A 113,228-nucleotide genomic window follows, 5' to 3' on the forward strand; every position below is an offset into this window, starting at 1 on the left:
GGCGGCCTGGCAAGCGCCGCTGCAACCCTGGGCCGCGCGCGCCCTGCAGGCCGGCCACAAGAAGCTCGTTCGCAGTGCGCGCGATTTTGCCCGGCAGAGCCCGCAGCAGCGCCATGCGCTGCGCCTGCGGGTCAAACGCCAGCGCTACGCCACCGAGTTTTTCGAGACGTTGCCGGGCGCTGCGCCGCACGCCAAATACCGGGGCCATCTGCACGAACTGCAAAGCAGCCTGGGCCGCGCCAATGACGCCCACATCGCGCGTGCCCTGCTGGGCGGCGCGCTGGCGGGCAGCCCAGGCGCGGGCGGCGCCGGCCAGGCGCGCGGTGCAGGCTGCTTTGTGCTGGGCTGGCTGGCCCGGCAGGCCGTTGAGCCCGCCGACCCGGGCGTCTTGAAGGCGCTGAAATTCATCAGGAAGTCCCGTCCAGCCTGGTAGGGCAGATGGCGTGCCACAGAGCGCCGACTGCCGCGGGTTTCAGGGCATAGTCGGGCCTTGCGTGAAACTGCGGCAACTGCCGTCCCCAGGAAAAAGGCCACCTCATGATTACCGTTCGCCATCTCAACAACTCGCGCTCGCAGCGCATCCTGTGGCTGCTCGAAGAGCTGGGCCTGCCGTATGAGATCAAGCGCTACCAGCGCGACCCGAAAACCATGCTGGCGCCGGCCTCGCTGCGCGCGGTGCACCCGCTGGGCAAGTCGCCGGTCATCACCGACGGCGCGCTGACCCTGGCCGAATCGGGCGCCATCGTCGAGTACCTGATCGACCAGTACGGCGGCGGCCGGCTGGCGCCTGCACCCGGCACGCCCGAGCGGCTGCGCTACACCTACTGGCTGCACTACGCGGAAGGCTCGGCCATGCCGCCGCTGCTGCTCAAGCTGGTGTTCGACACGATCGAGAAGTCGCCCATGCCGTTCTTCGTCAAGCCGATTGCCAGGGCCATCTCAGGCAAGGCCAAGAGCGCGTTCATCGTCCCGCAGATCAAACAGCACCTCGACTATCTGGAGGGCGAACTCGGCAAGAGCCCGTGGTTTGCCGGCAGCGAATTCAGCGGCGCCGATATCCAGATGAGTTTCCCGCTGGAGGCGGCGGCCGCGCGCGCCGGCCTGGACCAGGGCCGTCCCCACCTGATGGATTTTCTGGCGCGCATTCACGCGCGCCCCGCCTACCAGCGCGCGCTGGAAAAGGGCGGCGAGTACGCGCTGCTGGGCTGAGGGATGCGGAGCGCGGGACGCCGCAGGCGCACGCCGTTGATGTTATGGCAGCGGCTCACGAATCGCTGGCTTGCTATTACATTGATAGCAATATGCCAATGCAGTGCCTGGGCGGGAGGCGGCTTCAATCATGAAAGTGTGATCGCCGCGCAGGTCACCTACATCACCGATGGCGACACGCTGTGGGTGCGACCTTTGGGCGGTGGTGCGCCTTTCAAGGTCCGGCTCGAAGGGCTGGACGCCCCCGAAATCTGCCAGGCCTGGGGGGCGCAGTCGCGCGACGCTTTAGCGGCGCGGCTGGGCCAGCGCAGCGTCGATGTGGCCATCCACCGCTACGACGACTACGGTCGCGCTGTCGCCAGGATTGAGTTCGGCGGTGAGGATGTCGCGGCCTGGATGGTGCGCCAGGGTCACGCCTGGTCCTACCGCTATCGCCGCAGCAGGGGGCCTTATGCCGCCGAGGAAGCGCAAGCCCGGCGTGCGCGGCGCGGGCTGTTCGCCGACACGGCGCTCGAATATCCAAGGGATTTCCGCCGGCGCCATGGCTCATGCAAGTTTTGAAGAAGCAGATTCAAGGGCGCGTGCGCGGCGCCGGTTGCTATTGATTGAATAGCTGCTTGCGCAGAACCCATCAGGGCCAGAGCCCTGAAACACTTAAATTTCTGCGGCCTCGATCAGGAAGCGCACGCGCCGCACACCCTGCCATTCATCGGCATCGAGCCGGAACGCGAGCTTGACCCTGGCCGGCAGCATCGCGGTGTGGCCGAACCAGATGCCGTCCACCGGCTGGCCCTGGTGTTTCAGCTTGAGCGCCAGGTGTTTCTCGCCCACCAGCCGCTGTGAAATCACTTCCACTTCCTCGCTGAAGGTCGGCGCCGCGAAGCCCTGGCCCCACACCTCTTTGTGCAGGGTATCGACCAGCTCGGCGCGGCGGTACTCGGGCTGCAGCGGGCCATCGGTGTCGAGGCGGCGCGTGAGCGTGGCGGCATCCAGCCACTCGCGCGCCACCTCGGCGAGGGCCTGCTCGAACACGCCGAACTGTTCCTCGGCCATGGTGCAGCCGGCCGCCATCGCGTGCCCGCCAAAACGCAGCAGCACGCCGGGGTGGCGCTTGGCGACCAGGTCGAGTGCGTCGCGCAGGTGAAAGCCGGGAATGGAGCGGCCCGAGCCCTTGAGCTCATGCGCCTTGCCCGGCGCACGGCTTTGCGCAAACACGAACGCGGGGCGGTGCAGCTTGTCCTTGATGCGCGAGGCCACGATGCCGACCACGCCCTCGTGAAAGTCGGGGTCGAACACGCAGATGGCGGGTGGCGGCTCGGTGCCTTCCTCGAACAGCGACTCGGCGACCAGCATCGCCTGCTCGCGCATGTCGCCCTCGATCTCGCGCCGTTCGCGGTTGATGGCGTCAAGCACGCGCGCCAGTTCGTCGGCACGCGCCGCGTCGTCGGTGAGCAGGCACTCGATGCCCAGCGTCATGTCGGCCAGGCGCCCCGCGGCGTTGATGCGCGGGCCCAGTGCAAAGCCGAAGTCGAAGGTGGTGGCGGCGCGGGCCACGCGGCCCGAGGCGACGAACAGGCTGGCCAGTCCGGGCGGCAGCGCGCCGGCGCGCACCCGTTTGAGGCCCTGCGCCACGAGGCGGCGGTTGTTGGGGTCGAGCCGGACCACGTCGGCCACGGTGCCGAGTGCGACCAGCGGCAGCAGGGTGTCGAGCCGCGGCTCTGGAGCGGATGCGAAGGCGCCGCGTCGGCGCAGCTCGGCACGCAGCGCCAGCAGCACATAAAACATCACGCCGACGCCGGCGATAGCCTTGCTCTCGAAGGCGCAGCCGGGCTGGTTCGGATTCACGATGACGTCAGCCGCGGGCATTTCCAAGCCGGGCAGATGGTGGTCCGTCACGAGCACCTGCAGGCCCAGCGCTTTTGCGGTGGCCACGCCGTCCACGCTGGCGATGCCGTTGTCCACGGTGATCAGCACGTCGGCGCCGCTGTCCTTCACGCGCCGCGCAATCGGCGGCGTGAGGCCGTAGCCGTCGACCACGCGGTCCGGCACGATATAGCGCACATGGCGCGCGCCCAGCAGGCGCAGGCCGCGCACGCCCACGGCGCAGGCGGTGGCGCCATCGCAGTCGTAGTCGGCCACGATGCAGAGCTTTTTGTCGGCCGCAATGGCATCGGCCAGCAGCGCGGCGGCCTCGCGCGTGCCCTTCAATCCGTCGGGCGGCAGCAGGCGCGCGAGGCCGTCGTCGAGTTCGTCGGGGTTTTGCACGCCGCGCGCCGCGTACAGGCGCGCCAGCAAGGGATGCACGCCGGCCTGCTCGAGCGCCCAGACGGCGCGGGGCGGAATGTCGCGCGCTACTATTTTCATAGCTTATCGCGCAGGGAGGACAAGGGCTGACGGCCAAATTGACTCATCATCCTCTTGAGCAGCCCGGTGCGGGCGGCGTCGAACGTGAGCGCGCTGCGCTCGCCGCACAGCGTGAGTTGCACGCTGTGCCCGGCATCCAGCGCACGCAGCAGGGCGGCGCATTCGGTGGCATCGAGCTGCTGCCAGGCGGTGACCCATGCAGCCCAGTCGCCCGCCAGCGCGGCCTCGCGCAGGGCCTCGGGCATCACCAATTCACTCTGCGTGGGGGCGCTCCAGCCAGCAGGCAGCGTGCCGGTGCCACTGACCCAGAACGAGTTCACCGGCGCCAGGCCACGCTCGGCCCGTTCGTCGTTGAGCGGGTGCGTGTACAAGAGCATCTGCATCTCGTTTTGCAGGCGGCGCAGCGCGGCGGCCTGCGCCGTCTTCGGCCGCCAGGCGTCGATGTCGCGGCCCGCCACGCGGTCCAGCGAGGCCGTTGCCAGATCGCGGAACACCTCGCCGCGCGCCAGCCATTGCGTGGGCGCGGCGTAGTGCAGCGTGATGCCGTCTTCCTCGAAAAAAGGGCGCATCGCGTCCAGCAGGGTTTGCGATTGCGGCGCCTCCAGGCCCTGCGTCTGCGGGTTGCCCATGACGATGTAGTCGGCGTGCACATGCCAGTGGCAGGGCGTGATCCAGGCCCAGTCGGCGCCACTGGGGGTCTGTTGAATCAGGCCCGCCTGCGCGGCTTGCCGGGCCGCCCAGGGCACGCAGCCGTCCGGCGCCACCCAGCCCAGGGCGCGCGCGTGGGCGCGCTCATGCGGCGGCGTGAGGCTAGCTTCGTCGGCGGTGTCGGTGTGGGTGAGCGCCAGGCGGCCCAGCAGTTTTTCCAGGTGGGGCAGTTTCAAACTCTCGAGCGCTTGCTGGCACGCGGGGGAACTGGAGGCAGCGAACGGAATCAACAGGTGCATGGCCTCTATTGTCCGGGATGCCACAATCAGCCCCAAAACCAAATCCCCTTCGGTAGATTCCAATCCCCCACGGTCGATGCAAATCCCCTACGAACTCATTCTCGGCTGGCGCTACACGCGGGCCGGCCGCGCCACCCGGCGCAACGGCTTCATCTCTTTCATCTCGGGCGTCTCCATGCTGGGCATTGCGCTGGGCGTGGCGGCGCTCATCATCGTCCTGAGCGTGATGAACGGCTTCCAGAAAGAGGTGACGGACCGCATGCTCAGCGTGGTCTCGCACATCGAGATCTTCGCGCCCGACGGTGCCGCGCTGCCGGATGTGGCCCGCACGATGGCCGAGGCCAAAGCCAATCCACAGGTCATCGGTGCCGCGCCTTTCATCGCCACCCAGGCGCTGCTGGCGCGCGGTGACGACATGAAGGGCGTGGTGATTCGCGGCATCGACCCGGCGCTCGAGTCGCAGGTGATCGACCTGGACGGGATCCTCAAGAGCGGCGCGCTCGCCAAACTGGTGCCCGGCAGCTTCGGCATCGTGCTCGGCGCGGACCTGGCGCACAGCCTGGGCGTGCTGGTGGGTGATCCGGTCACGTTGCTGGCGCCCAGCGGGGAGATCACGCCGGCCGGTGTGGTGCCGCGCTTCAAGCAGATGACGGTGGTCGGCACCTTCGACTCGGGCCACTACGAATACGACTCGACGCTGGCCATGGTGCACATCGCCGACGCCGCGCGCATCTTCCGCCTGGAAGGCCCGACCGGCGTGCAGCTCAAGCTGAAGGATTTGCACCAGGCCCCCGAAGTGGCGCATCAACTGGCCGGCACGCTGAGCGGCGACCTGTTGATCCGCGACTGGACGCAGCAGAACAAGACCTGGTTCTCCGCCGTGCAGGTCGAAAAACGCATGATGTTCATCATCCTCACGCTGATCGTGGCGGTGGCGGCGTTCAATCTGGTCAGCACGCTGGTGATGACGGTCACCGACAAACGCGCCGACATCGCGATCCTGCGCACGCTCGGCGCGAGCCCGTCCAGCATCATGGGCGTGTTCGTGGTGCAGGGCGCGATGGTCGGCGTGATCGGCACACTGGGCGGCCTGCTGCTGGGCCTGCTGGTGGCCTACAACATCGACGTGATCGTGCCTTTCATCGAGCACCTGCTGCACACCAGCTTCCTGCCGCGCGACATCTACCTGATCAGCCGCATGCCCAGCGACCCGCAGCGCGGCGACATCATGCCGATCGGCATCATCTCGCTGGTGCTGTCCTTTCTGGCGACGCTGTACCCGAGCTGGCGCGCCAGCCGTGTGAACCCCGCGGAGGCGCTGCGCTATGAATGACATGACGATCGTAAAACCCGTCGCTGCGGGCTTGAAACAAGCTGTCATTCCGGGCTTGACCCGGAATCCATCCCCCGCCGTGCTGCAAGCCAGCGGCCTGACCAAACGCTTCACCGAGGGCCGGCTGGACGTCACCGTGCTGCAGGGCGTGGACCTCACGGTGCACGCGGGCGACACGCTGGCCATCGTCGGCGCTTCCGGTTCAGGCAAGAGCACGCTGCTGCACCTGATGGGTGGGCTCGATGCGCCGACCAGCGGCACCGTTGAGCTCCAGGGCCAGCGGCTGTCGCAGCTCAGCGCCGCGGAGCAGGGCGTCTTGCGCAATCGCAGCCTGGGTTTTGTCTACCAGTTCCACCACCTGCTGCCCGAATTCAGCGCGCTCGACAACGTCGCCATGCCGCTATGGATTCGGCGTATGGCCCGCACCGAGTCTGCGCAGGTAGCTACGAAAATGCTAGCGCAGGTGGGCTTGCAGGAGCGCCTGCAGCATCGTCCGGCCGAACTCTCGGGCGGCGAGCGCCAGCGCGTCGCCATCGCCCGCGCGCTGGTGACGCAACCCGCCTGCGTGCTGGCCGACGAGCCCACTGGCAACCTGGACCGCAATACCGCCAACGGCGTGTTCGAGCTGATGCTGCAACTGGCGCGCGACCAGGGCACGGCCTTTGTGGTGGTCACGCACGACGCCGCGCTGGCCGCGCGCTGCAGCCGGCAATTGCGGCTGGTGCAGGGCCGGCTGTCGGAATCGGCGTGACGCAGCACCCGCTCCCCTCAAATTGAAGTCTCCTGGTAAGCGGGCGGCAAGATGTGGGCCCCGCGCGTCATGCATATGCCAGCGTAGGCCTTGATCGCCGCGATCAATAGGGGTATGGCGCCGAAGATGATGAATACCAGGTCGCCCGGCAGACGCAGCCACTCGATCAGGCGCGCCGTGTCGGTGCCGGTGTAGGCGAGGCTGCGCGCATGCCAGTAGCCGTGCTGCACGACATCCCACACCTGCAGCACGCCTCCCGGGAACAGGCTGAGTGCCACCATCATCAACAGGCCGATGTTGGTGCCCCAGAATCCGACCTTGATGTATTTTTCGATGCCCGGCCAGCGCGCGTCGTCGCTGGTCTGGCGCAGCACGAACACCATCAGTGCGATGGCCAGCATGCCGAACACGCCCATCATCGCGGCGTGGCCGTGGTTGGGTGTGAGGATGGTGCCGACTTCGTAGTAGCTGATGATCGGCAGGTTGACGAGGAAGCCGAAGACACCCGCGCCGAGGAAATTCCAGAAGCCCACCGCGATCAGGAAATAGAAAGTCCATTTGTGCGGTACGCCGACCCGTTTGCCGCAGACATCGCAGTCGCCGCGGGTGGTGCGCACGAAATCCCAGGCATCCAGCGTCAGCAGCGTCAAGGGCACGACTTCCAGTACCGAGATCATGGCCGACATGGCCATGTTGAACTGGCTTTGCCCGGTGAAGTACCAGTGATGCCCGGTGCCGATCAGGCCGCCGCCGAAGTACAGGATGGCATCGAGGTAAATCACCCGCAGCGCCGTGTTGCGCCGGGTCAGGCCGAGCTGGAAGAACGTCAGTGCGACCACCGTGGTGGCGAAGAACTCGAAGAAGCCTTCCACCCACAAATGGATGATCCAGAAGCGCCAGGTGTCGACCACCGTGAAGTTGGTCCTGGCACCGAAGAACAGCGCCGGAACATAGAACACCGGTATTGCGAGTGCCGCGAACAGGAACATCCGCGCCAGGGGCCGCGCGTTCGGGTTGACCACCGTGCGCGGGCGCGCCAGCCACCACAGCATCGCAAACCAGCCGAGCAGGCCGGCTACCAGCAGGTATTGCCAGAAGCGGCCGATTTCCAGGTACTCCCAGCCCTGGTTGCCGAACCAGAACCACCAGTCGCCCAGCAGGCCCGACAGGCCCGCCCACTCACCGAGCAGGCTGGCCCCGATCACCAGTGCAAACGCCGCAAAGAGCAGGTTGATGGCCGGTACCAGCCAGCGCGGTTCATCGGCGCGCAGCGAGCGCCCCAGGAACAAGGCGGCAGCGACGTAGGCCGTGGCGATCCAGAAAATGGCCGTCTGCAGATGCCAGATGCGCAGCAGGTTGCTGGGGAAAATCTTCTCCAGCTGGAAGCCGTAGAAGCTGCTCGGGTCCGCGCGGAAATGAGCCACGCCGCCGCCCACCAGCGTTTGCATCAGGAACAGCAGCATCACGACCACGAAGAACTTCACCAGCGCGCGCTGGCCGCGGCTGGCCTGCCCCGGGATCACTTGCGGGTGCACATGGTGGCCGCGCGTGATCCAGCCCAGGTAGTCGAATTTGCCGAACGCCAGCAGCGCCGCACCGATGCCCCCCAACAGCACTACCAGGCTCAGCGCACTCCACAGCAAGGCACCGGCCGGCGGCAGATTGCCGACCTCGGGGTCAAACGGAAAGTTGTTCGTGTACGAGTAGTTGCTGCCCGGCCGGTCGGCCACCGAAGCCCATGCCGCCCACGTGATGAACGCCGTCAGTTGATGCAGTTCGACCGGGTCGGTGATCAGGTCGGGTTTGAGGCCGCCATTTTTTACCGGGTCGTGGAAATAGCGGGTCCAGTGCACGATCTGCTGGCGATACGCCGCTGCTTCGGGCGCGGTCAACTGCAGCGTGTCGCTGGCGGCATCAAAGCGGTTGGTTTTCAGCGTCACCGCGACTTGCGCGCGAATTGCCGCCGCCTGTACCGGCGTCAGTTCGGCCACCGGCTTGCCGTATTGCTGCTGTGCCAGCGCGGCGGCGGTGCCATCGCCGATATGGTGCAGTGCCTCGGCGGAATAGTCGGGCCCGAGGTAGGCGCCATGGCCCCAGATGGTGCCGTTGTCCATCAAGCCATAACGCAGGAACAGCGCCTGGCCGTTGCCGATGTCATCGGCGGTGAACAGCGTCGTGCCGTCGGCGTCCTTGACCTGGCCCGGTATCGGTGGCGCGTTGCGATAGGCCAGCAGGGTGATTGCCAGCAGGCCGGCAAAGCCGAGCACCAGCACGATCAGTATCGAACGCACCCACCACGGCGACAGTGGCGATTCTTCGGGCTCGTTCTTCGGTTGCGCGGCTTCGGCCATGGTTATTCCTCCGGTTCCAATTGAAAGTATCGCAGCGTATCGGCGCACCTGCGTGCGGTTTCCAGGCTGCCGGCTGCGTCCTCTTTGGTGGCCCTAGCGGTCTTCTGCTCGGCCAATAGCGTCGCCTTCAGGTCCAGATGGGCCCGCTGCTCTGTTGCCATCGGGAGCTATTTTGCTCCTCACGCGTAGAACGCCGGCACGGCCTCGATATTGCGGCTGAGTTGGTCGCGGTCGGATTCGCCTGGCTTGTTCCCGGGGGGGGCCGGCGGCGGCGCAACGCCAGGTTTGGACAGGTCCACGCGATTGGCGGGTCGGCCACCCCACACTACATTTTGTGATCGACCGGGCGAGGGCGGCGATGATCCACATCATGCTTCACGTGGTGCGCATGTATGGCAACGACACGGTGATGCGCCTCGCGTTCATGTGATTGCATCTGGCGATCGTTGCGGGCGTCCGGGTGGCCGCGCAGGTCGGGATTGTCTTGTGCTTGTGCGTAGGCGAGTGGCGCAGATGCCAGCACGAAGGCCACCAGGCCCAGTAATTTCTTCATATTGGATCCTTCAGGCAGTCGGGGCAAAAGGATGGAGAAAGTCGCCCTGCACGGCAACTTTCTCCAGCTTCGGACAAGCGGAATTTTTCATATTTTCCTGGCAGGCAGGTTCTCACCGTTTGCCGACGGCGTCCTTGACGACTTCCTTGGCGTCTCCAAGCATCTTCTCGGCCTTGCCCGCAACCTGCTTTTGCAGACCCTTCGCCTGCTGCTCCTTGCTGCCTGTCAACTTCCCGGTTTCCTCTTGAACCTTGCCGGCGATGTCTTTGATGGCGCCGTGGGTCTGGTTTTTGTTCATGGTGGTTTTCCTTGCAAAAATTGAATGAACTGCTACGCAAATGAGTCAATGGATGACTGCGAATTCATGCTAGCGAATCGCCAACGGCTCATCTGTGCGTTTGCATACATAGGCAAGGCTTTACCGGCGGTACAACTGCACAGGTCTGCGCACCGTGTCCGACCGTTTGTCCGGTAGCGAACGCTCAACACAATACAGGTGCAGCGACGCTGCCTTTCATGGCTGAGCACAAGAACCGTTCGTATGTACGGTATCGAACATAGAATGTGTTTTTGAAACCGTACACTCGCTTCCTACACTTGGAAAAACGCTTTGCAAAGGCACTCCCATGGCAGCCCCCCCCCCCGCACCACGGACTTCCGCAATGACCGTTTCCCGCGATCCCAAAAAGAATCACCTGCTCGCCGCGTTGCCCGATGCCGAATGGCAGCGTTGGCTGCCACAGCTTGAATGGGTCGAGATGCCGCTGGGCGAGGTGCTCTACGAGTCGGGCAAGACACTGGAACATGTGTACTTTCCGGCGACATCCATCGTCTCGCTGCTGTACGTGATGGAAAACGGCGCCTCGGCCGAGATTGCCGTCGTCGGCAACGAGGGACTGGTCGGTATCTCGCTGTTCATGGGCGGCGAGTCCACCCCCAGCCGTGCGGTGGTACAAAGCGCCGGCCAGGGCTTCCGGCTGAACGCGCAGGCGATGAAAGACGAATTCAGCCGCGCCGGCCCGGTAATGCACCTGCTGCTGCGCTACACGCAGGCCCTGATCACGCAAATGGCGCAGACGGCCGTGTGCAACCGGCACCATTCGCTGGACCAGCAACTGTGCCGCTGGCTGCTGCTGAGCCTGGATCGTCTGCAGGGCACTGAACTGGTGATGACGCAGGAACTCATCGCCAACATGCTCGGCGTGCGCCGCGAAGGCGTGACCGAGGGCGCGCTCAAGCTCCAGGAGGCCGGGCTGATCCGCTACGCGCGCGGGCGCATCTCGGTGCTGGACCGCCCGGGACTGGAAAAGCGCACCTGCGAGTGCTATGCCGTGGTCAAGAAGGAGTACGACCGGCTGCTTCCCGTGAAATTGGCGATATAGCCCTATAACGCGCAGGGCAGGCATCGCTGTAGGAGCGAGCCCACGCCCTAAACCGGTCATCGCCGATAGCGCGGGCGCACGCCTGCCTGGATGATGGGACTCGAAGAATACAACGAGAGCCCCATGATTGCACCACCCCGCCAACCCTGCGCGCCGCAACAAAATCAGTTGCTCGCCGCGCTGCCCGATGCCGAATGGAATCGCTGGCAGGCGGATCTGCAACTGGTGGACCTGCGGCAGGGCCAGATGTTGAGCGAGTCGGGCGCGACGCCCGTCTATGCCTACTTTCCGACCACGGCCATCGTGTCGCTGCTGTACCTGACACAGGAGGGCGCATCGACCGAGATCGCAGTGGTCGGCAACGACGGCGTGGTGGGTATCTCGCTGTTCATGGGCGGCAACGCCACGCCGAGCCAGGCCGTGGTGCAAAATGCGGGACAGGCCTACCGGCTGCCCGCGCAGGCGGTAAGGAATGAGGTCAACCGCGCCGGCCCGATGCTCGCCATCCTGCTGCGCTACACCCAGCTCATGATGGCGCAAATGGCGCAGACCGCCATCTGCAGTCGCTACCACTCCATCAATCAGCAATTGTGCCGGCGCCTGCTGCTGGGCCTGGACCGATTGCCGGCCGGGGAGCTGGTGATGACGCAGGAACTGCTGGCCAGCCTGCTGGGCGTGCGCCGCGAAAGCGTGACCGCCGCGGCGCTCAAGCTGCAACAGGCCGGCGTAATCCGCTACCGGCGCGGGCACATCCATGTGCTCGACCGCCAGCGGCTTGAGCAATTCACTTGCGAGTGCTATACGCCGGCGCGCAAGGAACACAACAGGCTAGCGTCCCTGCGGCCGGCGCCGCTCGCCGCCTGAGCGGGATATTTATTTAGGGTTGTGTGCGCTGGCAGACGGTGATGTGGCGGCGCTGCGCGCACAATCGGAACACCGATTGAGACGGTATGCAATTGATGCGGTATTCGCTAGCAGGGTGATCTTCAGCGCACCCATCCCCCTTGAGGGGCCAGCAACCTGCCGGAGCGTCAATTTGGCCACCACCGAAAACCACCTGATCGAACTGCTCCCGCGCAAAGACCGCCTGCGCCTTCTGGGCCTGTGCGAGCCTGTCCACCTGGTACTGGGGGCGGTGCTGTGCGAGCCCGCCAAGCCGACGCGCCATGCCTACTTTCCCCTCGACGGCTTTATCTCACTGGTGGCGCCGGTTGACGGCAAACCGGGTCTGGAAGTCGGTATGGTGGGGCGTGAAGGCATGCTCGGGGCGCAACTGGCCCTGGGTGTAGCGGCCGTGCCATTGCATGCACTGGTGCAAGGCCCCGGGACGGCGTGGCGCATCGGGGCCGGTGCCTTCCGGCGCGAATTGGCCCACAGTGCGTCCTTGCGACGCGTCATGGACCGTTACCTTTACGTGTTGATGGCGCAGTTGGCCACCGCCGCCGTGTGCGTGCGTTTTCATCTGATAGGCCCCCGCCTGGCGCGCTGGCTGCTGATGAGCCAGGACCGGGCACACAGCGACAGCTTTCCCGTGACCCAGGAATTCCTCGCCTACATGCTCGGTGTACGCCGCGTCGGCATCACGGCCGCCGCGGGCGCCTTGCAGCGCGACGGGCTCATCAAATACCACCGCGGGGATCTCACGGTGCTCGACCGCAGCGGCCTGGAAGCCGCCGCGTGCGGCTGCTATGCCGAGGATCGGCAGTCTTACGCCGGCGTGCTGGCCTGAGTCTGTGTTCGCACCTCGTCGTTGCTGCCTTTTCTCGACCCCAGGGTGTTCGCATACACCCAGGTGAATTCGGCGCCGATCAGGAATATCTGGGCCGAGTAATAGACCCACAGCAGGATCACCACGAGCGAGCCGGCCGCGCCGAAGCCCGAGACGATGCCGCTGCCCCCGACATACCAGCCGATCAGTGACTTGCCCAGGGTAAACAGCAGGGCCGTGAACCCGGCGCCGATCCAGACATCCTTCCATTGCACGTGCGCACGCGGCATGACCTTGTAGATCAACGCAAACAGGGCGCCCACCAGCAGGAAACCGCCCACCGCATTGGTTGTTGCCGCCACCGCGTACCACGACCCAAAAATGGGTTCCAGCCAGCGGCCCGCCGTGGCCAGTGCGGCACTTGCGACGAGCGATACGATGAGAAGGAAACCGATGGCAAGAACCATCCCGAAAGAAAGCAGGCGTGCCCGCACGAGCGCGAGCCAGCCATTCGTGCGCTGCTGCGCGGGAACGCGCCAGATGCGATCCAGTGAATTCTGCAGCTCACCGAACACCGACGTGGCACCCACGAACAGCAGCACCACGCCGGCCGCGGTGGCCGCCACGCCTTGGGCCGGCTTATGGACGCTGGCCAGCAATCCCTGCACGGCGTTCGCGCCCTGGTCGCCCATCAGTGAACGCAATTGCCCGGCGATCTCGCCGCGGGCGGCGTCCTGGCCAAATACGAGCCCCGCCACGGCAATGACGATCAGCAACAGCGGCGCCAGCGAGAACATGGTGTAGTACGCCAGCGCCGCGCCCATGCTCGGCGCGTAATCGTCAACCCATGAATTTGCGACTTGCCTGGCCAGAGTCCAGCAGGAACGGGTGTCGATATGCATGGGATGGCGCGGCAAGTGGGCGAAAAGCCCATCATCGGCGTCTTGGACACGCCCGTCCGTCAGCGAGAAGTGGCATCGGGCGTCGGAATTGGCCTACGAGGAGGACTTTGTTGGATACCGCACAGACCGGCACTCTCCTCGTCTCGTATGGTAGGGCTCCCGTACGTAGTGCCCTGCCGTACTTGAGACCCCATGCAAGCTGTTCCGATGCCTCGCTCCATTTCATTGCCAGAGACGCTCCTGGCCAGGCATGCGCCCGACGCAGCCAGCGGCCCGCACCGATGCACTCCGCAGGGCCATGCCGACCATCAGTTTGTCGCCATGCTCAACGCCTATCGAGCCAGCGGCGGACTTGGCCGGACCGGGGAGGTTTTGAAGATGCTCAAATACCATGACGAAAGCCCGGTCACAAAGCTCGCGAACTGGATCCTCAAGAGAAAAGTGATCTGCTTCGAGTGGCGTTCGCAAACGTGGCTGCCCTGGTTTCAGTTCCACCACGCCGACATGCGCCCGCAACCGGAGCTGGCGCCGGTGTTCGCGGAGTTGACCCCCGTCTTCGATCCCTGGGAACTGGCGAACTGGTTTGCGCAGCCCAATCCATGGCTTGGGAATTGCACGCCTGCCGATACGCTACACGTCAATCCACCGGGGGTCCTGCATGCCGCGCGTGCCGACCGGTTCGTTGCCGCCGGATAGGCCGGCGCGGGAGACTTTCCTACAGCCGCTTCCATGAATGTCCGACACCGCACGCGGGTGCGGCGCGTCATGATTCTCCCATTCAACTCGCGGTGTCGCGGCATCCCTTCACCCATTTCAACCCATCGCAAAGGAACACTCATGAATACCGATAACCCCCTGGAACAATCCAGCGTGTTTGCAGACCGCACCGCCCAGTCGGCCGACAAGGCCATCAAGGCGACCCAGCGTGTGGCCAATGATGCTCTGAACACTCTGGCCGGCAGCGTTGAGGATATGCGTCAGCAAGCCGCACCGCTGCTCAACCGTGCTACCCAGCAGGTCAATACATTGGCTCAGCAGGGGATGGACAGCGTTCGCGACACGTCACAACAGCTTCGTGAGCAGGCGATACGCGCGGCGGACAGTACGGTGAGCTACGTCAAGGAGGAGCCCGTCAAGGCGATGTTGATTGCGGCTGCCACCGGGGCGGCGCTGATGGCGCTGCTCAGCCTGATGATTCGTTCACGGGATCGCGGCTAGAGGCACTGCTGTCGCCAATAAACCCATGTTTTGACTCTGCCATCGACCGATCAATGTCTCGATTTTCCACTTCGAAAGGATTCCCCATGAACCGTATGCTTCTAATTTCGGCGGTACTCGTCACCCTGAGCCTGGGTGCCTGCGATAAACAACCCACGGTCGTCAATGTCCCTGCGGCCCCGGCCGCAGTGCCCGGTCCCGCGGGCCCACCAGGTGCGACCGGCGCAACCGGCGATCAGGGGAATCAAGGCAGCAAGGGCGACCCCGGCAAGACGGGTAACAGCACGGCGGTGATCGTCGTGCCGCCGGCCTCCGCGCCAGCGAACTGAGTCCAGCCTTTATCACGTCAAAGGAGAATTCCATGTTAGGCACCATACTGTTGATCGTTCTGATCGTGCTGCTGATCGGTGCCATTCCAAGCTGGCCGCACAGCAGAAGCTGGGGTTACGCGCCCAGCGGCGGGCTGGGGCTGGTAGTGATCATCGTCATCGTGCTGCTGTTGATGGGACGGCTTTGACCGGTCTTTCGCGCCTGACGGCGGCATTGGCAGACACCGCCGTGCTGGCGGCTCGGCGCCAGCACGCGCAAGCAAAGTAGCGGCGGTGCATGGCTCTGCACCTTGTCCATGCCAGCGCATTCTTCTGCGTTGGATAGTTTGGCCCCGGGAAACATAGGCACGCAGAATCAAGCTTTGGAAAATCCGGCGCAAATATCCTTGCTGGGCGGTCTCGGCGCGGGACTGATCACCGGCGCGGCCGACGATGATCCGAGTGGAATTGCCACCTATTCCCAGGTAGGCGCCGCTTACGGGTACGGTACGCTGTGGACAGTCCTCCTGGCCCTGCCATTGATGATCGGTATCCAGACGATATGCGCGCGCATCGGGCGTGTCACCGGGCAGGGTCTGGCTGCGAATATTCGTTCGCAGTGCCCGTTCGCGTTGGCGATCGGCTTCGTTTTCCTGCTATTTGTGGCCAATATCATCAACCTGTCGGCAGACATTGGCGCGATGGGGGCGGCCATGAAATTGCTGATAGGTGGCCCGGCGTTTGCCTATGCCGCCGGCTTCGCAGTGGTGTCGGTGCTGCTGCAGGTATTCATCCCGTTCGATTCGTATTCCCCGCTGCTCAAGGTCATGACGTTCAGTTTGTTTGCCTATGTCGGCACGGTCCTGGTCATCCATGTACCCTGGCTCGACGTGGCCAAGGGCACGTTCATGCCGGCTGTCGAATTCAATGCCAAATATGCAGTGGCCGTCGTTGCCGTATTCGGAACGACGATCAGCCCGTACCTGTTTTTCTGGCAGGCCTCGCAGGAGGCGAACGAAGTGCGCATCACCCCCCGGCGCAAGCCACTCAGACGGGCATCGGACCAGGGCCCGGATGCGTTGCGGCGAATCAACGTGGACACCATCACCGGGATGCTGTTTTCCGAAGTTGTCGCGTTCTTCATCATTCTGACCGCTGCGGTCGTGTTGCACGCCAATGGCAAGACCGATATCCAGACCTCATCCGATGCGGCCGCCGCATTGCTTCCTATCGCAGGCAAGTTTGCGTTCTGGCTCTTTGCCGCCGGCATCATCGGCACCGGGCTGCTCGCGCTGCCGGTGTTGGCCGGTTCGTGTGCCTACGCACTGGGCGAGACCTTCCGCTGGAAAACCGGCCTCGAGGCCAAGCCGCGCAAGGCCAAGCTGTTCTACGCCACCATCGCGCTGGCCACGCTGATTGGCATGGGGCTGAGTTTCTCGCCGATGGACCCGATCAAGATGCTGTTCTGGAGCGCGGTTATCAATGGCGTGATTGCCGTGCCGCTCATGCTGGTGATCATGTTTCTGGCGAGCCGGCGCAAGGTGATGGGCAAGTTTTCCATCCCGCTGCGACTGAAGCTCGTCGGCTGGATGGCCACCCTGGTGATGGCTGCTGCAGCGATCGTGATGTTTGTCACCTGGGGCAACTGACGCCGGGTGCTCCCGGCGGCCCTGCACCGTAATCAGCAAGCCCCAAAGAAACTGGAGCCGGCTTTGATGGAGGCCTCTCAGAATCAGTCCCGAACCTGGCAGCATCCGTAGCACCAGCGAGGTTTTGCCATGGTTTTGGTTGTCATTTCGTGAGTACCCCAATGCGCCAGGGGCCATTGAAATCTGTGCCGAATTGCGTGTTGTGTCTGTGCGTTACCGCACGGATGGGAGGCGGGGAGGCCTCGCGGGCTCGTTTTGGGTGGCTTTTGTTGGATACCGCACAGACCGATAGCCTCCTCGTCTCGTATGGTGGACTCCAGTCGGGCCCCAACCGCCCTGGAAACCCCCATGCAAACTGCTCTGATGTCCCGATCCCTTTCATCGCCGGAGATGGCCGTGGCCGGACGTGCGCCTGACGCAGCGTATGGGCCACATCGATGCTCCCGGGAGAGTTACGCCGACCAGCAGTTTGTCGCCATGCTTAACGGCTATCGAGGTTTGAACGTTCGTTACCGTACAGACGAAGGGTTATTCGTTGTGCTATACAGAAAATGCGAGGCGACATGGCGAACCGCGTGCACGGGTCGCGGCGTCCGGGAGCCGGTGCGGCGTTTGCATTACTTATTTCAGCGACAGGTGCGGCATGATTGAATCGGCACCCACACAGGGTGACAACCTGGCGCATACGGCTTCAGGAATGCCGGGTTCCGCCTCGTCTGTGTGCGCACCGTTGAATATCTCAATCGAGGATTGGGACATTTTGTTTCGTGCAGTCGAGGAACGACTCAGGCGGATGGTCTATGAGCGCCATACCGCCGCAAGTCCTGCGAGGACGCACGACCTGAGGGGGTCAGCCCAGGAAATCGTGCTGGAGTGTGTCGCGGCGCTGGACCAACTGCACGCGGCACTGACGCTTGAACGTCAGAGGCGCCGTCAACTGGAGCCGGACGTGCGGGATGTACAAGCTGCCTGGAGCCTGGCCCGTGTCGAGTTGGATGATGCACACTCCAGGAGGTAGTTTTGCTCGCGGGCTGATTTGTGTCGGCACTTCCCGCAACCACCGGGTTTTAACAATGTGAAAGGTAAAAAGAATGTTTCGAGCGATTTTGACGGCCGCCCTTGCCTTGACATTGTTTTGCGCATGTCTGCTCGGCTTGTCGCAACTCGCTTTGGCCGCGCTGGGGCGGCCACTTTCAGCGGCTGAGCTGGTTGCAGCAGCGCTCGTGCTGGTCGCCATAGCCATCGTCGTCTTGCTTCGCCGAAAAAGGCATATTCAAAGAAAATACCTGAACATGCAGGACTCGGCCCTTTGGTAGGATGGCTCCCTGGCGGTACTGCACATGGGGCAGCCGTCAGCTCCACTCCTTTTTGATCACGGCGTAGCACTCACACGCCCGGCGCTCCAGGCCGATCCGGTCCAGCACGGCAATGTGGCCCCGACGGTAGCGAATCAAACCGGCGCGCTGCAGCTTCCCGGCGGCCTCCGTAATGCCTTCCCGGCGCACCCCGAGCATATTGGCGATCAATTCCTGCGTAACCACCAGTTCGTGCGAGGGGACTCGATCAAGGACCGCCAGCAGCCAGCGGCACAGTTGCTGCTCCACCGAATGGTGCCGGTTGCATGCCGCGGTTTGGCACATCTGTGCGATCAGCGCCTGGGTGTAGCGCAGCAGCAAGCGCTGCAGCGAACCCCCGCGATTGAATTCCTGCAACAGCTTGCGGCGCTCCAGCCGATAGGCGTGGCCCGCGATGCACACCACGGCCGAGCTGGGCGTGGTGTCCCCTCCCATGAAGAGCGAAATACCCACCATGCCTTCATTGCCCACCCCCGCCGTTTCGGCCGATGCGCCGGAGGCCAGGACATAGTGCAGCGACACAATGGAGGTGGTCGGGAAATACGCATACTGCAACTGCCTGCCGGGCTCATACAGCATGGCGCCCAGCGGCAACGGCACCAGTTCCAGATGCGCTGCCAGACTGTCGAATTCCTCCGTCGGCAGGGCGGCCAGAAGGTGGTTTTGATTTGGACTATGGGGCGATGACATGGTGCCGGCTTTGCTGACCGTTCTATTTCCTGGGGGTGGTTTCCACGCCGATTCCGCGGTAGCCGGTGAAGCGGCAGGACTGGTTGAAGATCGGCTCCCCGCTGACCCGAAACTGCTGCTCCGAGCCATCGGCGTTGACGCGGCTGAAGGCGAAATCCAGAAACGGCTCGCGCGCGGCAATCTTGGCCTGAAGTATTTTTCGTTCCGTCTCGTTCCAGCCGCCAGCGTTGTCGTCGGTTGCCTTGCCCATGAGGGCCGTGGCCTCGATTCCCAGCGTCTCAAAAACCGGGCCACATACCGTGGTGAAATCCCCTGTCGCGTTCTGCTCCCAGTACCAGTCCGAGGCGAGCTCGGTCAGGCTGCGAAAGCGGGCCTCACTTTCGCGCAATTCGGCCGTGCGTTCCCGCACCGTTTGTTCCAGCAGCTGGTTGTAATTCTCAAGCGCTTTGTATAACAGCCGCACTTCCAGCATGTTGTGGATGCGCGTCTTGACTTCGAGCAGATCAAACGGCTTGCTGATGAAGTCCTTGGCGCCGGCCTGCAACGCACGCAGCTTGTACCCAGGTTCGGCAGTCAGCACGATGACGGGAAGGTACCGGTTCGCCGCATTTTTTTTGAGCCCCTCCATCACCTGGAATCCATCCATGCCGGGCATCTTCAGGTCGAGCAAAATCAGGTCGTACGCGTTTTTCTCATGCAGGGCGCAAACCTCCTCGGGATTGATCGTGGAGGCAATGCAGGCGTAGCCGGCATCACCGAGTAATTGCTCAAGCAACTGCACGTTGGACACCTGGTCGTCAACGATCAGAATGCGGGCGTTGAGAATATCGGTTGTGTTGACCATTTCAATCTCCTTGTTATTGGCGTGGACCGACTTCACCACGCGCAATGTGCGCAATTTCCCGGGCGATGTCTTCTGGCGACAGGACAAAATCGATGCAGCCGCTGGCAATGGCACTCTGCGGCATGTCGGGCTGATTCGCCGTGCTGAGTTTTTGGGCGATGGTGATGCCGCCCACCTCCTTGATGCCGCACAGGGCGGCGGCCCCATCGCCGTCATAGCCGGAGACGATCACGGCAATCAGCTTGCCGTCCCAGCAATTGGTCAGGGAGCGCAAGAAAACGGTGATGACATCGGGCCAGCCCCGAGGCTTTGATATGGGCTTTAGCAGAAACGCGCCGTCGCTGACATGCAAATCCCGATTGGCAGGGATGATGAATACATGGTCCGGCTTGACCCGCAGTCTTTCCGTGATGAGCTCAACCGGCATGGCTGTGAAGCGGGGGAGAACTTCATGCAGTTGGGTTGGCATGATGGTGATGTGGTTCACGATCACGATAGCCACCCCCATGTTTGATGGAAGATTTTGCAATAGCCGGATGTAGGCGTCCAGGCCACCGGCCGAGCCGCCCACGCAAACAATGGGGAAGTTTTTCATTGCGGCTGCCCTTCTTTGGCGGCGCGAGAAGATTGCGCTTTCGCGAACTCCAGCGCATCGTCTATCGTGGCCATAAACGCGTTGATCCTGATGGGTTTGGTGAGGTACCTGAAGAACCCCGCATCCAGACCTTTGTCTATATCGTGGGGGACGGCATCGGCACTCAGGGCAAGTACCGGAATGTGGGCCGTTGCCAGGTCCTTGCGCAAGATTTTCAGCACATCGATGCCGCTGATGTCTGGCAGATTGATGTCCATCAAAATGGCATCCGGCCGCGCGGCACGGGCCATCTCGACCCCGCTGTTGCCATCCTTTGCAGACAGCAGGCGTATATCAGGGCGACGCTCCACCAGACTCTCGACCAGCATCAGGTTGGCCGGGTTGTCCTCGACATAGAGCAGTGTGCGCACCGGCGCATTCACTTGAGGCTGCACCGGCGCCTGGGGCACATCAGTGGCCTGGGAAGCCTGCCGTCTTGTCGTCAGGTCCATTTCGATCCAGAACGTACTGCCCTTGCCGATGGTACTTTCCATGCCGATGCTGCCTCCCATCATTTCGACCAGCCGCTTGGCCATCACCAGGCCGATGCCGGTTCCCTCTTCAGCGAGTGCATCGCGCCCGAGGCGGTTGAACGGCTCAAAAAGGTGCCGGATTTTCTCCTGGCTCAAACCTTCGCCGGCGTCTTCGACACAAATCCGGATGCGCCCGCAAGAGACCTGGGTGCATTTCACCGTCACCGATCCTCCCACCCTGTTGTATTTAATCGCGTTGGATAGAAGATTCACAAGTATCTGCTTCATCCGCGTGCGGTCAGCGTTGACAAAATAGGACAGCTCCGGCGCGGGAAATGTCAGGCGGATACCGCGTTGATTCGCTTGCGTCTCGATCATGGCCGCGCATTCCCGCATGACCCCCGCCAGCGACATGGTTTCTCTCGACAGCGACAACTTGCCGGACTCGACCAGCGCCAGGTCAAGGATCCCGTTGACGAGTTCCAGCAAGTACCAGCCGGCGTGAAGAATCTGGTCGACGCTGCGCTTTTGCGAGGGGGTGGGCGCCGGGGTGCCCGATTCAATCAATTGGGCAAACCCGAGGATGGCGTTGAGCGGCGTGCGCAGCTCGTGACTCATGCTGGAGAGGAAATCCGATTTCGCGCGGTTGGCCTTGTCCGCAACGATCATCGCGCGTTCCAGGTCGGCGTTCTTGTCCTGCAACGCTTGATCCAGGAGTTTGCGCTCGGCTTCGGCCTGTATGCGCTTGGTGATGTTCTTGAAGATGACGGCAACTTTCGGGCGTTCAGGTCTACCGATCCGAAACGCGTAAAGTTCCAGTACGCGCCCGTTGGTAAGGAGTCTGCGCTCAAACCTGATCGGCGCGCCGGTCGTGCAAACATCGTTGTAGGTGACGAACCACTCCTCAGGCTCATCCGGAAACACCTCGCGGATGGTTTTCCCGATGACGTCGTTCATGCCCGATTGCATCGTGAATGCCGGGTTGACTTCCAGGTAGCGAAAATCAAACGGCTGATCCGCGTTGCCGTCGACCTTCTCGATGACACAAAAGCCTTCATCCATCAAGGTGAACAAATTGCGATAGCGCTCATCGGACTCCCGCAGGGCCTCGCCGGCCCGCGTGCGCTCGGTGACGTCACTCATGACGACGCGCAGCACGCATACGCCGTCGGCGTCGTTCTCCGCCGTCGCCTGCAGAGCGACCCAAATGGGCGCGCCATCGCTCTTGACCATCTGCAACTCGCAGCGTTGCAGTTCATCCGACGCCAGGATCTGCTTGCGGTACAGGTAGAAGCTGTCCTGGTGCGATTTGCCGATAAACCGGCTGAACCGCTGCCCGACAAGCTTGCCTCGGCCCACGCCCAGTAGCGCGGCGGCGGCGAAATTGGCTTCCAGAATCAGCCCTGCCTCGCTGACGGTGCAGTAGCCCACCGGGGCGAGGTCATAGAGGTCGAAGTAGCGCGCCCTGGCGGTGTCCAGCTGCATTTGCGTCTGCCGGAGTTCTTCGTTTTGCATCTCCAGTTCGATTTGATGCACTTGCAGTTCATGAAGCGTTTGCCGCATATCGCCAGGTGACAGGTTTTCCGGGTCTTTTGACGGCAGCGGCGCTTTTTCGCGGGCGATCTCTTCAGCCCGCTGGCGCAGCGCCTGCACCGAACCGGCCGCGGACTGGTCGCTGCCACTCGTTTTATTCGGGGCTTGCATGGCGCGCCTTCGTCGGCGGGGTGATTTTTGCTGCCAGCGTGCGCTCCGTGGTGGCAATGGCATACATCTGGCCTGACTCGTTGACCAATGCGGTGGATGTCAGCGAGACCTCCTTGATGCTCCCGTCCTTGGCGATCCGTTGGGTTTGGTAGGGCTCGAGCGTTCCAGAGTGGCTGAGCCGGTGCACGCTGGTCAGGGATTCTTGCTGCAGCGCCGCGGGAATCCGGCTGCGCACGTTCATTTTCAGGGCCTCAAGCTCGGTCCAGCCGTACATGCGCACCGCGCCGGGGTTCCAGGCGATGATGCGGCCGTCCAGATCCTGCACGGTAATGGCGTCAAACGCATCGCGCACCACCACCGCCAGGCGCGCCAGCTCATTGGCCGCGCGCAGCGCTTCGCGGGTACGAACCATCTCCGTGATGTCGACAAAGGTGATGACGGCGCCTTCAATGACATTGTCAAGCGTGCGGTAGGGCAGGATGCCCAAGGTATAGGACTTGCCTTCCGCCGTCAAAACATCGACTTCCTTGGGGAGCAGCGTTTTCAGCACGCTTTGCGTATCTGCCACCAGGTGGTCGTAGCCGACCAGGTTGGACGCAATGTGCGCGATGGGCCTGCCCACGTCGCTCAGGATCAGGTTGAGGATCGGCGTCGCCGCGGGGGTAAAGCGCAGGATGCGCAGATCGTGGTCGACAAAGACGGTGCCAATGCCGGTGCCCGCCAGCAGGTTGTTCATGTCGTTGTTGGCGCGCGACAGGTCCGTCACCTTGGTGTGCAGCTCGGTGTTCACCGTGGCCAGTTCTTCGTTGATCGACTGCAATTCTTCTTTGGAGGTCTCCAGCTCCTCGTTGGTGGACTGCAACTCTTCGTTGATCGACTGCATTTCTTCGTTGGACGACTTGAGCTCTTCGTTGGATGTCTCCAGCTCCTCATTCGCGGCATGAAGGTGTTCTTCCTGGGTCCGGATCTCTTCATGGAGCTCCGCAATCTGCGCGCCGGCATCCTTGCCGGCGATGAGGGGCAGTACGGCCTGCGGCCCCTCGTGAGCATCCGGTGCAGGCGCTTCTTCCAGAATGACCAGGAACAGGGGCGACTCCAGTGCAGCGGCAACACCCTGCGTCAGCGGGCAGACGGTGAGATTGACCCGCGTGAAGTGGCCGTTGGTTTTAACGCGCAGGCCCGGCGCGCGCACGCGCTCGTTGGTGATGGCCGCCTTGTGCAGGGCCGTGGTCAAATCTCGCCGCAACCCTTCGCGCGACATTTTCAGGATGTTGTTGATGCCCGCGTCGCCCGCGGCCGGCTCCAGGAACATACCGGTTCGGCCGTGCAGGTACAGGATGTCACCCTGGTCATTGACCAGCGCGCCGGCCGGGCTGACCTGTTGCAGCAGGGCTTGCTCGGTCAGTTCGCGCAGGGACGGCTTCCTCGTGGGGAGTGTCGTTGGCCCGGCCATCAGCGCCCGCACGCCATTCCTGGCCGTCGCGGGCGGCAGGTGCGACAGAACGCGACCCATTGCGGTGCGCTTCGAGCCCTGGAAATCCTCTTTGCTCTGATACACCTTGGCCTTGCGATCCAGCACGGCAAACAGGCCACTCAATTCACCCACGGTTTCCGATGTTCCCAAAAAAAGCATGCCGCCAGGCACCAGCGCGTAGTGAAACAGGGCAATCAGTTTCTTTTGCAAGTCGGTGCCCATATAGATCAGGACGTTGCGGCAACTGATCAGGTCCAGTTTTGAAAACGGCGGGTCCTTGATCAGGTCATGCTCGGAAAAAACCAGCATGTCGCGAAGACCTTTACGCACGCGGTAGGCGCTGCCATCGGACTCGGGGGTGAAAAAGCGCGCCAAGCGCGCTGGCGAAATATCCCCAACAATGTTGGCGGGATAAATGCCGGCGCGGGCTGTGGCAATGGCACGGCTGTCAATGTCGGTGGCGAAGAGTTGCACCTGGTAGTTTTGCGAAAGCTGATCCAGGCGCTCTTGCAGCAGGATGGCGATGGAATAGGCCTCTTCGCCGGTGGAACACCCGGCTGACCACACCCGAATCACCGCGCCGGCGGGTTTGGCGTCGAAAAGCTTGGGAATGACCTGCTTTTCAAGCACCTCGAAGGCTTCGGGGTCACGGAAAAAATTGGTCACCCCGATCAGCAGGTCGCGAAACAGCGCGTGTGCTTCGAGCGGCGTCTGCTGCAGGTACTTGACGTAACTGTCGATCGAATCGACCTGGTGGACCGCCATGCGCCGCTCGATGCGGCGGTAGATGGTGCTGGTCTTGTGCTGGGAAAAATCGTGTCCGGTCTGGGTATGCAGCAGGATGAAGATCTTTTTAAGCGCATTCTCGTTTTGAGGCGCCGCGACAGTGGCGACCCGGGGCGGCTTGCCAAATGCATGGCCAACGTAAGCCAGCAGCTGCACCGCCATCTCGGCCGGGGGGAGCTCGTAGTCCACCAGGCCGGTGGCCACGGCGCTGCGCGGCATGCCATCAAACTCGCAGGATTCGGGGTTTTGCACCATGACCATGCCACCTTCGCCCTTGATGGCCCGCACGCCCAGGGTGCCGTCGCTGCCGGTGCCCGACAGCACAATGCCGATAGCGCGCTCGCGCTGGTCCTGCGCCAGCGAGCGAAACAGGAAATCAATCGGCAGGCGGTGGCCGCGCGGCGCCGAGGGCTCGAGCAACTGCAGCGTGCCGTTCAAAAACGCCATGTCGCGATTGGGCGGAATGATGTAGGCACAGTTCACATGCACGACCATGCCGTCCTGCACCTCGAAGACCTTCATGCGCGTGGTGCGCTGCACGAGTTCAGTGAGGATGCTGGTGTGGTCGGGCGCCAGATGCTGCACCAGGACAAAGGCCATGCCGGGATCGGAGTCGGCGGGCATGCCGGAAAAGAAAGCCTCGATGGCCGCCAGCCCACCGGCCGAGGCGCCGATACCGACAATGGGAAAATCCGCAGCGGCAAGTTTGGCCGGCTCTAGCGCCTCGATGGTCTTGTCATTGCCTGGCGCCGGATGCCCCGTCGCGTTGCCCTTTTGCGTTGTCGTCATGCTCGCCCTCAATGCAACAAAAAATCTATTGGGCAATCCCAAAGGTTCAGTGTAGTCCTTATGGGTGCATCTGCTGGGGCCCGCTACGAAAAATATAGCTGACAGTGAAGTACCCATAAGGGCCATGACGTGTTTCAACTTGAAATTTTGGCCCTCACACTCAATGCGCAAGCGAAGGCATCGTGCTACTTGCGATTGATGTCGGTCTCCGTCTTCACGCCGTCCGACCAGTACCCGGCTTGCCCGTAATGTTCGTGCAGACCCTGTTCCTGCGTGCGATTGAGATCCATCGCCGCGTCGTAGGCCGGAGCGTCTTTCACGGCCTGGCGGGTCAGATCGACCGAGACCGTGCCGTCGACCCAGTTCAAGTTCATGATCCATGGCGGCGCGATGAGCACCTTGTGCCCCAGCCACCAGTTGCTGGTGTCCACAACCAGGTAACGGATGGCCCAGGTTTCCTCGTCCATGAGCAGCCCCCAGACGTGGCCGATGTCGCCGTCGCTTGCATGGATGTGATAGCCGACCACGGCATTGCAGCTGCGCAGATGAGGGTCGTCATCGCGCTGGCGCGATTCCTGCGTGCGTGCATACGCGTTGTCTTCTTCGGCGCGTTCGGCAGCGGGTGAGCCGTAGCCCTCGTAGCCGGGAAGTATCTCGTTCGGGTACATGCCGGCACCCCACAAGCCGGCGCCGCCCCAGTAGTACGGGAAGCCGTAGTAGGCGAGGTGGTCCCTTTCGTGCTGCCGCGAAACCGGCTTTTGGGTATCGATGGCCGGACTGTCCTTGACCTGTGCTTTCGTGATCGAGACGGGAAAATTCTTTTTGATCCAGTCTGGCTGCTTGATGACGATCGGTGAAATCAGCACGCTGCGATGGGCGAGCCAGCTACCCGTGTCGACCACGAGGTAGCGCACGACCCACGCCTGGTCGTCGAAATAGAAGTCCTTCACCTGGCCGACCGTGCCGTCGGTCGCGCCGATAGAGTAGTCCTCCAGGGATTTCATGCTGCGCAACATACTGGGTTCTCCTTCAAAAGTATGGAACGTCTTCGCGAGCGCCGTACAAAAATAAAAAGGCCGCGACGAAGCACTGGTAAAGCGTAAACGTGATGTACCTCTCGCGTCTGTTCGCTTGCGCACACGGCACAAACTATGCCGCCAGCTCCATCGGAAGCAAGCGGTCGTACTCCTGTTTGACCACTTCGTAACATTCACAACTGCGCTCTTCCAGACCTTTGCGGTCCAGCACCGTGATGCGGCCGCGCGCGTAGCTGATCAGCCCGGCCTTCTGCACCTTGAGTGCGGCCGCCGTCACGCCTTCGCGGCGCACGCCGAGCATGTTGGCAATCAGCTCCTGCGTCATCACCAGGTGGTTGCCCGGCAAGCGGTCCAGGCTCAGCAATAGCCAGCGGCACAGTTGCTCATCCAGGGAGTGGTGCCGGTTACAAACCGCTGTTTGTGACATTTGCGTGATCAGCGCCTGGGTATAGCGCAGCAACAAATGCGTCACCGGCCCGGATCGATCGAACTCCTCCTTAATAAACGGCGCTTTCAGCCGAAAGCCCTTGCCCGCGCTTTGCACGACGGCACGACTGGGAGTGGAATTACCTCCCATGAACAGCGAAATACCGACGATGCCCTCGTTGCCGACCACCGCGATCTCGGCCGAATCACCATTTTTCATCACGTACAGCAGCGAAACGATGGCCGAGGTTGGAAAGTACACATAGTGCTCAGTTTTGCCTGACTCATACAGCACATGGCCCAGCGGTAGATTGATCGCTTCAAGTTGCGGCAACCAGCGCTTCAACTCGGTGTCTGGCAACGCGCTGAGCAGATGATTCAGTTTTATTTCGTGCGAATGGGCAGTCGCGGATCCCCGGTGAGGGGCTGCCGGCGTGGTGCCGGCCCGAATCTTCGTTTTTGGGGGAGAAATAGGCATCGCGAACCTTCGAGGTGAGCCTAGCTCCAGTGATTGTCGCAACGACACTCTTGAATAGACTTCGTCCTGAATATAGAAGCCTAAGTCCGCTTTGTATGTGCGATAGCGAACATGGTGTCATTGCGCCGCTGGGTGGTGTTCACCTGGGTCTGGCCCGCAGTGTCTCCTCGAACGCACAAATCGTTCCCCGTGTGTGGGCTACCGCACAGACTCTCCTGTAGGAACACTGAACACTGCAGGCCGCGACGCACCATGCGAAAGCGACAACGCAGACCGTCCAATTGCGCATCGACGAGGAGTCGGTCGGTGACATGGATGGTTTTCAGGATCGGAAGAAGAGGGTCAACAAATGAATAAATACGAGCGCCACTCTAGCGTCCTGCCGTGGCTGATGGCATTGCTGCTGAGTGTTTTGGTGGTGGGCTGCGGCGGCGGCGGGCGGGATCCGATTCTGGGCACGGGCGGTGGCGGAGTCGCTTTTGCTCCACCCTCTGGCGCGATCATCCCGGGCGCTGCATGCGCTGCTGCGACCGGACCGACCATCCCCACGGTGACCCTGTCGGATCCCACCAGTGGCAACCAGTTTGCCACCACCAGCACGAATGGCGTTGCGGGCGGCGGGAAATTGGTCACGGCCACCTTCAGTCTGGCAATGAGTGCGGCAACGATCAATGCAACCACCTTCGCACTTGCGCCAGCGGGCGGGGCGGCACTTGTCCCTGCATCGGTGAGCTACAACGCCGCCACCCGGGTGGCCACTTTGACGACATCGTCAGCGCTCCTGGCCGGCACGTCCTATACGGCGGTGATCCAGGGTGCCACAAGTGCCAATGGCGTCCCGATCGGCTGCAACTATGCATGGAGCTTCAAGACAGTCACACTCGCCGCGGCTGGCCTGGCGCCAGTCAACCTAGGCTCGGCCGCCCCGTTCGGGATTGCGGCTACCGCCGGAGTCACCAATACGCCCACCGCCCCGACCAGTCACATCAATGGGAATGCGGTGCTGAATCCAAATGCGACATGTAATGCGGTGACAGTTGACAACGTGGGCGGTTTTGGCCTTTGTGGAGGCTCAACTCCGACCATCAGCGGGATCGTCGTTACGCCCACGTACCCGGATACAAGCACCGCAAATGCTGTCACCAGCGATTTGCGGTCGGCGTTTCTCAGCATCACGCCTGTGGCCGGGCCGCCAGCTGCCGGTTCATTGGCGGGAGGCACCCCGATAGCAGCCCCCACTGGTTTGGGCGCCACCACCGGAAGCGCACTCGTGGCCGGACAGAACCTGTTCTATCCTGGCGTGTATACATCCAACACGTCGATTCTGATCGGGAACGATCTCACGCTTGACGCCCAAGGCAACCCCGATGCCGTCTTTGTCTTCCAGTCGGCGAGCACCGTCGGCTCGGCAGCCGGTGCCGCTTCCCCTGGAACTCACACCCGCATCCTCCTGGTCAACGGCGCCAAGGCATCCAATGTCTGGTGGCAGGCGGGCACTTCGGCAACGCTTGGAACCAACTCTGAATGGCAAGGCAACATCCTGGCCTCGGCCAGTGTCACGATGAACACCGGCGCGTCCTCGTGTGGCAGGCTGTTTGCCGGGGCGTTTACGGCCGGCGCATTTGTCTTCGACTCCAACGTCGTATCCGTGCCGGGTAATGCAAGCGCACCTCCCACGTGCAAGTGAAAAGGGCTGACGCAGTCGGGCCAACGCAGAAGCAGTGATATCAGAAAGCGCCCGAGGCACGGGTGAAATCTGATGAATTTGATCAGGCCATTTTGGAGAAAAACATGAAATTAACAAGAATCTCAGGAAGACTGGGTTTGGCGGCCATCGCTGTCGTCACCAGCCAATTCGCGGTGGCGGACGATCTGGGCTGGTATGGCGGGGCCAACGTGGGCCGGTCCGCTGCGACCATCGACGACGCGAGAATCACCAGTGGGCTGCTGACCCGAGGTCTTGCGACGACCTCAATCACCGATCAGGATCGCTCTACCGGCGGCAAGTTTTTTGGCGGTTACCAGTTCAACAGGAATTTCGCCCTTGAGGGTGGCTATTTCGATCTGGGCAAGTTCGGCTTTGCGGCGACCACGGTACCGGCGGGAACGCTGACAGGCAATATCCGCCTGCAGGGATGGAATCTCGACGCGGTCGGGATTTTGCCGGTCACCGAAAAGCTGTCGGTGCTTGGCCGGGTCGGCGTGACAAATGCTCGAGCCAGGGACTCCTTTTCCGGAACGGGGGCCGTCAATGTGCCGTACTCCAGCGCGAACCCGAGCCAGCGTGACACGAACTACAAGTTTGGCGTGGGAGTTCAATACGCATTCAATGATGCACTGGCCATGCGCGTCGAGGCCGAACGCTACCGCGTCAACGATGCCGTTGGCAATAAAGGGGACGTTGATCTGGTCTCGGTCGGCCTGGTCTACCGATTCGGTGCGAAAGTGCAGGCCCCGGCCCCGCGCGAGGCTACGCCCGAACCGGTGGCCGCCGTGCCGGCGCCTGAACCCGTGGCCGTGATGCCGCCGCCTGCGCTACCCACCAGGGTCACTTTCTCCGCGGATTCCCTTTTCGATTTTGACAAGGCGGCTATCAAGCCCGAGGGCAGGCAGGCCCTGGACAAATTTGCGGCAGACCTGAAGGGCGCCAGCTTTGACGCGATTACCGTCACGGGACACACTGACCGGATCGGTTCGCACGACTACAACATGGCGCTGTCGACGCGCCGCGCCGAAGCGGTCAAGAGCTACCTCGCGGAATCCGCAGGGATTCCGGCTGGCAAGATTGCCGCCAGAGGCATGGACGGAGCAGATCCCGTGACGAAACCCGGCGATTGCAAAGGCAACAAGGCCACCAGGGCATTGATTGCCTGCCTGCAGCCCGATCGTCGCGTGGAGGTCGAAGTCTCCGGCACCAGGTAACGCGCCCGTCCGGATCTGCACGGGAGCCGTACCTGCCCTTGTTTTGACTCAACAGCATTGGAGATCACGTGAACCTTAACCTCAGCCTGACGCCCCTGATCTCGCTCATCGCAGGGATCCTCATCCTGGTGATGCCCAAGCTACTGAACATCATCGTAGCCATCTATCTGATCGTGATCGGGCTGGTCGGCCTGTTCGGTACCGGGGCGTTTCACTTGCACTAGGAAATGATGCCGGTGACAAACCGCCGTTGAATGGAACTCATGCGGCCGCAGGCAGTCCCAGTCCCCGAACCGCCTCGATCATCTGGATCAGCACGGCCTGGGCGTCACCATAGACCATGTTGCAGTTGTCGGCGTAGAACAACGCATTGACGATGCCGGCATAGCCTTTGCCTTCACCGCGCTTGACGACAAACACCCTCTTCGCCTTGTCTGCGTTCAGGATCGGCATACCGAAGATCGGCGAGGACTTGTCGGTGCGCGCGGCCGGGTTCACCACGTCGTTGGCGCCGATCACCAACGCGACGTCGGTGCTCGCGAACTGGTCGTTGATGTCTTCGAGCTGAAAGATCAGGTCGTAAGGCACTCCCGCCTCGGCCAGCAACACGTCCATCTGACCCGGCATGCGGCCGGCCACCGGATGGACAGCGAACTTCACGGCGACACCGCCGGCCTGCAGCAGCTTGACGAACTCGAAGAGCTTGCCCTGACCTTGCGCCACGGCCAGCCCGTAGCCCGGCACGATGATGACCGAGCTGGCATAGCGCATCGCGATGCCGGCGTCGCCTGCTTCCGTCGGCTTGAGGCTACCCTTCACGTTGCCCTGCTTGTGCCTGGGCGCATTGCCGAAATTACTGAAGATCACGTTAGCCACCGAGCGGTTCATCGCCTTGGCCATCAGCAGCGTCAGCAAGATGCCGGCGGCGCCAACCACCATGCCGGCAATCATCAGCGCCGGGTTCTGCAGCACGAAACCTTCGAGCCCGACCGCCAGGCCGGTGAAGGCGTTGAAGATCGAGATCACCACCGGCATGTCCGCGCCGCCAATGGGCAGCGTCATCAGGACGCCCAGCACCAGCGCACAGCCGAAGAACAGGTAGATCGATGCCGGTATGGCCAGCACCAACGAAACGTTACCCTGCGTCGCGGCGACAATGTAGACGCCGACCGCGAGCGTCGCCAGCAATACCAGCCCGTTGAAGGCCTGCTGCCCCTTCACCCGCACGGGCTGCTTGATGACCCCGTCGAGCTTGGCCCAGGCGATCAGCGAGCCCGACAGCGACACGGCGCCGATCAACGCTCCCAGCAATGTCACGATGAGCCCGGTCGCGCCTGGCGCCTTGTTGCCAAACAGCTCGACCGCAGCAATGGCACCGGCGGCGCCCCCACCCATGCCGTTGTAGAGCGCCACCATCTGCGGCATGGCCGTCATCGCCACCTTCTTGCCGCTCCACCACGCCGCGCCGCCGCCCATGCCGAGCGCGACGACGGCGAGCGCGACATTCACCAGCAGATGAGGCCGGGCCGCCGCACCCACGTTGAAGGCATAGAGAAAGCTGGCCAGGATGGCGACGGCCATGCCGATGCCGGCGACAAAGATACCCGAGGGTGCCGTGACGGGCGAGGACATGCGGTACAGCCCGTACATGAAAAGAAGGGCGGCCGCGAGGTCGGCGGCGCCGATCCCGAATTGAGGAAGCAGGGTCAACATGCGGGTGTCCTCAGCGTTTCCTGGGACGCAGGGACTTCACGTTGCCCGACTTCGCATGCGCGCCGGCGTGGCCGCTGGTCTTGAACATCGCGAGCATCCGGTCGGTCACGGCGTAGCCGCCGGCAGCATTGCCCGCGCCCAGCAGCACGGCGAAGAAGCCGATCACCTGCTCCTGGACGGTGCCCGCATTCAGCAGCGCATAGATGCCCCCCACCACGACGATGCCATGCACGAAGTTCGAGCCCGACATCAAGGGCGTGTGCAGGATGGCCGGCACGCGGCCGATGATCACCCAGCCCGCGAAGGCGGCGAGCATGAAAATGTACAAGGCGACGAAGCCTGAAATGCTGATCTGAAAGTCCATGTGGGTGTCCTCTTTTGGCTCAAGCCGCCCGGGCGGTCAGTTTGGCACGCGCGGCGGGTGCGGCCACCTCTGCCGTCGCGGTGGCCCTGTTCGCACCCGCGTGAGTGAGCACCGTTTTAGCCAGTATTTCGTCATTCCAGTCGATGTCGATGACGTTGTCTTTCATCATCAGTGCGAGCAGGTTGTACTGATTCTTGGCGTAGAGCTCGCTCGCATCTTCGCCAAGCATCGAAGGGACGTTCAGCGGTGCGACGATCGTCACGCGCCCGATCTGCACCGTCTCACCGGGCCGCGTGTCCTCGCAATTGCCGCCGCCCTCGGCCGATAGATCGACGATCACGGCACCGGCTTTCATGCCCGCAACCTGCGCATGACTGATGAGCTTGGGTGAGGGCTTGCCGGGAATGGCGGCCGTGGTGATGATCAGATCTGCCTTTTGAATGTGCTGGGTCAGCGCCGCGGCAACCTTGCTCTTTTCGTCGGCACTCAGTTCACGGGCATAACCGTCCTTGCCACGCGCATCCACGCCGGTGGCGACGAAGGTGGCACCCAACGAGAGCGCCTGCTCCTGCGTTTCGGGACGGACGTCGTAACCTTCCACGATGGCGCCGAGCCGGTGGGCCGTGGCAACGGCCTCCAGCCCCGCCACACCCAAGCCCATCACCAGCACGTGGGCCGGCCCGATCGAGCCTGCCGCCGTGGTGATCTTTGGCAAGATGCGCGCAAGATGGGTGGCACCCAGCTGCACCGCGTAGTAGCCGGCGAGCGCGGACTGGCTCGACAGCGCATCCATCGCCTGTGCCCGCGAGATGCGCGGCACACGCTCCATCGCGAAGCAGGTGATCTTCTTGTCCAGCAAACGCTGAACCAGCGCGGGCTCCTGGTCGGCGTAGATGAAGGAGATGAGGATCGCGCCCTCTTTCATCGCGCTGATCACCTCCAGGGCGGGTGGCTGCACCGCGAGCACCACATCGGCATCGCCAACCAGCGTCTTGCGATCTTCAATGAAGACCACGTCGTCGAATGCGCTATCTTCCAGATGGACGGCCGCTCCGGCGCCCGGCTGCATGTGCAGCTTCGCACCCAGCTTGACCAGTTTGGGAACCACGGAAGGCACCAGTGCCACGCGGCGCTCGTGCGCCCGTGTCTCTGTCAGAACGGCAACATTGACGTACATGGCTGGCTTTCGCGGGCGCTCATGCCGGCGCGTCGAAGTGACCCGTGCGAACCAGCTTCTTGTTGACGAACTCCTGGATGCCCATGTTGCCGAGTTCGCGCCCGTAACCCGAATACTTGATGCCGCCGAACGGCAGTTCGGCGTCGGACCAGTCGATGTTGTTGACGAACATCATCCCGGTGTCCACCGCGCCGGCCACGCGCTTGCCGCGCGCTACGTCCTGCGTCCAGACCGAGCCGCCGAGGCCGAAGTCGGAGTCGTTGGCCAGCGCGATCGCCGCCGCCTCGTCCTTGACACGGAAGAACGAAACCACCGGGCCGAAAAATTCGTCCCTGAAAGCGGGGTTGTCGGGCTTGATGTCCGCCAGGATCGTCGTCTCCATGAACGCGCCTGGCCGCTCCATGCGCTTGCCGCCCATCAGCAGCCTGGCACCGTGCGCCACCGCGCTGTCGACTTGCTTGAGCAACTGCACCAGGGCGGCCTCGGTGGACAAGGGACCGTGCGTGGTCTTCTCGTCCATCGGATCACCTGGCTTCAGAGCTTGCAGCGCGGCCTGGAATTTCGCGAGGAATTTGTCGGCAATCGAATCGAGGACGATGAATCGCTTCGCGGCACAGCAGGTTTGTCCGCCGTTGTACATGCGGCCCCATACCGCCCAGGGAATGGTTTTTTCGAGGTCGGCGTCTTCGAGAACGATGAACGCATCGCTGCCACCGAGCTCCATCGAGGACTTCTTGAGGTTCTGTCCGGCGCGGGCGGCGATGCTCCTGCCTGCCGCGACGCTGCCGGTCAAGGCCACGCCCTTGATGCGCGGATCGTCAATGACATGTTCCGACTGCGCATGCGAAATCAGCAGGTTGGTGTAGGCGCCTACGGGCGCGCCCGCGTCGATCAAAAGCTTCTCGAACGCAATCGCGCATTGCGGCACGCAGCCGGCGTGCTTGACCACCAGCACATTGCCCGCCATCAGTTGCGGACCGGCGACGCGCGCGAGCTGGTAATAGGGAAAATTCCAGGGCTCCACGCAGAAGAGCACGCCGATGGGGCTGCTCTCCATGTGGGCTTCGCCGACTTTGGGATGAAGTTGGGTTGGCGCCAGAAAGGCTTGCGCGTTTTTGGCGTAGTAGGCCAGGATGTCCGCGCTGAATTTCACTTCGCCGCGGGCCTCGTCGATGCGCTTGCCCATCTCCAGCGTCGCCAGTTTGGCAAAGTCGTCCACGTGCGCGTGCATCAGTGCGGCGGCCTTGGCCAGGATGGCAGCGCGCTCGGCGTAGCTGGTGTGCTTCCAGGTCTGGAAACAGGACTCGGCGTTGGCGAGTGCCTTTTCGAGCTGCGCGCTGCTCAAGTGCTCGAAGCTCTTGAGAAGCTTGCCGTCGTTCGGGTTGATGCTCTGGTAGTTCATGATGAGGTTCTCTTTCGAAAGGGTTGAAGAAACGCGGGGGGATGCGGGCACAGCCGTCGTCAGGTCTCGATGATCACTTTGAGCGCGTGCGTTTCGGCAGCGTGTGCAAAGGTCTCGTAGGCGTCGAGGATGTGGTCGAGTTTGAAGCGGTGCGTGATCAGCAGCTTGGGGTCGATCTTGTGCGCGCAGAACGTCTTGAGCAGCATCGGTGTGCTCACGGCGTCGACCAGTCGCGTGGTGATCGTGATGTTGCGGTCCCACAGCTTTTCAAGGTGCAGATCCACCTTCGTGCCATGCACACCGATATTCGCAATCGTGCCCCCGGCGCCGACAAGCTGCTCGCACAGCTCGAAGGTGGCCGGAATGCCGACCGCCTCGATGGCGGTATCGACGCCACGCCCACCGGTCAGTTTCATGACCGCCTCTGCGGCCTTGCCGTCGGCGCTGTTGACTGTTGCCGTGGCGCCGAAACGCGTGGCCAATTCAAGGCGGCCATCGTCCAGATCGATCATGATGATCTCGGCCGGCGAGTAGAACTGCGCGGTGAGCAGCGCGGCCAGTCCGATCGGTCCGGCGCCGACGATGGCAACGGTATTTCCGGGCTGTACCTTGCCGTTGAGCACGCCGCATTCGAAACCAGTGGGCAGGATGTCGCTCAGCATGACCAGCGCCTCTTCGTCCGCGCCGTCGGGGATCGGATACAGGCTCATGTCCGCATGCGGAATACGCACGTACTCGGCCTGTGTGCCATCGATGCTGTTGCCGAGAATCCATCCGCCCGTCGTGCAGTGCGAGTACATCTGCTTGCGGCAATTGGCGCACTTGCCGCACGCGCTGATACAGGAAATCAGGACCCGGTCGCCCGACTTGAAGGCCGTGACGGCCGAGCCCACCTCATCGACGATGCCGACTCCTTCATGGCCCAGGATGCGACCAGGCTGGCAGGTGGGCACGTCCCCCTTGAGGATGTGCAGGTCGGTGCCGCAGATCGTCGTTCGCGTCACCTTGACGACAGCGTCCGTGGGCGCAGTGATCTTCGGCTTCGGACGGTCTTCGAGTGCCTTCTTTTGCGGGCCCAGATAAACAAGTGCTTTCATGATTGGCATTCCAGTGAGTGTGAACAGGGCCGGAATTACCGATGGCAGCACTCCCGGGCGAGCCGTCGTTCGTCAGCTGCGTGTGGCACGCCGAAAGCGAAAGCATGTTGACAAGCATGGCCACGGTCCAGGACCCGGTCTGTGCGGTGGCTCACAGTGCTCTGCAGCGGGGGCGTAAAGGGGCGTAAAGGAACGTAAGTAGTGGAAGCTTGTCCTCCATAAGCGTGTTGGCGCACAGATCGGATTGCGCCTCCCGCACAGACTGGGCGGCTGGCTCGATGCAGGGTCCGTTGCGTATGGATCCCGCTGGATATCAGACGACCTTTGAGTTATTCAATTTTTCAAGGAAGCATCATGGAAAAGGAAAATTCGCCCGTTTATGTCTTCAATACCCACGTTGAAGCGGAACAGGCCATCAGGTTGTTGGGCACGTCCGGCTTTGACGTCAAGAAGCTATCGCTGGTTGGCAAGGGCTATCACAGTGAAGAGCATCCGGTGGGCTTCTACACCATGGGCGACAAGATGAAGACCTGGGGCGGCATCGGCGCCTTCTGGGGCGGTATCTGGGGCTTGCTGCTCGCGCCGGCCGTCTTCTTCCTGCCCGGAGTAGGCCTGGTTGCGATGGCGGGCCCTGTGGTGTCCATGCTGGTGGGGGCGCTCGAGGGCGCCGTGGTGGTGGGTGGCGTGTCGGCGCTGGGCGCAGCACTGACGAAGATCGGGGTGCCCAAGGACGAAGTGATCAAATATGAAACCGCCCTGAAGGCGGACAAATTCGTTCTCATGGTGCACGGCAGCGCCGAGGAGCAGGCTAAAGCTCGCACGGTGCTGGCAAGTTCCAAGGCGTGGGCAACGGTGTAACCTTCAGAGACCGGGATCGCGCGGTCGTTGGTATTCGGTGGCCGCGACGTTCGGGCAGACCATGACTACCCCGCTGCGTACACCCGAAGCTTTACCTGCCAAGCCGGCAGGCGCCGCCAACGTCGGCACGCCAGGCGGCTTGACGAGTGATGAAGCGCGGCGCCGGCTGGAGAAGTTCGGTCCCAACGCGATGCCCGATACGGCGCTCCACCCGCTGCGCATGGCGATTGAGAAATTCTGGGCCCCCGTTCCGTGGATGCTCGAAGCCGCCATCGTGCTCCAACTGGCACTGGGCAAGTATGTCGAGGCGGCGATCATCGCCGGTCTCTTGGTGTTCAACGCGGCGCTCGGACTGTTCCAGGAGAGTCGTGCCCAGGCCACCCTTGCCGCCCTGAAATCGCGGCTCGCACTGAATGCATCGGTCCGGCGCGACGGCGCATGGAAAACCATCCCCGCAGCCGAACTGGTGCCGGGGGATGTGGTGAAGCTGTCACTCGGCGGCGTGGTGGCCGCGGATGTGCGCCTCACGGAGGGCGAAATCCTGCTTGACCAGTCGATGCTCACCGGGGAGTCGGTGCCCATCGAAGCGGGCGCGGGTCTGCAGACCTATGCGGGGGCGCTGGTGCGGCGCGGCGAGGCGGTGGCCGAAGTCACGGCGACGGGCGCGCGAACCAAGTTCGGCCGCACGGCGGAACTCGTGCGCACCGCTCACGTCGTCAGCTCCCAGCAAAAAGCCGTTCTGCGCGTGGTGCGCAATCTCGCCATGTTCAATGGCGTCATCATCGTCATGCTGGTGGCTTATGCCTGGTTTCTCACGATGCCGGTCACCGACATCATCCCCCTCGTCCTGACGGCGGTGCTTGCATCGATACCGGTGGCGCTGCCAGCCACCTTCACCCTGGCATCGGCGCTTGGCGCGCGGGCGCTGGCCAAATTGGGCGTCCTTCCGACGCGCCTGTCTGCGGTGGACGAAGCGGCATCGATGGATGTCTTGTGCGCCGACAAGACCGGTACGCTCACCCAAAACGCGCTGACGGTGACCGCGGTTCGTCCCATGGACGGCTTCGACGCGGCACATGTTCTGTCGCTGGCGGCGCTGGCCAGCTCGGATGGCGGACAGGACCCGGTCGATGGTGCCATTCGCGCGGCTGCCAGCGGCAAGCAAGCCGCCGATGCGCCGCAACTGGTCAAATTCGTCCCGTTTGATCCGGCGACCAAGATGTCCGAGGCGACGGTGACGGATCCGGGCAGCGGCACACAGCGTGTCGTGAAAGGCGCCTTTGCAGCAGTCATCGGTCTGGCGCCGCCCCCGCAGAGCGCGACCGCGGTGGCGAAGGAACTCGAAGATCAGGGCTTTCGGGTGCTGGCAGTCGCCGCCGGCCCGGCGGCGGCGATGAAGCTGATCGGGCTTATCGCGCTCAGCGACCCGCCTCGCGCGGACTCGGCGGCGCTCGTCACGGAATTGCACGGGCTCGGCGTGCGCACCGTGATGGCGACGGGGGATGCGCCGGTAACCGCCGCCATCGTGGCGCATGCGGTGGGACTCGATGGCGCCCTCTGTCCGCCGGGGCCAATCCCCGACGCCGTCCACCCCGAGCAGTTCGCGGTCTTCGCCGGCGTGTTGCCGGAGGGCAAATTCCAGCTCGTCAAGGCATTTCAGAAGGGCGGACACACCGTCGGCATGTGCGGCGATGGCGCCAACGACGCGCCGGCGCTGCGCCAGGCGCAGATCGGGATCGCGGTCTCGACGGCAACCGATGTTGCCAAATCGGCCGCCGGCATGGTGCTGACCGAGCCCGGCCTGTCCGGCATCGTGGCCGCAGTCAAGGAAGGTCGCGTGATCTTCCAGCGCATCCTGACCTATACACTGAACTCCATCACCAAGAAGACCGTCCAGGTGCTCTTCCTGGCCGTCGGCCTGATCATGACCGGGCATGCGGTCCTGACGCCCTTGTTGATGGTCCTGATCATGATCACCGGCGACTTTCTCGGCATGTCCTTGACGACCGACAATGTGCGGCCCTCGCCGGCGCCGAATGCATGGCAAATCGGCAAACTCACGGTCGCGGGCGTCATCATGGGGATCGGCGAGCTGGTCTTTTGCGTATCCGTCCTGGCCTTCGGCGTCTATCACATGAAGTTCGCTATCGGGACGTTGCAGACGTTGGCTTTTGTCGTGATCGTGTTTGGCAATCAGGCGACAACCTATACCAATCGTGAACGCCGGCGGGTGTGGTCATCGCGCCCCAGCGCCTGGCTCGTGGCATCGTCGGTTGGCGATCTCCTGATCGCCTCGACATTGGCGATCGCCGGAATCGCCATGGCGCCCTTGCCACCTTCGGTAGTACTCTGGACGCTGGCGGCTGCGATTACGTTTGCCTTCGCGCTGGACGTGGTGAAGGTGCCGGTATTCGCCCGTCTCAAAATTGTCTAAAGCCTTATCCCGGTATCCGGTATTTCCCCCAACTTTCTATTCGCCGCTCTATCAGACAGCCGCGATTTTCCTGAAGTCCTGATTGAACTCGTCGAGCACCTGCCGCGTAAACTTCCCGATTGCAGCGTATTCGCTCTCCGTGAGGTTGGCGAGCGACACGCGCGCCGACGTATCTACCACTTCGAATCCCTTGCCGGGCAACAGCACAACGCCGGTTTCTTGCGCAAGACGGAACAGAAAGTTCGTACCTAAATCGCTTTTGACAAACCACGCCTCGAACTCCGGCCCATACAGCGTCCCGCCCAATTCCTGCAAGTCGATCAACGTATAGTAATTTACGTCATTGAATTCATGCGTGGCTCTGATGCCCATATTGGAAAATAGCGTCTGATATCTTTTTCGTATCAGGTGTTTGGCCGAGTCCTTGTAGCGATGTTCACGGTCCATCAATCCGTTAAGTGCAAACAAGGCCATCTGCAACTGCTGCGGTACCGACAAGCCCGCCGTGTGGTTTAAAGCAACCGCGCGACTGTCGGCGACCAGGCGATCGATAAAGAGAAGCGCGCGCGGTTCGGTCGTGAGTGACGCATAGCGTGTGTCGAGAAGAAGTTTCTGTTGCTCCGGCAGAGAAGCCAGTCTGGCATCGAAGACGTTGTCGTTATGCAATGCAATGGCGCCGAGACGCCATCCAGTGGCGCCAAAGAACTTTGAGAACGAATAAACACACAGCGTGTTGCGCGGGCATTTCGCGAACAGCGACACAAACTCATCCGCAAAGGTTCCATAGACATCATCGGTGACGATGAAAAGGTCGGGACGCCGGGTGGCAACCAATTTGGCCAACTGGTCGAGCACCGTGTCGGACAGTTTTGTAGATGGCGGATTACTCGGGTTGACCAGGCAAAATAGCTTGATGGCAGGATCAAGCAACTTGTCGATTTCGGCGTCAGGAAGCTGCCAGTCGGCATGCTCATCCATCCGGATATCGACGATTTCAAGCCCATAGTCATTGAGAACCGGGATTTCCAGATAAGGCGAAAAGATCGGTGTGCCAATGGCGATCTTGTCACCCGTTTTGATCAGGCCATTTTCGCGCAGGCTTTGGAAGATGTAAGTCATGGCAGCCGTACCGCCCTCGGTCGCAAACACTGAAAACTCGCCGGTCCGCGGTATCGGTCCAAACATTTCCTGGGCCAGATACGCTTTGACGATCTCCTCGGTGTGCGCCAGCATTCTGGGGGGCGTTGGGTAATTGCAACCGAGAAATGCGCTGACCATTTCAAACAGGAACGCATCCTGATCGAGCCCAAGCTGATCCTTGACATATGAAATTGCGGCGCGTAGAAAATGAACCCCGTCGGTGAGTCGATGATGATTCGCGTACCCTTCGAACCGCTGCACGATGCCATCGTGCTCCGGCAGGCCACCGAAGCCGCTGTCCAGATAGGAGTAAGACCGCTCGGCTTCTCGCATCGCGAAATCACCCAAACTCAGGAAAGCCCAACGCGGCAATGTCGCCAGAAAATTCGGGTTTCCCCGTCCTGCGTTCAACATCAGTCTCTGTGCGTCGGAAGATGCAATGGCGATCAACCGGTCTTTAAGCTCAAAGGGGCTTAGTGCCGCAAATTGCGTGAAGTTGTTTTCTTCCATGACAGTTGTCCTATTGAATTAAGGGGAAGCATTTTTCGTGATGATGCCAACGATGACAGGCCCCCAGAGCGTGAGGAATACGTTGGCAACGGCATAGGTGACGGTGAAAGAGACGACAGGGGTCGCATTGCCTGCCTTCAACAGCAACGCAGCGAAAGCCGGGTTCGCGCTGCGACCGCCGGCGACACAAGCCAGCGCCTCGATTGGATTGCGTATGCGCAGAATGAAGTAGGAGAAGAAGAAGGTAATAATCTGCGGGACCAGTGTCACGCCGACCCCGAGAAATAGCAGCGTCAAGCCATATTGCCGGATGGCGACAAGTGCCTGCGGTCCGGCCGCGATGCCAACGATTCCCACAAATACTGCCAGCCCAAAGTCGCGCAGGAAGTTGGAAGCGCCCATCGGCAAAGCTGAAAATTTCGGATGCACGCTGCGCAACCAGCCAAAAAACAAACCCGACAAGAGACAGCCGCCACCGCTGCCGATCGAGATCGGGATACCCCAAAGCTTGAACTGAATCATCCCGATGAGCATGCCGATGAGCATGCCGACACCGAAGAAAATGAAGTCGGTGACCGCGGCAGCGGAAATTTTGTAGCCGATCTTCGACTGCACTCGATCGAGGTCGGAGGGACTGCCGGTAAAGTGCAACTCATCACCACTTTTGAGCCGAAGCTTGCGCAGCAATGGCAGTTCCCGTCCCATGCGCATGACCACCGTCAAGAACACACCATGACGCGTTTCGACGTTGACATGGTCGTGGATCTCGCCCACTTCGCGGTTGCTCAGAGACCGGTTGGTCAAAATGATCTCGCGGTTTTCCTGGACCAGCAGCAGACCGTTCGGGGCCGGGACCTCTCGACCGAAGAAATCGGACGCATTTTCCATGACATCGATCGTGCCGGTGATCGCAACCCGATCTCCGCTCCGGACTATCGTCGCGTCGGTTATATCGAGCGCCTTGTCGTCACGGAAAACAGCCTCCACATTCGCATCCGAAAGCTCTTTGTCGATTGCCAGCGCTGTCTTGCCCGCCGCTTTGCTGCTCGATGCGATTTCATAGATGCGAGTATCAATGCTCCTCACGGCATTGAATTGACCCGGGTCCAGTTCCGGGTGGCCGCCAGACATCTCGTTCGCGAGCTTCACCGCTTCCTGGCGGATGTCCCACTTCATCACCATCGGCAGAAACCAGGTGACCATGATGATCGGACCGAGAGAACCAAATATGTAACAAACTGCGTAACCCACGGCAACGTTGGTTTGCATGGTCTTGACCAACGCCGGCGCGAGTCCGAGCTTGGCAATGGCATCGCCAGCCGTGCCGAGAATTGCAGATTGGGTCAGTCCGCCGGCGGCGAGTCCTGCCGCCATACCTCGATCGAGGCCAAACATCCAGGCCGCCAGCAAAACACACAGCAAACCCGTAAAACACATGACAAATGAGGATGCCAGTTGATTCAGCGAACGTCTATTGAGTGCATGGAAGAACTGTGGTCCTCCCTGGAATCCGACCGCGTAGATAAACAATGCAAAAAATATGGCCTTGATCCCGCTATCGATGTTGATGCCAAGTTGCCCAATGACGACGCCCACCAGCAATGTTCCGGCAATACCGCCCAGGACGAAGTTGCCCAGTTTTATTTTCCCAACCAGGTATCCGAGCGCAATGGTGACAAAGAGCGCGAGCAATGGCTCGTCGGAAAATAATTTATGCAAAAGTTCCATCTTGCTCTTTCGAAGGCCACGGTGGGAAATCAGGTCGAGCCCGGCTCGACGACACGCATCGCTCGTTTTGACATCGTTCGCCCAACGAGGCGGCGTGTCTGTGCGCTAGCGAACATGGCCTGTGTTTGACGTGCCAAAGGTTGCGGCTACACTCATTGCGGAATAGCGGAATGCCCCGCCGAAAGGATACGAATGAAGATCAATGCAAAGGATTTTCGGGTTCGGGAGGGAGGCGAGGTCAACCTCAAAAAGTGGCCTACCATCGTCGATCCCGTGTACAAGTCGAAGGAGCAATACCAGGAACTGCTGAGCGAGCACGTGGCACAACTCAGTTCGCAACAGCAGCTTCTCTACGCCTCCAATCGCTATGCCGTGCTGCTGATTTTTCAGGCCATGGATGCGGCCGGCAAAGACGGCGCCATCAAGCACGTGATGTCCGGCGTCAATCCGCAAGGCTGCCAGGTGTTCAGCTTCAAGCACCCCAGCCCCGCGGAACTGCAGCACGATTTTCTATGGCGTACCACGCGTGATTTGCCGGAACGCGGGCGAATCGGCATCTTCAATCGGTCTTACTACGAAGAAGTGCTGATCGTGCGCGTGCATCGCAACATTCTGCGCAGTGAGGGGCTCCCGGACACGCCGCGCGACGACAAGGTGCTCTGGCGCGACCGCTACCGTTCGATCGCGAATCTGGAGAAACATCTGTACGACAACGGAACGCGCATCGTGAAGTTCTATCTCCACCTCTCGAAGGACGAGCAGCGAAAACGCTTTCTCGAACGGATCGACGAGCCGGAAAAAAACTTCAAATTCAGTCTTGCGGACATTGAAGAGAGAAAATTCTGGAGGCACTACATGAAAGCCTATGAGGAGTGTCTCGGCGCCACAAGCACCAGCGCTGCGCCCTGGTATGTCGTACCCGCCGACGACAAGGAAAACGCCCGGCTGATTATCTCCAGGATCGTGCTCGACACGCTCGATGGACTCAAGCTGACCTACCCGAAAACGAGCACGGAGCGCCGCCAGGAATTGCTGGCCATCCGCAAGCGGCTTGCGAAGTGAGAACTCGTCAAAGGCACGCTCCCAAAGCTGTCTTCCAGCATTTAGTGAGTTAAGTGCAATATAGAACAGACGGTTAAGCCAATAGGTCGCATCATTTTTTTAGAAGCACGGCGATCGCCATCGTGGCCGGGCCATTCACACTCCTGTTGTGCGGCTGCGCTTTCGATGGCGGCGGAGACGGATAGGGCGACTACGTGGGCTTCGGAGTGGATTACTACGAGCCCTACGGCGGCTGGGGGCCTGGCTACAGTGTGGAGCCGTTTGGGGGGCGACCGCGGGCCGTTCGTGTTGGCGGCCCGTCCTGTCAGCATGCTTATCGGGCCACCTCCCGCGCGATGCCGTCTACTCCGTCACGTGGGCGTTCTGGCGGCTCGCGCTCGGGGCGCCGTTAGTCATGTGTGTGCCTGCGGCGCGAAGGCGGTGGCCGCCTCCAACTGCCTCAGGACCGAATCGTCAATCAAACAATGCTGACGCAGTTTCGGACCGACGTGCACAATTCGATGCGCGATGGCGGCCGGTGCCGGCGTCTTGGACTCAGCAAGAAGTCTTCCGATACGAGTGATCGCTTCCCGTTGGCTGGGGATGGATGCGGTCTCGCAGGTCAACTCATTCCGGAGTGAATCTTGTGCGCAAAATTTGCTCGAGCTGGCGCCGATCGACTCGGCCTCGCCGGAGAGCAACACATCTGTTCGCGCGGCCCCGACGCGGTACAGGCCGAATTTGAGCGAAGATGAGCCGCTGTTGAGGGCGAGAATAGTCACGGCGTCAGCATGTGCCATGTCGCATCCCGGCGGAAAGAGACATTGTGGTCAAAAATTCCAGTACCAGTCGCGCACCTCCGGCATGTCCTCGCCGTGCTCGCCGATATAGAGCTTGTGGCGCTCCATGGTCGTCCAGTAGCGTGCCGTCGCCTCCTGCACCTGATCGCGGAGGCGCGGAATCCGCCCGATGGCATCCAGCGCGAGCTGATAGCGGTCCAGGTTGTTCAGCACCACCATGTCGAACGGCGTCGTGGTCGTGCCTTCCTCCTTGTAGCCGCGCACATGAATATTGTCATGGTTGCGGCGCCGGTAGGTCAGCTTGTGGATGATCGCGGGGTAGCCATGAAAGGCGAAGATCACCGGCTTGTTGGTCGTGAACAACTCATCAAAATCCCGGTCTTCCAGACCATGAGGATGCTCCGATGGGGGCTGCAACACCATTAAGTCCACGACGTTGACGACACGGATGCGGATGTCGGGCACATAGTCCCGCAACAGCGTGACGGCAGCGAGCGCCTCCAGGGTCGGCACATTGCCGGCGCAGGCCATGACCACGTCGGGGTCGCCGGCGTCGTTGCTGGCCCACTGCCAGATCCCCGCACCGGCCGTGCAGTGGCGCACGGCCGAATCGATGTCCAGCCACTGCCATTCGGGCTGTTTACCGGCGACGATCAGGTTGATGTAGTTGCGGCTGCGCAGACAGTGATCGGCCACCGCCAGCAGGGTGTTGGCGTCGGGCGGCAGGTAGATGCGCACCACATCGGATTTCTTGTTCGCGACATGATCGATAAAGCCGGGATCCTGGTGCGAGAACCCATTGTGGTCCTGCCGCCATACCAGCGAGGTGAGCAGGTAGTTCAGCGACGCGATCGGCTTGCGCCACGCAATGGTCCGGCTGACCTTGAGCCACTTCGCGTGCTGATTGAACATCGAATCGACGATGTGAATGAAGGCCTCATAGCAGGAGAACAGGCCATGGCGGCCGGTCAGCAGGTAGCCTTCGAGCCAGCCTTCGCACAGATGCTCGCTGAGCACCTCCATGACGCGGCCGTCGGCGCTCAGATTGACATCAACCTCTTCGACATCGGCCATCCACGCCTTGCCGGAAACCTCATAGACGGCGTCCAGCCGGTTCGACGCCGTCTCGTCCGGCCCGAAGAGGCGGAAGTTCTGCTGGCCCAGATTGAGCTTCATCACGTCGCGCAAGAAGTTCCCAAGAACCCGTGTCGCCTCCGCTTCCACGCTGCCGGGCCCGCGCATGGCCACGGCGTAGTCATGGAAGTGGGGCATCGACAACGGCTGCAACAATTCGCCCCCATTGGCGTGCGGATTGGAGCCCATGCGGCGCTGGCCCGTGGGCGCCAGCGCGGCCAGCTCCTCGCGAAATTTACCCCGCTCGTCGAACAACTCGTGCGGCCGGTAGCTCTTCATCCAGTCCTCGAGCTGCTGAAGGTGTTCGGGCGTCTTGAGATCGGCAATGGGAACCTGATGCGCGCGCCAGGTGCCTTCCACCGGCAGGCCATCGACGAATTTAGGCCCCGTCCACCCCTTGGGCGTGCGAAACACGATCATGGGCCAGCGCGCACGCTCGGGTCTCGTCGTCTCGCCGGCAGAGCGCGCGGCGCCCTGGATCCGTCGAATCTGTGCCAGGATCGCGTCGAGCGTGGCTGCAAGGCATTGGTGCACCAGCGCCGGCTCGTTGCCTTCGACGAAGTGCGGTTCGTAGCCATAGCCGCGCATCAGATCGGTCAGCTCCCGGCGGCTGATGCGGGCCAGCACCGTCGGATTGGCAATCTTGAAACCGTTCAGATGCAGGATCGGAAGCACGGCGCCGTCGCGCGCAGGATTCAGGAATTTGTTCGAATGCCAGCTGGTGGCCAGGGCTCCCGTTTCCGCCTCGCCATCACCGATGACGCAGGCGACGATCAGATCGGGATTGTCGAAGGCCGCGCCGTAGGCGTGCGCCAGGGAATAACCCAGCTCCCCGCCTTCGTGAATGGAGCCGGGCGTATCCGGGGAGACGTGGCTGGGGATGCCGTGGGGCCAGGAAAACTGGCGAAAGAGCCGCTGCAGTCCATGGCGGTTGCGCTCGATTGCCGGATAGCGCTCCGTGTACGAGCCCTCCAGATAGGTCTGTGCCACGATGCCCGGGCCGCCATGGCCGGGGCCGATGACGTAGATCATGTTCAGGTCGTTCTGCTGGATCAGCCGGTTCAGGTGCACATACAGAAAATTCAAGCCCGGTGTCGTGCCCCAGTGCCCGAGCAGGCGGGGCTTGACATGTTCGAGCTTGAGAGGCGATTCGAGCAGGGGGTTGTCCTGCAGGTAGATCTGCCCGACCGAGAGGTAGTTCGCCGCGCGCCAGTAGGCGTGCATCTTTTGCAGGAGTTCGGGCGACAAAGGATCGGGCATCAGATTCTCCGACAGGGGTTGCGTCATGTCTTACACCAACCAGGAACCGATACCGATCAGCAGCGCGGTCACCACCACCGTCGTCATGAATCGTGGTGCCGCCAAACTGTTTATCGCCTCCGCGACGCATTGCAACTTAAACAAATGGCCGCGCGACCCGTTGCACAGGTCCAGATGCTTCCCCAGAGCCGACAGCTCCATCGGCGACGTGTCCGCGGCGTCACCATACGATGAAGTGGTCCAGCTTGGGGCAGTGACATGGGAGTTCATGAAAAGCGCCTGCCGAATTGCAAGGCTGGTTCAAGACGCCACGGCTACTGAGCCGGCGGAACGACCACTATGGTGCTGCCGTTTGTGGCTCCGCGCGCACCAGTGTTGCCTCTTGCGCCGGTGTTACCAGTGGCGCCGGTGTATCCGGTTGCACCTGTGTTACCGGTGGCGCCAGTGTCACCGGTGGCACCCGTGCCACCTGTTGCGCCCGTATATCCGGTGGCACCCGTATTACCCGTTGCGCCGGTATATCCAGTGGCACCCGTGTTACCTGTCGCGCCGGTGTATCCGGTGTGCCCGGTGGCACCGGTGTCACCTGTATCGCCCCGTGGCCCAGGGGGACCCGCAGGAACGGTAAAGCAGGCGCTCAAAGAGAGGGTCATTAGCGTAGCGATGATCAGTTTCGAATATTTCATGATGATTCCTTCTGTTTAAGTGACGAGAACTGTCCGCATCAGTGTGAGCAATTCCCCAGAATTGATCAGTTTCTGGCAGCAATAACCGGCGTCAGGAGATCGGACCTTCGCCATGGGAAAAACGGATCAACCACTGATTTCTTCAGGGCATGACCGTTAACGATCAGGCTACGCGCTCGTGGTCATTCAATCTGTGCGCTAGCGCGCATAGTCCGGCTTTTGCATGATTGCCCCATGGCGGCGGGAGCGAACCGAACGCGATGGGGCCGGCCATGGTCAAGATTGCCGAGGCCAAGACCCTCGGCTATGTCGGCAATGTCGTCGGCGGCTTCCGTGTGCGATCGCGTGCATCAGATTTCCACCCGTGTCCCCAATTCCATCACGCGATTCGCCGGCAGCTTCAGGTACTCGGCCACATTTCCGATGTTGTGCGACATCGCCGCGAACATCCTCTCGCGCCACAGCATCATGCCCTTGCCGCCGATCGCGACCACCAGCGCGTGGCTGAGGAAGTAGGAGACCTTCAGTGGGTCGACCACCAGGCCCTTGGCCGTGCAGCCCTGCAGTGCCGCCGGCAGATCGATGACGTCCTTGAAGCCGTAGGTGACGACGATGCGAAAGCAGTTTTGCCCCAGCGGCGTGATGCTCAACCGCTCGTTGGCGGCCACATAGGGAACGTCGCGAATCGTCACGTTCGCGAAGATCACCCGGTCGTGAAAAACCCCGTTGTGCTCGATGTTGTTGATCAGCGCATGCGGCACGGCATCGGGGTGGATGGTCGGGAACACGGCGGTGCCGCCCACGCGCAGCGGAGGATTGCGGAACAGGCTGTCGAGGTACTGACGCAGCGGCACGGCGCCGGCGCGCGTGCCGGCTTCCTCGATCATCATCTCGCGGCCGCGATGCCAGGTTGTCATCACCGTAAAGATCACCGCGCCGGCGAGCAGCGGGTACCACCCGCCCTGGAGGAACTTGAGCAGGTTGGCGGAAAAGAAGGTCGCGTCGATGGCGAAGAAGAAGCCGGTCGACAACACGCACACCAGCCAGTTGTAGTTCCAGGCGTAGCGCACCACGTAGAAGGTCAGGATGGTGGTGATCAGCATGGTGCCGGTGACCGCGATCCCGTAGGCGGACCCGAGCGCGGTGGAGGAGCCGAAACCCAGCACGGATATCACCACGGCAGCCAGCAGCATCCAGTTGATCGCCGGCACGTAGACCTGGCCGATTGCCCGCTCCGAGGTGTGAACCACGGTCATGCGCGGCAGAAAGCCGAGATGGATTGCCTGCCGGGTCATGGAATACGCGCCGGAGATCACGGCCTGCGATGCGATCACGGTCGCGACGGTCGCCAACACCACCATCGGGTACAGCGCCCACGACGGAAACAGGTGGAAGAACGGACTGGCCACCGTTTTGGGTTCGGTCAGCAGCAGGGCGCCCTGGCCCAGGTAGTTGAGCGCGAGTGCCGGGAACACCAGGCCGAACCACGAGATCCGGATCGGCGCCGCACCAAAGTGCCCCATGTCCGCATACAGTGCCTCGGCACCCGTGAGCGCCAGCACCACCGAGCCCAATGAGACGAAGGCCAGCCAGCCGTGCTGCAGCAGAAAGTTGATGCCTGCGAGCGGATTGAGCGCTGCCAGGACGGCCGGTGCCTTGAAGATATCCATCAGGCCGGCCAGCGCGAGCACGCCGAACCAGAGCACCATGATCGGCCCGAACACTGCGCCTATGCCGGCGGTCCCTTTCTTCTGGACCAGGAACAGGGCGACCAGTACCGCCAGGGTGATCGGCAGCACGTAGGGCTTGAGGTGTGGCGCGGCAACTTCCAGGCCCTCGACCGCGCCGAGCACGGAAATGGCCGGCGTGATGACGCCATCACCAAAAAACAGGGCGGCACCGAAGACGCCGGCGATCAGCAGACCGTGGCGCAGCCGGGGCCGGCTAGCGACCGAGGAGGTCGCCAGCGCCAGCAGCGCCATGATGCCGCCCTCGCCATGGTTGCTGGCACGCATGATCAGAGTGACGTACTTGAGCGAGACGACGATCAGCAACGACCACAGAATCAGCGACACCACCCCGATCAGATTGGCCGGGTTCAGCGTCAAGCCGTTGGCCGGATCGAACACCGTGCTCATCGTGTACAGCGGGCTCGTACCGATGTCGCCAAAGACGATGCCGATGGCCGCCAGCGCCAACGCCGGCAACGGTCCGTGGTGAGGATCGTTGCGCGTGACAGCAGATTGGGTTCCCGTGCTGGCGGCGGGCGAGGTTGTCATGTGGAGTCCCCTCAGGTCGTTGGCGCGGCGATTTTAATCCCGCATCGCGAAATTCCCCTAATGGAAGCTCCCCGGTCGCCGGGCGACAGGCCAAATCTTCCCCCGCTCCATGGGCGTCCATGGAGCGTTCAGGACGCTCAAGTAACTACCGTCGGCGGCTCAGTGCGCCGCCCCGTGCGTCCAGCTGTTGTAGTCCTTGTCGGTCATGAGTGTCCACAGCGCGAGCGCCAGGATCACGATGCCGCTAATCACCGCCGCGCGCATGGCGTCGCGCTGCTCGCTGAACCGCAGTGCCCAGGGCGATATGACCAGCCAGAGCCCCAGAATGCCTTCGGTCCACTCCTCCCACGCACGCGGCACGATCATCGCCCCCAGCGAGGCTGCGATCAGCGCCACGCCGATGATGACCGCGTTGGCCATGGCCGTTGTCATGTCCTGGAAGCCCAGTGCCCAGGGCGAGAGGACGACCCACACCCCCAGCAGGGCGTTCACCGGGTCTTGCCAATGTTTCAACTGCTTCATGATGACACCTCCTGTCACCGGCGAAAGCGCCAGTCGACATGATTTAGACAGGCCCGGCCCGGCATTGTTCCGTGATGTAACAGGGCCGCAGGCGTGCCCGCTCCAAGGCGTTCAGGGTCTTGGCAGGAATGACGCCATGAACACGCGCGACTGCGTGCCGAAATGCTGCATCAGCTCGGACACCAGCTGTGTCATGTCGTCCCGCATGTTTTGCGGGGCACGCTGCAGCACGGCGAACAAATCGATATCGGGCTCGGTCTGTTCGAACACGTAGGCCGGGTCAGAGATGTATTTGGCGGGCAGGGCGTGTTCCAGCATGCGGTCGGTCCGGTCGGCCCAGTCGTACGCCTGCTGGCTCACGACCTGGCGCGGGGTGGCGTCCGACCAGGGTGCCTGCGCAGCGTCCTTTGATGTATTGCGCGTGGCGCGCAGCAGGGCATCCATGGGGTTCTTGTGCAGATAGGCGTCCCGCATGCGGTGGTACTGGTAGTTTTCGAGCGCGAGATGGCGGTTCGAGACGAGCCGGATGGCCCGGTCCTTGGGCCCGTGCCACCCCGCGATATCGAGGGCGTTGATCCACAGCATGCGCACCGTGCTCACGCCCGGCAGGACGTTCGCATGGTAGGGCTGCGTCAGGTCCTGCACATAGTGCAATGCCCATCCCGCAAAGCGCCAGCCCCAATATGGATGCCCGGTCTTGAGCGCATACGCCGCCAGTGACCGGTACAGATGGATTCGGTATTCGGGGTAAGTGCGGCGCAGGAAGCGGGCTGCCTTGTAGATGATCCAGGACTCATGGAAAAAGCCCATGTGAAACGGCGCCTGCCCCGAGAACTCGAGCGCCGGATCGCCGAACGGCTGCTTGCCGAAACCGTAGCGGCGCCCATAGGGCGTGCCGTTGTCTTCCCACAGGCCGATGTCCAGGCCGTCGTCGGGCTCTGCGGACGCGCTGGCAACAACCTCCAGCACCGCGACTTGCTCTCCCGGGTGAAGGCGCTGGTATTGGGTTTCGCGGGCCGTGGTGTCGCGCCGCAGTGTCGTGACCCCGGTCCAGGGCAGGTTTGATCCGGGCGGTGGCTGCGTGCCGGGGCGCATCTGCAGGAACAGCGGCAATTGGCAGTCGGGATTGATGCGCAGGGCCGCCATGAAGCGCTGCCTGCGCGTGGCGGGCGGGCCGCCGGCTCGGAACTGCAAGGCATCCGGCTGCGGCGGATACACAGGGACGTTGCGGCGTGCCCATTGTTCCTCCTGCGCCAGCAGCGCCTGCAGGCCCGTGTCTTCGGCCGCCAGGAACGCGTCCAGGGTTTCCGCGGCAACGGGGGGTGCCCCCGCGATTGCTGGCATGGCGGCCAGCGCCTGCCAGGTGCCCAGGGTGTGGTCGCTCCAGGCGAAGGACAGGGTCGCGGTGCCCGTCAGTGCCACGAAAATCAGCCAGCGGATGCTGCGGCAATATCGGTACAAGGTGTTCGGGCTGTTCAGGCTCATGCCAGAGGATCGTGGTGGCATGCGTGCCTTTCAGAGAATGCGGTTGAACCACAAGAGCGATAGTCCTGCCGCGGTGACGGCCAGCAGCGCGGCGGCGAGTGCCAGCAGGGCGGAGATTTCGGTTTCCTTTTTCTCGACGGACAGCCGTGAGCGCAGGGTTTCGTAGACATTTTTCAGGCTGTCCGCAGTACCGGCGTAAAAGTACTCGGCCCGGGTGCTGTCGGCGATGGCCTTGAGCGTATCCTCGTCGAGCCGCACGCGCATAGACCAGCCTTGAAAGCCGATGGTCTCGCCATCCACCGTGCCCACGCCCACGGTGTACACGCGCACCCCGCGATCGGCCGCCATGCTGGCCGCCTCCATGGTGTCCACGCCGGTGGTGCGCTGGCCGTCGGTGAGCAGGATGATGGCCCCCGTGTTGTACGAGCCGGGTGTCACAGGCGTGAATTTTTTGCCCGCCCCGGGCGCGCTTTTGTCGATTGCGACCCCGTGGGGGCCGCCCACGCCGTCGACCATCGCCTCCAGGTCGATGCCGGCGTCGGGGAACAGGGTCGCCAGCGACAGCACGATGCCGTTGCCGATGGCGGTGCCCGGCTGCAGCTGGAAGCGGTCGATGGCGGTCACCAGGTCATCGTGGTTCAGGGTCGGGGCCTGCACCACCGAGGCCGTGCCCGCAAAGGCGATGATGCCCACGCGCACGCTGCGCGGCAGCTCCGCGAGAAACGCCTTGGCCGCGTTCTGGGCCGCGACCAGGCGGCTGGGCAGCACATCGGTGGCGCGCATGCTGCCCGACACGTCCATCGCCAAAATGATGGTGTCCTGCTGCATCGGCAAGGTGATCACGGCCAGGGGGCGCGCCGCCGCCAGCAGCATGGCGGCAATGGCCAGCAGCAGCAGCAGCGGCGGGATGTGGCGGCGCAGGCTCTGGCCCGGTCCCATGGCCTCCTTGACGATGGACAGGCTGGCATAGCGCAGTGCCAGCTTTTTCTTGCGGCGCAACAGCCAGACATACAGCGCCACCAGCAGCGGCAGTGCCAGCAGCAGCCACAGCAACTGGGGCCACAGGAAGGTGACGGGCGAGGTCATGGCATCGTCTCCGTGATGGCTGGCTCAGGCCGCCACATGCAGGTGCGCGGACAGCGGGCTGACCGATGCGCCGGCGCCCGGCAGCCGGCTGCGGCGCTTGCGCAAATCGGTGAAGCGCAGCACCGATGCCACCAGGTCATCGTCGGTGCACAGCTCCAGCGTGTCGACACCCGCGCGTGCCAGCGCCTGGCGCAGTTCCGCCTCGCGCTGCGCCGCAATCCGCGCAAAGCGCTTGCGAAAACCCGCGTCGTGTGTGTCCACCATCAGTTGTTCGCCGGTTTCCGCGTCGCGGATGGGGATGAGCCCAAGGTCGGGCAAGTCCAGTTCCATCGGATCGAGCAGCCGCACCGCCACCACGTCGTGGCGCCGCGCCAGCTCGCCCAGCGGTCTTTCCCAGTCGGGCTCGCTGATGAAATCGGACACCACAAACAGCGTGGAGCGGCGCCGCACCACCGTGGCGGCCGATGCCAGCAGCTCATGCAGCCGGGTGCCGCCGGTGTCGCCCGCGAGCGGGCGGTTTTGCATGGCGTGCAGCAGGTGCAGCACATGCCGGCGCCCGCCGCCCGGCGGAATCACGGTGTCCACCCCGGCGCCGTACAGGAGCGCGCCGACGCGGTTGCCGTGACGCGTCAGCAGCCGCGCCAGCACGGCCACGAATTCGGTGGACACGTGGCGCTTGCGCTGCTCGCCCGAGCCAAAATCGACCGAGGGGCTCAGGTCCAGCAAAAACCAGGCGCTCATCTCGCGGTCTTCGGTGAACACGCGCACATGCGTTTGCTGCAGCCGCGCCGTGACGTTCCAGTCGATGTGGCGCACGTCATCGAAGTGCTGGTACTCGCGCAGGTCGGCCAGGTCCAGCCCGGCGCCGCGCAACAGCGTGCGGTAGTCGCCCTGCAGCAGCCCGTCGAGCCGGCGGATCACCGTCCACTCCAACCGGCGCAGCACGTGCTCGGCCCCGGGCGCCGGCGCCAGGGCAGGCGTGGCGGACGCGGGCGGGACGGGTGGGGTGCGGGTCCACATGGCGGCCTCAGGCGGCGAGTTTTTCGTGGGCCAGGGGCTTGGCCGGCGGCGACACCCTGGCCATGATCCGGGCGGTGAGGGCGTCCGCCGTCAACCCTTCCGACAGCGCCTCGTACGACAGCACCAGCCGGTGCCGCAGCACGTCGGGCACCAGGTCGCTCATGTCCTCGGGCAGCGCGTAGCTGCGCCCGCGCAGCATGGCCAGCGCGCGCGCACCTTCGGTCAGGTTGATGGTGGCGCGCGGGCTGGCGCCAAAGGTGATGAAGCGGGCCAGATCCTTCAGGCCATGGCGCTCGGGCGTCCGGGTCGCGGACACCAGCCGCACGGCGTACTGGATCAGCGAGGGGTCGACATAGATACGGCGGCACTCGTGCTGCAAGGCGGACAGTTGCTCGGTGGTCGCCACCGCGGTCACCGCCACCGCCGGGCCGATGACGCGCTCCACGATCACGAATTCCTCCTCGTCGCTCGGGTAGTCCACCAGCACCTTCATCATGAAACGGTCCACCTGCGCCTCCGGCAGCGGGTAGGTGCCCTCGGTCTCGATCGGGTTCTGCGTGGCCATCACCAGAAACGGCTCGGGCACCTTGTGCGACACGCCGGCAATCGTTACCTGGCGCTCCTGCATCACCTCCAGCAGCGCGCTTTGCACCTTGGCCGGCGCGCGGTTGATCTCGTCGGCCAGCAGCAGGTTGGTGAACACCGGCCCCAGCGAGGTGCTGAACTCGCCGGTTTTCTGGTTGTAGATGCGCGTGCCGACCAGGTCCGCCGGTACCAGGTCGGGTGTGAACTGAATGCGCTTGAACTGGCCGCGCACCGTGCTGGCCAGGGTCTTGACGGTCAGCGTCTTGGCCAGGCCCGGTACGCCTTCGACCAGCAGGTGTCCCTGCGCCAGCATCGCAACCATCACGCGCTCGAGAAAGCGGTCCTGCCCGACCACCACGCGCTTGACCTCGTACAGGATCTGCTCCATCACCTGTGCGGTGTCGTTGTTGTCGGCGGGGGTCTGTGCGTCCATGGGGGAGTCCTTCAGAAGGGTGACATGCCAACCGCCGAGGCGGCATTCTCGATCGGTACCGCAAAGCCGATGCCGATAAAGGTGCGGGCCGGTGTCGGGTTGAGGATGGCGGTGACGATGCCGACGACGGCACCATCCATCGTGACCAGCGGTCCGCCCGAGTTGCCGGGGTTGGCGGCGGCGTCGAACTGGATCAGGTTGGACAATTCCTGCCCGCCGTTGGGCGAGCGGAACACGCGGTTCAGGCCCGACACCACGCCCGCCGACGCCGACGGGCCGATGCCGAACGGAAAGCCGACCGCCATCACCTGGTCGCCGGTCGCCAGGTCGGCGGTGGAGCGCAGGGTTGCGGGCATGAGGTCGTCCGGAATGGTGCTGGCCTGCAGCACGGCCAGGTCGTTTTCAGGCTGCGTGCTGATGACGGAGGCGCGCGACATCAGTCCGTCGAAAAAAACCACCCGGATGACCTCGGCGTCCTGCACCACATGCAGGCTCGTCAGGATCACGCCCTTGTCCACAATGACCACGCCGGTACCGACGCCGCGCTCGACCTCGTCCTTGCCATGGCGGCTCTTGCCATAGGCCATGACCCGCACGACAGAGGGGAAAATCGCGTTGTAGGCGGCGGTGGCGGGGGAGGGCAGGACCGTGGTTTCCAGGGTTTTGAGCACGGCCGCGTCAATGTCTTTTTGCGTGACCGTGCGCGTTGCCGGACGCAGCGCCAGGCCCAGGCTGAGCGCGAGCATGACGGCCAGCAGGGCGATGACCGACCACAGCACACGTGGACTGGAAAGTCTGCGCCGGCGGGACGGTGCCGGGGCGGTGGCTGGCGCCGCGTCGCCGGCGGGCAAGGCGCCATCCGGCCCGCGACGGGAGCGGCTGTAGAGGGCGGGCTTGCGCATCAGGTCACCTGTGAGGGATGTTTTCAATACGCGCTGGAAACGACGGAATTACAGTATCACGGTTTGCCCGTTCCTGCATCCAGTTTGCGCGCCCGTTTCAGGCATTATGGTGGCCATGACGGTCTGGATCGATACCCACTGCCACCTGGATGCTCGCGAGTTCTGCAGCGATGTCCTCGCCATGCGCGCGCGGGCGGCTGCCAGGGGCGTCGCGCATTGCGTACTGCCGGCCGTGCAGGTGGCCAACTTCGCGGCGGTGCGTGAACTGGCGCACCAGTTTGGGGACAGCTATGCGCTGGGCATCCACCCCTTGTGCGTGCCGCAGGCGGTGGATGCGGACCTGGCGGCGCTCGATACCGAGTTGGCGCTGCGCCAGGCCGACCCGCGGCTGGTCGCGGTGGGCGAGATCGGGCTCGACTATTTCGTTCCCGAACTCTTGCAGAGCCCACTGCGTGAACGTCAGGAGTTTTTCTACCGCGAACAGCTCAAGCTGGCGCGCCGGCATGGCTTGCCGGTGATCCTGCACGTGCGGCGCTCGGCCGACCGGCTGCTGAAAGCTTTGCGCGACCTGGCCGGGCCTGACGGGCTTTGGCGCGGTATCGCCCACGCCTTCAATGGCAGCGAGGTGCAGGCCACCCAGTTCGTCGCGCTGGGCTTCAAGCTCGGCTTTGGCGGTGCGGTGACGTTCGAGCGCGCGCTGCAGCTGCGCCGTCTGGCCGCCACCTTGCCGCTGGATGCCATCGTGCTGGAGACCGATGCGCCGGACATTCCCCCGCACTGGCTTTACAAAACCGCGCAGCAACGCGCGGCCGGCGCGCCGCAGGGCCGCAACGAGCCGGCCGAGCTGCCGCGCATTGCACAGGTGGTCGCCGACCTGCGCGGCATGGGGCTCGCCGATCTGGCGCAGGCGACAACGCGCAACGCCATGGCGGCGCTGCCGCGGCTGGGGGCGCTGCTGTGAGCGCCGCCGGGCCGTCCCAAGGCGCGAAGGCCCCCGAGGGGCTGAGCCCCGCGGCTCCGAGCTTGCCTGCGCAGGTTCGGACGGGGCGAAGAGCCGCCGACTCTGGCGGTGGCCTGTCCAGCGAGCCACACGCAGTGGGCGAACGTGGGGGCGCTGTGCGTGTGATGTTGCGGGGGCTGCCGCCGCTGCTGTCACCTCAGACCCGCTTGCTGGTGCTGGGCAGTTTCCCCGGTGCGGCCTCGCTCGCCGCGCAGCAGTACTATGCCCATCCGCAAAACCAGTTCTGGAAGATTCTTCAAGCCATTTGGCCTTCCAGCCCATACGGGACGGGCACCGGCAGCTATGAAAACAGAAGCACATGGCTACTCGCCCACGGCCTGGGCGTATGGGACGTGTACGGCGCCTGCGAGCGCGAAGGCAGCCTGGACGCCAGCATCCGCAACCCGCAGGTCAACGATTTCTCAAACCTGCGCCGGCGCTGCCCGCAATTGCAGGCGATCGTCCACAACGGCGGCGAGAGCTATAAACACGCGCGTTACACCGCCGAACTGGGTTTACCGGTCTATAAATTGCCGTCCACCAGCCCGGCCAACGCGTCCTGGCGCTTCGAGCGCAAACTCGCCGCCTGGCGCGAGGTCTTCGAACAACATGGACTCATCTGATTGATGGCACGCACAAAAAAAACCGACAGGGAACTTCCGGAAGTCAACTTCTCCGACTATGGCGACGTGCGCTACCTGCACCTGGGCACCGAGTGGGTGCAGGGCTCGATGCTGCTGGATGCGCCCTTTGACATCGAGCTGGAGTATGTGCAGCGCATGATGGCCTGGCTGCTGTTTGTGGAGCCCACCGAAGTGGCCAAACGCCACGCCATGCAGCTCGGTCTGGGCGCCGCCTCGCTGACCAAGTTCTGCCGCAGGAAGCTGCGCATGAAGACCACCGCGATCGAGCTCAATCCGCAGGTGGTCGCGGCCTGCCGCCTGTGGTTCAAGCTGCCGCCCGACGATGCGCGGCTGCAGGTGGTGCTGAGCGACGCGGCCGAGGTGGCGCGGCACCCGCACTGGCATGGCACGGTGGACGCGCTGCAGGTGGATCTGTACGACCACGAGGCCGCCGCGCCGGTGCTCGACAGCGAGGATTTCTATGCCGACTGCCGCCGGCTGCTGACCGAGGACGGCTGCATGACGGTGAACCTGTTCGGCCGCTCTTCCAGCTACGAGCGCAGCCTGGAGAAAATCGCGGCCGCTTTCGGCCGCGATGCGGTCTGGGCCTTCAAGCCGACGCGTGAGGGCAACACCGTGGTGCTGGCGCTGCGCACTGCCAGGGCCGTGAAACGCGCAGAGCTTGCCGCGCGTGCGGAAACCATCCAGACTCTGTGGCATCTGCCCGCGCCCAAGTGGCTGCGGGTGTTCAAACCGCTGCAACCCTGACCACTTCCCCCACGACCTCCATGAGCGCCACCTTGCAACCCGCCAAGCATTCTCCTTTGCCCAAGTCCGTCCCGATGGGGCCGGTGGACTGGCGCCGCCTGGTCGAGTGGCTGAACGCGGACGGGGTGATTTCGAATGAGGAAGCGCGCCGCACCATCGCGCGCTGCTCGCAGGCCGAGAGTGCGCAGCATCCGCTGGTGCGCCTGGCCAGCGTGGCGATGCAGCGCTCAAGCGATGGCAAGCCGCTGGACATTGAAGCGCTGACCCAGTGGCTGGCCGGCCGCGCCGGGCTCGACTACCTGCGCATCGACCCCTTGAAGGTGGATGTGGGCAAGGTGGCCGACATCATGAGCGCCGCCTACGCCGAGCGCCACCGCGTGCTGCCGGTGCAGGTCACGCCCACCGAGGTGGTGGTGGCCACGGCCGAGCCCTTCATCATCGACTGGGTCGCCGAGGTCGAGCGCCAGTCGCGCCGCAGCGTGCGCCGCGTCGTCGCCAGTCCGCAGGAGATTCACCGCTTCACGGCCGAGTTCTTCGCGCTGGCCAAATCCGTGCGCGCGGCGCAAAAGGCCGGCTCCGGCAATGCGGCCGCGAGTTTCGAGCAGCTGGTCGAGCTGGGCAAGACCAGCAAGCAGTTAGACGCCAACGACCAGGGCGTGGTGCAGGTGGTGGACTGGCTGTGGCAGTACGCGTTCGACCAGCGCGCCAGCGACATCCATCTGGAGCCGCGCCGCGAGCAGGGCGTGATCCGCTTTCGCATCGACGGCGTGCTGCACCCGGTGTACCAGATGCCGATGGGCGTGCTGAACGCCATGACGGCGCGCATCAAGCTGCTCGGGCGCATGGACGTGATGGAAAAGCGCCGCCCGCTGGACGGCCGCATCAAGACGCGCAACCCGCGCGGCGAAGAGATCGAGATGCGCCTGTCCACGCTGCCCACCGCCTTTGGCGAGAAGATGGTGATGCGGATTTTCGACCCCGACACCACCGTCAAGGATCTCGACGCGCTGGGTTTCTCGTCGCACGATGCGGAGCGCTGGGAAGGCCTGGTCAGGCGACCCAACGGCGTGATTCTGGTGACCGGCCCGACGGGATCCGGCAAGACCACCACGCTGTACTCCACGCTCAAGCGGATCGCGACCGAGGAGGTCAATGTCAGCACGATCGAGGATCCGATCGAGATGATCGAGCCCGCGTTCAACCAGACGCAGGTGCAGACACAGCTCGATTTCGGTTTTACCGAGGGCCTGCGCGCGCTCATGCGGCAGGACCCCGACATCATCATGGTGGGCGAAATCCGCGACCTGGCCACGGCCGAAATGGCGATCCAGGCGGCGCTGACCGGGCATCTGGTGTTCTCCACCCTGCACACCAACGATGCGCCCTCTGCCATCACGCGTCTCATGGAACTGGGCGTGCCGCCCTACCTGATCAACGCCACGGTGCTCGGCGTGCTGGCGCAGCGTCTCGTGCGCACGCTGTGCAAGCAGTGCCGGCAAAAAGACGACGCCACCTCGCGCGAGGCGCTGGCGGCCATCGTCAAGCCCTGGAAGATCAACGGCGGCTACCGCCCCTACAAGCCCGTGGGCTGCATCGACTGCCGCATGACCGGCTTCATGGGCCGCATGGGGCTGTACGAGTTGCTCACGGTCAGCGACGCCTTCAAGGGCCAGGTCACGCTGGCGCCGGACCTCGGTGCGCTCAAGCGCCAGGCCGTGCAGGATGGCATGCGGCCGCTGCGGCTGGCCGGCGCGCTGCGCGTGGCCGAAGGCCTGACCACGGTGGAAGAAGTCTTGAGCGCCACGCCGCCGCTCGACTGACCGCCGCCCGGCGCCCGCGCGCCGGGTTCCCGGCGTAGGTGGAATCCACATCGGGCGGCCCGGCAAAGCCGCTGACAATCCGCTGGTCGAATTTTTTTCGAGGAGACAACACGTGAAAATCAAGAGTCAAAAGGACTTCTACTCCGGCGTCATGTTCGCGCTCGTGGGCATTGCGTTTGCCTGGGGCGCAACCGCCTACAACGTGGGCGGTGCCGCGCGCATGGGCCCCGGCTATTTCCCGCTGGTGCTGGGCGTGATCCTGGCAGCAATGGGCGCGCTGGTGATGTTCAAGGCGCTGGTGGTGGAAACCGAGGATGGCGACAAGGTCGGCAAGTGGGCCTGGCGGCCGCTGTGCTACATCATCGGCGCCAACCTGATTTTCGGGGTGCTGCTGGGCGGGCTGCCGAGCATCGGTCTGCCCTCGATGGGGATGATCGCCGCGATCTACGCGCTGACCTTCATCTCCAGCAAGGCCGGCGATACCTTCAAGTGGAAGCCCACCCTGGTGCTGGCAAGCATTCTTGCCGTGGGCAGTTATTTCACCTTCATCGTGGCGCTCAAGCTGCAGATTCAGGTGTGGCCTACTTTCATCGCGGGTTGAGTGAACACCACCATGGATCTGATTGCTAATTTATCGCTTGGCTTTGGCGTCGCGTTCACGCCTGGCAACCTGCTTTATGCGTTTGTCGGCTGCCTGCTCGGCACCCTGATCGGCGTGCTGCCCGGCATCGGCCCGGTCGCCACCATCGCCATGCTGCTGCCGGCCACCTATGCGCTGCCTCCGGTGTCGGCGCTGATCATGCTGGCCGGCATCTACTACGGCGCCCAGTACGGCGGCTCCACCACCGCCATTCTGGTGAATCTGCCCGGCGAATCGTCGTCGGTGGTGACCGTGATCGACGGCTACCAGATGGCACGCAAGGGCCGCGCCGGCCCGGCGCTGGCGGCCGCCGGCCTGGGCTCGTTCTTTGCAGGTTGTGTCGGCACGCTGATGCTGGCTGCGTTTGCGCCGCCGCTGACCGAGCTGGCCTTCAAGTTCGGCCCGGCCGAATATTTCTCGCTGATGGTGCTGGGCCTGATCGGTGCCGTGGTGCTGGCCTCGGGCTCGCTGCTCAAGGCGGTGGCCATGATCATCCTGGGGCTGCTGCTGGGCCTGGTCGGCACCGACGTGAACTCCGGCGTGGCGCGCTACAGCTTCGACATCCCCGAGTTGACCGACGGCATCGGCTTCGTGGCGATTGCGATGGGCGTGTTTGGCTACGGTGAAATCATCACCAACCTGGCGCAGCCCGAGGAGGAGCGCGAGGTGTTCACCGCCAAGGTGCAGGGCCTGTTCCCGACCAGGCAGGACTTCAAGGACATGCTGCCTGCCGTGCTGCGCGGCACCGCGCTGGGGTGTGCGCTGGGCATCCTGCCGGGCGGCGGCGCCTTGCTGTCTTCCTTTGCCGCCTACGCGCTGGAGAAAAAGACCAAGTTGCGGCCCGGCGAAGTGCCGTTCGGCCAGGGCAACATCCGCGGCGTGGCGGCCCCCGAGTCGGCCAACAATGCCGGCGCCCAGGCCTCGTTCATTCCGCTGCTGACGCTGGGCATCCCGCCGAACGCCGTGATGGCGCTGATGGTGGGGGCCATGACCATCCACAACATCCAGCCGGGCCCGCAGGTGATGACCAGCAACCCCGAACTGTTCTGGGGCCTGATCGCTTCCATGTGGATCGGCAACGCCATGCTCATCATCCTGAACCTGCCGCTGATCGGTATCTGGATCAAGCTGCTGTCGGTGCCTTACCGCTACCTGTTCCCGGCGATCGTGCTGTTCTGTGCGGTGGGGGTTTACACCACCAACAACAACACCTTCGACGTCTGGGTCGTGGGCGCCTTCGGCATCGTCGGCTATCTGTTCAACAAACTCGGATGCGAGCCGGCCCCCATGCTGCTGGGCCTGATTCTGGGACCGATGATGGAAGAAAACCTGCGCCGGACCCTGCTGCTGTCGCGCGGCGACTGGAGCGTCTTTCTCACGCGCGGCCTGTCGGCGGCCCTGCTGGCGGCGGCGCTGGCGCTGGTGGTGATTGTGATGCTGCCCTCCGTGAAGGCGAAGCGCGAAGAGGCGTTCGTGGAAGAGTAACGCGCTGATAGCGGCAGACAAGCGGCACCTTCGGGTGCCGTTTTCGTTGTGCCGGACAATAGCGGGCGCCGCACCGAAACGAGAGCGAGAGCATGAACCTCAATCACAGAAACCCCTACCCGTCGACGCGCATCCCGGTGTTCGCCCGCAACCTGGTCTCCACCTCGCACCCGCTGGCCGCGCAGGCCGGGCTGCGTATGCTGCTGGAGGGCGGCAACGCGGTCGATGCGGCAGTTGCGGCGGCCGCCGCCATGACGATCTGCGAGCCGGTCAGCAATGGGCTGGGCGGCGACGCGTTCTGCATCTTGTGGGACGGCCAGGCGCTGCACGGGCTGAACGCCTCGGGGCGCGCGCCGCAGGCCTGGACGCGCGAGTACTTCCGCGCCAGATACGGTGCCGACGCGGCGAGGCCGCCCAAGCGCGGCTTCGATGCCGTCACGGTGCCCGGTGCGGTTGGCAGCTGGGTGGCCCTGAGCGAGCGCTTTGGCAAGCTGCCGTTTGCCGACCTGCTGCAGCCCGCCATCGAGATCGCCGAGCGCGGCTATCTGGTGCCGCCGGTGGTGCAGCGAAAGTGGGCGGCCGCGGTGGCCGAGCTGCAGTCGCTGCCCGGTTTTGCACAGGCCTTTTTGCCGTGGGGCCGGGCCCCGAACGTCGGTGAATTGTTTCAATTCAAGGCTGCGGCGCGCGCCCTGCGGTCCATTGCGGCTACGAAAGGTGAAGCGTTCTACCAAGGTGAGATTGCCGAAGCGATCGTACGTTTCTCGCAGCAGCACGGGGGCAGCCTGACGCTGCGCGATCTGGCCGCGCACCGCCCCGAGTGGGTGCAGACGATCGCCCGGAATTACCGCGGCCACACCCTGCACGAGATCCCGCCCAACGGGCAGGGCATTGCCGCGCTGATGGCGCTCGGCATGCTGGGGCAGTTCGATGTGGCGGGCCTGCCGGTGGACGGCGTCGACTCGCAGCATGTGCAGATCGAGGCCATGAAGCTGGCCTTTGCCGATGTCTACCGTTACGTGGCCGAGCCATCGTCAATGGAGGTGACGGCCGCGCAAATGCTCGATGACGGCTACCTGGCCTCGCGTGCCAAACTCATCGACATGAAAAAAGCGCAGGACTTCGGCGCCGGCAACCCGGCCCGCGGCGGCACCATCTACCTCACGGCGGCGGATGAGAACGGCATGATGGTCAGCTTCATCCAGAGCAACTACATGGGTTTCGGCTCGGGCTGCGTCGAGCCCGAATTTGGCGTGAGCCTGCAAAACCGGGGCCACGACTTCAGCCTGGACGTGGCCAGCCCGAACGCGGTGGCGCCGGGCAAGCGGCCGTTCCACACCATCATCCCCGCGTTTTTGACGAAGGACGGCCATCCGCTCATGAGCTTCGGCGTGATGGGCGCCGGCATGCAGCCGCAGGGCCATCTGCAGACGCTGGTGCGCATGCTCGACTACGGCCAGAGTCCGCAAGCCGCCTGCGACGCGCCGCGCTGGCGCTGCTACGCGGGCCTTAATCTCCGCGTCGAGGCCAGCATGGACCCGGTCACCGTGCAGGGCCTGCAGCATCGTGGCCATCGCGTCGCGGTCATCGACGACCCGTACCAGGACTTCGGCGCTGGCCAGTTCATCTGGCGCATGGGCGACCCCAGGGTCGAAGGCTACATGGCCGCCAGCGATGCCCGGCGCGACGGCCAGGCCGCCGGCTTCTGAGGCTGCATCTTGAGCCTCGTTTCAGAACAAAAAAGGCCGGTAGACCTGAAGGTACATGGACCGGTAGCTACGAAAAGCGTAGCGTCCGGCTTGCTGCTCGCGACCCTGGGCGCGATTGCCTTCAGCGGCAAGGCGATCATCGTCAAGCTGGCGTACCGCTACGGCGTGGATGCCGTCACGCTCATCATGTACCGCATGCTGTTCGCGCTGCCGATCTTTGCCGTGATGGCGTGGTGGGCCACCTATCGCCGCACGGGCGGCACGGCGGCCGCGCTCACGCGCCGCGACTGGCTGGGCGTGCTCGGGCTCGGCGTGAGCGGCTACTACCTGGCCAGCTTTCTGGACTTTGCCGGCCTGCAGTACGTCACGGCATCGCTGGAGCGGCTCATCCTGTACCTCAACCCGACGCTGGTGCTGGTGCTGGGCTGGCTGTTCTACCGCAAGCGGGTGGTGCCGCTCCAGGTCGTGGCCATGGCCATCAGCTATTGCGGGGTGCTGGTGGTGTTCAGTCACGAGATCAAGCTGCAGGGCGAGGACGTGATGCTGGGCGCCTTGCTGGTGTTTGCCAGTGCCGTCAGCTACGCGGTGTACCTGGTGTACAGCGGCGAGCTGGTGCGGCGTATCGGCGCCTCGCGCCTGGTGGGGCTGGCGACCATGGTGGCGTGCCTGTGCTGCATCCTGCAATTTTTGCTGCTGCGCCCCCTGAGCGCCGCGCTGGTGGCGCCCCAGGTCATCTGGCTCTCCCTCCTGAATGCCACGCTGTGCACCGCCGTGCCGGTGTTGCTGGTCATGATGGCGGTGGAGCGCATTGGCGCGGCGCTGGCGGCGCAGGCCGGCATGGTGGGACCGATGTCGACCATCCTGATGGGTGTGCTGATTCTGGGCGAGCCGTTCAACGCGTGGATCGTCGTGGGCACCGCGCTGGTCATGGGCGGCGTCTTTCTGGTATCAAAATACAGGGACTGACGGAGACCGTCAGCTCAAGGAGTTCAAAAAATGGATCTGGGTATTTCGGGCAAATGGGCGCTGGTCTGCGGTGCCAGCAAGGGCTTGGGGCTGGGCTGCGCGCAGGCGCTGGTGCGCGAGGGCGTGAACGTCGTGATCAACGCACGCGGCGCCGAGACGCTGCAGGCGGCTGCTAGCAAATTGATAGCTGACTGTGCAGGTTCCACAAAGGCTAGCGTGCTGTTTGTTGCTGCAGACATCACCACCCCCGAGGGCCGCGCCGCGGTGTTTGCCGCACCGGGCGGGCCGGGCCGGGACTTCGACATCGTGGTCACCAACGCCGGCGGGCCGCCGCCCGGCGACTTCCGCGACTGGGACCGCGACGCCTGGATCCGCGCGGTGGACGCCAATATGCTCACGCCCATCGAGCTGATCCGGGCCACGGTCGACGGCATGGCGGCGCGCGGTTTTGGCCGCATCGTCAACATCACTTCCAGTTCCGTGAAAGCGCCGATCGACATCCTGGGTTTGTCCAACGGCGCGCGCAGCGGCCTGACCGGTTTCGTGGCGGGCGTGGCGCGCAGCAAACTGGCAAAGCAGGGGGTCACCCTGAACAACCTGTTGCCCGGCGTCTTCGATACCGACCGCATCAAGAACATGGCGCAGCGCACCTCCGAGCAAACCGGCCAGCCGATCGAGGTCATCCTGCATGCGCGCGTCAAAAACATTCCGGCGCAGCGCTTCGGCACCCCCGACGAGTTTGGTGCCATCTGCGCCTTTTTGTGCAGCACCCATGCCGCCTATATCACCGGCCAGAATGTGCTGGCCGACGGCGGGGCGTATCCCGGGACTTTTTAGCGCAAGCGCCCCGTGCGGGCGGCGGCCAGGCGCCCGGCAGTGCGACTCGCATTGCCGGTGCGCCCTGGTCCGAAGTTCCCTGCTCCCGAAGCGGATTTCTTCTTGAGGCAAGCCAACCCATGACCTCGGTCATGGGATATGGAATTCAGAGGCAAGCTCAGCCCGTCATTTTTTCAAATTGACGGGCTGTCTGCCTTTGCGCCGGGACAGTTGCGGTGGCGGATAGCTGTCATGAAAAGCCAAGTCCGAGGCATGCAATGGCAAGCAGGAAGTGACGCCAGGCCAGATGATTCACTTGTCGCTTCAGACTTGATATTTCAACTTGGAGACCCTTCATCATGAACTTCCTTGACGGCCATCTGTATCCTGAGAACCAGCAGCCCCTGATCATTACCGCCGCCCCCTATGCACCGGGCTGGATTCCCTCGGACTTTCCGGAAGACATCCCGATCACCATGGAGGAGCAGATCCAGAAGGCGGTGGATTGCTATGAAGCCGGTGCCACCGTATTGCATCTGCACGTGCGCGAAGCCAATGGCAAGGGCTCCAAGCGCCTGTCTATGTTCAATGAGCTGATCGCCGGGGTGCGCAAGGCGGTGCCCGAGATGGTTATCCAGGTAGGCGGCTCCATCAGCTTCGCACCCGAGGACGATGGTGCTGCAGCCAAGTGGCTCTCCGACGACACGCGCCACATGCTGGCCGAACTCACTCCGAAGCCCGACCAGGTGACGGTGACCGTCAACACGACCCAGATGAACGTGACCGAGCATGCGGGCATCGATGACTTCAAGGGCGTTTCGCGCGGCTTCCCTCACCTCTACTCCACCTACAAGGACATGATCGTGCCCTCGAACCCCAGCTGGGCCGAGGAGCACATCCGCCGCCTGAGCAAAGCGGGTATCCAGAGCGCCTTCCAGTGCTACAACATCAACAGCTTTGAAACGATTGAGCGGATGATTCGCCGCGGCGTCTACAAGGGCCCGCTGGTGATGAATTGGGTGGCCATCAGCGGCGGCATGGACCAGGCGAACATCTACAACCTGGCCAACTTCCTGCGTGCTGCGCCCGATGGCTCGGTGATCACGGTGGAGAGCTCGGTGCTCAATGTGCTGCCCATCAACATGATCGGCATGGCTCTGGGCCTGCATGTGCGCTGCGGCATTGAGGATGTGCTCTGGAAGCAGGACCGCTCGGGCAAGGCCAACTCCGTCGAGCAGATCAAGCAGTTGGTGCGTATCGCCGGCGAATTTGGTCGCCCGATTGCGACAGGACAGCAGGCTCGCGAGATTCTGAAGATTGGTGTCTTCTACGAAACGGCAGACCAGACGCTTCAGGAAAATGGCTTCGCGCCCAATCGCAACGGGGGCAACCAGGGCTTCCTGCGCAAGCCGGACTAACGCCGCCGCGTTGATACAACCACAACAGGATACAAAAAATGGCAAGGATCGTTAAATTCTACGAAACGGGCGCTCCCGACGTACTGCGGTTTGAGGATGCAGACGTTGGTGAACCGGGGCCGGGAGAGGTTCGCCTGCGCCACGTGGCGGTGGGCCTGAACTTTGCCGATACTTATTTTCGCAGCGGCATCTACCCAGTTCCGCTGCCCAGCGGCATCGGCAACGAGGCGGCCGGAGTGGTCGAGGCCGTCGGTGCCGGCGTGACCGATTTTGTGGTCGGTGACCGTGTGACCTACACGGGCTTTACCAACACGCTGGGCGCCTACAGCACGCAGCGGCTGATCTCTGCCGCACCGCTGATCAAGCTGCCCGAGGGCATCAGCTGCGAGACCGCGGCTGCAATGACCATGCGCGGTTTGTCTGCTTCCTACCTGTGCCGCAGGATTTTCCCGTTCCAGGGCGGTGAAACCATACTGCTGCATGCTGCCGCCGGTGGCGTGGGCCTGATCGTGTCCCAGTGGGCCAAACTTCTGGGCCTCCATGTGATTGGAACCGTTTCTACCGAGGCCAAGGCCGAAGTGGCACGCGCCCATGGTTGCGAGCACATCATCTATTACAGCCACGAAGACGTTGCCAAGCGCGTGCGCGAGATCACCAACGGCGTGGGCGTCTCCGTGGTTTTTGACAGCGTGGGCAAAGACACATTCATGGCGTCGCTGGACTCGCTCAAGCGCCGCGGTTTGCTGGTGTGCGTGGGAACCGCTTCCGGAAAAATCCCCCCGTTCGACCCTGCCATCCTGGCCCGCAAAGGCTCCGCATACATCACCCGTCCAGGTTTGGCCGACTACATCGCGGATCCGGCCGAGAAGGCGGAACTGGTCGGGGAGCTGTTCGGCCATGTGGCGGCAGGGCGCATCCGCATCGAGATCAACCAGCGGTATGCCCTGGAGGATGCGGTGCAGGCGCATCGTGATCTTGAAGGCCGGAAGACAACCGGATCATCCATATTCGTTATTTGAGGATTCCGCTTTCAAAGGTGAACTTTCATGGTATTAAATTCATTGAAACTGCGAGTCTTCGCGATAGCTGCGCTTTCCTGGCTAACGGCGGTATCGCCTGCGCTGGCGCAGCAATGGCCGGATAAACCCATTCGGTTGATCGTCCCTGCACCTCCTGGCGGCATTTCCGACGCGGCGGCACGCCTGCTCGCTGAGCAGCTACGGGCCAGTCTTGGTCAGCCCGTGGTGGTGGACAACAAGCCAGGCGGTTCGGCCGTCATCGCCGAACGGGCCATGATGAGCGCGCCTACTGATGGGTACACCTTGATGGTGGGGCCATCAAGTGTTCTGACCGATATACCACTCACCGTCAAGACACCTTACGACCCGCTCAAGACGTTCACCTATGTAGCAGAAATCACCAGCATATTCCATGTGCTGGTGGCCAATGCAAACTTTCCGCCCAACAATGTCAAAGACTTACTGGATTACGCCAAGAGTCATCCCCACTCGGTCAGCATAGCGAATTCCAGTGTCGGCAACCGCTCGGATCTTCTCGGCGAGATGCTCAGGGCAAAGAGCGGCAATGACATCCTGGTCGTTCCGTACAAGGGTTCAGCTCCTGCACTGGTCGACTTGATGGGAAACCAGGTGCAACTGACCTTTGATGTTGTCAGCAACGTCGCCCCACTTGTCAAGAGTGGCAAGCTGAAGGCGCTTGCAATAGCGTCGTCGACACGCTCCCAGTACCTTCCCAAGGTTCCCGGTTTCGGCGAATTGGGGTTGCCTGATTTTGTCCTTCCTCACGCGAGCGTTGGCGTCTTTATGCTGAGCAGCACGCCCAAACCGCTTGCCGATCGAATCCGGAGCGAAATGGCGAAGGTTGTACATGCAGCCAAATTCCGCGAAGCGCTGGCCGCGCAGGGCTTCGATCTACCGCAAGATGCCTCAATGGATCAGCTTCGGCAGATACTGGCCGCGACCATGGCCAACAATCGAGCCATCATAAGGAAGCTGCAACTCAAGATCAGTCCTGACTAAGCCTCTGCCTCGAATTACGGCAATGGCCCTGTGGACCGTTACCGGTTGGTCGTCCGGCAGGTACTTGTACTCGCGCAAATGCGTTTGCCGTCAGGCGTTGATTGCCGATCAGGCATTCAGAGCAGAGCAGATCAAGTCCAGGTAAACGTCAAGATCAACATGGAGCGTGCACGGCAATTCGCTCTCAGACTGCGGTGCTCGCGCTCAGGTTTCCGGTCAAGGGTGGCGCCACATCCAGCTTCACATCGGAGATCTGCGCCACATCCGCGTCATAACTGCACATTGCGATGACATAAACCACCGCGGCCAGTGTGCTGAACAGCGAAGTGACTGCCAGTGCCTGCCGCAAACCCCATTGGTCGGACAGGACACCCGCCAGGAACGGGCCCACGGCCAGGCCAAACAGGTTCTGAAACAGGGTAAGGACGGCCGCACCGGTCGAGCGCACACCCGGGTGAACGACATCAATGACGATACCGGCACCCACACCCGGGGTGCAGGTCAGGAAGAAGCCCCCGAGAACGATCAGCGTGAACTGTGCATCGCCCGTGTAGGTACCGCCAAACGCCACCATGAAGATCACCGAGGTGAGCACGCACAGCACGGACAGCAAGGGTAGCTTGTTGCGCGGCTTGCGAAGTGCCAGGCGGTCCACCACAAACCCCCAGAACACGCAACCAAAGGCTCCGGCCAAGATCACCACTGCCGTTTGCTTGCCTGCAGCCTCCGGAGTCATGCTGTGGAAACGGTTCAGGTAGCTGGGCAGCCACGCCCAGACGGCCGACAACGTAATCAATTGCAACGCCCCTCCGACACAGACCCACAAGAGCGTGCGCGCGCGCGCCATCGTGCCAAAGATATGCTTGAGAGTTCCCCCCAGAGACTGGGCTACCTGGCCCTGTTTTGGCGTCAGTGCCGCAGTCTTGTAGTCGCGCACGAATAGATAAAGCACGGCCAGTACAAGTCCCGGCACACCGACCACGCCGAAGGCGGCCTTCCAGCCCCAGTGGGCCGCGATTACGCCCCCCAGCACCACGCCCAGTACCGAGCCCAGCGATCCTGCAGCGAGGAAGGCGCCGAGCACGGCACTGCGCAAACGCTTGGGATACAGTGTCGCGATAAGGGCTGCCCCTGCGGAGCCGTAGCCGGCTTCACCCGCCCCCACCACCGCACGCGCCACAAACAGTTGGCCGAAATTGGCCGTGAACATGCAGGAAATAGAGGCCACGCTCCATATGCCGGCCATCACAACGATGCTCTTCACACGGCTCACGCGGTCTGCCAGCAGCGATAGTGGTAGTGTGCCCACTGCCACCACGATGGAAATGATGGAAACCAGGGAACCCAGTTGTTTGTCACTCAGGTTCCATTCGCTCTTGATGTGGGGAAATAGCGAGACGATGACCTGCCGGTCGATGTAATCGAACAGCATGAGCCCGAAGGTCATGGCAAAGGCAAACCAGGCTTGCCGCTTGCTGATCAGGTAGTCGTTGTTGCCGGCCTCGGGGCCGTCGGGTATCACGTTCATGCTTGTCTCCTAATTTTTTTGAATTGATTCAACCTTCAGTCATCAAGTCTGTGGACACGGACTTGATTGCTGAACAGGCTGGCTCGCCGGCGCGCGGCTTGAGTCTCTTTTCAGGGTGACGGCAGCTGCTTGCAGGCCTGAAGGTCGTTTTATGAAGGGCTGCCGCAGGATGCCAGGTATGGCAAGTTTCTTACGGTAGATCAGGTAGATGTATGCCCGGGACCTACGCAAGCGCGGCAGTATTCCCGGTTGCGTCGAGCTTGGCGATCTCCTCGATGAGCATCGGCGCTGCCATGCTGTTCGCGTGAAGGCCAAGCACACTCACCCCCTGGAGTACGGCAGTGATCTCCTCCTTCGTAGCGCCCAATTCCAGCGCTCGACGTATGTGGCGCCGGGTGCCTGGCGCGTACATGTGAGTGCACGAGGCATCCACTGCAATGGCGATGAACTCCCACACCTTGGGTTCGATCAGACCTTTGGCCATCGGGTGCATGGCCATCGCCATGAATTTCTCAGTCCAGATCGGGTCAAGTTCGGTGAAACCATCCCAGTCGGCATTCCACTTCTCGGAGATACGAAGCTCATCGCAAATCGGCGTGTCGGATTTGAGCGGAATAGCCGTTTGGCTGAAACTCATTTCGGGGCCATCGGGCGCCACGTTCATGCTTGTCTCCTAATATTTATGAAATACCGGCCACCGTCCTGACGCATATCGCCCACGGCCGAGGCGGGGAACTTACTCGGTGGCCAACCGTTGTATCAAGGCCTAGGCCATGGGCCACACAGCAAAACCGGATACCGGGTTGAGGAGGCATGGCCTGCTGCATCGCGTGTTCAGGCCGCCTTGCGCAGGAAGCCTTGCTGGCCGCCGTTGCGGTTGGGTGCAAAGCCGTTGGCCAGCAGGCTTTCTTCCACGGTGTCGTAGAACACGCCGATCTTGCTGATCTCGCGCGCCTGTTGGGCAGTCGCGATCGGGCGGCTGAGCTCGCGCGAGATGCGCACCAGCTGCTCGATCTGCTTGGCTGTGCCGATCTTGGCCGTGCGCGACTGGTTCCAGAGGTTGTCCTCCGTGCCGGTGCGCACGTGCAGGCCCAAGGCGATGCCCATCGTGTTCACTGGCAGCACGTTGAGTACCGAGGCTTCCACCGTCAGCACCGCGCCGTCAGGCACGGCGCGCACGATGTTGGCCATGTTGTAGAGGTTGGCCGCGTCCATGCCGCCACCGATGGCCACCCAGTTCATCACCAGCGGGCCCTTGTAGACGCCGCGGCGCATCAGGCGCTCCACCGACTCGAAGCTGTTGATGTTGTAGCACTGGAAGGCGCTCTGGATGCCGGCCTTGGTCAGGCGGCGGACGTGCTCCTCGACCCAACCCGGCTGCGCCGGCACCGTCATTTCCTTGTAGGCATTGAAGACCGCCGGGTCTTCCATCGAAGTACCCTTGATGTCCCGCATGTCAAACTGTTCAAGGACATTCATTTGTGACGTGTTGACTGTCACCGTGACTTGGTCGGGCTTGGGGTCGAGCTCGGCCAGCATGTGGCGCGTGTCGTCGGAGAGCCATTTGGCCGCGGCACCATCGGTCTCGGGCGCGAAGCTGATGGAGCCGCCCACCTGGATGATCATCTCGGGCACCGCGTTGCGCACACCGGCGATCAGCTCGTTGAACTTGGACAGGCGCTTGCTGCCCCTGCCGTCGAGCTCGCGCACGTGCAGGTGCAGCACGGTGGCGCCGGCGTTGTAACAGTCCACCGCCTTCTGGATTTGGTCCTCCATCGTGACCGCGATCTCCTCGGGAAAGTCCGAGGGCATCCACGACGGTGCGTAGGGCGCGGCCGTGATGATCAAGGGTTGCTGGTTTTCAGGGAAAAGGTGACCGTCGAGAAAGTTCATGTCATGTCTCCAAAGGCAGGTTCGGGGTAAGAAAAAAGTCTGAGAAAAGGCGTTGGTGAACCCGGTGTTTAGTAGGGCTTGTCTCCGACGATGCCGGCACGCTCCATCTTGCGGTGGCATGGCGGATAGTCCATCACTGCGTAATGCTGGGTAGAGCGGTTGTCCCAAATCGCCACACTGTTGGGTTTCCAGCGCCAGCGCACCTGGTATTCGGGGATCATGGCCTGGCTGAGCAGATACTGAAGCAGGGCCGCACTGCCCTGTGTGTGGTCCTGGCCATAACGCACGCGCGCAGGCGTGTGGTAGTTGGTGAAGTGGGTAGTGAAGCCATTGACAAACAGAACCTTCTCACCGGTTTCTGGGTGGGTACGAACCACGGGGTGCTCGGCGTCCGGAAACTGTGCTTTCAGCGCCAGGCGCTTCTCAATCGGCATGGCCGCGCCAAAGCTGGCCTCAATGCTGTGACGCGCGCGCAGGCCCTCAATCTGCTGCTTGACAGTCTCTGGCAGCTTCTCATAGGCCAGAACCATATTGGCCCACATGGTGTCGCCGCCTACGGGTGGGCATTCCACACAACGCAGCACCGCGCCGAACTGAGGCGCTTCGCGCCAAGTGGCATCGCTGTGCCACGAGTTCTCGTACCGATCGTTTGGCTGGTCCGGCGACTTGTAGATGCGTACCAGGCCAGGGTTATCGGGGTCGCTGCCCACAACCGGGTGGTCTTCGAGCTCACCGAAGCGGCGGGCAAACGCCACGTGATCGGCGCGTGAAATGTCTTGATCACGCAGAAACAGCACACGGTGCTTCAGCAGTGCGGCACGGATCTCGGCGAACAAGGCGTCGTCTTTGGCCGCGTCGGCGAGGTTGACGTCGATCAGTTCGGCGCCAATCGCACAGGTCAGAGGTTCAATGCGCATGATTTGTCTCCTATTGGGGTTTCAGATCACAAAAATCGAAGAGCCTATGGTCTTGCGGGACTCCAGATCGCGGTGGGCCTGCACGGCGTCCTGCAGCGCGTAGCGCTGGTTGATCTCGATGCGGATGCGCCCTGCTGCTACGTGGCCGAACACTTCGTCGGCCAGCTCCGCCTTCTCGGCCGGGTCGGCGATGTAGTCGGCCAGGGCCGGGCGGGTCACGTACAGCGAGCCCTTCCTGGCCAGAATTTGTGGATCGAATGGCGGGATCGCGCCGGAGGCCGTGCCCACGCACACCAACAGGCCGCGCCGCTTGAGCGAGTCCAGCGAGGACATGAAGGTGGTTTTGCCTACGCTGTCGAAGACCACGGACACGCCCACGCCATTGGTGAGTTCGCGCACGCGTTTGGCCACGTCCTCATGGCTGTAGTTGATGGTGTGATCACAGCCGTGGGCGCGCGCCACTTCGGCCTTGGCATCGGTCGACACCGTGCCGATCACCATCAGCCCGAGCAATTTGGCCCACTGCGAGACGATCAGGCCCACGCCACCGGCGGCGGCGTGCAGCAGCACGGTGTCGCCCGCCTTGAAAGGGTAGATTCGGCGCATCAGGTAGGCCGAGGTCAGGCCGCGCATGGTCATAGCGGCAGCGGTCTCGAAGGCGATCGCCTCGGGCAGCTTGATCAGCGGCTCGGCCGGAATCAGGCGCTCCGTGCTGTAGGCCCCCAGGGTGTTGATGAAGCCTGTGTAGGTGACCCGGTCGCCGGCCACGACGTTCGTCACGCCCGGGCCCACTGCTTGCACGACACCCGAGGCTTCGACCCCCATCCCATTGGGCAGGGGAATCGGGTAGGTGCCATTGCGGAAATAGGTATCGGCGTAATTCAGACCTACGGCGACGTGGCGTAGCCGGACTTGACCCGGCCCCGGCTCGCCCACTTCGACATCCTCGTAGCGCAGGACCTCAGAGGCGCCCGCTTCATAAAAGCGTACGGCTTTGACCATGTTGCGTCTCCTTTATTTGTGTTAATGGAATAAAGTGAACTGTAGAGATTGCGCGGCCTGCGCGCTTCGCAACTTGCGCCACGCACTTCGCATTTCATGCCAGAATGCCGGTCGTCTCGATACCTTTAAGCTCATGACTACACTGGTTCGCGCTGCGGCGCTCACCAATTTTTTCGAGGTGGCCCGCGACCTCGGGTACAACCCGCAAGACACGCTGCGCCGGGCAGGTCTGAGCCGTGCGCTGCTGGAAAACCCCGAACAGCGCATCCCGGTCGAAGCAGCGGTGGCGCTACTCGAAGATGCAGCCCGGTCCTCGGGCTGCCTGACCTTTGGCCTGCGCATGGCGGAGTCGCGTCAGCTGTCGAACTTCGGCGTCGTGAGCCTGCTGATCAGCCACCAGGCCACGCTGCGCGATGTGTTGACCACCACCATGCAGTACCGCCACCTGCTCAACGAGTCGTTGGCGATGCAGATTGAGGACGCTGGCAAGATGGTCATCGTGCGCGAGGAAATCGTGTCCGAAGCCCCGGCCCGGCAGTCCATTGAACTCGCCATCGGCGTGCTGTTTCGCATGTGCGCGGCGCTGCTGGGGCCACGCTGGCGGCCCTACAGCGTCAACTTCAGCCACGACGCGCCGCCGGAACTGAGCCTGCACCGGCGCCTGTTTACCTGCCGGCTCGAATTTGGCAGCGAATTCAACGGCATCGTGCTCGCGGCCGCCAATCTGGACGCCCCCAACCCCTCGGCCGACCCAGCCATGGCGCGCTACGCGCAGCGCTTCGTTGAATCCCAGCCGAGCGTCAACGAGCCGTCTGTCGTGCTGGAGGTGCGCAAGGCGATTTACCTCATGTTGCCGTCGGGCCGCGCCACCAGCGACTATGTTGCCCAAGGCTTGGGACTGAGCGTGCGCACGCTGCAGCGCCAACTCGACGAGGCGGGCGCGAGCTTCACCGAGCTCCTCAACGAGGTGCGGTGCGAGCTGGCGCAGCGCTACATGGACAACCCCCAGTACAACCTGGCACGCGTCTCCGAACTGCTGGGCTACTGTGCCCCCAGTTCCTTCACGCGCTGGTTCGCGGCCCAATTCGGTGCCGCCCCCGCGGCCTGGCGCGCACGACGCAAGCGTCCGGCGCCTTGAGTACCCGCCAGCCTCAGGGCTGAGGTGGCTGAGGCAAACGACGCGACTGCGTGACGCTGCGGCCGAAGGCGGACCGGAACCAATGACTAAAGGCACTGGGCGCCGAAAAGCCCAGCAGGCTGGCCACCGCGCTCAGGGGCAGGTCGCTGTCGCGCAGATGGCGCAGCACCAGTTCCGAGCGTACCTCGTCGAGCAGTTCGGAAAAGGTGGTTCCCTCCGCCGCCAGGTGGCGGTGAAGAGTGCGGCGGTCCACGTTCAGGTGCTGGGCAACCTGCTGGGCCGTGCAGCGCCCGCCCGGCAGCAGTGCCGCGATCAGCTGCCGTACCGTGTCACGCGCGCCCTGGCTGTGGCGCGACAACGCGCGATCCAGGTGGTCGCGGGCGAACCGCGAGATGCCTGTGTCGGCGTGCGCGTGCCGGGTCCGGAGATCCGCCGCCGCACATACCAAGCCATTGAACTCCTGGTTGAAGTCCACTCGCGTGCCGAAAAACGCACGGTGCCCCGCCAAGTCACGCGGCGGGCGATGAACAAAACACACACGCAAGGGGCGCCACTGTGGTCCGACCAGCTCGCGCAGGATGCGAAACATTACCCCCACGGCCAGCTCCATGGGCTGGCGCATGGACAGCGACTGCGAGCCCAGCATCTCCTCGCGTATCGTCACCGTACCGGCCGCATCCTCGACCTGCACGATCAACGATGGGTTGATCAACCTGAGGTAGCGGCACAGCGTGTCCAGGGCCTGCCGGGGGGTGGACTCTTCCTTGAGCACCAGGCTGATAGGACCGAGGTTGGACAAGGTGCGCCGCGCCGCCAGGCGCAGGGCAAAGTCCTCCACGCCGGTCGCGTGCGCGCTGTTTTCCAGCAACTCCCGCACCGACTCCGTCGACACCAGGGTTTCGGGGTCATCCAGGCAGCGTGGCGACAGGCCGACCTGCCTCATCATGCTGTGAAAATCCAGGCCCAGCGACTGGGCCAAATTCACGTAGTCGCTGAGGCTGGCACTGCGAAGAGGACTCATTAGGGTTGTCACCAGCTTGTCCCAATTTAGACAGTCAATGTCCCAAATTATCAAGCAAATACGTTCATCTGTTTCTACTATCTGCGCCATGACCTAGTGGCGACACGGCACACTTTTGTTCAATAATTTTCTGAAACCCTTAGAGACTCACAATGAAAAAATCCCTAGTTGCTCTGGCTGCCCTCGCTTTTGTCGGTGCGGCCTCTGCCCAATCCTCAGTGATGCTGTATGGTGTTCTGGATGCAGACATCGCCCACTTCAGTCAAGGCGGTCTCGGCAAAACGATGTTGACCAGCAGCGGCAACTCTGGAAGCCTGCTCGGTTTCCGTGGCACGGAGGACTTGGGCGGCGGCTTGTCGGCCAATTTCTGGCTGGAAAGTACCTTACTCAACGACACCGGCAGCGGTCTTGGTGGAGGGTTGACCTTCAATCGTCGCTCGACCGTCAGCTTGGCCAGTGATTTTGGTGAAATTCGCCTGGGTCGTGACTACACCCCGTCGTTTATCAACCACTACGTGTTCGATCCATTCCTCCTGAGCGGGCCTGGTGCTGGCAGCAACATTACCTTGGGCGGTGGCGCCAATGGTGTGGCTGGCGGCAATGCAGCTACCGCGGTCCGCGCCAACAACTCCATCCAGTACCTGTGGGGCTTTAACCCCAATGCTATTGCCGCCATTGGCAGCGGTGTGTACGCGCAGCTGATGTACGCCTTCCCTGAGAACGTCAGCGGTATGCCGGCTCTCGGCCAATACACCGGCGGACGCCTTGGCTATGCCAATGGCCCGGTAAACGCTGCGATTTCCTATGCGCAGTCCAAAGGTACACCCTATGCTGCCGATGTTGGTCAAGGTTACAGCACCTACAAGGAACTCAACCTGGCCGGGTCGTACAGATTCGGCGTGGGTCAGCTAATGGCCCACGCGGGCACGAACAACTCCGACGCCGCCGGCACCAAGTACACCCACTGGGGGCTGGGTGCCACCATCAACGCCGGCCCCGGCTACATCCCGATCGCCTTCAACTCCATCAAGCAGAACAACGTAACCAGCGATGGTGCCAACCAGATTGCGGTGGGCTACGTGTACGCCCTGTCCAAGCGTACCGTCCTGTACGGTTCGGTTGCTCGCATCCACAACAAGAACAATGGCACCTACACCTTCTCGGGTTCCAATGGCGGCAACAACCCCGGCCTGCAGACCGCATTTGGTGGCGGTACATCGTTCGGCAATGGCACTGGTTACGGCATAGGTCTGCGGACCAGCTTCTAGTCGGGCGCTGGAGTCGCGCCAGACAATCGGTGCCAGCTGGATCGGTCGCCCACGGCGATACACATGGCCTCGTAAAGGATCACTCTCGCGCTCGCGGGGGTGCTGGCCGGCGGCGCGCGGCGCCGCGTGTGGCCCGGCTCTCCTTGGCGCTGCAACCAAATTGCGCGTGGTACCAGCGCGAGAGGCCGCTCGGTGCGGAAAAACCGAGTAAGGTCGCCACCTCCGTCAACGGACGATCGCTCTCGATGACATGACGCGTGGCGAGCTCCTTGCGGATGTCGTTCACCATCGACGAGAAGCTCTGCCCCTGTTCCGCCAGCCGGCGCTGGACCGTACGGCACACCACGCCCAGATGCTCGGCCACCTGTTCGATGCTGCAGCGCCCACTGGGCAGCAGCAGCAGGATCGCGCGCCGCACGTCCCCGAGCATCGTCGCCCCCTGCAGCTTGGGCGACGTGTCCAGCAACTGCTGTGCGTAACGCGCCATCGCAGCATCGGCCGACGGGTTGGGCGCATCGAGATCGGCCTTCGCGCAGATGATGCAGTTGTAGTCGTAGTCGAACTCGACGCACCGCCCAAACAGCCGCAGATGCGCACTAACGTCGCGCGGCGCCGGGTGCTCGAAGCACACGCGCCGCGGCTGCCAACTGGCTCCGAGGAACTGGCGCATCAACCGCAGCATCACCCCAAGCGCCAGCTCAATCCTTTGCCGCGTGGGCTGGTGCGCGTTGCCAGCCATTAAGTTCTCGCGGATAACAACCAGTCCGGCGCACTCCTCGACCATCAGCGACAGAGAACCATTGAGCAGCACCTGATAGCGCATCAGCACATCAAGCGAGTCGCGCAACGTCGCCTGGTCGCGGATCAGCATTCCCACCGCTCCAAGGTTGGACAGCAGGCGCGACTCGGCCATGCACAGTCCGAAACTCTCGTTGCCTGACATGGTTGCGGACGCCTGGAGCAGTTGCCCGACACGCTCGACCGGAATCATGAGGTCCGGTTCGCGCAATACGCTCGGACTTAACCCCGCGTCAAAGAGCATCCGCACCGGGTCCAGTCCGGCGGCACGAGCGACCTCGCTGTAGTTGGTGAGACTCGCAGCGCGGACCAGTGAAGACATCGGGAAACTGAGTAGAAGATTGGCACAAAATGATAAATGCCTGTCATGTATTGTCAAGCGGAAAAAGCCCGCCGAACCCACACTCAGAGCATCGACTGGCGATTCGACAATCCATGAGATCACCATGAAATCAACGACCCCAACCGTCCTGATCGTCCCCGGTCTGCGTGACCATGTGGCGGAGCATTGGCAAACCCTGCTGGGCGCGCGCCTGCCGAGCGTCCGCGCGGTCCCGCCCATGGGCCGAGAGGATCTCAACTGCGCCGACCGCGTCAAGGCCATCGAGCGCGAGATCGCCGCCATCGAGAGGCCCATCGTGATCGTTGCGCACAGCGGGGGCTGTGTCATGGTGGCGCACTGGGCCAGGACCACGCGCCATGCGGATGCGGTGCGTGGCGCCCTGCTGGCCACACCGCCCGATTTCGACAGCCCCATGCCGGCCGGCTATCCGAGCCTGGAGGCCTTGCGGGCTGGCGGCTGGCTCCCCGTGCCGCGTGAGCGCCTGGCGTTTCGCAGCCTGGTGGCGATGAGCCGCAACGACCCGCTGGGAGCGTATGAGCGCGTGGGCGAGCTGGCCCGGGCCTGGGGTAGCGAGATGGTCGATCTCGGCAGCGTCGGGCACCTCAACCCCGCATCCGGCTTTGGCGAGTGGCCTATGGCCGAGGCCTTGATACAACGGCTGGCCACCGAGTAAGTTCCTGCGCCTTGACCCCCGACGGTATTCGTCGGGACCGTGGCCGGTATTTCATAAATATTAGGAGACAAGCATGAACGTGATACCCGATGGCCTCAGGGCCGGCAACGACGACGACTACCTTATAAGCAAGCGGCAAGCCTGGTTTGCCTTTGCCATGACCTTTGCGCTCATGATGTTTGATTACATCGACCGGCAGGTGATCGTTTCGCTGTTTCCCCATATCAAGAGCGAATGGAATCTGAGTGACAAACAACTGGGTTCCCTGGTGTCCATCATTTCCATCGTGGTGGGGGTGGGCGGAATACCGGTGGCGCTGGTGGCAGATCGCGTGAGCCGTGTGAAGAGCATCGTTGTGATGTCCACCGTATGGAGCCTGGCCACCATCTCGTGCATGTTCACGGCCAATTTTGGTCAACTGTTTGCGGCGCGTGCGGTGGTGGGGGCGGGTGAAACCGGCTATGGCTCGGTGGGGGCCGCGCTGATCGCGACCCTGTTTCCCAAGCGCTTGCGCAGTGCCGTGCTCGGCGCCTTCTTCGCCGCCGCATCGCTGGGCGCGGTACTCGGCGTGGTGTTGGGAGGCGTGATTGCGGCCCACTGGGGCTGGAAGGCCGCCTTTGGTGTGGTCGGTGTGCCGGGACTCGTGCTGGCCCTGCTCTATCTGTTCGTGCGCGACTACAAGACCGTGGCACTGACGCCAAAAGTGAGCCAGGTGAGCCAGGTGAGCCAAGCGAGCCGCCAGTCTCTGGGTGGGACTCTCAAGCACATCTTTGGCACGCTGGCGCGCACACGCACGCTCTTGTGGGCCTGCATCGCGGGGGCGATGCAACTGGTGACGATGTCGGCCGTCACCGCGTGGCTGCCCAGCTTCCTGAACCGTTTCCACGGCATGACTCCGGCGGCGGCAGGCAAACAAACGGCGTTGGTGATATTGGTCAGCGCTGTTGGCGTCATCTTCTGGGGCATCGTGGTGGACCGCCTGGCACGTCGCCAGCCGCACAACAAACTGCCCGCTCTGTCCGTGCTGTGCGTGGCCACCGCGGTGATCTTCATGATCGCGTTTGGCGGCAGCTACACGGGTGATGCACAGTTCAAGCTGATTGTTTTTGGTGGCTTCTTCATGACTTCCATCATGGGCGTGATCACCGGCATTGCCATGGACGTCATTCACCCGGGTATGCGCTCTACCGGCGCGGCCGTACTTGCCGTCATTCTCAACCTGCTTGGCCTGGCTGTGGGGCCGTTCCTGACTGGCGTCCTGTCCGATAAATGGGGTTTGCAGCAGGCATTGGCAATTGTTCCCCTGGCCAGCATATTGGCCGCGGTGCTTTTTCTCATTGCAATGCGCACTTATGACGCGGATGTGGCCCGGATCTCCGATGTGAAGCTTGATGTGGCGCCACCCCTCGCTGGCCACCTGAACACCGGCGCCGCAGCCTGATAGCGCTATGCCTTGCAGGACGCCGTGCAGGCACATCAGGACCTGGAGGCTCGAAAGACCACAGGCTCTTCCATTTTCGTAATTTAACTAGGAGACCCTCATGCGAGTCGAACAACTGACCTGCTGCATCGGCGCCGAAATCTCGGGCGTCAACCTGGGTGATGCCGCGCGCGACGCGGACCTGTTCGCCGAAATCAAGGCGCTGCTGCTCAAGCACCGTGTGCTGTTCCTGCGCGACCAGGACATCACCCGCGCCGAGCACGTGGCCTTTGCGCGCCGCTTTGGCGAACTGGAGGACCACCCCGTTGCCGGCAGTGACCCCGACCATCCGGGTTTGGTGCAGATATACCGCAACGACAAGCGCGAGAACTACGAGAACAACTACCACACCGACGGCATGTGGCGTTTGACCCCGACCATGGGCTGCGTGTTGCGTTGTATCGAATGCCCGCCCGTGGGCGGCGACACCATCTGGGTCAACATGGTGGAGGCCTACAAGAACCTGCCCGAGGACGTGAAGAAGCGCATCGACGGCCTGCGTGCCAAGAGCAGCATTGAGCACGGTTTTGGCGCCGTCATGCCGGAAGAAAAGCGCCTGGCGCTCGGAAGGGAGAACCCCATGGTGGAGCACCCGGTGGTGCGCACCCACCCCGAGACCGGCGAAAAAGCGCTGTACGTCTGCAGCTTCACGACGCACTTCGCCAACTACCACACGCCCGAGAACGTGCGCTTCGGCCTCGACAAGACGCCTGGCGCCAGCCAGCTGCTGAACTACCTGCTCAGCCAGGCTAGCATTCCCGAGTACCAGGTGCGCTTCCGCTGGAAACCCAACAGTGTGGCCATCTGGGACAACCGCTCGACCCAGCACTACGCGGTCATGGACTACTGGCCCGCCCCGCGCAAGATGGAACGCGCCGCGATCATCGGCGACAAGCCGTACTGAGCACCGGGTTCGCCAGCGCCCATCCTCCGATTTCTTCCCTTACTCCCAATCTGCCTTTGGAGGCATGACATGAACTTTCTCGACGGCCACCTGTTCCCCGAAAACCAGCAGCCGCTGATCATCACGGCCGCACCGTATGCGCCGGGCTGGCTGCCCTCCGACTTTCCCGAAGACATCCCCGTCACCATGGAGGACCAGATCCAGAAGGCGGTGGACTGCTACAACGCCGGCGCCACCGTGCTGCACCTGCACGTGCGCGAGCTGGACGGTAAGGGCAGCAAGCGCCTGTCCAAGTTCAACGAGCTGATCGCCGGTGTGCGCAACGCGGTGCCCGAGATGATCATCCAGGTGGGCGGCTCCATCAGCTTTGCGCCCGAGACCGATGGCGCAGCGGCCAAGTGGCTCTCCGACGACACGCGCCACATGCTGGCAGAACTCGACCCCAAGCCCGACCAGGTCACGGTGACCGTGAACACCTCGCAGATGAACGTCACCGAGCAGGCGGAGCTGGCCGACTTCAAAGGCACCTCGCGCGAAAATCCCGCCATCTTCGAAGCCTACAAGGAGATGACGGTGCCCTCCCAGCCCGGCTGGGTGGAGGAGCACATCCGCCGTCTCACCAAGGCGGGCATCCAGAGCGCCTTCCAGTGCTACAACATCAACAGCTTCGAGTCGGTGGAGCGCCTGATGCGCCGCGGCGTCTACAAGGGCCCGCTGGTCATGAACTGGGTGGCGATTGGTGGTGGCATGGACAAGCCCAGCGTCTACAGCCTGGGCAACTTCGTGCGCGACGTGCCCGATGGCGCGGTGCTGACGGTGGAAAGCCACGTGCGCAACGTGCTGCCTGTCAACATGTTCGGCATCGCCATGGGCCTGCATGTGCGCTGCGGCACCGAAGACGGCCTGTGGAACCAGACGCGCACCGCCAAGGCGAGCACCGTCTCGCAGATCGAGCAGCTGGTGCGCATTTCGCGCGAGTTCGGCCGCCCGATTGCCACGGCCCGGCAAGCGCGCGAGATCAGCAAGATCGGCGTGTTCTACGACACCGTGGAAGAGTCGCTGCAGGCCAACGGCTTCGCGCCCAACCGCAACGGCGGCAACCAGGGCTTCCTGCGCAAGGCCGCCTGAGCGAGCCGTCTTTCATGAACAACCCATCGCTTCCACTCTCTGGCATCCGTGTGCTGGACCTTTCCCGTGTGCTGGCCGGCCCCTGGTGCGGCATGGTCCTGGGGGACTTCGGTGCCGAGGTGATCAAGGTCGAGCACCCGAAGCGGGGCGACGATACGCGCGACTGGGGCTCGCGCATTGGCTCGACGCAGACCGCCTACTTCAATAGCGTCAACCGCAACAAGCGTTCGGTGACGCTGGACCTGCAGACCACCGAAGGCCAGCGGCTGGCGCTGGCGGTGGCTCGGCAATGCGATGTGGTGATCCAGAACTTCAAGTTCGGCGGTGTCGAGAAAATGGGTTTGGGCTACGAGCAGGTCAAGGCTGTGCGGCCCGACGTGGTGTACTGCTCGATCTCCGGCTACGACCGCAGCGGCCCCGAGGCGGCGCGCCCGGGCTACGACCTGCTGGTGCAGGGCGAGGCCGGCTTGATGGCCCTCAATGGCGAGGCCAACCAGCCGCCGTTGAAGTTCGGCGTGGCGGTGGTGGACCTGTTCACCGGTATGTACTCGGCCCAGGCGGTGCTGGCGGCGCTATTCGAGCGCCAGCGCACCGGGCAGGGTCGCCACATCGAGATGGCGCTGTACGACTGCGGCATCATGGTCACCTCCTACTATGGCCTCGAGGCGTTGCTGATGGAAAAGGACCCGCCGCGCTACGGCAATTCCCATCCTTCTATCGTGCCCTACGGTGTATTCGACGCGGCCGATGGCCCGCTCGTCATCACCGTGGGCAACAACAGCCAGTTCGAGCGTTTTTGCCGCGAGGTGATCGAGCGCCCCGGCCTGGCCGACGATGAACGCTTCGCCACCAACGTGAAACGCACCGAGCACCGTGAGGTTCTGCTGCCGCAGATCCTGCACGAGCTGCGCAGCCGCCCGCGTGCCCTGCTGCTGCAGCGCCTGGCGGGCGCCGGCATCCCCTGCGGCGAGGTGCTGGGCCTGCACGAGGCGCTGACCTCCGAACGCACGGCTCGCGGCGGCCTGTTGACCCAGCAGCCCCACCCCGAGGTCGGCAGCATGCACGTGCTGGCGCCACCGTACCGCCTCGACGGCGAGCGCTTGCCGGTGCGCCATGCGCCGCCAGTGCTGGGCGAGGGCACGCAGGACGTGCTGTCCGAACTGCTCGGCCTGAGCGAGGCCGAGCTGCAGAGCCTCAAGGCGGCAGGTATCGTCTGACCCGCAGGACATCGTGACGTACGGCACGCCGGAGCAAGATGGCGCGTGCCGGCGGCCAGACACCTAGCGCACCAGCCTGGCGCACAGGCCGAGCCGCGCTTCGGCATCAAGACTGATGCGCGCCACCAGGGTTGCCGCGTCTTCCACGCTGTGGATCAGGTCCACGGCCTCGCCGGCCCAGACCACGGTGGTGTCGAGATTGCCGTCGCCCATCGCCTCGTGGTAGGCCGTGCGCTCGATGGGAAGGGCTTCGATCAGTTCTTCTTCGCGGCCACTCCAGCGCGTCACGAATTCATTGTGCAGCGCGCGCCCGTAGTAGCCCCGAGGCCAGCCGTAGCCGCGCACGATGTCGAAGACGCGGGTGCGCAAGGTCTCGTGGCCGCGCGCCGCCACGATGCGCTGCTTGGCGCGCTGGCGCCCGAGCGCCTCGGTGCTGGCATAAAAGCGGGTCCCGATGAGGGCACCGTGGGCCCCGAGTGCCAGTGCCGCCGCCAGGCCGCGGCCATCGGCGATGCCGCCGGCCGCCAGCACCGGCGTCGGCGCCACCGCATCGACCACGGCGGGCACCAGCGGCAGCGTGGCGCGGCCGCCGCCGTGGCCGCCGGCCTCGGTGCCCTGGGCCACGATGATGTCGGCGCCGGCCTCCTGCGCCAGCCGGGCCTCGTCGAGGTCCTGCACCTGGCAGATCAGCCGGCAGCCGGCTGCCTTGATGATGGCGCCGTGGGGCCGCGGGTCGCCAAAAGACAACATCACGGCGTCGGGCTGATAGCGCAGCACCAGTTCGATCACGCCCCGATCGACCGCCCAGGTGATCAGGCCGACGCCCCAGGGTTGCTGGGTGGCTTCCTTGGCGCGGAACATTTCCTTGCGCAGCCAGGCCGGATCGCCATAGCCGCCGCCCACCAGGCCCAGGCCGCCGGCGTTGGACACGGCCGCGGCGAGGTGCCCGCCCGAGACGCCGGCCATCGGCGCGAGAACAATCGGGTGGCGCAGGGCGAACAGGTTGGTCAGTCCGGTCTCAATCATGGTGTTGCAGGTCCAGGGGCGCTTGCGCCTGCGGGTGGATGCGGCGCAAAAGAGGGAGCAGAGTGGGCGCGAGCGGCTGTCTTTATATCATGACGTGATACAGTTTGTCCATGAAAACCCAACCGGTGAAACTGCCCGTGCGCGCCATGCCCAAAGCCGAATTCGAAAAAATGGCGCAGCTGCGCTACCGGCTGCGCCGCTTCATGCGCTTCAGCGAGGAGGCGACGCGCAAGTCGGGCGTAACGCCGCTGCAGTACCAGTTGATGCTGCAGATCAAGGGCTTTCCGGGCCGGGACTGGGCCACCGTGGTGGAGCTGGCAGAGCGCCTGCAGGCCAAGCACAACGGCGTCGTCGCCCTCGTGTCGCGCTGCGAGGCCGCCGGGCTGGTCAGCCGCAGCGCCAGCCAGAGCGACCTGCGCCGGGTCGAAGTGCGCCTGACGCCGCAGGGCGAGTTGTGCCTGGCGCGGCTGGCGCAACTGCACCGCAGCGAGCTGGCCTCGCTGCAGGCGCATCTGGGCCAGACCGATCCGGCCAAGCTGCTTGCGGCCGGCGGCCAGATGGCTTGAGCCGGCGCGTCTGGTGCAGGCTCGGCGCCGCAACGCGCCGCGCGGTTTCGTGGCACGATTCGGCGCAAGCCCGATTCACCCCATCTTCAGGAGACCCGACATGACATCCATCACCAGCAAAGCGGTTCGCATCGACCAGCAGGGCGGCCCCGAGCAGCTCAAACTCGTCGATGTGAGCGTGGGCGATCCGCGCCCCGGCGAGATCCGCATCCGGCACCGCGCCATCGGCCTGAACTTTATCGACGTGTACCAGCGCGACGGCCTGTACCCGATGCCGGTGCCGCTGCAGCTCGGCATGGAAGCCGCGGGCGTGGTCGAGGCCGTGGGCGAGGGCGTGACCCACCTGCAGGTGGGCGACCGCGCCGCCTATGCCAGTCAGCCGCCCGGCAGCTACTGCGAAGTGCGCGTGATGCCCGCCAAGTGCGTGTGCAAGCTGCCCGATGCGATCTCGTTCGAGACCGGCGCGGCCATGATGCTCAAGGGCCTGACCGCGCAGTACCTGCTCAAAAGAACGCTGCCGCAGGGCGGGCTGCAGGCCGGCGACTTCGTGCTGTTCCACGCGGCCGCAGGCGGCGTCGGGCTGATCGCCTGCCAGTGGGCCAAGGCGTTGGGCCTGCAGCTGATCGGCACCGCCGGCTCGGACGCCAAATGCGCGCTGGCGCTGCAAAACGGCGCGGCCTTCGCCATCAACTACAGCACGCAGGACTTCGCTGCGCGCGTGAAGGAGATCACCGGCGGGCAGGGCGTGAAGGTGGTGTACGACTCGGTCGGCAAGGACACCTTCGAGAAATCGCTCGATTGCCTGCGCCCGTTCGGCCTGCTGGCCAGCTTCGGCAATGCGTCCGGCCCGGTGCCGCCGTTTGCGCCCGGCATCCTGGCCGCCAAGGGCTCGCTCTACCTCACGCGCCAGACCCTGTTCCACCACATTGCCACGCGCGAGAGCACGCAGGCCATGGCCGACGACCTGTTTGCCATGGTGGGCAGCGGCCAGGTCAAGATCCACATTGGCCAGCGCTTTGCGCTGGCCGAGGTGCGGCAGGCGCACATCGCGCTGGAAGCGCGCCAGACCATCGGCTGCACCATCCTGACGCTGTGACGAAGTTGTTGCCCGATCCGGCCTGGCTGGCCGGGCTGCGCACCGCTGCCAGTCAGCCGCCCTTGCGGGCGCGTGTGCCCTTGTGGGCGGGGGAGGTTGTCATCGGTTCGGTGGAGCCGGAATTTTTGAACCAAATAGCATTCAAGCCCATACAGGGTCTGCACAGTACGCTACAAAAAGTGGAGCGTGACGGCGCCCCGGGCTGGCGCCTGACGGGAGATGTCACGGCCGGCCTCGATACCCTGGCGCGCGCCCTGCGGGACGCCGGCCTGGCCCATGTCTGGCGCAACGAGCAGCTGGCCGTGACCGGCAAGGCGGGCGAGCGCCTGGGCACGGTCGAGCGCGCGGTGGTGCGTGCGCTGGGCATCACCACGCACGCGGTACACCTGGTCGGGGCAAGCTTTGACGGCCGCGTCTGGGTGCAGCAGCGCGCGCTCGACAAGCCCAACGACCCCGGCCTGTGGGATACCTTGATGGGCGGCATGGTCGCGGCCCGCGATACGCAGCAGCAGGCCCTGGTGCGCGAGACCTGGGAGGAGGCGGGCCTGGCGCTCGATGCGCTACAGGACGTCACCCACGGCGGCCGGGTCGGCATCCGCCGGCCGTCCGGCGCGGACGAAGAGCCCGGCTACACCGTCGAGGGGATCGATTGGTACCGCTGCACCGTGCCCGCAGGCCTGGTGCCCGTCAACCAGGATGGCGAGGTGGCGCGCTTTGCCTTGCTGGATCAGCGCGAGTTGCTCTGCAAAATGCAGCAAGGCGAATTCACGCTGGAGGCGGCGCTGATTCTGGCGGCGTGGTTCGAATCCTTGTGAATCGCCCGCCATGTTTCAGCCCCGCTTTTTGCCCGACAACTTCACGCTGGCCCTGGTCGCCACGGTGGCGCTGGCCAGCGTGTGGCCGGCGCGCGGTGCGCTGGGCGCCGATTTTGAAACCCTGACCGCCGTGGCCATCGGCCTGCTGTTTTTCCTGCACGGCGCCAAGCTCTCGCGCGAGGCCATCATCGCCGGCGCCACGCACTGGCGGCTGCACCTGCTGGTGCTGGCCAGCACCTTCGGGCTGTTTCCAGTGCTCGGGCTGGCGCTCAAACCGTTGCTGGCGCCGCTGGTCACGCCAGACCTGTACCTGGGTGTGCTGTTCCTGTGCATGCTGCCGGCCACGGTGCAGTCGGCCATCGCGTTCACCTCGATCGCGCGCGGCAACGTGGCGGCCGCCGTGTGCAGTGCCTCGGCCTCCACCCTGATCGGCATTTTCATCACGCCGGTGCTGGTGAGCCTGTTCGTGGTGCCGCACCGGGCGGGGGCGGCCAGTGCCTGGAGTTCGATTGGCCACATCATGTTGCAGCTGATGGCGCCCTTTGTCGCCGGGCAGTTGCTGCGCGGCTGGATCCATCCCTGGCTGGCACGCCACGGCGGCGCGCTCAAATTCGTCGACCAGGGCTCGATCCTGCTGGTGGTCTATACCGCGTTCAGCGCCGCCGTCGTGCAGGGCTTGTGGAAGCAGGTGTCCTTCTCAAGCCTGGCCGGCCTGCTGGGGGTGTGCGCCGTGCTGCTGGCACTGATGCTGGGGCTGACCGGCTGGAGCGCGCGCCGGCTCGGCTTTACGAAGGAAGACGAAATCACCATCGTGTTTTGCGGCTCCAAGAAAAGCCTGGCCAGCGGCATTCCGATGGCCAAGGTGCTGTTTGCCTCGGGCGCGGTGGGTGCCGTCGTGCTGCCGCTGATGCTGTTTCACCAGATCCAGTTGATGGTCTGCGCGGTGCTGGCGCGGCGCTACGCGCGGCGTGCGCACGCGGCCTCCGCGCAGGACGCGGTGGCCACACCCTCGCGCTGAAGCGGCGCGGGCGTTTGCGGGCTCGCGCCCGCTTCAGGTGCGGCGGTTGTCTTCGCCCAGCGTGGCGGTCTTGAGCCGGTTCGGCGCCAGTGCGCCGGCCGACTCAAGAATCGGGTAGGCGATCGAGCAGATGTGCGAGTTGATGCGCTTCAAGTCGCTGATCAGGTCGATGTGCAGCGAACTGGTCTCGATGCTCAGCACGCTGTTCTCGCTCAGGCGGTCCAGGTGCGCCGTGGCGTAGCGCCGCTCCAGGTCGCGAAAGCGCATTTTTTCCTCGATCAGCTTCTGCGCATCGTGCACATTGCCGTTCAGGAACACGCTCATGCCCAGGCGCAGGTTGTCCACCAGGCGCGCGTGCAGCTCGCTGATCTCGGCCATGCCGGCCTCCGAGAAGCTGCGCCCCGGCTTGATTTTCTTGTCTTCCACATCGATGAGCACGCGCTCGATGATGTCGCCGACCTGCTCCATGTTGATGGTGAAGCTGATGATGTCGGTCCAGCGCCGGCTCTCTTCTTCATCGAGCGCCTCGCGCGGGATCTTCGTCATGTAGTACTTGATGGCCGTGTACAGCTCATCCACCGTGTCGTCCATCTTGCGCAGCTCCTGGGCGAGGCGCAAGTCATTGGTCTTGATCACGGTGAGCATGCCGTTCATCATGGTCTCCACCACATCGGCCTGGTGCAGGGCCTCGCGCGCGGCGCACGAGATGGCCAGCGAGGGCATGGGCAGCGCCGACGGATCCAGGTGGCGCGGGCGCATCTGCGAGGCGGACGTGTCCGGCTTCTTCGGCAGCAGCCTGGCGACGAGGCGCGCCACCGGCTGCGTCAGACCGATGAAGGCCACGCTCATGATGACGTTGAAGCCCAGGTGGAACAGCACCACGCCGTGCGTGGGACTGGGCAGAAGCGGCTGCACGTGGCGCAGCCACAGGCCGACGCAGGGCGCCATCAGCGCCACGCCCATCATCTTGAACACCAGGTTGCCGACGCTGACCTGGCGCACCTCGACGGCCGACTTGGCGGTGGTCAGCACGGCGGCCAGGCCACTGCCCAGGTTGGCGCCCAGCACCAGGCCCAGCGCCACGTCCAGCGAGATCATGGAGGAGGCGGCCAGCGCCGCGATCAGCAGCACCACGGCCAGGCTCGAATAGGCCATGACGGCCAGCAGCATGCCCAGGATGATTTCGGTCGGCAGGTCGCTGCCGACCGAGCCCAGCAGGGCGCGCACGGCAGGCGTGGCCAGCAGCGGCGCGGCGGACACCATGATCAGCTGCAGCGCCAGCAGGATCAGCCCCAGCCCGATCACGACCCGCCCGATGCGCCCGGCCAGCGTGTCCTGGCGCGTGAGGAACAGCACCACGCCGGTGAAAATGAACAGCGGCGAGAGCCAGGACAGATCGAACGAGAACAGCACGACCATCAGCGCGGTACCGATATCGGCCCCGCGCATCACGGCCAGCGCGGCCGGCAGCGTGATCAGGCCCTGACCCACAAAGGACGAGGTCATCAGCGAGGTCGCGGTGCTGGACTGCAGCAGCGCCGTCACGCCGATGCCCGAGAGCGCCGCCGTGAAGCGGTTGCCCATGCTGCGCGCGAGCACCTGCCGCAAATTGCTGCCGAACGCGCGCAGCACCCCCGTGCGCACCAGCTGGGTGCCCCAGACCAGCAGCGCGACGTCGGCGAACAGGTTGAGCAGGTCCTTCATGCGGGGCTAGCGGCCGCGTCGCACCCGGCGCAGCTCGTCGAGGATCAGGCAGGCCGCGCCCAGCGTGATGGCGCTGTCGGCCAGGTTGAAGGCCGGAAAGTGCGTGCCGTGCCAGTGAAAGTCCAGGAAATCGATCACGTAGCTGTGCAGCAGCCGGTCCACCACATTGCCCACGGCACCGCCCAGAATGCAGGCCAGCGCAAACGAAAACAGCTTCTGGCCCGCGTGCGAGCGCAGCAGCCACACGATCAGCAGCGCCGCCACCACGCCGATGGCGGTGAAGAACCAGCGCTGCCAGCCCGAGGCCGCCGCCAGGAACGAGAACGCCGCGCCGCTGTTATGCACCCGCACCACGTTGAAGAAGCTGGTCACCACCGTGCTGGCGCCGAGCTGGTAGTAGCCCAGGATCAGCACCTTGGTGAACTGGTCCAGGATCAGCACGGCGAGGGCCAGGCCCAGCCAGGGCAACAGGCTGCCGGAGGATTTGACGAAGCTGCTCTTGGCCATTACGCAAACTCCCGCACTTCACCCGCACCGAACAGGTTGCTGGTGCAGCGCGTGCACAGCGTCGGGTGCGCCGGGTCGTGGCCGACGTCGGCGCGGTAATGCCAGCAGCGCTCGCATTTGGTATCCAAACTGGCTGTAGCCCTTATCTGTAGTTCGCTAGCCGCTACCAAATCAATAGCGGATGTGATGAACACGAACTTCAGGTCGTCCCCGAGACTGGCGAGCAGCGCATGGTCGTCGGCATTCACGCCCAGGGACACATTGGCCTGCAAGGACGAACCCACCTGGCCCTCGGCGCGCAGGACTTCGATGTCCTTGTTCACCGCATCGCGCAGTTCGCGGATGCGCGACCATTTGGCCAGCAGACCGGCATCGGGTGCGGCCAGTTCGCTGTAGGTTTCCATGAAGATGGATTCGCTCTGGCCCGCGAACTTCCAGGCCTCCTCGGCGGTGAAGGAGAGGAACGGCGCCATCCAGCGCAGCATGGCCTGGGTGATGTGCCACAGCGCGGTTTGCGCACTGCGCCGCGCCAGCGACTTCGGGGCCGTGGTGTAGAGCCGGTCCTTCAGGATGTCGAGGTAGAACGAGCCCAGGTCTTCGCTGCAATAGATCTGCAGCTTGGACACCACCGGGTGGAATTCGTACACCTTGTAGTGCGCCAGGATGTCGGCCTGCAGCTGCGCGGCGCGGGCCAACGCGTAGCGATCGATCTCCAGCATCTGGTTCAGGGGCACCGCGTCGGTCGCGATGTCGAAGTCGCTGGTGTTGGCGAGCAGGAACTTCAGCGTGTTGCGCACGCGCCGGTAGGTGTCCACGACCCGCGCGAGGATTTTGTCGTCGCCGGCAATGTCGCCCGAGTAGTCGCTCGCGGCCACCCACAGGCGGATGATTTCGGCGCCGAGTTTTTTCGACACGTTCTGCGGGTCGATGCCGTTGCCGAGCGACTTGCTCATCTTGCGGCCCTGGCTGTCCACCGTGAAGCCGTGCGTCAAGAGGCCGCGGTAGGGCGCGCGGCCCTCCATCGCGCAGGCGATCAACAGCGACGCATGGAACCAGCCGCGGTGCTGGTCGTGGCCTTCCAGGTACAGGTCGGCCTCGGGGCCGCTCTCGTGGTGGTTGTCCGGATGCGTGCCACGCAGCACGTGGTAGAAGGTCGAGCCCGAGTCGAACCAGACCTCGAGGATGTCGGCGCTCTTGGTGTAGTGCGGCGCATCTTGCGCACCCAGGATCTCTTCGGCCGTCACGCGGCTCCAGGCCTCGATGCCGCCATGCTCGACGATGTCGGCGGCCTGGTCGAGGATCTCCATGGTGCGCGGGTGCAGCTCGCCCGAATCCTTGTGCAGGAAGAACGGGATCGGCACGCCCCAGCTGCGCTGGCGCGAGATGCACCAGTCGGGCCGGCCCGCGATCATGTCGCGCAGCCGCGCCTTGCCGTTTTCCGGGTAGAAACTGGTTTGCTCGATGGCGTCGAGCGCGGTCTGGCGCAGGGTCTTGGGCGCCTTGTCCTTGGTGAACACACCCACGCCTTCGTCCATGCGGATGAACCACTGGGCCGCGGCGCGGTAGATCACCGGCGTCTTGTGGCGCCAGCAGTGCGGGTAGCTGTGGCCGATGGTCGCGGTGGCGAGCAGGCGGCCGGCGTTCTGCAGTGCCTCGATGATGACCGGCACCGCTTTCCAGATGTTCTGCCCGCCGAACAGCGGAAAGTCGGGTGCGTACGAGCCGTTGCCCTGCACCGGATTCAGGATGTCGTCGTAGGCCAGGCCATGCGCGACGCAGGAGTTGAAGTCGTCCAGGCCGTAGGCCGGCGACGAGTGCACCAGGCCCGTGCCGTCGCTAGCGGTGGCGTAGTCGGCCAGATAGACGGGCGACAGGCGCCGGTAGCCCGCATTGGCGTCATACAGCGGGTGCTCGAATTCGAGGCCGCCGAGCTGTTTGCCCTGGACCGTCGCCAGCACCGTGCCGGCGAGGTGGTAGCGCTGCAGGCACTGCTCGACCAGCGAGGCGGCCAGGATCAGCAGGCCGCGCTCGGTATCCACCAGCGTGTAGTCGAGCTCGGGGTTCAGGTTGATCGCCTGGTTCGCGGGGATCGTCCAGGCGGTGGTGGTCCAGATGACGGCAAAGGCATCCTTCTCCAGCGCGGGGAGGCCGAACGCCGCCGCGAGCCTGGCCGGCTCGTGCGCCTTGAACGCCACGTCGATGGTCTGGCTCTTCTTGTCCGCGTATTCGATCTCGAACTCGGCCAGTGACGAGCCGCAATCGAAGCACCAGTACACCGGCTTGAGTCCGCGGTACACGAAGCCGCGCTCGATCACGCGCTTGAAGGCGCGCAGCTCGCCGGCCTCGTTGGCGAAGTCCATCGTCTTGTACGGGTGGTCCCATTCCCCCAGCACGCCCAGGCGCTGGAAATCAAGCATCTGCTGCGCAATCTGCTCGGTCGCGTAGGCGCGGCTTTTCGCCTGCATCTCGTCGCGGGAGAGATTCCGGCCGTATTTCTTCTCGATCGCGTTCTCGATCGGCAGCCCGTGGCAGTCCCAGCCTGGCACGTACAGCGCATCGAAGCCCTCGAGCTGGCGCGCCTTGGTGACCATGTCCTTGAGGATCTTGTTGACCGCGTGGCCCATGTGGATCTGGCCATTGGCGTAGGGCGGGCCGTCGTGCAGGATGAATTTCGGCGCGCCATGGCGCGCGTCGCGCAGGCGCTGGTACAGGCCCTGCTCGTTCCATTCCCGGGCCCAGCCCGGCTCGCGCTTGGGCAGGTCGCCGCGCATCGGGAATGGGGTGTCGGGCAGGTTCAGCGTGCTGCGGTAATCGGTTTTGGCAACGGGGTCAGCGGCGGGAGTGGTATCGGTCATGGCCATGCCTTAATGAACTTGTCGTTCCGGCGCACGGGCCGGAATCCTGAAAAGGGGTTGCGCGAGGGGGCTTGCGGGGCTTGCGAAATAGCCATTCGCAATGGCGGCGGCGTCAAATTCGGTCGCGCGTGGTCTGGCGATGGGTTTGCCCGTGCATCGACGCGAAAAACGCACGCGCGTCCAGGCAGTCCCGGGCGATGCCTGCCTTCAGGGCACCAAGACCTTCGTACTTCAGTTCGTCATGCAGTTTGTGCAGCAGCTCCACCCGGATGATTTTACCGTACGCACCCTCAAGGCCCAGGGCGGCGGGCCAGTCCAGGCAATGCGTCTCCAGCAGCACGCGTCCGCCGTTCACGTCAAGCGGGTCCAGTGACGGGCGAATCCCCAGGTTCGCCACGCCGGGCAGTGGCTGCCCGGACAGGCCATGGACCTGCACCGCAAAGATCCCGCTGGCCGCCGGCTTCCAGTGCGCAAAGCGCAAATTCAGGGTCGGAAAGCCCAGGTCGCGCCCGAGCTTGCGCCCGTGCACCACATGGCCGCTGATGCTGTAGGGGCGCCCGAGCAGGGCCGCGGCATCCATCATGCGGCCCTGGCCCAGCGCCTCGCGCACCGCGGAGCTGGACACGCGCAGGCCGTGTACCTCGTAGCTGTTCATGCGCGCCACGTCGAAACCGCCCGCGGCGCCGGCGGCATCCAGCATGGCGTAGTCCCCCGCGCGCTTGGCGCCGAAGCGGAAATCGTCGCCCACCAGCACATATTTGGCGCCCAGGCCGCGCACCAGCACATCATCGATAAAGGCCTGTGGCGGCAGGGAGGCGAGCCGCGCGTCGAACCGCATCACCACGGTCTGGTCGACGCCGCAGCGCGCCAGTTCGGTGAGCTTGTCGCGCAGGGTGCCGATGCGCGCCGGCGCCAGCTCGGGTTTGTGCGCCAGGGCGGCGAAGTAGTCGCGCGGATGCGGCTCGAAAGTCATCACGCAGCTGGGCACGCCGCGGTGCCGCGCCTCGTTGCTCAAGAGCGCCAGCATGGCCTGGTGGCCGCGGTGCATGCCATCGAAGTTGCCGATCGTCAGTGCGCAGGCGGTGGAGATGCCGGGGTAATTGAAACCACGAAAAATCAGCATGGCGTGTTATCTTTTTGATAGCAGATCGCGCCCGTCGAACATGGGCCTGACGCTAAATTGTCATGAAAAGAGTATATTGTGACTCAGCCGGGTCGCCGCCGTCGTGCCGCGATCGACTTGAAAACGCATCGCTGCGTGCCAGTAGTTTTTTAACTGTTGTTGGAGGCGTGTTTTGAAGGTCTTGAAGCTGTCAGCTCAGGGGTTGCCCCAGTCGTGGATTTCACTGGAACAGGCAGTGATTCACTATGCCGCCCAGGAAGTGCGCTGGGAGGTGGGGGGCGAGGTGGCCGTGTTCCGCGGTGGCCACAACGCGGTCTCGGGCGAGCAGTCGATCATCACCGTCAACAGCATCATCGGCACCCGGGGCGTGCCCAACATCAACCCATTCCACCTCAAGCCCGGCCTGACCAACAGCAAGCTGTTTGCGCGCGACCGCAACATCTGCGCCTATTGCGGCAACCAGTTTCATGAAGAAGAGCTGACGCGCGAGCACATCATCCCGTTCGCGCAGAACGGCGTCGACAAGTGGATGAACGTGGTCACCGCCTGCCGCGCCTGCAACCACCGCAAGAGCAGCCGCACGCCCGAGCAGGCCCACATGCCGCTGCTCTACACCCCGTACGTGCCCAGCCTGTGGGAAGACTTCATCCTGCGCAACCGCCGGATTCTGGCGGACCAGATGGAGTTCCTGATGGCGCATCTGCCCAAGACCTCGCGCCTGTACAGTTGACGCGCCGGGCGCGCCCGGCGTCCTGCGCCGTCTTCAGTTCGTCAGTTCCAGCACCACCGCATTGTTCCCGGCCGCGGGCCAGGTACGCCCGGTGATCCGCTCGCCGTTGAATTCGGCCGTGATGGCACGGATGCCCGCCGGGGCGGTCTTGAGGGTCGAACTCGAAACACCAGCGACGCCGGCGGGCGGCACCCCGGGTGGGGGCGTCTGGCCGTCGAAGCTGATTTTGTCGCGCACGGCATCGAAATAGCCGCGTGGACGCGTCAGCGTGACGACCGAGCCGGCGCCCTGGTCGCCGGCCTTCAGTCGCTCCGGGTGCATGTCCACGATGCGGCTCGAGCGGGGGAACGGGCTGCGGTAAATGTGCGTGGTGGCGTAGCCCGGTGCGCTGATGACGAACTCATACGGCACACCGGCTTGTGCCTTGAACGGGCCCCACAACCCGTCGGCGGCGATGGTCTGGCTGAGCACGGCAGCGCCGATGCGCTCGCCCGTGGCCGGGTCGGTCGCATACACCGCCAGCTGCGCACCGGCCAACGGCAGGTTGTTGCTGAAGTCGCCGGAGGCGGGGTCGCTGGACTGCACACCCAGGCCGGTGACCTTGCCACCCAGCACGGGCGCCGCCTCGGGCACGATGGCCAGCGTGCGGGGCGCGTGGCCGGTGATGAAGGTGTACATGGCGCCGAAGGCCGCTTGCGAAAACGCGGTTTCGCGATGGTCGACACGCGGAATCACCACATTGGTCGCCCCCTTGAGCGCCGGGCCCTCGAACGTCACATTGGTGGGCTTGCCCTTGGCGCCGATCCACAGGCCGTCGGGCTGGGCGTACTTGTCGTTATTGTCGGAGCGGATCGTCAGCCATTTCACGCCAGGCGTGACTTCATCGCCGTTCGGACCCTTGGGCGCATTGAGCCCGGTGAGGAATGGCCCGGTGCCCGAGAATTCGTTGCCTTCGTTGAAGCCCTTGATGGCCCAGACGCCGTGGTTGGGCGTGCCGCCCAGGATGGCCTGACTCACGGTTTTGTCACCACCGCCGTTCCGGATGTAATTGCGAATGGCGTTGCCGCCGCGCGAGTTGCCCACCAGCACCACCTGGCTGGCCCCGGTCGCCCGGCGCACCTGGTCGACCGCGGCGCTCAGGTACGCCATGTTCTCCGCGGTTGACGAGCGTCCGGCCTGTGGCTTGCTGTCGTCGTCGCGCGCCAGCGGGTAGGGCACATCGATGGCATGCAGGCGATTGGCCGGCCAGCCGTTCGACTCGAAGCGCCAGATCGTGGTCTGCCAGAGCGCGGCGCTGTCGCCGTTGCCATGCACGAAGACGATGGGCGGGGCTTCCTGCAAGCTGGGCCCGGTGGCGCAGCCGGCCAGCAGCACGGTGCTGGTCATCAACCCGAGGAACAGGCGACGGGTGGTCATCATGGCGTTCTCCAGTTCGAATAAAAAAGCCCGCAAGTCCAGGACCTGCGGGCATTGTTTGCTATCAATGGCGAAGCGTCATGCGAATACGCCGGCCTTGTCCTGCATGCGCTGCGAGACCTCGCCCAGGTGGTGCAGGGTGTCGCCAAAGGTCATCTCCATCTGCGTGAGCCGCTTGAAGTAGTGGCTCACGATGTACTCGTCGGTCACGCCGATGCCGCCGTGCAGCTGCACCGCCTGCTGGCCGACAAAGCGCATCGACACGCCCAGTTGGTACTTGGCGCGCGCCAGCGCGCGGCGCCGTTCCTCGGTGGGGGCGTTGAGCTTGAGCGCGGCGTAGTAGCTCATGGAGCGCGCCAGCTCCAGCTGCATTTTCATGTCGGCAACACGGTGCCGCAGCGCCTGGAAGCTGCCGATGAACACGCCGAACTGCTTGCGCGTGTTCAGGTACTCGGCCGTGATCGCCATCGTCTTGTCCATCACGCCCACGCCTTCGGCGCAGGTGGCGGCGATGCCGATGTCGACCGCGTGTTCCAGTGCGCTCAAGCCGTCGAGCGTGATCAGGCTGGCCGGGGCATCCTCGAGGGTGATCTCGGCGGCGCGGCCACCATCCTGCGTGCCGTAGCCGCGGGTGCTGACGCCGGCGGCGCTGCGCTCCACCAGGAACAGCGCCAGCTTGCCGTCCACGGTAGCGGGCACGATGAAAGCGTCGGCCTGGTCGCCCACGGATACTATGCTTTTGCTAGCGCTCACCGTCCATCCGGTGCCGGCTTGCGCCGCTTTGGCCGCGCAGACATCGAGCTGGTAGCGGGCCGCGCGCTCCTGTTGCGCCAGCACGACCAGCGCTTCGCCGCTGGCAATCCTGGGCAGCCACGCGGCCTTGACGGCTTCGGGGGCGTAGCCCGAGAGCACGCCGCCGGCGATCAGCGTCTGCACCAGCGGCTCCAGCACGATGCCGCGCCCGAGCTCCTCCATCACCACCATGCCCTCGACCGGGCCCATGCCCAGGCCGTCATGGGCTTCGGGGATGTACAGGCCGGCCAGGCCGAGTTGCGCGAGTTCGGTATAGGCCTCGCGCGAGAAGCCGCCGGCGCGGACGATGCCCTGGCGGCGCTCGAAGCTGTAACCCTTGTCCACCCATTTGCGCACCGCGTCGCGCAGATGTTCCTGGTCGTCCGTGAAATCAAAGTCCATTTTTGTTCCTTAACCGAGTACTGTCTGAGCGACGATATTTCGTTGCACTTCGTTGCTGCCGCCGTAGATGGTGGTCTTGCGCAGGTTGAAGTAGGTCGAGGCCAGCGGCGCGCAGTGGGCGGCGCCCACGTAGTCGCCCTGCCAGCCGGCTTCCATCGCCTCATGAATGAGGGGCAGGCTGTAGGGGCCGGCGGCCAGCATCATGAGTTCGCTGTAGCGCTGCTGGATTTCGCTGCCGCGGATCTTGAGCAGGCCCGCCACGTCGAGCGAATTCTTGCCCGACTTCTCGGCCGACAGCACGCGCAGCACCATCATCTCCAGCGCCACCACATCGACCTCGAGCTTGGCGATCTCGTCGCGGAAGCGGGTGTCTTCATACACGCCCTCGGCCTTGGCGATGCGCTTGAGGCGCTCGAGTTCGCGCTTGGCCCGGTTTACGTCGGCGATGTTGGTGCGTTCGTGGCTCAGCAGGTGCTTGGCGTAGGTCCAGCCCTTGTTCTCCTCGCCGATCAGGTTCTCGGCCGGCACTTCGACGTTGTCGAACCAGACCTCGTTGACCTCGGCCTCGCCGTCCAGCAGCACGATGGGGCGCACCGTCACGCCGGGCGACTTCATGTCGATCAGCAGAAAACTGATGCCGGTTTGCGGCTTGCCCTCGGTGCTGGTGCGCACCAGGCAGAAAATCCATTCGCCGTACTGGCCCAGGGTGGTCCAGGTTTTCTGGCCGTTGACGATGTATTTGTCGCCTTGGCGCTCGGCCCGGGTCTTGACGGAGGCGAGGTCGGAGCCCGAGCCCGGCTCGCTGTAGCCCTGGCTCCACCAGACCTCGCCGCTGGCAATGCCGGGCAGGAAGCGCTTTTGCTGCTCGGCATTGCCGAAGGTCATGATCACGGGCGCCACCATCACCGGGCCGAACGGCACCACGCGCGGCGCACCGGCCAGCGCGCATTCTTCCTCGAACAAATGTTTTTGCACCGCGTTCCAGCCCGGGCCGCCGAACTGCGTGGGCCAGCCCCAGCCGAGCCAGCCTTTCTTGCCCAGGATCTTGGCCCAGCGCTGCATGTCGTCGCGCGACAGGCGCAGGGAGTTGTGCACCTTGTGCGAGATGTCGGGAGGCAGGTTCGCGTGCACCCAGCTGCGGATGTCTTCGCGAAACTTCTGTTCTTCGGGGGTAAAGGCCAAATCCATTCGATAAATCTCCAGTGAATGCCGGGCAGAATTGCCGTTTTTAGCACGACCGTTCGATTGCTTCTGTCCAAGTGGCGACAAGCCCGGCGGCAGGCATAGTTTTGCACGCTTTGCAGGTGCTGCGCCAGCACGTTTTCCTGTCGGCCCCCAACCGGGTGGACAAGCGCGTCCGGGTGAGCCCGATAATTCCGCCAACTATGAAAAACATTGTGATTTTGATCTCGGGCGAGGGCTCCAACATGGCGGCCATCGTGCGGGCGGCCCGGCGTGACGGCTGGCAGGGGAAATGGGGCGCCCGTGTGGCGGCCGTCATCAGCAACAAGGCCACGGCCAGGGGCCTGGTCTTCGCGCGCGAGCAGGGCCTTGCGGCCGAGGTGGTCGAGCACACCGTGCATCCGTCGCGCGAGGCGTTCGACGCCGCACTGGCCGCGGCCATCGAGCGCCATCAGCCGGCGCTGGTGGTGCTGGCCGGTTTCATGCGCATCCTGACGCCGGATTTCGTCAGTCGCTACGAGGGGCGGCTGCTCAACATCCACCCCTCGCTGTTGCCAGCCTTCCCGGGCTTGCACACGCACCAGCGCGCGATCGAGGCCGGCTGCCAGGTGGCCGGGGCCACCGTGCATCAGGTGACGGCGGAACTGGACCACGGTCCGATCCTGGCGCAGGCCGTGGTGCCGCTGCTGCCGCACGACACGCCCGAGACGCTGGCCGCGCGGGTTCGCACCCAGGAGCACCTGCTCTACCCGCGCGCAATCGCGCAGTTGCTTCCAAATTTATAGCTGACAGCGAATAGCCAGCAAGGGATACAGGCACTTTTCATTCGTAAACCCGGGTGAATCGGGGTTGTGCCACGCCGTCGATTACGATGTCTTCGTTGAACATCGCCGCGGGCCGCACCCACAGGCCGTGCTCGCCGTAGAGCGCGCGGTACAGCGTCAGGGGCTCCAGTGTTTCGCTGTGGCGTGCGGTGCCGACGACCTCGTACAAGTGGCCCTTGTAGTGGCGGTAGCGCCCGGGCGGCGTGGTGATCAGCGGCGGCAGGGATTCTTCGGACATGATGGGCAACGGGTGAAAAAAGACATGCATGGGACAATCGCAGGCTATGCATCCTAAAGCCCTGCTTGATGCCTGCTCTGAACTCGTCAGGCTGACCCTCAAATTCGATCACCCGGCCGACTCCATCGTGTCGCGCTTTTTCCGCGACCACAAGGAGTTTGGCCCGCGCGAGCGCGCCACGCTGGCCGAGACGGTCTATACCGTGCTGCGCAAGAAGCTGTTGTTCGACCACTTGGCGCCCTCGGGCAGCGGTCCCAAGGAGCGCCGGCTGGCGATTCTGGGTTTCCACGGCCCGCGCGATTTTCTCAAGAGTGCCCTCACAGACCAGGAGAAAAACTGGCTCGACCAGTGCGACCAGATCAATGTCGCTGACTTGATGGAGCGGCACCGCCACAACCTGCCCGAGTGGCTGGTGCAGCCGCTGCGCGAGCAGCTGGGGGACGAGTTCTGGCCGCTGGTGGACAGCCTGAACAAAAGCGCGGGACTCGATTTGCGCGTCAATGCCTTGACCGACAAGCGGCCCGAAGTGCAAAAGGAACTGGCCAAGGCCGGCATCAAATCTGTGGCGACGCCGTACTCGCCCTGGGGCCTGCGGCTGGACAGCAAGCCCGCGCTGACCAAGGTGGAGGCCTTTGCGCGCGGCGCGATCGAGGTGCAGGACGAAGGCTCGCAGTTGCTGGCGCTGCTGCTGGACGCCAAGCGCGGCGAAATGGTGGTGGATTTTTGCGCCGGCGCGGGCGGCAAGACACTGGCTATTGGCGCGTGCATGCGCAACACCGGACGGCTGTATGCGTTCGACACCTCGGCGCACCGGCTCGATGCGCTCAAGCCGCGGCTGGCACGCAGCGGGCTGTCCAACGTGCATCCGGCGGCCATCGCGCACGAGCGCGACGAGCGCATCAAGCGCCTGGCCGGCAAGATCGACCGCGTGCTGGTCGATGCGCCGTGCTCCGGCCTGGGCACGCTGCGCCGCAATCCCGACCTCAAATGGCGCCAGTCGCCCCAGTCGGTGGCGGAGATGGTGGTCAAGCAGGCGGCGATTTTGCAAAGTGCCGCCCGGCTGCTCAAGCCCGGCGGACGGCTGGTGTACGCCACCTGCAGTGTGCTGCCGCAGGAAAACGAGGCGATTGCCCAGGCGTTTACCGCGGCAAACAGTGAGTTCACTCCACTGGACGTGGGGGAACTCCTGTCCAATCTGAAGGTCGAAAACGCCGTGAGCCTGTGCAGTGGTCCTGCCCGCGGCACCGAATACCTGCGGTTGTGGCCGCATCGGCATGGAACAGACGGCTTCTTTGCCGCCGTTTGGGTGAAAAATTAGCCCAAAAGCCCCGATATTTGCAAGAGTGCCGGGTCTCAATATCTATTTTTCTTGCGCCATCATAAAATGAGAGGCTTTTATTTAGGCGAATGACGCCTGCAAAAAGCTCATTGAAAAGGCTTGTTGAAATGTTATTACCTGACTGGTCCGTGCTGAACGCGGGCATCGATTGGCTCGCGAACGGGCTGTGGAACCTGTCCTGGTGGGAAATCGTGCTGTACACGCTAGCGACCACCCACATCACGATCGCCAGCGTGACGATCTACCTGCACCGCCATCAGGCGCACCGCGCCCTCGATCTGCACGCGATTCCAGCGCATTTTTTCCGCTTCTGGCTCTGGTTGGCGACTGGGCAGGTCACCAAGGAGTGGGTCTCGATCCACCGCAAGCACCACGCCAAATGCGAAACCATCGACGATCCGCACAGCCCGCAGTCGCACGGCATCAAGAAGGTGTTCTGGCAGGGTGCCGAGTTGTACCGCGCCGAGTCCAAAAACCAGGAAACCCTGAGCAAGTACAGCCAGGGCTGCCCGAACGACTGGCTCGAGCGCAACGTGTACACGCGCTACAGCTGGCAAGGCGTGGGCCTGATGATGATCATCGACCTGGCGCTGTTTGGCGCCGCCGGCCTGACCGTGTGGGCGGTGCAGATGGTCTGGATCCCGTTCTGGGCCGCTGGCGTGGTCAATGGCGTGGGGCACTTCTGGGGCTATCGCAATTTCGAGGCGCCGGATGCCAGCACCAATGTGTCGCCCTGGGGCATCATCATTGGTGGTGAAGAGCTGCACAACAACCACCACACCTATCCGACGTCGGCCAAGTTCTCGGTCAAACCCTACGAATTCGACATCGGCTGGGGCTATATCAGGTTGCTGGAAAAGGCCGGCCTGGCCCGTGTCAAGAAGACCGTTCCCAGGCTGCAGCTCGGCGCCATCCAGCCGGTGGCCAACGAGAAGACGCTCGAAGCGCTGATCGCCCACCGCTACGAGGTGATGGCGGGCTACGCGCGCGACCTGCGCCGTGCCTGCAAGGCCGAAATTGCGGCGCTCAAGGCCAGGCAGGGCGATGTATCGGAGCTGGAGTCCGCCCGGCGCTGGCTGCACCGCGACGCCGACAAGGTGCCCGCTGGCGCCGTGCCGCAACTGGCCCAGGCCCGCGCCGCGCACCCGGTGCTGGACAAGATGGTGACCATGCGCGAAGAGCTGCGCCAGCTGTGGCTGAATACCTCGCAGTCGCGCGAGCAACTGGCCGCTGATCTTGCGGCCTGGTGTCACCGCGCCGAGGAAAGCGGCATTGCTGCCTTGAGAGAGTTTTCCATCAAGCTGCGCGCCGTGCGTGCCTGATGCTTCGGGGTCAACGCCCCCGGTCGCCTCAAAAAGCCTGCAGCCGCGGGCTTTTTTTGTGCACCGCGCGCGCCAGGGTGACATGCCGTGCGGCGCACACGCCGCTGCACTTGGGTCGCGTCACCGGCTTTTGCGCTTGTCGAAAATCACCAGGGCGATTCCCCCAAGAATGACGACGGACGCAACGAGCAGGCGTAGCGTCATGGATTCGCCGAGCAGCACGATGGCGCCCCCGGCGGCGATGACGGGCACACTGAGCTGGACGCTGGCCGCGCTGGTCGCCTTGAGCCCACGCAATGCGGTATACCAAATGGCGTAGCCCACACCGGACGCAAAGGCGCCTGACGCGATGGCATAGCCGATTCCCCAACTGTCCAGCGAGGTCCGCGCCAGCATCGCCGCGCTCAAGCCCACCGCAAAACCCCCGCAGCGCAGGAAATTCCCCGCGGTCACGCGGATCGGGTCCTGGGTGCCCCTGCCGCGCAAGGAGTAGATACCCCAAGCCACGCCGGCGGCCAGCATGAGCGTGGCCTCACGGAGCGGCGGAGCCGACAGCCCGGGCAGCAGAAGTCCCACCAGCCCGCCAAACGCGAGCACCAGACCCGTGATCTGCCGCGCCGACAGGTGTTCACCGATCCACAGTCCATAGCCGATCATCGTGACCTGCACGGCGCCAAACAGCAGCAGTGCGCCTGTTGCGGCCGGCAGACCGACATAGGCAAACGAGAAACAGGCTGCATAGCAAAAAAGTGCAAACGCCGAGGGCCAATTCCCCGATGTGCCGGGTGCGCCGCCGCGGATTCGCACGATCAGCCACAGCGCCAGGGCGCCGGAGAGAATGCGAATGGATGTGAAGCTGGCCGCGTCAATGCCGGTGTTCTTCAGGGCCAGCCGACACAGCAGGGAGTTGCCTGCGAAAGCCGTCATGGCCACGCATGTCAGGGTCAATACCCGCGCATGTGACATTGGAAAACGGCCCGACAAGTTGAACTTGGGGGTAGTCTAGGGCCGATCCGGCGCGCGCCGCAAGCCGATGGCACCCGTGAGCTGCTGCAGCAAAAAGAAAAGCCCGCAACAGCGGGCTTTTCATGGGAGAGGCAAGCCGAATTACTTCAGCTTGATCTCCTTGTATTCCACATGCTTGCGAGCCTTGGGATCAAACTTCATGATCGCCATTTTCTCGGGCATGGTTTTCTTGTTCTTGCTGGTGGTGTAGAAGTGACCGGTACCGGCCGTCGATTCCAGCTTGATTTTTTCGCGTCCGCCTTTGCTTGCCATGATGCTGCTCCAGTAATGTGGGTTTAGGCCTGGCCGCGTGCGCGCAGGTCGGCGAGCACGGAGTCAATACCATTTTTGTCGATCAGGCGCAGACCGGCATTCGAGATGCGCAGACGAATCCAGCGGTTCTCGGTCTCGACCCAGAAACGGCGGTATTGCAGGTTCGGCAGGAACCGGCGCTTGGTTTTGTTGTTGGCGTGGGAAACATTGTTCCCGACCATCGGGCCTTTGCCCGTGACTTCACATACGCGTGCCATGAGGACACTCCGATACTTTTCAACGGCCGTCACTTGATTGTGAAGGCCTCACCTCGCCAATGAGAGGGTGGCGGTAACCCGATTTGCTGCCTGAGATCCCCGGAACGAAACCGGGGGCTGAATTCAGCAAAGCCTTGAATTATAACGGTTTCCCCCAACAACCCCGTTACTGCTCCAGAAAGCGCTGGGCATCCAGTGCGGCCATGCAGCCCGTGCCCGCGCTGGTGATGGCCTGGCGGTAAACATGGTCCTGCACGTCGCCGGCGGCAAAAACGCCGGGCACGCTGGTCATGGTGGCAAAACCCTGCAGCCCCGTTTTGGTGATGATGTAGCCGTTCTTCATCTCGAGCTGGCCCTGAAAAATTTCCGTGTTGGGCCGGTGCCCGATGGCAATGAAGCAGCCCTTGAGGATCAGGTCATGGGTGGCGCCACTGTTGACGTTCTTCAGGCGTACCCCGGTGACGCCGGAGGCATCGCCCAGCACCTCGTCGAGCACGGTGTGCAGCTTGAGTTCGATCTTGCCGGCGGCCACTTTCTCCATCAGCTTGTCGATCAGGATCGCCTCGGCCCTGAACTTGTCGCGGCGGTGCACCAGGTACACCTTGCTGGCGATGTTGGACAGGTACAGCGCCTCTTCCACCGCCGTGTTGCCGCCACCCACCACGCAGCACACCTGCTCGCGGTAGAAAAAGCCGTCGCAGGTGGCGCAGCCGGAGACGCCGCGCCCCATGAACGCCGACTCGGACGGCAACCCGAGGTACTGCGCCGACGCGCCCGTGGCCAGGATCAACGCGTCGCAGGTGTACTCGAAGCTGTCGCCCTTGAGCGTGAAGGGCCGCTGGCTCAAATCGACCGTGTTGATGTGATCAAAAACGATCTCGGTGTTGAAGCGCTCGGCATGCTCCAGAAAGCGCTGCATCAACTCGGGGCCCTGCACGCCATGCACATCAGCGGGCCAGTTGTCCACGTCGGTCGTGGTCATGAGCTGGCCGCCTTGCGCAATGCCGGTCACCAGCATCGGCTTGAGGTTGGCGCGCGCCGCATAAATGGCGGCGGTATAGCCGGCGGGGCCGGAACCCAGAATCAGGACGCGGGCGTGTTTTGTGTTAGACATAGTTACATTCGGAAAGGGAAAACCACAGGGCGGTGTACAGTTTGGGGTCGGTTACAAGGTATCAACCCTGAACCCACGTGCGTCATTGTAAAAACCAAAAGCCCCGCCAAGGGGTGGACTGCGGAGATTAGCCGAAATGTCGATGTTGTCGAACCTGGAATTATTGCGCCGTGTGCCACTGTTTTCCATGCTGACCTCGGTGCAGGCCGAGGCCGTGGCGGCGGCGATTGTCAAGCACCGGTTCAAACGCGGCGAGACCATCGTGGAGCAGGGCAAGAAGGCCAACGCCCTGTTCATCATCCTGACCGGACGCGCCCGCGTCGTGACCTCCGACAGCCGCGGCCGCGAGGTGATTCTGGCCAGCATGCAGCCGGGCGACTACATCGGCGAGATGAGCCTGATCGACGACGAGCCGCATTCCGCCACGGTTCGCGCCGAGGTGCAGACCGACGTGCTGATGCTCGGGCACGCCGAGTTTGCCCGCTGCCTGCCGGAAAACTCCTCCATGGCCTACGCGGTCATGCGCGGCCTGGTGCAGCGGCTGCGCCACGCCGACCGCAAGATTGAATCGCTGGCCTTGATGGACGTGTACGGCCGCGTGGCGCGTGCCCTGCTGGAGTTTGCCAAGCCCGAACCGGATGGCACGCTCGTGATCCGCGACAAGGTTTCGCGCCAGGATATCGCCAAAATGGTGGGTGCCTCGCGCGAGATGGTCAGCCGGGTCATGAAGGATCTCGAGGAACGCGGCTTCACCGAAATACAGGAGAACGGCTCCATGGTGATCAGGGAGCGGATCGAACCGCTGGACTGATTTTCCCACTCTGGTTTCGGGTAAGCTGGCGCCCTACGTTTCGCCTATGACTTACTCGCTCAATACCCTGAATTCGTCTTCGTCCGTCAAAACAACGGAACGCTTCGGCGCTACCCGCTTCGTTCATGAGGTCGGCCTGATTCTGGCGCTGCTGGCCATCGTTTTCTGGCTTTTGGCATTGCTCAGCTACTCGCCGCAGGACGCCGCCTGGTCCACTTCGGGCTACGGCGGTCCGGTGCGCAACCTGGGCGGCCGCCTGGGGGCCTGGATTGCCGACGCCAGTTATTTCCTACTGGGTTTTTCCGCCTGGTGGTGCTTTGCGGCCGCGGTGCGTGCCTGGCTTGCGGCGCTGGCGCGCGGGCTGCGCGGAGATGACCCGGCTGCCAAGATGGCGTCCGCGCCCCATGATGCTTCGCGCTTGGGCCGGTTTGCCGCCAGCCGCGCGGCGTTCTGGTGCGCCCTGGCGCTGCTGCTGTGCGCGAGCACGGCGCTGGAGTGGTCGCGCATGTACCGTTTCGAGTCCAGCCTGCCAGGCTCTGCCGGTGGTGTGCTGGGCTATCTGGTCGGACCCGCCAGTGTCAAATGGCTGGGCTTCACCGGCTCGGGATTGGTGGGCATTGTGCTGGGGGTGATCGGCGCCGCGCTGGTGTTCCGCTTTTCGTGGGCGCATGTGGCCGAGCGCGTCGGCGCAAAGCTTTATTCGCTGGTCGAGTCGCGCCGCGAAAAACGCGAAATCGCCGAGGATCTGGCGCTGGGCAAACAGGCCGCGCGCGAACGCGAGGAAGTGCTGCTGGAAGAGCGGACCGAGATTGAAGAGCACCATCCCAACCCGGTCCTGATCGAGCCGCTGCTGGTCGCGGTCCCCAAGAGCGAGCGCGTGGCCAAGGAACGCCAGAAGCCCCTGTTCACGGAGCTGCCGGACAGCAAGCTGCCGCAGGTGGATCTGCTCGACGGGGCACTCACGCGCCAGGAAACCGTGGCGCCCGAGACACTGGAGATGACCAGCCGCCTGATCGAGAAAAAGCTCAAGGATTTTGGCGTGGAAGTGCGCGTGGTGCTGGCCTCGCCGGGGCCGGTGATCACGCGCTACGAGATCGAGCCGGCCACCGGCGTGAAGGGCGCGCAGGTGGTGAATCTGGCGCGCGATCTGGCGCGCTCGCTGAGCCTGATCTCGATCCGCGTGATCGAGACCATCCCGGGCAAGAACTACATGGCGCTGGAGTTGCCCAACGCCAAGCGCCAGTCCATCAAGCTGTCCGAAATTCTGGGCTCGCAAATCTACAACGAAGCCAAGTCGCTGCTGACCATGGGACTGGGCAAGGACATCGTGGGCAACCCGGTGGTGGCCGACCTGGCCAAGATGCCGCACGTGCTGGTGGCCGGCACCACGGGCTCGGGCAAATCGGTCGGCATCAATGCCATGATCCTGTCGCTGCTGTACAAGGCCGAGGCGCGCGATGTGCGGCTCTTGATGATCGACCCCAAGATGCTGGAGATGTCAGTCTACGAGGGCATTCCGCACCTGCTCGCGCCCGTGGTGACCGACATGCGCCAGGCGGCGCATGGCCTGACCTGGTGCGTGGCCGAGATGGAGCGCCGCTACAAGCTGCTGAGCAAGATGGGCGTGCGCAACCTGGCGGGCTACAACGCCAAGATTGACGAGGCCGCGGCGCGCGAGGAATTCATCTACAACCCGTTCAGCCTGACGCCCGATTCTCCCGAGCCGCTCGACCGCCTGCCGCACATCGTGGTGGTGATCGACGAGCTGGCCGACCTGATGATGGTGGTGGGCAAGAAGATCGAGGAGCTGATCGCGCGGCTGGCGCAAAAGGCGCGCGCCGCCGGCATCCACCTGATCCTGGCGACGCAGCGCCCCAGCGTGGACGTGATCACCGGCCTGATCAAGGCGAATATCCCGACGCGCATCGCGTTCCAGGTCAGCAGCAAGATCGACTCGCGCACCATCCTGGACCAGATGGGCGCCGAAGCCCTGCTCGGCATGGGCGACATGCTCTACATGCCGAGCGGCACGGGCTTTCCGATCCGCGTGCATGGTGCCTTTGTGAGCGACGAGGAAGTGCACCGCGTGGTGAGCTACCTGAAGTCGCAGGGCCCGGCCAACTACATCGAAGGCGTGCTCGAAGGCGGCACGGTCGATGGCGAAGAGGGCGTTGATGGCGCGCCGGACGGCGGCGGCGAGAAGGACCCGATGTACGACCAGGCGGTCGAGGTGGTGCTGAAAAACCGCAAGGCCAGCATTTCGCTGGTGCAGCGCCATTTGAAGATCGGCTACAACCGCGCCGCGCGGCTGGTCGAAGACATGGAAAAGGCCGGCCTGGTGAGCGCCATGAGCGGCAGCGGCCAGCGCGAGATTCTCGTGCCGGCGCGAGCGGAGTAAGCGCGATGCAGATGCAAGTCAATTCCCTGCGAAACCTGCTGGCTATTATTTTGATAGCTGGATGTGCACAACTGGCAAGGGCTGGAGGCATGGAAAGCCTTGAGTCGTTCGTCAAGACGGTGAAGAGCGGGCGCGCCGAATTCAGCCAGGTCGTGACCGCGCCGGCCAGGCCCGGCCAGAGTGCGCGCAGCAAGACGTCGACCGGTACCTTCGAGTTTTTGCGCCCCAACCGCTTCAAGTTTCTCTACCAGAAGCCGTTCGAGCAAAGCATCGTGGCCGACGGCCAGACGCTGTGGCTGTACGACGTGGATTTGAACCAGGTGACGGCGCGCAAGCAGGCGCAGCTGCTGGCCTCCACGCCGGCCGCGCTGATTGCCGCGGCGCCCGATCTGCACGCGCTGCAGGCCGACTTCAACCTGCAGGACGCGCCGGACAAGGACGGCTTGCAGTGGGTGGTCGCGACCCCGAAGGCCAGGGATGGCCAGCTGCAAAGCGTGCGCGTCGGCTTCAAGCCGGGCAACGGCGGCAGCCAGCTCGCCGTGCTGGAGATCCTGGACAGCTTTGGCCAGCGCTCGGTGCTGACCTTCAGCAAGTTCGAGGTCAACGCCGCCCTGCCGGCCGACGCCTTCGTGTTCAAGCCGCCCGCGGGGGCGGACGTGATCCGCCAGTGACGGCGCGCGCAGGGATGAGTGGTCCATGAGCGCCGCGCCGGGCCGCCCCAAGCAAGCTCGCACCGCAATGCGGAGCATGGAGGTTACCCAGTGAGCCCGAACGTGCCGCTGGCCGAGCGCCTGCGCCCACACACGTTGGGCGAGGTGGTGGGCCAGCAGCATTTGCTGGGCGAGGGCATGGCGCTGCGCATCGCGTTCGAGTCGGGCCAGCCGCACAGCTGCATTTTGTGGGGGCCGCCGGGCACCGGCAAGACCACCATCGCGCGCCTCATGGCCGACGCGTTCGACGCCCAGTTCATCACCATCAGCGCGGTGCTGGGCGGGGTGAAGGACATCCGCGAGGCGGTGGAGCAGGCCCAGGTGGCGCAGGGCAACCTGTTGGGCGGCGGCGGGCGGCGCACCATCGTGTTTGTCGACGAGGTGCACCGTTTCAACAAGAGCCAGCAGGATGCGTTCCTGCCGCATGTGGAGAGCGGCCTGTTCACCTTCATCGGTGCGACCACCGAGAACCCCTCGTTCGAGGTCAACTCCGCGTTGCTGTCGCGCGCCACGGTGTACGTGCTGCAGCCGTTGTCGGAAGCGGACTTAAAGCAAATAGTGGCCAAAGCCCAGGCCATACATGCGGTACCAGCTATTGAAACAATAGCGGTCGAGCGCCTGGTGGCGTACGCCGATGGCGACGCGCGGCGGCTGCTCAACACGCTGGAGACACTGGCGGTGGCGGCCGGGCGCGAGCAGCGCAGCGAGATCACCGATGCCTGGCTGCTCAAGGTGCTGGGCGAGCGCATGCGCCGCTATGACAAGGGCGGCGAGCAGTTCTACGACACCATCAGCGCGCTGCACAAATCGGTGCGCGGCTCCGATCCGGACGCCGCGCTGTACTGGTTGGTGCGCATGCTCGACGGCGGCGCCGACCCGCGCTACATGGCGCGCCGGCTGATCCGCATGGCCAGCGAAGACATCGGTCTGGCGGATCCGCGCGCGCTGCGCCTGGCGCTCGATGCGGCTGAAGTGTATGAGCGGCTCGGCACCCCCGAGGGCGAACTGGCGCTGGCCGAATGTGTGGTTTATCTGGCGGTGGCGCCCAAATCGAACGCGGTCTACAAGGCCTTCAACGAGGCGAAAAGTTTTGTGAAGAAGGACGGCACGCGCGCGGTGCCGCTGCATTTGCGCAACGCACCGACCCAGCTCATGAAGACGCTGGACTACGGCAAGAACTACCGCTACGCGCACGACGAGGCCGGTGGCTTTGCGGCGGGCGAGCGTTACTGGCCCGACGACATGACGGCGCCGGGCTTCTACCGCCCGGTGGAGCGCGGGTTGGAGATCCGGATCGCGGAGCGCTTGCGCGAGCTCAAACGCCTCAATAATCAGAAAAACTAATAAGCTTTAAAAGCCCTGATTGTCGGACTTGACCAAGGGTAAACCCGCGCAAATCAGCGCCATGCGTGAACGGCCCTTCGCTACAATCTCGCACCACAAACCCGCCACCGGCTGCACACTGGCGGGTTTTTGCTAGGTGAAAGAAAAGACTCACAAGGTCACACTGCAAACCGGTCAGCTTTTCTGGCCCAAGCAGATGTCAGCTAGCGCATCAGCCGATTACAAAACGGAGAATTTTTATGGATATCCTGCTTCAGCAGATCATCAACGGTCTGGTGCTGGGCAGCATGTATGCCTTGATCGCCCTGGGCTACACCATGGTGTACGGCATCATCAACCTGATCAATTTTGCGCACGGCGAAGTGCTGATGGTCGGGGCCATGACCAGTTGGACCATCATCGGCTACATGCGCGACGCGATGCCCGGCACGCCAGGCTGGCTGGTCTTGCTGATCTCGCTGATCATCGCGTGCGTGGTGGCCGCCGCGCTCAACTTCGTGATCGAGAAAGTGGCTTACCGGCCGCTGCGCAACGCCCCCAAACTGGCTCCCCTGATTACCGCCGTCGGCATGTCGCTGCTGCTACAGACGCTGGCCATGATCATCTGGAAGCCCAACTACAAACCGTATCCGACGCTGCTGCCGAGTGCGCCTTTGAGTATCGGCGGTGCGGTGATCACGCCGACGCAGATCCTGATTCTGGGCTTTACCGCGGTCTCGCTGGCCGTGCTGATGTGGGTGGTGAACTACACGCGGCTCGGCCGGGCCATGCGCGCCACGTCCGAGAACCCGGGGGTGGCGGCCCTGATGGGCGTCAAGCCCGACCAGGTGATTTCGGCCACCTTCGTCATCGGCGCGGTGCTGGCCGCCATTGCCGGTGTGATGTACGCCTCCAACTACGGCACGGTGCAGCACACCATGGGTTTCCTGCCCGGCCTCAAGGCCTTTACCGCTGCCGTGTTTGGCGGCATCGGCAACCTGGCCGGCGCCGTGGTCGGCGGCATTCTGCTCGGACTGATCGAGTCCATCGGCGCGGGTTATATCGGGCAAGTGACGGGCGGTTTTCTCGGCAGCAACTACAGCGACATCTTCGCCTTTATCGTGCTGATCGGCATGCTCACGCTGCGGCCATCGGGCCTGCTGGGTGAACGTGTGGCGGACCGGTCCTGAGCGCGGCCAAGGAGACTCGACATGAAACAGAAAAACCAACTGATTGTTTTCTTCCTGGCAGGCATCGCACTGCTGATCCTGCCGCTGGTGCTGCAAAGCGCGGGCAATGCCTGGATCCGCATCCTCGACAGCTCGCTCCTGTACGTGATGCTGGCCCTGGGCCTGAACATCGTGGTGGGCTTTGCCGGCCTGCTGGACCTGGGCTACGTGGCTTTCTTCGCCATTGGTGCCTACATGTACGGCCTGCTGGCCTCGCCGCAACTGACGGACAACTTTCCGGCCATCGCCGCCATGTTTCCCCAGGGCCTTCATTCACCGCTGTGGCTGGTGCTTCCGGCCGGCGCCCTGCTGGCGGGTGCGTTCGGCGTGATCCTGGGCGTGCCGGTACTCAAGCTGCGCGGCGACTACCTGGCGATCGTGACACTCGGTTTCGGTGAAATCATCCGGGTGTTCATGAACAACCTGGACCAGCCCATCAATCTCACCAATGGCCCGAAAGGGGTCAACCAGATCGACCCCATCACCCTCTTTGGGTTGAACCTGGGCCGGCCGGTCACGGTGTTTGGCTTCGAGGTCGCCTCGGTCAGCCTGTATTACTACCTGTTCCTGGCGCTGGTCATCATCAGCGTGGTGATCTGCCACCGCCTTCAGTTGTCAC

The 113,228-nt window shown here is 63.6% G+C and carries 103 protein-coding genes (2 of these 103 only partly in view); 53 read left to right on the top strand and 50 right to left on the bottom strand.

Annotated features, from left to right (window positions below; genetic code table 11):
* From B0E49_RS01815 to B0E49_RS01825, 3 genes are all read left to right on the top strand, one after another.
* Positions 1 to 433 carry the 3' portion of a CHAD domain-containing protein gene (locus tag B0E49_RS01815; protein WP_077560263.1) on the top strand. Its footprint begins 581 nt before the window's first position, so only the last 433 of its 1,014 coding nucleotides appear in the window; its start codon lies beyond the left edge, outside the window; the stop codon is at positions 431 to 433.
* A gap of 104 nt (positions 434 to 537) precedes the next feature.
* Positions 538 to 1,209, top strand: coding sequence for a glutathione S-transferase (locus B0E49_RS01820; protein WP_077560264.1), 672 nt, complete (start codon positions 538 to 540; stop codon positions 1,207 to 1,209).
* A gap of 138 nt (positions 1,210 to 1,347) precedes the next feature.
* Complete coding sequence (locus B0E49_RS01825) at positions 1,348 to 1,770, top strand: thermonuclease family protein (protein ID WP_286137737.1); 423 nt, start codon at positions 1,348 to 1,350, stop codon at positions 1,768 to 1,770.
* 93 nt (positions 1,771 to 1,863) lie between these two features.
* Here the strand turns inward: B0E49_RS01825 and recJ are convergent, their stop codons facing one another.
* Positions 1,864 to 3,573 (bottom strand): single-stranded-DNA-specific exonuclease RecJ, encoded by a 1,710-nt coding sequence (gene recJ, locus B0E49_RS01830; protein WP_077560265.1) that lies wholly within the window; start codon positions 3,571 to 3,573, stop codon positions 1,864 to 1,866.
* A complete protein-coding gene (locus tag B0E49_RS01835) occupies positions 3,570 to 4,520 on the bottom strand; it encodes a hypothetical protein (protein ID WP_077560266.1) in 951 nt (316 codons plus the stop codon). The genes recJ and B0E49_RS01835 overlap by 4 nt, the downstream gene beginning before the upstream one ends.
* Before the next feature lie 76 nt (positions 4,521 to 4,596).
* Between B0E49_RS01835 and B0E49_RS01840 the strand changes: the two genes are divergently transcribed.
* Positions 4,597 to 5,853, top strand: a complete 1,257-nt coding sequence (locus B0E49_RS01840; RefSeq protein WP_077560267.1) for a lipoprotein-releasing ABC transporter permease subunit — start codon at positions 4,597 to 4,599, stop codon at positions 5,851 to 5,853.
* Positions 5,846 to 6,604: a lipoprotein-releasing ABC transporter ATP-binding protein LolD gene (gene lolD, locus B0E49_RS01845; RefSeq protein ID WP_168174981.1), complete on the top strand. Its 759-nt coding sequence runs from the start codon at positions 5,846 to 5,848 to the stop codon at positions 6,602 to 6,604. Before B0E49_RS01840 ends, lolD begins: the two co-directional genes overlap by 8 nt.
* 17 nt (positions 6,605 to 6,621) lie before the next feature.
* Here lolD and B0E49_RS01850 read toward each other — a convergent pair whose 3' ends face one another.
* The 3 genes from B0E49_RS01850 to B0E49_RS01860 form a co-directional block, all read right to left on the bottom strand.
* A complete protein-coding gene (locus B0E49_RS01850; protein WP_077560269.1) occupies positions 6,622 to 8,955 on the bottom strand; it encodes a nitric-oxide reductase large subunit in 2,334 nt (777 codons plus the stop codon).
* Between the two features lie 325 nt (positions 8,956 to 9,280).
* Positions 9,281 to 9,508 (bottom strand): hypothetical protein, encoded by a 228-nt coding sequence (locus B0E49_RS01855; RefSeq protein WP_077560270.1) that lies wholly within the window; start codon positions 9,506 to 9,508, stop codon positions 9,281 to 9,283.
* Positions 9,509 to 9,620: 112 nt separating this feature from the next.
* A complete protein-coding gene (locus B0E49_RS01860) occupies positions 9,621 to 9,806 on the bottom strand; it encodes a CsbD family protein (protein ID WP_077560271.1) in 186 nt (61 codons plus the stop codon).
* 364 nt (positions 9,807 to 10,170) lie between these two features.
* On the opposite strand from B0E49_RS01860, the gene B0E49_RS01865 reads away from it, so the two are divergent.
* The 3 genes from B0E49_RS01865 to B0E49_RS01875 all read left to right on the top strand — a co-directional run bounded on the left by B0E49_RS01865 (position 10,171) and on the right by B0E49_RS01875 (position 12,619).
* Positions 10,171 to 10,890 (top strand): Crp/Fnr family transcriptional regulator, encoded by a 720-nt coding sequence (locus B0E49_RS01865; RefSeq protein WP_077560272.1) that lies wholly within the window; start codon positions 10,171 to 10,173, stop codon positions 10,888 to 10,890.
* Positions 10,891 to 11,013: 123 nt separating this feature from the next.
* On the top strand, positions 11,014 to 11,754 hold the full coding sequence (locus B0E49_RS01870) for a Crp/Fnr family transcriptional regulator (RefSeq protein WP_174571051.1): 741 nt from the start codon (positions 11,014 to 11,016) through the stop codon (positions 11,752 to 11,754).
* A gap of 172 nt (positions 11,755 to 11,926) precedes the next feature.
* Complete coding sequence (locus B0E49_RS01875) at positions 11,927 to 12,619, top strand: Crp/Fnr family transcriptional regulator (RefSeq protein ID WP_077560274.1); 693 nt, start codon at positions 11,927 to 11,929, stop codon at positions 12,617 to 12,619.
* Here the strand turns inward: B0E49_RS01875 and B0E49_RS01880 are convergent.
* The gene (locus tag B0E49_RS01880) at positions 12,598 to 13,500 is read right to left on the bottom strand and encodes a YihY/virulence factor BrkB family protein (protein ID WP_077560275.1); all 903 of its coding nucleotides are present in this window, start codon (positions 13,498 to 13,500) and stop codon (positions 12,598 to 12,600) included. The genes B0E49_RS01875 and B0E49_RS01880 overlap by 22 nt on opposite strands.
* Before the next feature lie 192 nt (positions 13,501 to 13,692).
* On the opposite strand from B0E49_RS01880, the gene B0E49_RS01885 reads away from it, so the two are divergent.
* The 6 genes from B0E49_RS01885 (at position 13,693) to B0E49_RS01915 (ending at position 17,991) form a co-directional block, all read left to right on the top strand.
* Positions 13,693 to 14,196, top strand: a complete 504-nt coding sequence (locus B0E49_RS01885) for a hypothetical protein (protein WP_144264393.1) — start codon at positions 13,693 to 13,695, stop codon at positions 14,194 to 14,196.
* A 141-nt stretch (positions 14,197 to 14,337) separates the two neighbouring features.
* Complete coding sequence (locus B0E49_RS01890) at positions 14,338 to 14,718, top strand: hypothetical protein (RefSeq protein ID WP_077560277.1); 381 nt, start codon at positions 14,338 to 14,340, stop codon at positions 14,716 to 14,718.
* Positions 14,719 to 14,804: 86 nt separating this feature from the next.
* The gene (locus B0E49_RS01895; RefSeq protein ID WP_077560278.1) at positions 14,805 to 15,047 is read left to right on the top strand and encodes a hypothetical protein; all 243 of its coding nucleotides are present in this window, start codon (positions 14,805 to 14,807) and stop codon (positions 15,045 to 15,047) included.
* A gap of 32 nt (positions 15,048 to 15,079) precedes the next feature.
* Positions 15,080 to 15,235 (top strand): DUF3309 family protein, encoded by a 156-nt coding sequence (locus tag B0E49_RS01900; protein WP_077560279.1) that lies wholly within the window; start codon positions 15,080 to 15,082, stop codon positions 15,233 to 15,235.
* Between the two features lie 108 nt (positions 15,236 to 15,343).
* Positions 15,344 to 16,675 carry an NRAMP family divalent metal transporter gene (locus B0E49_RS01905; RefSeq protein WP_077560280.1) on the top strand — a complete coding sequence of 444 codons (1,332 nt, stop codon included), beginning with the start codon at positions 15,344 to 15,346 and terminating at the stop codon, positions 16,673 to 16,675.
* Positions 16,676 to 17,766: 1,091 nt separating this feature from the next.
* Entirely contained in the window at positions 17,767 to 17,991 is a 225-nt protein-coding gene (locus tag B0E49_RS01915; protein ID WP_077560282.1) for a hypothetical protein, read from the top strand.
* A 36-nt stretch (positions 17,992 to 18,027) separates the two neighbouring features.
* On the opposite strand, the gene B0E49_RS01920 is transcribed toward B0E49_RS01915, so the two are convergent.
* From B0E49_RS01920 to B0E49_RS01950, 7 genes are all read right to left on the bottom strand, one after another.
* Entirely contained in the window at positions 18,028 to 18,720 is a 693-nt protein-coding gene (locus B0E49_RS01920) for a Crp/Fnr family transcriptional regulator (protein ID WP_077560283.1), read from the bottom strand.
* 22 nt (positions 18,721 to 18,742) lie between these two features.
* Positions 18,743 to 19,603 carry a response regulator gene (locus tag B0E49_RS01925; RefSeq protein WP_353647338.1) on the bottom strand — a complete coding sequence of 287 codons (861 nt, stop codon included), beginning with the start codon at positions 19,601 to 19,603 and terminating at the stop codon, positions 18,743 to 18,745.
* Positions 19,578 to 20,159 (bottom strand): chemotaxis protein CheB, encoded by a 582-nt coding sequence (locus B0E49_RS01930; RefSeq protein ID WP_077560285.1) that lies wholly within the window; start codon positions 20,157 to 20,159, stop codon positions 19,578 to 19,580. Before B0E49_RS01930 ends, B0E49_RS01925 begins: the two co-directional genes overlap by 26 nt.
* Positions 20,156 to 22,375, bottom strand: coding sequence for a PAS domain-containing hybrid sensor histidine kinase/response regulator (locus B0E49_RS01935; RefSeq protein WP_168174982.1), 2,220 nt, complete (start codon positions 22,373 to 22,375; stop codon positions 20,156 to 20,158). The genes B0E49_RS01930 and B0E49_RS01935 overlap by 4 nt, the downstream gene beginning before the upstream one ends.
* On the bottom strand, positions 22,359 to 25,424 hold the full coding sequence (locus B0E49_RS01940; protein WP_077560287.1) for a chemotaxis protein CheB: 3,066 nt from the start codon (positions 25,422 to 25,424) through the stop codon (positions 22,359 to 22,361). The genes B0E49_RS01935 and B0E49_RS01940 overlap by 17 nt, the downstream gene beginning before the upstream one ends.
* Positions 25,425 to 25,609: 185 nt before the next feature.
* Entirely contained in the window at positions 25,610 to 26,440 is an 831-nt protein-coding gene (locus B0E49_RS01945; protein ID WP_077560288.1) for a PRC-barrel domain-containing protein, read from the bottom strand.
* Positions 26,441 to 26,573: 133 nt separating this feature from the next.
* Positions 26,574 to 27,248 (bottom strand): Crp/Fnr family transcriptional regulator, encoded by a 675-nt coding sequence (locus B0E49_RS01950; RefSeq protein ID WP_077560289.1) that lies wholly within the window; start codon positions 27,246 to 27,248, stop codon positions 26,574 to 26,576.
* Between the two features lie 466 nt (positions 27,249 to 27,714).
* On the opposite strand from B0E49_RS01950, the gene B0E49_RS01955 reads away from it, so the two are divergent.
* The 3 genes from B0E49_RS01955 (at position 27,715) to B0E49_RS01965 (ending at position 30,511) form a co-directional block, all read left to right on the top strand.
* On the top strand, positions 27,715 to 29,052 hold the full coding sequence (locus tag B0E49_RS01955) for an ice-binding family protein (protein ID WP_077560290.1): 1,338 nt from the start codon (positions 27,715 to 27,717) through the stop codon (positions 29,050 to 29,052).
* 62 nt (positions 29,053 to 29,114) lie between these two features.
* Positions 29,115 to 30,287, top strand: a complete 1,173-nt coding sequence (locus B0E49_RS01960) for an OmpA family protein (protein ID WP_286137739.1) — start codon at positions 29,115 to 29,117, stop codon at positions 30,285 to 30,287.
* 68 nt (positions 30,288 to 30,355) lie between these two features.
* Positions 30,356 to 30,511 carry a DUF3096 domain-containing protein gene (locus B0E49_RS01965; protein ID WP_077560291.1) on the top strand — a complete coding sequence of 52 codons (156 nt, stop codon included), beginning with the start codon at positions 30,356 to 30,358 and terminating at the stop codon, positions 30,509 to 30,511.
* A gap of 37 nt (positions 30,512 to 30,548) precedes the next feature.
* Here the strand turns inward: B0E49_RS01965 and B0E49_RS01970 are convergent, their stop codons facing one another.
* The 5 genes from B0E49_RS01970 to B0E49_RS01990 all read right to left on the bottom strand — a co-directional run bounded on the left by B0E49_RS01970 (position 30,549) and on the right by B0E49_RS01990 (position 36,040).
* Complete coding sequence (locus B0E49_RS01970; RefSeq protein WP_077560292.1) at positions 30,549 to 32,000, bottom strand: NAD(P)(+) transhydrogenase (Re/Si-specific) subunit beta; 1,452 nt, start codon at positions 31,998 to 32,000, stop codon at positions 30,549 to 30,551.
* A 10-nt stretch (positions 32,001 to 32,010) separates the two neighbouring features.
* The gene (locus B0E49_RS01975) at positions 32,011 to 32,364 is read right to left on the bottom strand and encodes an NAD(P) transhydrogenase subunit alpha part 2 (protein WP_077560293.1); all 354 of its coding nucleotides are present in this window, start codon (positions 32,362 to 32,364) and stop codon (positions 32,011 to 32,013) included.
* A 19-nt stretch (positions 32,365 to 32,383) separates the two neighbouring features.
* The gene (locus B0E49_RS01980) at positions 32,384 to 33,490 is read right to left on the bottom strand and encodes an NAD(P) transhydrogenase subunit alpha (protein WP_502688692.1); all 1,107 of its coding nucleotides are present in this window, start codon (positions 33,488 to 33,490) and stop codon (positions 32,384 to 32,386) included.
* A gap of 70 nt (positions 33,491 to 33,560) precedes the next feature.
* The gene (locus B0E49_RS01985; RefSeq protein WP_077560295.1) at positions 33,561 to 34,943 is read right to left on the bottom strand and encodes an NAD-dependent succinate-semialdehyde dehydrogenase; all 1,383 of its coding nucleotides are present in this window, start codon (positions 34,941 to 34,943) and stop codon (positions 33,561 to 33,563) included.
* A 59-nt stretch (positions 34,944 to 35,002) separates the two neighbouring features.
* Entirely contained in the window at positions 35,003 to 36,040 is a 1,038-nt protein-coding gene (locus tag B0E49_RS01990) for a zinc-dependent alcohol dehydrogenase family protein (protein WP_077560296.1), read from the bottom strand.
* 354 nt (positions 36,041 to 36,394) lie between these two features.
* On the opposite strand from B0E49_RS01990, the gene B0E49_RS01995 reads away from it, so the two are divergent.
* Positions 36,395 to 36,898 (top strand): DUF1269 domain-containing family protein, encoded by a 504-nt coding sequence (locus B0E49_RS01995; protein WP_077560297.1) that lies wholly within the window; start codon positions 36,395 to 36,397, stop codon positions 36,896 to 36,898.
* Positions 36,899 to 36,959: 61 nt separating this feature from the next.
* A complete protein-coding gene (locus B0E49_RS02000) occupies positions 36,960 to 39,332 on the top strand; it encodes an HAD-IC family P-type ATPase (RefSeq protein ID WP_077560591.1) in 2,373 nt (790 codons plus the stop codon).
* A 51-nt stretch (positions 39,333 to 39,383) separates the two neighbouring features.
* Here the strand turns inward: B0E49_RS02000 and B0E49_RS02005 are convergent, their stop codons facing one another.
* Both B0E49_RS02005 and aspT read right to left on the bottom strand, forming a co-directional pair.
* Positions 39,384 to 40,982 carry a bifunctional aspartate transaminase/aspartate 4-decarboxylase gene (locus B0E49_RS02005; protein ID WP_077560298.1) on the bottom strand — a complete coding sequence of 533 codons (1,599 nt, stop codon included), beginning with the start codon at positions 40,980 to 40,982 and terminating at the stop codon, positions 39,384 to 39,386.
* Between the two features lie 18 nt (positions 40,983 to 41,000).
* Entirely contained in the window at positions 41,001 to 42,710 is a 1,710-nt protein-coding gene (gene aspT, locus B0E49_RS02010) for an aspartate-alanine antiporter (RefSeq protein WP_077560299.1), read from the bottom strand.
* A gap of 192 nt (positions 42,711 to 42,902) precedes the next feature.
* Between aspT and B0E49_RS02015 the strand changes: the two genes are divergently transcribed.
* Positions 42,903 to 43,772, top strand: a complete 870-nt coding sequence (locus B0E49_RS02015) for an ADP-polyphosphate phosphotransferase (RefSeq protein WP_077560300.1) — start codon at positions 42,903 to 42,905, stop codon at positions 43,770 to 43,772.
* Between the two features lie 392 nt (positions 43,773 to 44,164).
* On the opposite strand, the gene B0E49_RS02020 is transcribed toward B0E49_RS02015, so the two are convergent.
* The 10 genes from B0E49_RS02020 to B0E49_RS02070 all read right to left on the bottom strand — a co-directional run bounded on the left by B0E49_RS02020 (position 44,165) and on the right by B0E49_RS02070 (position 55,943).
* Positions 44,165 to 44,551: an acetate and sugar kinases/Hsc70/actin family protein gene (locus B0E49_RS02020; RefSeq protein WP_077560301.1), complete on the bottom strand. Its 387-nt coding sequence runs from the start codon at positions 44,549 to 44,551 to the stop codon at positions 44,165 to 44,167.
* Positions 44,552 to 44,581: 30 nt separating this feature from the next.
* Positions 44,582 to 46,972 (bottom strand): phosphoketolase family protein, encoded by a 2,391-nt coding sequence (locus B0E49_RS02025; protein WP_077560302.1) that lies wholly within the window; start codon positions 46,970 to 46,972, stop codon positions 44,582 to 44,584.
* Positions 46,973 to 46,975: 3 nt separating this feature from the next.
* On the bottom strand, positions 46,976 to 47,215 hold the full coding sequence (locus tag B0E49_RS02030; RefSeq protein WP_077560303.1) for a hypothetical protein: 240 nt from the start codon (positions 47,213 to 47,215) through the stop codon (positions 46,976 to 46,978).
* Positions 47,216 to 47,981: 766 nt separating this feature from the next.
* Entirely contained in the window at positions 47,982 to 49,910 is a 1,929-nt protein-coding gene (locus B0E49_RS02040; protein WP_077560305.1) for a potassium transporter Kup, read from the bottom strand.
* A gap of 159 nt (positions 49,911 to 50,069) precedes the next feature.
* The gene (locus B0E49_RS02045; protein WP_077560306.1) at positions 50,070 to 50,432 is read right to left on the bottom strand and encodes an SPW repeat protein; all 363 of its coding nucleotides are present in this window, start codon (positions 50,430 to 50,432) and stop codon (positions 50,070 to 50,072) included.
* Between the two features lie 111 nt (positions 50,433 to 50,543).
* Positions 50,544 to 51,917 carry a hypothetical protein gene (locus B0E49_RS02050; RefSeq protein ID WP_077560307.1) on the bottom strand — a complete coding sequence of 458 codons (1,374 nt, stop codon included), beginning with the start codon at positions 51,915 to 51,917 and terminating at the stop codon, positions 50,544 to 50,546.
* 30 nt (positions 51,918 to 51,947) lie between these two features.
* Positions 51,948 to 53,003: a VWA domain-containing protein gene (locus B0E49_RS02055; RefSeq protein WP_077560308.1), complete on the bottom strand. Its 1,056-nt coding sequence runs from the start codon at positions 53,001 to 53,003 to the stop codon at positions 51,948 to 51,950.
* A 24-nt stretch (positions 53,004 to 53,027) separates the two neighbouring features.
* Complete coding sequence (locus tag B0E49_RS02060; RefSeq protein ID WP_077560309.1) at positions 53,028 to 54,023, bottom strand: DUF58 domain-containing protein; 996 nt, start codon at positions 54,021 to 54,023, stop codon at positions 53,028 to 53,030.
* Between the two features lie 7 nt (positions 54,024 to 54,030).
* Entirely contained in the window at positions 54,031 to 55,041 is a 1,011-nt protein-coding gene (locus B0E49_RS02065; RefSeq protein ID WP_077560310.1) for an AAA family ATPase, read from the bottom strand.
* An 11-nt stretch (positions 55,042 to 55,052) separates the two neighbouring features.
* Positions 55,053 to 55,943 carry a S1C family serine protease gene (locus B0E49_RS02070; RefSeq protein ID WP_077560311.1) on the bottom strand — a complete coding sequence of 297 codons (891 nt, stop codon included), beginning with the start codon at positions 55,941 to 55,943 and terminating at the stop codon, positions 55,053 to 55,055.
* 115 nt (positions 55,944 to 56,058) lie between these two features.
* Between B0E49_RS02070 and B0E49_RS02075 the strand changes: the two genes are divergently transcribed.
* The 12 genes from B0E49_RS02075 to B0E49_RS02130 all read left to right on the top strand — a co-directional run bounded on the left by B0E49_RS02075 (position 56,059) and on the right by B0E49_RS02130 (position 69,224).
* Complete coding sequence (locus B0E49_RS02075; RefSeq protein ID WP_077560592.1) at positions 56,059 to 56,904, top strand: TatD family hydrolase; 846 nt, start codon at positions 56,059 to 56,061, stop codon at positions 56,902 to 56,904.
* Positions 56,905 to 57,068: 164 nt separating this feature from the next.
* Positions 57,069 to 57,566 (top strand): DNA-deoxyinosine glycosylase, encoded by a 498-nt coding sequence (locus tag B0E49_RS02080; RefSeq protein WP_077560312.1) that lies wholly within the window; start codon positions 57,069 to 57,071, stop codon positions 57,564 to 57,566.
* A 3-nt stretch (positions 57,567 to 57,569) separates the two neighbouring features.
* Positions 57,570 to 58,334, top strand: coding sequence for a class I SAM-dependent methyltransferase (locus B0E49_RS02085; RefSeq protein ID WP_077560593.1), 765 nt, complete (start codon positions 57,570 to 57,572; stop codon positions 58,332 to 58,334).
* A 20-nt stretch (positions 58,335 to 58,354) separates the two neighbouring features.
* The gene (gene tfpB, locus B0E49_RS02090) at positions 58,355 to 60,154 is read left to right on the top strand and encodes a type IV pilus assembly ATPase TfpB (protein ID WP_077560313.1); all 1,800 of its coding nucleotides are present in this window, start codon (positions 58,355 to 58,357) and stop codon (positions 60,152 to 60,154) included.
* Positions 60,155 to 60,266: 112 nt separating this feature from the next.
* Positions 60,267 to 60,755, top strand: coding sequence for a tripartite tricarboxylate transporter TctB family protein (locus B0E49_RS02095; protein WP_077560314.1), 489 nt, complete (start codon positions 60,267 to 60,269; stop codon positions 60,753 to 60,755).
* 12 nt (positions 60,756 to 60,767) lie between these two features.
* On the top strand, positions 60,768 to 62,279 hold the full coding sequence (locus tag B0E49_RS02100) for a tripartite tricarboxylate transporter permease (RefSeq protein WP_077560594.1): 1,512 nt from the start codon (positions 60,768 to 60,770) through the stop codon (positions 62,277 to 62,279).
* Between the two features lie 92 nt (positions 62,280 to 62,371).
* Entirely contained in the window at positions 62,372 to 63,985 is a 1,614-nt protein-coding gene (locus B0E49_RS02105; protein WP_077560315.1) for a gamma-glutamyltransferase family protein, read from the top strand.
* Between the two features lie 9 nt (positions 63,986 to 63,994).
* Entirely contained in the window at positions 63,995 to 64,951 is a 957-nt protein-coding gene (locus tag B0E49_RS02110) for a DMT family transporter (RefSeq protein WP_077560316.1), read from the top strand.
* Positions 64,952 to 64,981: 30 nt separating this feature from the next.
* Positions 64,982 to 65,788: an SDR family oxidoreductase gene (locus B0E49_RS02115; RefSeq protein WP_077560317.1), complete on the top strand. Its 807-nt coding sequence runs from the start codon at positions 64,982 to 64,984 to the stop codon at positions 65,786 to 65,788.
* Positions 65,789 to 66,126: 338 nt separating this feature from the next.
* Entirely contained in the window at positions 66,127 to 67,185 is a 1,059-nt protein-coding gene (locus tag B0E49_RS02120; RefSeq protein WP_077560318.1) for a beta-keto acid cleavage family enzyme, read from the top strand.
* A gap of 38 nt (positions 67,186 to 67,223) precedes the next feature.
* The gene (locus tag B0E49_RS02125) at positions 67,224 to 68,204 is read left to right on the top strand and encodes a quinone oxidoreductase family protein (protein WP_077560319.1); all 981 of its coding nucleotides are present in this window, start codon (positions 67,224 to 67,226) and stop codon (positions 68,202 to 68,204) included.
* Between the two features lie 27 nt (positions 68,205 to 68,231).
* Positions 68,232 to 69,224, top strand: a complete 993-nt coding sequence (locus tag B0E49_RS02130) for a Bug family tripartite tricarboxylate transporter substrate binding protein (RefSeq protein WP_077560320.1) — start codon at positions 68,232 to 68,234, stop codon at positions 69,222 to 69,224.
* A gap of 184 nt (positions 69,225 to 69,408) precedes the next feature.
* Here B0E49_RS02130 and B0E49_RS02135 read toward each other — a convergent pair whose 3' ends face one another.
* From B0E49_RS02135 to B0E49_RS02155, 5 genes are all read right to left on the bottom strand, one after another.
* Positions 69,409 to 70,752, bottom strand: coding sequence for an MFS transporter (locus B0E49_RS02135; RefSeq protein ID WP_077560321.1), 1,344 nt, complete (start codon positions 70,750 to 70,752; stop codon positions 69,409 to 69,411).
* A 223-nt stretch (positions 70,753 to 70,975) separates the two neighbouring features.
* Positions 70,976 to 71,389, bottom strand: coding sequence for a carboxymuconolactone decarboxylase family protein (locus B0E49_RS02140; RefSeq protein ID WP_077560595.1), 414 nt, complete (start codon positions 71,387 to 71,389; stop codon positions 70,976 to 70,978).
* 197 nt (positions 71,390 to 71,586) lie between these two features.
* Entirely contained in the window at positions 71,587 to 72,645 is a 1,059-nt protein-coding gene (locus tag B0E49_RS02145; RefSeq protein WP_077560322.1) for a beta-keto acid cleavage family enzyme, read from the bottom strand.
* A gap of 68 nt (positions 72,646 to 72,713) precedes the next feature.
* A complete protein-coding gene (locus B0E49_RS02150) occupies positions 72,714 to 73,562 on the bottom strand; it encodes a TauD/TfdA dioxygenase family protein (RefSeq protein ID WP_077560323.1) in 849 nt (282 codons plus the stop codon).
* Between the two features lie 21 nt (positions 73,563 to 73,583).
* Positions 73,584 to 74,564, bottom strand: coding sequence for a quinone oxidoreductase family protein (locus B0E49_RS02155; RefSeq protein ID WP_077560324.1), 981 nt, complete (start codon positions 74,562 to 74,564; stop codon positions 73,584 to 73,586).
* 133 nt (positions 74,565 to 74,697) lie between these two features.
* Here B0E49_RS02155 and B0E49_RS02160 point away from each other — a divergent pair, with 133 nt between their 5' ends.
* On the top strand, positions 74,698 to 75,702 hold the full coding sequence (locus B0E49_RS02160) for an AraC family transcriptional regulator (RefSeq protein ID WP_077560325.1): 1,005 nt from the start codon (positions 74,698 to 74,700) through the stop codon (positions 75,700 to 75,702).
* 13 nt (positions 75,703 to 75,715) lie between these two features.
* Here B0E49_RS02160 and B0E49_RS02165 read toward each other — a convergent pair whose 3' ends face one another.
* The gene (locus B0E49_RS02165; protein WP_077560326.1) at positions 75,716 to 76,723 is read right to left on the bottom strand and encodes an AraC family transcriptional regulator; all 1,008 of its coding nucleotides are present in this window, start codon (positions 76,721 to 76,723) and stop codon (positions 75,716 to 75,718) included.
* Between the two features lie 152 nt (positions 76,724 to 76,875).
* Between B0E49_RS02165 and B0E49_RS02170 the strand changes: the two genes are divergently transcribed.
* Positions 76,876 to 77,991 (top strand): porin, encoded by a 1,116-nt coding sequence (locus tag B0E49_RS02170; RefSeq protein WP_077560327.1) that lies wholly within the window; start codon positions 76,876 to 76,878, stop codon positions 77,989 to 77,991.
* Positions 77,992 to 78,070: 79 nt separating this feature from the next.
* On the opposite strand, the gene B0E49_RS02175 is transcribed toward B0E49_RS02170, so the two are convergent.
* Positions 78,071 to 79,111 (bottom strand): AraC family transcriptional regulator, encoded by a 1,041-nt coding sequence (locus B0E49_RS02175; protein ID WP_077560328.1) that lies wholly within the window; start codon positions 79,109 to 79,111, stop codon positions 78,071 to 78,073.
* Positions 79,112 to 79,235: 124 nt separating this feature from the next.
* On the opposite strand from B0E49_RS02175, the gene B0E49_RS02180 reads away from it, so the two are divergent.
* The 5 genes from B0E49_RS02180 (at position 79,236) to B0E49_RS02200 (ending at position 84,534) form a co-directional block, all read left to right on the top strand.
* On the top strand, positions 79,236 to 79,805 hold the full coding sequence (locus tag B0E49_RS02180) for an RBBP9/YdeN family alpha/beta hydrolase (protein ID WP_077560329.1): 570 nt from the start codon (positions 79,236 to 79,238) through the stop codon (positions 79,803 to 79,805).
* Positions 79,806 to 79,878: 73 nt separating this feature from the next.
* The gene (locus B0E49_RS02185; RefSeq protein WP_077560330.1) at positions 79,879 to 81,246 is read left to right on the top strand and encodes an MFS transporter; all 1,368 of its coding nucleotides are present in this window, start codon (positions 79,879 to 79,881) and stop codon (positions 81,244 to 81,246) included.
* A gap of 100 nt (positions 81,247 to 81,346) precedes the next feature.
* Positions 81,347 to 82,189, top strand: a complete 843-nt coding sequence (locus tag B0E49_RS02190) for a TauD/TfdA dioxygenase family protein (RefSeq protein ID WP_077560331.1) — start codon at positions 81,347 to 81,349, stop codon at positions 82,187 to 82,189.
* A 69-nt stretch (positions 82,190 to 82,258) separates the two neighbouring features.
* A complete protein-coding gene (locus tag B0E49_RS02195) occupies positions 82,259 to 83,317 on the top strand; it encodes a beta-keto acid cleavage family enzyme (RefSeq protein ID WP_077560332.1) in 1,059 nt (352 codons plus the stop codon).
* 14 nt (positions 83,318 to 83,331) lie between these two features.
* The gene (locus B0E49_RS02200; RefSeq protein ID WP_077560333.1) at positions 83,332 to 84,534 is read left to right on the top strand and encodes a CaiB/BaiF CoA transferase family protein; all 1,203 of its coding nucleotides are present in this window, start codon (positions 83,332 to 83,334) and stop codon (positions 84,532 to 84,534) included.
* A gap of 63 nt (positions 84,535 to 84,597) precedes the next feature.
* On the opposite strand, the gene B0E49_RS02205 is transcribed toward B0E49_RS02200, so the two are convergent.
* Positions 84,598 to 85,560, bottom strand: a complete 963-nt coding sequence (locus B0E49_RS02205) for an NAD(P)H-dependent flavin oxidoreductase (protein ID WP_077560334.1) — start codon at positions 85,558 to 85,560, stop codon at positions 84,598 to 84,600.
* Positions 85,561 to 85,670: 110 nt separating this feature from the next.
* Here B0E49_RS02205 and B0E49_RS02210 point away from each other — a divergent pair, with 110 nt between their 5' ends.
* The 4 genes from B0E49_RS02210 to B0E49_RS02225 all read left to right on the top strand — a co-directional run bounded on the left by B0E49_RS02210 (position 85,671) and on the right by B0E49_RS02225 (position 89,055).
* A complete protein-coding gene (locus B0E49_RS02210; RefSeq protein ID WP_144264395.1) occupies positions 85,671 to 86,126 on the top strand; it encodes a MarR family winged helix-turn-helix transcriptional regulator in 456 nt (151 codons plus the stop codon).
* 100 nt (positions 86,127 to 86,226) lie between these two features.
* Positions 86,227 to 87,222, top strand: a complete 996-nt coding sequence (locus B0E49_RS02215; protein WP_077560336.1) for a quinone oxidoreductase family protein — start codon at positions 86,227 to 86,229, stop codon at positions 87,220 to 87,222.
* Complete coding sequence (locus tag B0E49_RS02220) at positions 87,219 to 88,037, top strand: NUDIX hydrolase (RefSeq protein WP_077560337.1); 819 nt, start codon at positions 87,219 to 87,221, stop codon at positions 88,035 to 88,037. Before B0E49_RS02215 ends, B0E49_RS02220 begins: the two co-directional genes overlap by 4 nt.
* A 10-nt stretch (positions 88,038 to 88,047) precedes the next feature.
* Positions 88,048 to 89,055 (top strand): bile acid:sodium symporter family protein, encoded by a 1,008-nt coding sequence (locus B0E49_RS02225; RefSeq protein ID WP_077560338.1) that lies wholly within the window; start codon positions 88,048 to 88,050, stop codon positions 89,053 to 89,055.
* Between the two features lie 33 nt (positions 89,056 to 89,088).
* On the opposite strand, the gene B0E49_RS02230 is transcribed toward B0E49_RS02225, so the two are convergent.
* From B0E49_RS02230 to B0E49_RS02245, 4 genes are all read right to left on the bottom strand, one after another.
* Entirely contained in the window at positions 89,089 to 90,759 is a 1,671-nt protein-coding gene (locus B0E49_RS02230; protein WP_077560339.1) for a Na/Pi cotransporter family protein, read from the bottom strand.
* Between the two features lie 6 nt (positions 90,760 to 90,765).
* Positions 90,766 to 91,266, bottom strand: coding sequence for a signal peptidase II (gene lspA / locus B0E49_RS02235; RefSeq protein WP_077560340.1), 501 nt, complete (start codon positions 91,264 to 91,266; stop codon positions 90,766 to 90,768).
* Positions 91,266 to 94,121: an isoleucine--tRNA ligase gene (gene ileS / locus B0E49_RS02240; RefSeq protein WP_077560596.1), complete on the bottom strand. Its 2,856-nt coding sequence runs from the start codon at positions 94,119 to 94,121 to the stop codon at positions 91,266 to 91,268. Before ileS ends, lspA begins: the two co-directional genes overlap by 1 nt.
* 112 nt (positions 94,122 to 94,233) lie before the next feature.
* The gene (locus B0E49_RS02245) at positions 94,234 to 95,244 is read right to left on the bottom strand and encodes a bifunctional riboflavin kinase/FAD synthetase (protein WP_077560341.1); all 1,011 of its coding nucleotides are present in this window, start codon (positions 95,242 to 95,244) and stop codon (positions 94,234 to 94,236) included.
* 172 nt (positions 95,245 to 95,416) lie between these two features.
* Between B0E49_RS02245 and B0E49_RS02250 the strand changes: the two genes are divergently transcribed.
* Positions 95,417 to 95,974, top strand: a complete 558-nt coding sequence (locus B0E49_RS02250; protein ID WP_077560342.1) for an HNH endonuclease — start codon at positions 95,417 to 95,419, stop codon at positions 95,972 to 95,974.
* A gap of 33 nt (positions 95,975 to 96,007) precedes the next feature.
* Here B0E49_RS02250 and B0E49_RS02255 read toward each other — a convergent pair whose 3' ends face one another.
* The 3 genes from B0E49_RS02255 to B0E49_RS02265 form a co-directional block, all read right to left on the bottom strand.
* Positions 96,008 to 97,390 carry an alpha/beta fold hydrolase gene (locus B0E49_RS02255; RefSeq protein ID WP_077560597.1) on the bottom strand — a complete coding sequence of 461 codons (1,383 nt, stop codon included), beginning with the start codon at positions 97,388 to 97,390 and terminating at the stop codon, positions 96,008 to 96,010.
* A 78-nt stretch (positions 97,391 to 97,468) separates the two neighbouring features.
* Entirely contained in the window at positions 97,469 to 98,584 is a 1,116-nt protein-coding gene (locus B0E49_RS02260; protein WP_077560343.1) for an acyl-CoA dehydrogenase family protein, read from the bottom strand.
* A gap of 9 nt (positions 98,585 to 98,593) precedes the next feature.
* Complete coding sequence (locus B0E49_RS02265; RefSeq protein WP_077560344.1) at positions 98,594 to 99,772, bottom strand: acyl-CoA dehydrogenase family protein; 1,179 nt, start codon at positions 99,770 to 99,772, stop codon at positions 98,594 to 98,596.
* A gap of 197 nt (positions 99,773 to 99,969) precedes the next feature.
* On the opposite strand from B0E49_RS02265, the gene purN reads away from it, so the two are divergent.
* A complete protein-coding gene (gene purN / locus B0E49_RS02270; RefSeq protein WP_077560598.1) occupies positions 99,970 to 100,551 on the top strand; it encodes a phosphoribosylglycinamide formyltransferase in 582 nt (193 codons plus the stop codon).
* A gap of 37 nt (positions 100,552 to 100,588) precedes the next feature.
* On the opposite strand, the gene B0E49_RS02275 is transcribed toward purN, so the two are convergent.
* Positions 100,589 to 100,828 carry a DUF1653 domain-containing protein gene (locus tag B0E49_RS02275; RefSeq protein ID WP_077560599.1) on the bottom strand — a complete coding sequence of 80 codons (240 nt, stop codon included), beginning with the start codon at positions 100,826 to 100,828 and terminating at the stop codon, positions 100,589 to 100,591.
* A gap of 46 nt (positions 100,829 to 100,874) precedes the next feature.
* Between B0E49_RS02275 and B0E49_RS02280 the strand changes: the two genes are divergently transcribed.
* Both B0E49_RS02280 and B0E49_RS02285 read left to right on the top strand, forming a co-directional pair.
* Positions 100,875 to 102,146 carry an RsmB/NOP family class I SAM-dependent RNA methyltransferase gene (locus B0E49_RS02280; RefSeq protein WP_077560345.1) on the top strand — a complete coding sequence of 424 codons (1,272 nt, stop codon included), beginning with the start codon at positions 100,875 to 100,877 and terminating at the stop codon, positions 102,144 to 102,146.
* A gap of 128 nt (positions 102,147 to 102,274) precedes the next feature.
* A complete protein-coding gene (locus tag B0E49_RS02285) occupies positions 102,275 to 103,489 on the top strand; it encodes a DesA family fatty acid desaturase (protein ID WP_077560346.1) in 1,215 nt (404 codons plus the stop codon).
* Positions 103,490 to 103,609: 120 nt separating this feature from the next.
* Here the strand turns inward: B0E49_RS02285 and B0E49_RS02290 are convergent, their stop codons facing one another.
* From B0E49_RS02290 to trxB, 4 genes are all read right to left on the bottom strand, one after another.
* Positions 103,610 to 104,455, bottom strand: coding sequence for a DMT family transporter (locus B0E49_RS02290; protein ID WP_077560347.1), 846 nt, complete (start codon positions 104,453 to 104,455; stop codon positions 103,610 to 103,612).
* A 141-nt stretch (positions 104,456 to 104,596) separates the two neighbouring features.
* Positions 104,597 to 104,767: a 50S ribosomal protein L33 gene (rpmG, locus tag B0E49_RS02295; protein WP_048439087.1), complete on the bottom strand. Its 171-nt coding sequence runs from the start codon at positions 104,765 to 104,767 to the stop codon at positions 104,597 to 104,599.
* Positions 104,768 to 104,790: 23 nt separating this feature from the next.
* Positions 104,791 to 105,024, bottom strand: coding sequence for a 50S ribosomal protein L28 (gene rpmB, locus B0E49_RS02300; RefSeq protein WP_077560348.1), 234 nt, complete (start codon positions 105,022 to 105,024; stop codon positions 104,791 to 104,793).
* Between the two features lie 166 nt (positions 105,025 to 105,190).
* Positions 105,191 to 106,138, bottom strand: coding sequence for a thioredoxin-disulfide reductase (gene trxB, locus B0E49_RS02305; protein WP_077560349.1), 948 nt, complete (start codon positions 106,136 to 106,138; stop codon positions 105,191 to 105,193).
* 136 nt (positions 106,139 to 106,274) lie between these two features.
* On the opposite strand from trxB, the gene B0E49_RS02310 reads away from it, so the two are divergent.
* From B0E49_RS02310 to B0E49_RS02335, 6 genes are all read left to right on the top strand, one after another.
* Positions 106,275 to 106,949 carry a Crp/Fnr family transcriptional regulator gene (locus tag B0E49_RS02310; protein WP_077560350.1) on the top strand — a complete coding sequence of 225 codons (675 nt, stop codon included), beginning with the start codon at positions 106,275 to 106,277 and terminating at the stop codon, positions 106,947 to 106,949.
* 46 nt (positions 106,950 to 106,995) lie between these two features.
* The gene (locus B0E49_RS02315) at positions 106,996 to 109,347 is read left to right on the top strand and encodes a DNA translocase FtsK (RefSeq protein WP_077560351.1); all 2,352 of its coding nucleotides are present in this window, start codon (positions 106,996 to 106,998) and stop codon (positions 109,345 to 109,347) included.
* Between the two features lie 11 nt (positions 109,348 to 109,358).
* Positions 109,359 to 110,018, top strand: a complete 660-nt coding sequence (gene lolA / locus B0E49_RS02320; protein ID WP_077560600.1) for an outer membrane lipoprotein periplasmic chaperone LolA — start codon at positions 109,359 to 109,361, stop codon at positions 110,016 to 110,018.
* 90 nt (positions 110,019 to 110,108) lie between these two features.
* Positions 110,109 to 111,401 (top strand): replication-associated recombination protein A, encoded by a 1,293-nt coding sequence (locus tag B0E49_RS02325; RefSeq protein ID WP_077560352.1) that lies wholly within the window; start codon positions 110,109 to 110,111, stop codon positions 111,399 to 111,401.
* Positions 111,402 to 111,640: 239 nt separating this feature from the next.
* The gene (locus tag B0E49_RS02330) at positions 111,641 to 112,570 is read left to right on the top strand and encodes a branched-chain amino acid ABC transporter permease (protein WP_077560353.1); all 930 of its coding nucleotides are present in this window, start codon (positions 111,641 to 111,643) and stop codon (positions 112,568 to 112,570) included.
* A gap of 21 nt (positions 112,571 to 112,591) precedes the next feature.
* On the top strand, positions 112,592 to 113,228 hold the 5' portion of the coding sequence (locus tag B0E49_RS02335; protein WP_077560354.1) for a branched-chain amino acid ABC transporter permease. Its footprint extends 446 nt past the window's final position; 637 of the gene's 1,083 nt are visible here — the first part of the coding sequence; the start codon lies at positions 112,592 to 112,594; its stop codon lies off the right edge, out of view.

Source organism: Polaromonas sp. C04, from assembly GCF_002002705.1.
In the GTDB taxonomy this organism is placed as follows: domain Bacteria; phylum Pseudomonadota; class Gammaproteobacteria; order Burkholderiales; family Burkholderiaceae_C; genus Rhodoferax_A.

What these genes read in the sequence shown, in the direction of transcription:
- B0E49_RS02125 (WP_077560319.1), top strand. Translation starts at nt 67,224, where the DNA reads ATGGCAAGGATCGTTAAATTCTACGAAACGGGCGCTCCCGACGTACTG.
- B0E49_RS02140 (WP_077560595.1), bottom strand. Translation starts at nt 71,389, where the DNA reads ATGAGTTTCAGCCAAACGGCTATTCCGCTCAAATCCGACACGCCGATT.
- B0E49_RS02175 (WP_077560328.1), bottom strand. Translation starts at nt 79,111, where the DNA reads ATGTCTTCACTGGTCCGCGCTGCGAGTCTCACCAACTACAGCGAGGTC.
- lspA (WP_077560340.1), bottom strand. Translation starts at nt 91,266, where the DNA reads ATGGCCAAGAGCAGCTTCGTCAAATCCTCCGGCAGCCTGTTGCCCTGG.
- B0E49_RS02155 (WP_077560324.1), bottom strand. Translation starts at nt 74,564, where the DNA reads ATGGTCAAAGCCGTACGCTTTTATGAAGCGGGCGCCTCTGAGGTCCTG.
- B0E49_RS02165 (WP_077560326.1), bottom strand. Translation starts at nt 76,723, where the DNA reads ATGAGTCCTCTTCGCAGTGCCAGCCTCAGCGACTACGTGAATTTGGCC.
- trxB (WP_077560349.1), bottom strand. Translation starts at nt 106,138, where the DNA reads ATGTCTAACACAAAACACGCCCGCGTCCTGATTCTGGGTTCCGGCCCC.
- B0E49_RS02060 (WP_077560309.1), bottom strand. Translation starts at nt 54,023, where the DNA reads ATGTGGACCCGCACCCCACCCGTCCCGCCCGCGTCCGCCACGCCTGCC.
- B0E49_RS02105 (WP_077560315.1), top strand. Translation starts at nt 62,372, where the DNA reads ATGAACCTCAATCACAGAAACCCCTACCCGTCGACGCGCATCCCGGTG.
- B0E49_RS01915 (WP_077560282.1), top strand. Translation starts at nt 17,767, where the DNA reads ATGTTTCGAGCGATTTTGACGGCCGCCCTTGCCTTGACATTGTTTTGC.
- B0E49_RS02150 (WP_077560323.1), bottom strand. Translation starts at nt 73,562, where the DNA reads ATGCGCATTGAACCTCTGACCTGTGCGATTGGCGCCGAACTGATCGAC.
- B0E49_RS02120 (WP_077560318.1), top strand. Translation starts at nt 66,127, where the DNA reads ATGAACTTCCTTGACGGCCATCTGTATCCTGAGAACCAGCAGCCCCTG.
- B0E49_RS01890 (WP_077560277.1), top strand. Translation starts at nt 14,338, where the DNA reads ATGAATACCGATAACCCCCTGGAACAATCCAGCGTGTTTGCAGACCGC.
- B0E49_RS01865 (WP_077560272.1), top strand. Translation starts at nt 10,171, where the DNA reads ATGACCGTTTCCCGCGATCCCAAAAAGAATCACCTGCTCGCCGCGTTG.
- B0E49_RS01835 (WP_077560266.1), bottom strand. Translation starts at nt 4,520, where the DNA reads ATGCACCTGTTGATTCCGTTCGCTGCCTCCAGTTCCCCCGCGTGCCAG.
- B0E49_RS02185 (WP_077560330.1), top strand. Translation starts at nt 79,879, where the DNA reads ATGAACGTGATACCCGATGGCCTCAGGGCCGGCAACGACGACGACTAC.
- B0E49_RS02265 (WP_077560344.1), bottom strand. Translation starts at nt 99,772, where the DNA reads ATGGATTTGGCCTTTACCCCCGAAGAACAGAAGTTTCGCGAAGACATC.
- aspT (WP_077560299.1), bottom strand. Translation starts at nt 42,710, where the DNA reads ATGGAACTTTTGCATAAATTATTTTCCGACGAGCCATTGCTCGCGCTC.
- B0E49_RS02025 (WP_077560302.1), bottom strand. Translation starts at nt 46,972, where the DNA reads ATGACGCAACCCCTGTCGGAGAATCTGATGCCCGATCCTTTGTCGCCC.
- B0E49_RS01920 (WP_077560283.1), bottom strand. Translation starts at nt 18,720, where the DNA reads ATGTCATCGCCCCATAGTCCAAATCAAAACCACCTTCTGGCCGCCCTG.
- B0E49_RS02115 (WP_077560317.1), top strand. Translation starts at nt 64,982, where the DNA reads ATGGATCTGGGTATTTCGGGCAAATGGGCGCTGGTCTGCGGTGCCAGC.
- B0E49_RS02310 (WP_077560350.1), top strand. Translation starts at nt 106,275, where the DNA reads ATGTCGATGTTGTCGAACCTGGAATTATTGCGCCGTGTGCCACTGTTT.
- B0E49_RS01855 (WP_077560270.1), bottom strand. Translation starts at nt 9,508, where the DNA reads ATGAAGAAATTACTGGGCCTGGTGGCCTTCGTGCTGGCATCTGCGCCA.
- tfpB (WP_077560313.1), top strand. Translation starts at nt 58,355, where the DNA reads ATGAGCGCCACCTTGCAACCCGCCAAGCATTCTCCTTTGCCCAAGTCC.
- B0E49_RS01860 (WP_077560271.1), bottom strand. Translation starts at nt 9,806, where the DNA reads ATGAACAAAAACCAGACCCACGGCGCCATCAAAGACATCGCCGGCAAG.
- B0E49_RS02170 (WP_077560327.1), top strand. Translation starts at nt 76,876, where the DNA reads ATGAAAAAATCCCTAGTTGCTCTGGCTGCCCTCGCTTTTGTCGGTGCG.
- rpmG (WP_048439087.1), bottom strand. Translation starts at nt 104,767, where the DNA reads ATGGCAAGCAAAGGCGGACGCGAAAAAATCAAGCTGGAATCGACGGCC.
- B0E49_RS01940 (WP_077560287.1), bottom strand. Translation starts at nt 25,424, where the DNA reads ATGACGACAACGCAAAAGGGCAACGCGACGGGGCATCCGGCGCCAGGC.
- B0E49_RS02315 (WP_077560351.1), top strand. Translation starts at nt 106,996, where the DNA reads ATGACTTACTCGCTCAATACCCTGAATTCGTCTTCGTCCGTCAAAACA.
- ileS (WP_077560596.1), bottom strand. Translation starts at nt 94,121, where the DNA reads ATGACCGATACCACTCCCGCCGCTGACCCCGTTGCCAAAACCGATTAC.
- B0E49_RS01995 (WP_077560297.1), top strand. Translation starts at nt 36,395, where the DNA reads ATGGAAAAGGAAAATTCGCCCGTTTATGTCTTCAATACCCACGTTGAA.
- B0E49_RS02000 (WP_077560591.1), top strand. Translation starts at nt 36,960, where the DNA reads ATGACTACCCCGCTGCGTACACCCGAAGCTTTACCTGCCAAGCCGGCA.
- B0E49_RS02160 (WP_077560325.1), top strand. Translation starts at nt 74,698, where the DNA reads ATGACTACACTGGTTCGCGCTGCGGCGCTCACCAATTTTTTCGAGGTG.
- B0E49_RS02280 (WP_077560345.1), top strand. Translation starts at nt 100,875, where the DNA reads ATGCATCCTAAAGCCCTGCTTGATGCCTGCTCTGAACTCGTCAGGCTG.
- B0E49_RS02085 (WP_077560593.1), top strand. Translation starts at nt 57,570, where the DNA reads ATGGCACGCACAAAAAAAACCGACAGGGAACTTCCGGAAGTCAACTTC.
- recJ (WP_077560265.1), bottom strand. Translation starts at nt 3,573, where the DNA reads ATGAAAATAGTAGCGCGCGACATTCCGCCCCGCGCCGTCTGGGCGCTC.
- B0E49_RS01945 (WP_077560288.1), bottom strand. Translation starts at nt 26,440, where the DNA reads ATGTTGCGCAGCATGAAATCCCTGGAGGACTACTCTATCGGCGCGACC.
- B0E49_RS02015 (WP_077560300.1), top strand. Translation starts at nt 42,903, where the DNA reads ATGAAGATCAATGCAAAGGATTTTCGGGTTCGGGAGGGAGGCGAGGTC.
- B0E49_RS01885 (WP_144264393.1), top strand. Translation starts at nt 13,693, where the DNA reads ATGCAAGCTGTTCCGATGCCTCGCTCCATTTCATTGCCAGAGACGCTC.
- B0E49_RS02040 (WP_077560305.1), bottom strand. Translation starts at nt 49,910, where the DNA reads ATGACAACCTCGCCCGCCGCCAGCACGGGAACCCAATCTGCTGTCACG.
- B0E49_RS02215 (WP_077560336.1), top strand. Translation starts at nt 86,227, where the DNA reads ATGACATCCATCACCAGCAAAGCGGTTCGCATCGACCAGCAGGGCGGC.
- B0E49_RS02260 (WP_077560343.1), bottom strand. Translation starts at nt 98,584, where the DNA reads ATGGACTTTGATTTCACGGACGACCAGGAACATCTGCGCGACGCGGTG.
- B0E49_RS01990 (WP_077560296.1), bottom strand. Translation starts at nt 36,040, where the DNA reads ATGAAAGCACTTGTTTATCTGGGCCCGCAAAAGAAGGCACTCGAAGAC.
- B0E49_RS01930 (WP_077560285.1), bottom strand. Translation starts at nt 20,159, where the DNA reads ATGAAAAACTTCCCCATTGTTTGCGTGGGCGGCTCGGCCGGTGGCCTG.
- B0E49_RS01970 (WP_077560292.1), bottom strand. Translation starts at nt 32,000, where the DNA reads ATGTTGACCCTGCTTCCTCAATTCGGGATCGGCGCCGCCGACCTCGCG.
- B0E49_RS02180 (WP_077560329.1), top strand. Translation starts at nt 79,236, where the DNA reads ATGAAATCAACGACCCCAACCGTCCTGATCGTCCCCGGTCTGCGTGAC.
- B0E49_RS02135 (WP_077560321.1), bottom strand. Translation starts at nt 70,752, where the DNA reads ATGAACGTGATACCCGACGGCCCCGAGGCCGGCAACAACGACTACCTG.
- B0E49_RS02070 (WP_077560311.1), bottom strand. Translation starts at nt 55,943, where the DNA reads ATGCGCAAGCCCGCCCTCTACAGCCGCTCCCGTCGCGGGCCGGATGGC.
- B0E49_RS01955 (WP_077560290.1), top strand. Translation starts at nt 27,715, where the DNA reads ATGAATAAATACGAGCGCCACTCTAGCGTCCTGCCGTGGCTGATGGCA.
- B0E49_RS01820 (WP_077560264.1), top strand. Translation starts at nt 538, where the DNA reads ATGATTACCGTTCGCCATCTCAACAACTCGCGCTCGCAGCGCATCCTG.
- B0E49_RS01895 (WP_077560278.1), top strand. Translation starts at nt 14,805, where the DNA reads ATGAACCGTATGCTTCTAATTTCGGCGGTACTCGTCACCCTGAGCCTG.
- lolA (WP_077560600.1), top strand. Translation starts at nt 109,359, where the DNA reads ATGCAAGTCAATTCCCTGCGAAACCTGCTGGCTATTATTTTGATAGCT.
- lolD (WP_168174981.1), top strand. Translation starts at nt 5,846, where the DNA reads ATGAATGACATGACGATCGTAAAACCCGTCGCTGCGGGCTTGAAACAA.
- B0E49_RS02190 (WP_077560331.1), top strand. Translation starts at nt 81,347, where the DNA reads ATGCGAGTCGAACAACTGACCTGCTGCATCGGCGCCGAAATCTCGGGC.
- B0E49_RS01905 (WP_077560280.1), top strand. Translation starts at nt 15,344, where the DNA reads ATGCCAGCGCATTCTTCTGCGTTGGATAGTTTGGCCCCGGGAAACATA.
- B0E49_RS02200 (WP_077560333.1), top strand. Translation starts at nt 83,332, where the DNA reads ATGAACAACCCATCGCTTCCACTCTCTGGCATCCGTGTGCTGGACCTT.
- B0E49_RS02065 (WP_077560310.1), bottom strand. Translation starts at nt 55,041, where the DNA reads ATGGACGCACAGACCCCCGCCGACAACAACGACACCGCACAGGTGATG.
- B0E49_RS02285 (WP_077560346.1), top strand. Translation starts at nt 102,275, where the DNA reads ATGTTATTACCTGACTGGTCCGTGCTGAACGCGGGCATCGATTGGCTC.
- B0E49_RS01870 (WP_174571051.1), top strand. Translation starts at nt 11,014, where the DNA reads ATGATTGCACCACCCCGCCAACCCTGCGCGCCGCAACAAAATCAGTTG.
- B0E49_RS01900 (WP_077560279.1), top strand. Translation starts at nt 15,080, where the DNA reads ATGTTAGGCACCATACTGTTGATCGTTCTGATCGTGCTGCTGATCGGT.
- B0E49_RS02045 (WP_077560306.1), bottom strand. Translation starts at nt 50,432, where the DNA reads ATGAAGCAGTTGAAACATTGGCAAGACCCGGTGAACGCCCTGCTGGGG.
- B0E49_RS02020 (WP_077560301.1), bottom strand. Translation starts at nt 44,551, where the DNA reads ATGGCACATGCTGACGCCGTGACTATTCTCGCCCTCAACAGCGGCTCA.
- B0E49_RS01880 (WP_077560275.1), bottom strand. Translation starts at nt 13,500, where the DNA reads ATGCATATCGACACCCGTTCCTGCTGGACTCTGGCCAGGCAAGTCGCA.
- B0E49_RS01985 (WP_077560295.1), bottom strand. Translation starts at nt 34,943, where the DNA reads ATGAACTACCAGAGCATCAACCCGAACGACGGCAAGCTTCTCAAGAGC.
- B0E49_RS02055 (WP_077560308.1), bottom strand. Translation starts at nt 53,003, where the DNA reads ATGACCTCGCCCGTCACCTTCCTGTGGCCCCAGTTGCTGTGGCTGCTG.
- purN (WP_077560598.1), top strand. Translation starts at nt 99,970, where the DNA reads ATGAAAAACATTGTGATTTTGATCTCGGGCGAGGGCTCCAACATGGCG.
- B0E49_RS01935 (WP_168174982.1), bottom strand. Translation starts at nt 22,375, where the DNA reads ATGCAAGCCCCGAATAAAACGAGTGGCAGCGACCAGTCCGCGGCCGGT.
- B0E49_RS02205 (WP_077560334.1), bottom strand. Translation starts at nt 85,560, where the DNA reads ATGATTGAGACCGGACTGACCAACCTGTTCGCCCTGCGCCACCCGATT.
- B0E49_RS02275 (WP_077560599.1), bottom strand. Translation starts at nt 100,828, where the DNA reads ATGTCCGAAGAATCCCTGCCGCCGCTGATCACCACGCCGCCCGGGCGC.
- B0E49_RS02210 (WP_144264395.1), top strand. Translation starts at nt 85,671, where the DNA reads ATGAAAACCCAACCGGTGAAACTGCCCGTGCGCGCCATGCCCAAAGCC.
- B0E49_RS02130 (WP_077560320.1), top strand. Translation starts at nt 68,232, where the DNA reads ATGGTATTAAATTCATTGAAACTGCGAGTCTTCGCGATAGCTGCGCTT.
- B0E49_RS01850 (WP_077560269.1), bottom strand. Translation starts at nt 8,955, where the DNA reads ATGGCCGAAGCCGCGCAACCGAAGAACGAGCCCGAAGAATCGCCACTG.
- B0E49_RS01975 (WP_077560293.1), bottom strand. Translation starts at nt 32,364, where the DNA reads ATGGACTTTCAGATCAGCATTTCAGGCTTCGTCGCCTTGTACATTTTC.
- B0E49_RS02050 (WP_077560307.1), bottom strand. Translation starts at nt 51,917, where the DNA reads ATGAGCCTGAACAGCCCGAACACCTTGTACCGATATTGCCGCAGCATC.
- rpmB (WP_077560348.1), bottom strand. Translation starts at nt 105,024, where the DNA reads ATGGCACGCGTATGTGAAGTCACGGGCAAAGGCCCGATGGTCGGGAAC.
- B0E49_RS02080 (WP_077560312.1), top strand. Translation starts at nt 57,069, where the DNA reads ATGTTGCGGGGGCTGCCGCCGCTGCTGTCACCTCAGACCCGCTTGCTG.
- B0E49_RS02225 (WP_077560338.1), top strand. Translation starts at nt 88,048, where the DNA reads ATGTTTCAGCCCCGCTTTTTGCCCGACAACTTCACGCTGGCCCTGGTC.
- B0E49_RS02290 (WP_077560347.1), bottom strand. Translation starts at nt 104,455, where the DNA reads ATGTCACATGCGCGGGTATTGACCCTGACATGCGTGGCCATGACGGCT.
- B0E49_RS02030 (WP_077560303.1), bottom strand. Translation starts at nt 47,215, where the DNA reads ATGAACTCCCATGTCACTGCCCCAAGCTGGACCACTTCATCGTATGGT.
- B0E49_RS02255 (WP_077560597.1), bottom strand. Translation starts at nt 97,390, where the DNA reads ATGACCACCCGTCGCCTGTTCCTCGGGTTGATGACCAGCACCGTGCTG.
- B0E49_RS01840 (WP_077560267.1), top strand. Translation starts at nt 4,597, where the DNA reads ATGCAAATCCCCTACGAACTCATTCTCGGCTGGCGCTACACGCGGGCC.
- B0E49_RS02330 (WP_077560353.1), top strand. Translation starts at nt 111,641, where the DNA reads ATGGATATCCTGCTTCAGCAGATCATCAACGGTCTGGTGCTGGGCAGC.
- B0E49_RS02145 (WP_077560322.1), bottom strand. Translation starts at nt 72,645, where the DNA reads ATGAACTTTCTCGACGGTCACCTTTTCCCTGAAAACCAGCAACCCTTG.
- B0E49_RS02005 (WP_077560298.1), bottom strand. Translation starts at nt 40,982, where the DNA reads ATGGAAGAAAACAACTTCACGCAATTTGCGGCACTAAGCCCCTTTGAG.
- B0E49_RS02230 (WP_077560339.1), bottom strand. Translation starts at nt 90,759, where the DNA reads ATGAAGGACCTGCTCAACCTGTTCGCCGACGTCGCGCTGCTGGTCTGG.
- B0E49_RS02100 (WP_077560594.1), top strand. Translation starts at nt 60,768, where the DNA reads ATGGATCTGATTGCTAATTTATCGCTTGGCTTTGGCGTCGCGTTCACG.
- B0E49_RS02245 (WP_077560341.1), bottom strand. Translation starts at nt 95,244, where the DNA reads ATGCTGATTTTTCGTGGTTTCAATTACCCCGGCATCTCCACCGCCTGC.
- B0E49_RS02075 (WP_077560592.1), top strand. Translation starts at nt 56,059, where the DNA reads ATGACGGTCTGGATCGATACCCACTGCCACCTGGATGCTCGCGAGTTC.
- B0E49_RS02195 (WP_077560332.1), top strand. Translation starts at nt 82,259, where the DNA reads ATGAACTTTCTCGACGGCCACCTGTTCCCCGAAAACCAGCAGCCGCTG.